General features: G+C 64.4%; 107 protein-coding genes and 3 pseudogenes (2 of these 110 only partly in view). 46 read left to right on the top strand and 64 right to left on the bottom strand.

Annotated elements, in window-relative coordinates; genetic code table 11:
• On the top strand, positions 1-405 hold the end of the coding sequence (gene purU / locus ACTIFP_RS16070; protein WP_137889235.1) for a formyltetrahydrofolate deformylase. Its footprint begins 450 nt before the window's first position; the window shows 405 of its 855 coding nt (coding positions 451-855); its start codon lies beyond the left edge, outside the window; its stop codon occupies positions 403-405.
• 1 nt (position 406) lies between these two features.
• Positions 407-1,288: a bifunctional 5,10-methylenetetrahydrofolate dehydrogenase/5,10-methenyltetrahydrofolate cyclohydrolase gene (locus tag ACTIFP_RS16065; protein ID WP_431591856.1), complete on the top strand. Its 882-nt coding sequence runs from the start codon at positions 407-409 to the stop codon at positions 1,286-1,288.
• A gap of 12 nt (positions 1,289-1,300) precedes the next feature.
• On the opposite strand, the gene ACTIFP_RS16060 is transcribed toward ACTIFP_RS16065, so the two are convergent.
• Entirely contained in the window at positions 1,301-2,275 is a 975-nt protein-coding gene (locus ACTIFP_RS16060; protein WP_431591855.1) for an asparaginase, read from the bottom strand.
• Positions 2,276-2,298: 23 nt separating this feature from the next.
• Positions 2,299-3,618: an MFS transporter gene (locus ACTIFP_RS16055; protein ID WP_439569701.1), complete on the bottom strand. Its 1,320-nt coding sequence runs from the start codon at positions 3,616-3,618 to the stop codon at positions 2,299-2,301.
• A 197-nt stretch (positions 3,619-3,815) separates the two neighbouring features.
• Here ACTIFP_RS16055 and ACTIFP_RS16050 point away from each other — a divergent pair, with 197 nt between their 5' ends.
• The gene (locus ACTIFP_RS16050) at positions 3,816-6,245 is read left to right on the top strand and encodes a TonB-dependent receptor (protein WP_431591853.1); all 2,430 of its coding nucleotides are present in this window, start codon (positions 3,816-3,818) and stop codon (positions 6,243-6,245) included.
• Positions 6,246-6,341: 96 nt separating this feature from the next.
• Here the strand turns inward: ACTIFP_RS16050 and ACTIFP_RS16045 are convergent, their stop codons facing one another.
• Both ACTIFP_RS16045 and ACTIFP_RS16040 read right to left on the bottom strand, forming a co-directional pair.
• Positions 6,342-7,403, bottom strand: a complete 1,062-nt coding sequence (locus ACTIFP_RS16045; RefSeq protein WP_439569700.1) for an ester cyclase — start codon at positions 7,401-7,403, stop codon at positions 6,342-6,344.
• 51 nt (positions 7,404-7,454) lie between these two features.
• The gene (locus ACTIFP_RS16040) at positions 7,455-8,495 is read right to left on the bottom strand and encodes a LacI family DNA-binding transcriptional regulator (protein WP_431591851.1); all 1,041 of its coding nucleotides are present in this window, start codon (positions 8,493-8,495) and stop codon (positions 7,455-7,457) included.
• Positions 8,496-8,676: 181 nt separating this feature from the next.
• Between ACTIFP_RS16040 and ACTIFP_RS16035 the strand changes: the two genes are divergently transcribed.
• The 7 genes from ACTIFP_RS16035 (at position 8,677) to ACTIFP_RS16005 (ending at position 14,954) form a co-directional block, all read left to right on the top strand.
• Positions 8,677-9,807, top strand: a complete 1,131-nt coding sequence (locus tag ACTIFP_RS16035) for a hypothetical protein (RefSeq protein ID WP_431591850.1) — start codon at positions 8,677-8,679, stop codon at positions 9,805-9,807.
• A 4-nt stretch (positions 9,808-9,811) separates the two neighbouring features.
• A complete protein-coding gene (locus ACTIFP_RS16030; RefSeq protein WP_439569699.1) occupies positions 9,812-10,570 on the top strand; it encodes an HpcH/HpaI aldolase family protein in 759 nt (252 codons plus the stop codon).
• A complete protein-coding gene (locus ACTIFP_RS16025) occupies positions 10,567-11,271 on the top strand; it encodes an alpha/beta fold hydrolase (RefSeq protein ID WP_431591848.1) in 705 nt (234 codons plus the stop codon). The genes ACTIFP_RS16030 and ACTIFP_RS16025 overlap by 4 nt, the downstream gene beginning before the upstream one ends.
• Positions 11,268-12,506, top strand: a complete 1,239-nt coding sequence (gene otnK, locus ACTIFP_RS16020; protein ID WP_439569698.1) for a 3-oxo-tetronate kinase — start codon at positions 11,268-11,270, stop codon at positions 12,504-12,506. The genes ACTIFP_RS16025 and otnK overlap by 4 nt, the downstream gene beginning before the upstream one ends.
• Positions 12,503-13,129, top strand: a complete 627-nt coding sequence (otnC, locus tag ACTIFP_RS16015) for a 3-oxo-tetronate 4-phosphate decarboxylase (RefSeq protein ID WP_431591846.1) — start codon at positions 12,503-12,505, stop codon at positions 13,127-13,129. Before otnK ends, otnC begins: the two co-directional genes overlap by 4 nt.
• A gap of 1,074 nt (positions 13,130-14,203) precedes the next feature.
• Positions 14,204-14,524, top strand: a complete 321-nt coding sequence (locus ACTIFP_RS16010) for a DUF736 domain-containing protein (protein ID WP_439569697.1) — start codon at positions 14,204-14,206, stop codon at positions 14,522-14,524.
• Positions 14,525-14,774: 250 nt separating this feature from the next.
• Positions 14,775-14,954, top strand: coding sequence for an MbcA/ParS/Xre antitoxin family protein (locus tag ACTIFP_RS16005; RefSeq protein ID WP_439569696.1), 180 nt, complete (start codon positions 14,775-14,777; stop codon positions 14,952-14,954).
• A 120-nt stretch (positions 14,955-15,074) separates the two neighbouring features.
• Here ACTIFP_RS16005 and ACTIFP_RS16000 read toward each other — a convergent pair whose 3' ends face one another.
• The 18 genes from ACTIFP_RS16000 to ACTIFP_RS15915 all read right to left on the bottom strand — a co-directional run bounded on the left by ACTIFP_RS16000 (position 15,075) and on the right by ACTIFP_RS15915 (position 31,621).
• Entirely contained in the window at positions 15,075-16,280 is a 1,206-nt protein-coding gene (locus tag ACTIFP_RS16000; protein WP_431592854.1) for a molybdopterin molybdotransferase MoeA, read from the bottom strand.
• Positions 16,273-16,809, bottom strand: coding sequence for a molybdenum cofactor guanylyltransferase (mobA, locus tag ACTIFP_RS15995; RefSeq protein ID WP_439569709.1), 537 nt, complete (start codon positions 16,807-16,809; stop codon positions 16,273-16,275). The genes ACTIFP_RS16000 and mobA overlap by 8 nt, the downstream gene beginning before the upstream one ends.
• Before the next feature lie 2 nt (positions 16,810-16,811).
• Entirely contained in the window at positions 16,812-17,594 is a 783-nt protein-coding gene (fdhD, locus tag ACTIFP_RS15990; RefSeq protein ID WP_431592853.1) for a formate dehydrogenase accessory sulfurtransferase FdhD, read from the bottom strand.
• Positions 17,591-17,836 (bottom strand): formate dehydrogenase subunit delta, encoded by a 246-nt coding sequence (locus tag ACTIFP_RS15985; RefSeq protein ID WP_374391958.1) that lies wholly within the window; start codon positions 17,834-17,836, stop codon positions 17,591-17,593. Before ACTIFP_RS15985 ends, fdhD begins: the two co-directional genes overlap by 4 nt.
• Positions 17,833-20,679, bottom strand: coding sequence for a formate dehydrogenase subunit alpha (fdhF, locus tag ACTIFP_RS15980; protein WP_439569695.1), 2,847 nt, complete (start codon positions 20,677-20,679; stop codon positions 17,833-17,835). The genes ACTIFP_RS15985 and fdhF overlap by 4 nt, the downstream gene beginning before the upstream one ends.
• A 4-nt stretch (positions 20,680-20,683) precedes the next feature.
• Complete coding sequence (locus ACTIFP_RS15975; RefSeq protein ID WP_439569694.1) at positions 20,684-22,258, bottom strand: NADH-ubiquinone oxidoreductase-F iron-sulfur binding region domain-containing protein; 1,575 nt, start codon at positions 22,256-22,258, stop codon at positions 20,684-20,686.
• Positions 22,255-22,722, bottom strand: coding sequence for an NAD(P)H-dependent oxidoreductase subunit E (locus ACTIFP_RS15970; protein WP_431592856.1), 468 nt, complete (start codon positions 22,720-22,722; stop codon positions 22,255-22,257). Before ACTIFP_RS15970 ends, ACTIFP_RS15975 begins: the two co-directional genes overlap by 4 nt.
• Positions 22,723-22,815: 93 nt before the next feature.
• The gene (locus ACTIFP_RS15965) at positions 22,816-23,712 is read right to left on the bottom strand and encodes a LysR family transcriptional regulator (protein WP_439513688.1); all 897 of its coding nucleotides are present in this window, start codon (positions 23,710-23,712) and stop codon (positions 22,816-22,818) included.
• A gap of 119 nt (positions 23,713-23,831) precedes the next feature.
• Complete coding sequence (locus ACTIFP_RS15960; protein ID WP_374391950.1) at positions 23,832-24,563, bottom strand: NAD(P)H-dependent oxidoreductase; 732 nt, start codon at positions 24,561-24,563, stop codon at positions 23,832-23,834.
• A 38-nt stretch (positions 24,564-24,601) separates the two neighbouring features.
• Positions 24,602-25,384 carry an enoyl-CoA hydratase/isomerase family protein gene (locus ACTIFP_RS15955; protein ID WP_439513687.1) on the bottom strand — a complete coding sequence of 261 codons (783 nt, stop codon included), beginning with the start codon at positions 25,382-25,384 and terminating at the stop codon, positions 24,602-24,604.
• Positions 25,371-26,303 (bottom strand): 3-keto-5-aminohexanoate cleavage protein, encoded by a 933-nt coding sequence (locus ACTIFP_RS15950; RefSeq protein WP_439569693.1) that lies wholly within the window; start codon positions 26,301-26,303, stop codon positions 25,371-25,373. Before ACTIFP_RS15950 ends, ACTIFP_RS15955 begins: the two co-directional genes overlap by 14 nt.
• Before the next feature lie 17 nt (positions 26,304-26,320).
• Positions 26,321-27,091: an HpcH/HpaI aldolase family protein gene (locus ACTIFP_RS15945; protein ID WP_439513685.1), complete on the bottom strand. Its 771-nt coding sequence runs from the start codon at positions 27,089-27,091 to the stop codon at positions 26,321-26,323.
• Positions 27,079-27,474, bottom strand: a complete 396-nt coding sequence (locus tag ACTIFP_RS15940) for a cupin domain-containing protein (RefSeq protein ID WP_431592846.1) — start codon at positions 27,472-27,474, stop codon at positions 27,079-27,081. Before ACTIFP_RS15940 ends, ACTIFP_RS15945 begins: the two co-directional genes overlap by 13 nt.
• Complete coding sequence (locus tag ACTIFP_RS15935; protein WP_439569692.1) at positions 27,471-28,517, bottom strand: Rieske 2Fe-2S domain-containing protein; 1,047 nt, start codon at positions 28,515-28,517, stop codon at positions 27,471-27,473. The genes ACTIFP_RS15940 and ACTIFP_RS15935 overlap by 4 nt, the downstream gene beginning before the upstream one ends.
• Positions 28,514-29,260, bottom strand: a complete 747-nt coding sequence (locus ACTIFP_RS15930) for an alpha/beta fold hydrolase (protein ID WP_439569691.1) — start codon at positions 29,258-29,260, stop codon at positions 28,514-28,516. Before ACTIFP_RS15930 ends, ACTIFP_RS15935 begins: the two co-directional genes overlap by 4 nt.
• Complete coding sequence (locus ACTIFP_RS15925) at positions 29,260-30,246, bottom strand: hypothetical protein (protein ID WP_439569690.1); 987 nt, start codon at positions 30,244-30,246, stop codon at positions 29,260-29,262. Before ACTIFP_RS15925 ends, ACTIFP_RS15930 begins: the two co-directional genes overlap by 1 nt.
• Before the next feature lie 10 nt (positions 30,247-30,256).
• Entirely contained in the window at positions 30,257-30,739 is a 483-nt protein-coding gene (locus ACTIFP_RS15920) for a hypothetical protein (protein WP_439569689.1), read from the bottom strand.
• A 177-nt stretch (positions 30,740-30,916) separates the two neighbouring features.
• Positions 30,917-31,621, bottom strand: a complete 705-nt coding sequence (locus ACTIFP_RS15915; protein ID WP_439569688.1) for a TetR/AcrR family transcriptional regulator — start codon at positions 31,619-31,621, stop codon at positions 30,917-30,919.
• A 155-nt stretch (positions 31,622-31,776) separates the two neighbouring features.
• Between ACTIFP_RS15915 and ACTIFP_RS15910 the strand changes: the two genes are divergently transcribed.
• The 8 genes from ACTIFP_RS15910 (at position 31,777) to ACTIFP_RS15875 (ending at position 40,237) form a co-directional block, all read left to right on the top strand.
• Positions 31,777-32,832 carry a Rieske 2Fe-2S domain-containing protein gene (locus tag ACTIFP_RS15910; RefSeq protein ID WP_439569687.1) on the top strand — a complete coding sequence of 352 codons (1,056 nt, stop codon included), beginning with the start codon at positions 31,777-31,779 and terminating at the stop codon, positions 32,830-32,832.
• A 44-nt stretch (positions 32,833-32,876) separates the two neighbouring features.
• Positions 32,877-35,357 (top strand): TonB-dependent receptor, encoded by a 2,481-nt coding sequence (locus ACTIFP_RS15905; protein ID WP_439569686.1) that lies wholly within the window; start codon positions 32,877-32,879, stop codon positions 35,355-35,357.
• 25 nt (positions 35,358-35,382) lie between these two features.
• On the top strand, positions 35,383-36,471 hold the full coding sequence (locus tag ACTIFP_RS15900; RefSeq protein ID WP_439569685.1) for a Rieske 2Fe-2S domain-containing protein: 1,089 nt from the start codon (positions 35,383-35,385) through the stop codon (positions 36,469-36,471).
• 222 nt (positions 36,472-36,693) lie between these two features.
• On the top strand, positions 36,694-37,806 hold the full coding sequence (locus ACTIFP_RS15895; RefSeq protein WP_439569684.1) for an S-(hydroxymethyl)glutathione dehydrogenase/class III alcohol dehydrogenase: 1,113 nt from the start codon (positions 36,694-36,696) through the stop codon (positions 37,804-37,806).
• Positions 37,807-37,831: 25 nt separating this feature from the next.
• A complete protein-coding gene (locus ACTIFP_RS15890; RefSeq protein ID WP_439569683.1) occupies positions 37,832-38,227 on the top strand; it encodes a VOC family protein in 396 nt (131 codons plus the stop codon).
• 8 nt (positions 38,228-38,235) lie between these two features.
• Complete coding sequence (gene fghA / locus ACTIFP_RS15885; RefSeq protein WP_374391921.1) at positions 38,236-39,075, top strand: S-formylglutathione hydrolase; 840 nt, start codon at positions 38,236-38,238, stop codon at positions 39,073-39,075.
• Positions 39,075-39,524 carry a ketosteroid isomerase-related protein gene (locus ACTIFP_RS15880; protein WP_439569682.1) on the top strand — a complete coding sequence of 150 codons (450 nt, stop codon included), beginning with the start codon at positions 39,075-39,077 and terminating at the stop codon, positions 39,522-39,524. The genes fghA and ACTIFP_RS15880 overlap by 1 nt, the downstream gene beginning before the upstream one ends.
• An 11-nt stretch (positions 39,525-39,535) precedes the next feature.
• Positions 39,536-40,237: an FAD-dependent oxidoreductase gene (locus ACTIFP_RS15875; RefSeq protein ID WP_439569681.1), complete on the top strand. Its 702-nt coding sequence runs from the start codon at positions 39,536-39,538 to the stop codon at positions 40,235-40,237.
• A gap of 115 nt (positions 40,238-40,352) precedes the next feature.
• Here ACTIFP_RS15875 and ACTIFP_RS15870 read toward each other — a convergent pair whose 3' ends face one another.
• The 8 genes from ACTIFP_RS15870 to ACTIFP_RS15835 all read right to left on the bottom strand — a co-directional run bounded on the left by ACTIFP_RS15870 (position 40,353) and on the right by ACTIFP_RS15835 (position 48,723).
• The gene (locus ACTIFP_RS15870) at positions 40,353-41,564 is read right to left on the bottom strand and encodes a hypothetical protein (protein ID WP_439569680.1); all 1,212 of its coding nucleotides are present in this window, start codon (positions 41,562-41,564) and stop codon (positions 40,353-40,355) included.
• Positions 41,565-41,566: 2 nt separating this feature from the next.
• Positions 41,567-44,110 (bottom strand): TonB-dependent receptor domain-containing protein, encoded by a 2,544-nt coding sequence (locus tag ACTIFP_RS15865; protein ID WP_439569679.1) that lies wholly within the window; start codon positions 44,108-44,110, stop codon positions 41,567-41,569.
• Positions 44,111-44,208: 98 nt separating this feature from the next.
• On the bottom strand, positions 44,209-45,222 hold the full coding sequence (locus tag ACTIFP_RS15860) for a FecR family protein (RefSeq protein ID WP_439569678.1): 1,014 nt from the start codon (positions 45,220-45,222) through the stop codon (positions 44,209-44,211).
• Positions 45,219-45,794: an RNA polymerase sigma factor gene (locus ACTIFP_RS15855; protein ID WP_439569677.1), complete on the bottom strand. Its 576-nt coding sequence runs from the start codon at positions 45,792-45,794 to the stop codon at positions 45,219-45,221. Before ACTIFP_RS15855 ends, ACTIFP_RS15860 begins: the two co-directional genes overlap by 4 nt.
• A gap of 286 nt (positions 45,795-46,080) precedes the next feature.
• A complete protein-coding gene (locus ACTIFP_RS15850; RefSeq protein ID WP_439569676.1) occupies positions 46,081-46,677 on the bottom strand; it encodes a GntR family transcriptional regulator in 597 nt (198 codons plus the stop codon).
• Entirely contained in the window at positions 46,674-47,540 is an 867-nt protein-coding gene (locus tag ACTIFP_RS15845; RefSeq protein ID WP_439569675.1) for a phytanoyl-CoA dioxygenase family protein, read from the bottom strand. Before ACTIFP_RS15845 ends, ACTIFP_RS15850 begins: the two co-directional genes overlap by 4 nt.
• Positions 47,537-48,160 (bottom strand): acyl-homoserine-lactone synthase, encoded by a 624-nt coding sequence (locus tag ACTIFP_RS15840; RefSeq protein WP_439569674.1) that lies wholly within the window; start codon positions 48,158-48,160, stop codon positions 47,537-47,539. Before ACTIFP_RS15840 ends, ACTIFP_RS15845 begins: the two co-directional genes overlap by 4 nt.
• Before the next feature lie 146 nt (positions 48,161-48,306).
• The gene (locus tag ACTIFP_RS15835) at positions 48,307-48,723 is read right to left on the bottom strand and encodes a MerR family transcriptional regulator (RefSeq protein WP_439569673.1); all 417 of its coding nucleotides are present in this window, start codon (positions 48,721-48,723) and stop codon (positions 48,307-48,309) included.
• Between the two features lie 85 nt (positions 48,724-48,808).
• Between ACTIFP_RS15835 and ACTIFP_RS15830 the strand changes: the two genes are divergently transcribed.
• From ACTIFP_RS15830 to ACTIFP_RS15815, 4 genes are read left to right on the top strand one after another with little or no spacing between them, the layout of a single operon-like run.
• A complete protein-coding gene (locus tag ACTIFP_RS15830) occupies positions 48,809-49,159 on the top strand; it encodes a mercuric transporter MerT family protein (protein ID WP_439569708.1) in 351 nt (116 codons plus the stop codon).
• On the top strand, positions 49,152-49,376 hold the full coding sequence (locus ACTIFP_RS15825; protein WP_439569672.1) for a GDCCVxC domain-containing (seleno)protein: 225 nt from the start codon (positions 49,152-49,154) through the stop codon (positions 49,374-49,376). Before ACTIFP_RS15830 ends, ACTIFP_RS15825 begins: the two co-directional genes overlap by 8 nt.
• A gap of 19 nt (positions 49,377-49,395) precedes the next feature.
• Positions 49,396-49,746 (top strand): hypothetical protein, encoded by a 351-nt coding sequence (locus tag ACTIFP_RS15820; protein WP_439569671.1) that lies wholly within the window; start codon positions 49,396-49,398, stop codon positions 49,744-49,746.
• An 11-nt stretch (positions 49,747-49,757) separates the two neighbouring features.
• The gene (locus ACTIFP_RS15815; protein ID WP_439569670.1) at positions 49,758-50,795 is read left to right on the top strand and encodes a DUF7146 domain-containing protein; all 1,038 of its coding nucleotides are present in this window, start codon (positions 49,758-49,760) and stop codon (positions 50,793-50,795) included.
• Between the two features lie 66 nt (positions 50,796-50,861).
• On the opposite strand, the gene ACTIFP_RS15810 is transcribed toward ACTIFP_RS15815, so the two are convergent.
• Complete coding sequence (locus tag ACTIFP_RS15810) at positions 50,862-52,421, bottom strand: Fic family protein (RefSeq protein ID WP_439569669.1); 1,560 nt, start codon at positions 52,419-52,421, stop codon at positions 50,862-50,864.
• A 783-nt stretch (positions 52,422-53,204) separates the two neighbouring features.
• On the opposite strand from ACTIFP_RS15810, the gene ACTIFP_RS15805 reads away from it, so the two are divergent.
• The gene (locus ACTIFP_RS15805; protein ID WP_439569668.1) at positions 53,205-53,897 is read left to right on the top strand and encodes a hypothetical protein; all 693 of its coding nucleotides are present in this window, start codon (positions 53,205-53,207) and stop codon (positions 53,895-53,897) included.
• Between the two features lie 239 nt (positions 53,898-54,136).
• Here ACTIFP_RS15805 and ACTIFP_RS15800 read toward each other — a convergent pair.
• The 4 genes and pseudogenes from ACTIFP_RS15800 to ACTIFP_RS15785 all read right to left on the bottom strand — a co-directional run.
• A pseudogene (locus ACTIFP_RS15800) lies at positions 54,137-54,370 on the bottom strand (FG-GAP repeat domain-containing protein); the annotation flags it as partial.
• A 404-nt stretch (positions 54,371-54,774) separates the two neighbouring features.
• Positions 54,775-55,233, bottom strand: a pseudogene (locus tag ACTIFP_RS15795) (TonB-dependent receptor plug domain-containing protein); the annotation flags it as partial.
• Between the two features lie 133 nt (positions 55,234-55,366).
• Entirely contained in the window at positions 55,367-56,569 is a 1,203-nt protein-coding gene (gene metC / locus ACTIFP_RS15790; protein WP_439569667.1) for a cystathionine beta-lyase, read from the bottom strand.
• A gap of 14 nt (positions 56,570-56,583) precedes the next feature.
• On the bottom strand, positions 56,584-57,279 hold the full coding sequence (locus ACTIFP_RS15785) for an RNA polymerase sigma factor (RefSeq protein WP_439569666.1): 696 nt from the start codon (positions 57,277-57,279) through the stop codon (positions 56,584-56,586).
• Between the two features lie 316 nt (positions 57,280-57,595).
• Between ACTIFP_RS15785 and ACTIFP_RS15780 the strand changes: the two genes are divergently transcribed.
• Positions 57,596-58,942 (top strand): dicarboxylate/amino acid:cation symporter, encoded by a 1,347-nt coding sequence (locus tag ACTIFP_RS15780; RefSeq protein ID WP_439569665.1) that lies wholly within the window; start codon positions 57,596-57,598, stop codon positions 58,940-58,942.
• Positions 58,939-59,418, top strand: a complete 480-nt coding sequence (locus ACTIFP_RS15775) for an Lrp/AsnC family transcriptional regulator (RefSeq protein ID WP_439569664.1) — start codon at positions 58,939-58,941, stop codon at positions 59,416-59,418. The genes ACTIFP_RS15780 and ACTIFP_RS15775 overlap by 4 nt, the downstream gene beginning before the upstream one ends.
• 29 nt (positions 59,419-59,447) lie before the next feature.
• On the opposite strand, the gene ACTIFP_RS15770 is transcribed toward ACTIFP_RS15775, so the two are convergent.
• From ACTIFP_RS15770 to ACTIFP_RS15750, 5 genes are all read right to left on the bottom strand, one after another.
• Positions 59,448-60,695, bottom strand: coding sequence for an amidohydrolase family protein (locus ACTIFP_RS15770; RefSeq protein ID WP_439569663.1), 1,248 nt, complete (start codon positions 60,693-60,695; stop codon positions 59,448-59,450).
• 1 nt (position 60,696) lies between these two features.
• Positions 60,697-62,163 carry an amidohydrolase gene (locus ACTIFP_RS15765; RefSeq protein WP_439569662.1) on the bottom strand — a complete coding sequence of 489 codons (1,467 nt, stop codon included), beginning with the start codon at positions 62,161-62,163 and terminating at the stop codon, positions 60,697-60,699.
• 86 nt (positions 62,164-62,249) lie between these two features.
• A complete protein-coding gene (locus ACTIFP_RS15760; protein ID WP_439569661.1) occupies positions 62,250-65,345 on the bottom strand; it encodes a TonB-dependent receptor domain-containing protein in 3,096 nt (1,031 codons plus the stop codon).
• Positions 65,346-65,544: 199 nt separating this feature from the next.
• A complete protein-coding gene (locus tag ACTIFP_RS15755) occupies positions 65,545-66,009 on the bottom strand; it encodes a RidA family protein (protein ID WP_439569660.1) in 465 nt (154 codons plus the stop codon).
• A gap of 2 nt (positions 66,010-66,011) precedes the next feature.
• The gene (locus tag ACTIFP_RS15750; protein WP_439569659.1) at positions 66,012-67,298 is read right to left on the bottom strand and encodes a dicarboxylate/amino acid:cation symporter; all 1,287 of its coding nucleotides are present in this window, start codon (positions 67,296-67,298) and stop codon (positions 66,012-66,014) included.
• A gap of 203 nt (positions 67,299-67,501) precedes the next feature.
• On the opposite strand from ACTIFP_RS15750, the gene ACTIFP_RS15745 reads away from it, so the two are divergent.
• Positions 67,502-69,301 (top strand): amidohydrolase family protein, encoded by a 1,800-nt coding sequence (locus ACTIFP_RS15745; protein ID WP_439569658.1) that lies wholly within the window; start codon positions 67,502-67,504, stop codon positions 69,299-69,301.
• Positions 69,302-69,417: 116 nt separating this feature from the next.
• Here ACTIFP_RS15745 and ACTIFP_RS15740 read toward each other — a convergent pair whose 3' ends face one another.
• Positions 69,418-70,536: a M20 family metallopeptidase gene (locus tag ACTIFP_RS15740; protein WP_439569657.1), complete on the bottom strand. Its 1,119-nt coding sequence runs from the start codon at positions 70,534-70,536 to the stop codon at positions 69,418-69,420.
• 101 nt (positions 70,537-70,637) lie between these two features.
• Between ACTIFP_RS15740 and ACTIFP_RS15735 the strand changes: the two genes are divergently transcribed.
• From ACTIFP_RS15735 to ACTIFP_RS15685, 11 genes are all read left to right on the top strand, one after another.
• On the top strand, positions 70,638-71,405 hold the full coding sequence (locus tag ACTIFP_RS15735; RefSeq protein WP_439569656.1) for an IclR family transcriptional regulator: 768 nt from the start codon (positions 70,638-70,640) through the stop codon (positions 71,403-71,405).
• Positions 71,402-72,430 (top strand): ketopantoate reductase family protein, encoded by a 1,029-nt coding sequence (locus ACTIFP_RS15730; RefSeq protein WP_439569655.1) that lies wholly within the window; start codon positions 71,402-71,404, stop codon positions 72,428-72,430. The genes ACTIFP_RS15735 and ACTIFP_RS15730 overlap by 4 nt, the downstream gene beginning before the upstream one ends.
• Positions 72,414-73,172, top strand: coding sequence for an SDR family NAD(P)-dependent oxidoreductase (locus ACTIFP_RS15725; protein ID WP_439569654.1), 759 nt, complete (start codon positions 72,414-72,416; stop codon positions 73,170-73,172). Before ACTIFP_RS15730 ends, ACTIFP_RS15725 begins: the two co-directional genes overlap by 17 nt.
• Positions 73,173-73,185: 13 nt before the next feature.
• Positions 73,186-74,148: a polysaccharide deacetylase family protein gene (locus ACTIFP_RS15720; protein WP_439569653.1), complete on the top strand. Its 963-nt coding sequence runs from the start codon at positions 73,186-73,188 to the stop codon at positions 74,146-74,148.
• 67 nt (positions 74,149-74,215) lie between these two features.
• Positions 74,216-75,673: an amidohydrolase family protein gene (locus tag ACTIFP_RS15715; RefSeq protein WP_439569652.1), complete on the top strand. Its 1,458-nt coding sequence runs from the start codon at positions 74,216-74,218 to the stop codon at positions 75,671-75,673.
• Between the two features lie 41 nt (positions 75,674-75,714).
• The gene (locus tag ACTIFP_RS15710) at positions 75,715-77,022 is read left to right on the top strand and encodes an MFS transporter (RefSeq protein ID WP_439569651.1); all 1,308 of its coding nucleotides are present in this window, start codon (positions 75,715-75,717) and stop codon (positions 77,020-77,022) included.
• A 32-nt stretch (positions 77,023-77,054) separates the two neighbouring features.
• Positions 77,055-79,178, top strand: coding sequence for a M14 family metallopeptidase (locus tag ACTIFP_RS15705; protein ID WP_439569650.1), 2,124 nt, complete (start codon positions 77,055-77,057; stop codon positions 79,176-79,178).
• Complete coding sequence (locus ACTIFP_RS15700; RefSeq protein WP_439569649.1) at positions 79,165-80,037, top strand: creatininase family protein; 873 nt, start codon at positions 79,165-79,167, stop codon at positions 80,035-80,037. The genes ACTIFP_RS15705 and ACTIFP_RS15700 overlap by 14 nt, the downstream gene beginning before the upstream one ends.
• Entirely contained in the window at positions 80,034-80,963 is a 930-nt protein-coding gene (locus ACTIFP_RS15695) for an MBL fold metallo-hydrolase (protein ID WP_439569648.1), read from the top strand. The genes ACTIFP_RS15700 and ACTIFP_RS15695 overlap by 4 nt, the downstream gene beginning before the upstream one ends.
• 30 nt (positions 80,964-80,993) lie before the next feature.
• Positions 80,994-82,574: a TIGR01244 family sulfur transferase gene (locus ACTIFP_RS15690; protein WP_439569647.1), complete on the top strand. Its 1,581-nt coding sequence runs from the start codon at positions 80,994-80,996 to the stop codon at positions 82,572-82,574.
• Positions 82,571-83,368 carry a sulfite exporter TauE/SafE family protein gene (locus tag ACTIFP_RS15685; protein WP_439569646.1) on the top strand — a complete coding sequence of 266 codons (798 nt, stop codon included), beginning with the start codon at positions 82,571-82,573 and terminating at the stop codon, positions 83,366-83,368. The genes ACTIFP_RS15690 and ACTIFP_RS15685 overlap by 4 nt, the downstream gene beginning before the upstream one ends.
• Before the next feature lie 178 nt (positions 83,369-83,546).
• Here the strand turns inward: ACTIFP_RS15685 and ACTIFP_RS15680 are convergent, their stop codons facing one another.
• Positions 83,547-83,822 (bottom strand): DUF7662 domain-containing protein, encoded by a 276-nt coding sequence (locus ACTIFP_RS15680; RefSeq protein WP_439569645.1) that lies wholly within the window; start codon positions 83,820-83,822, stop codon positions 83,547-83,549.
• 332 nt (positions 83,823-84,154) lie between these two features.
• On the opposite strand from ACTIFP_RS15680, the gene ACTIFP_RS15675 reads away from it, so the two are divergent.
• Entirely contained in the window at positions 84,155-84,475 is a 321-nt protein-coding gene (locus ACTIFP_RS15675; protein ID WP_439569644.1) for a DUF736 domain-containing protein, read from the top strand.
• 32 nt (positions 84,476-84,507) lie between these two features.
• Here ACTIFP_RS15675 and ACTIFP_RS15670 read toward each other — a convergent pair whose 3' ends face one another.
• Entirely contained in the window at positions 84,508-85,098 is a 591-nt protein-coding gene (locus ACTIFP_RS15670; protein ID WP_439569643.1) for a hypothetical protein, read from the bottom strand.
• 12 nt (positions 85,099-85,110) lie between these two features.
• Here ACTIFP_RS15670 and ACTIFP_RS15665 point away from each other — a divergent pair, with 12 nt between their 5' ends.
• Entirely contained in the window at positions 85,111-85,284 is a 174-nt protein-coding gene (locus tag ACTIFP_RS15665; RefSeq protein ID WP_439569642.1) for a hypothetical protein, read from the top strand.
• Between the two features lie 12 nt (positions 85,285-85,296).
• Here ACTIFP_RS15665 and ACTIFP_RS15660 read toward each other — a convergent pair whose 3' ends face one another.
• From ACTIFP_RS15660 to ACTIFP_RS15625, 8 genes are all read right to left on the bottom strand, one after another.
• Positions 85,297-86,220, bottom strand: a complete 924-nt coding sequence (locus ACTIFP_RS15660) for a cation diffusion facilitator family transporter (protein WP_439569641.1) — start codon at positions 86,218-86,220, stop codon at positions 85,297-85,299.
• The gene (locus tag ACTIFP_RS15655) at positions 86,201-89,410 is read right to left on the bottom strand and encodes an efflux RND transporter permease subunit (RefSeq protein WP_439569640.1); all 3,210 of its coding nucleotides are present in this window, start codon (positions 89,408-89,410) and stop codon (positions 86,201-86,203) included. The genes ACTIFP_RS15660 and ACTIFP_RS15655 overlap by 20 nt, the downstream gene beginning before the upstream one ends.
• A 3-nt stretch (positions 89,411-89,413) precedes the next feature.
• On the bottom strand, positions 89,414-90,562 hold the full coding sequence (locus ACTIFP_RS15650) for an efflux RND transporter periplasmic adaptor subunit (protein WP_439569639.1): 1,149 nt from the start codon (positions 90,560-90,562) through the stop codon (positions 89,414-89,416).
• 4 nt (positions 90,563-90,566) lie between these two features.
• On the bottom strand, positions 90,567-91,838 hold the full coding sequence (locus tag ACTIFP_RS15645; protein ID WP_439569638.1) for a TolC family protein: 1,272 nt from the start codon (positions 91,836-91,838) through the stop codon (positions 90,567-90,569).
• Positions 91,839-91,900: 62 nt separating this feature from the next.
• Complete coding sequence (locus tag ACTIFP_RS15640; RefSeq protein WP_439569637.1) at positions 91,901-92,221, bottom strand: hypothetical protein; 321 nt, start codon at positions 92,219-92,221, stop codon at positions 91,901-91,903.
• 9 nt (positions 92,222-92,230) lie between these two features.
• Complete coding sequence (locus tag ACTIFP_RS15635; protein ID WP_439569636.1) at positions 92,231-92,608, bottom strand: DUF3703 domain-containing protein; 378 nt, start codon at positions 92,606-92,608, stop codon at positions 92,231-92,233.
• A gap of 78 nt (positions 92,609-92,686) precedes the next feature.
• Positions 92,687-94,630, bottom strand: coding sequence for an FTR1 family protein (locus ACTIFP_RS15630; protein ID WP_439569635.1), 1,944 nt, complete (start codon positions 94,628-94,630; stop codon positions 92,687-92,689).
• A 5-nt stretch (positions 94,631-94,635) separates the two neighbouring features.
• On the bottom strand, positions 94,636-95,286 hold the full coding sequence (locus ACTIFP_RS15625) for a cation diffusion facilitator family transporter (RefSeq protein WP_439569634.1): 651 nt from the start codon (positions 95,284-95,286) through the stop codon (positions 94,636-94,638).
• A gap of 105 nt (positions 95,287-95,391) precedes the next feature.
• Here ACTIFP_RS15625 and ACTIFP_RS15620 point away from each other — a divergent pair, with 105 nt between their 5' ends.
• Positions 95,392-95,805, top strand: a complete 414-nt coding sequence (locus tag ACTIFP_RS15620; RefSeq protein WP_439569633.1) for a MerR family transcriptional regulator — start codon at positions 95,392-95,394, stop codon at positions 95,803-95,805.
• 140 nt (positions 95,806-95,945) lie between these two features.
• Here ACTIFP_RS15620 and ACTIFP_RS15615 read toward each other — a convergent pair whose 3' ends face one another.
• From ACTIFP_RS15615 to ACTIFP_RS15585, 7 genes are all read right to left on the bottom strand, one after another.
• The gene (locus ACTIFP_RS15615; RefSeq protein ID WP_439569632.1) at positions 95,946-96,314 is read right to left on the bottom strand and encodes a copper-binding protein; all 369 of its coding nucleotides are present in this window, start codon (positions 96,312-96,314) and stop codon (positions 95,946-95,948) included.
• Positions 96,311-99,445, bottom strand: coding sequence for an efflux RND transporter permease subunit (locus tag ACTIFP_RS15610; RefSeq protein ID WP_439569631.1), 3,135 nt, complete (start codon positions 99,443-99,445; stop codon positions 96,311-96,313). The genes ACTIFP_RS15615 and ACTIFP_RS15610 overlap by 4 nt, the downstream gene beginning before the upstream one ends.
• Positions 99,442-100,674, bottom strand: a complete 1,233-nt coding sequence (locus ACTIFP_RS15605; protein WP_439569630.1) for an efflux RND transporter periplasmic adaptor subunit — start codon at positions 100,672-100,674, stop codon at positions 99,442-99,444. The genes ACTIFP_RS15610 and ACTIFP_RS15605 overlap by 4 nt, the downstream gene beginning before the upstream one ends.
• Complete coding sequence (locus ACTIFP_RS15600; RefSeq protein ID WP_439569629.1) at positions 100,674-101,900, bottom strand: TolC family protein; 1,227 nt, start codon at positions 101,898-101,900, stop codon at positions 100,674-100,676. The genes ACTIFP_RS15605 and ACTIFP_RS15600 overlap by 1 nt, the downstream gene beginning before the upstream one ends.
• A 65-nt stretch (positions 101,901-101,965) precedes the next feature.
• On the bottom strand, positions 101,966-102,232 hold the full coding sequence (locus ACTIFP_RS15595) for a hypothetical protein (protein ID WP_439569628.1): 267 nt from the start codon (positions 102,230-102,232) through the stop codon (positions 101,966-101,968).
• Positions 102,233-102,297: 65 nt separating this feature from the next.
• Positions 102,298-102,723 (bottom strand): hypothetical protein, encoded by a 426-nt coding sequence (locus ACTIFP_RS15590; RefSeq protein WP_439569627.1) that lies wholly within the window; start codon positions 102,721-102,723, stop codon positions 102,298-102,300.
• A 186-nt stretch (positions 102,724-102,909) separates the two neighbouring features.
• Complete coding sequence (locus ACTIFP_RS15585) at positions 102,910-103,620, bottom strand: helix-turn-helix domain-containing protein (RefSeq protein WP_439569707.1); 711 nt, start codon at positions 103,618-103,620, stop codon at positions 102,910-102,912.
• A 219-nt stretch (positions 103,621-103,839) separates the two neighbouring features.
• Here ACTIFP_RS15585 and ACTIFP_RS15580 point away from each other — a divergent pair, with 219 nt between their 5' ends.
• From ACTIFP_RS15580 to ACTIFP_RS15570, 3 genes and pseudogenes are all read left to right on the top strand, one after another.
• Positions 103,840-104,682 (top strand): sterol desaturase family protein, encoded by an 843-nt coding sequence (locus ACTIFP_RS15580; RefSeq protein WP_439569626.1) that lies wholly within the window; start codon positions 103,840-103,842, stop codon positions 104,680-104,682.
• A gap of 42 nt (positions 104,683-104,724) precedes the next feature.
• A complete protein-coding gene (locus ACTIFP_RS15575) occupies positions 104,725-105,711 on the top strand; it encodes an alpha/beta fold hydrolase (protein WP_439569625.1) in 987 nt (328 codons plus the stop codon).
• Positions 105,712-106,154: 443 nt separating this feature from the next.
• Positions 106,155-106,548, top strand: a pseudogene (locus ACTIFP_RS15570) (MerR family transcriptional regulator).
• A gap of 40 nt (positions 106,549-106,588) precedes the next feature.
• Here the strand turns inward: ACTIFP_RS15570 and ACTIFP_RS15565 are convergent.
• From ACTIFP_RS15565 to copC, 6 genes are all read right to left on the bottom strand, one after another.
• Positions 106,589-107,047, bottom strand: a complete 459-nt coding sequence (locus tag ACTIFP_RS15565) for a YybH family protein (protein WP_439569624.1) — start codon at positions 107,045-107,047, stop codon at positions 106,589-106,591.
• 53 nt (positions 107,048-107,100) lie between these two features.
• Complete coding sequence (locus tag ACTIFP_RS15560; protein WP_439569623.1) at positions 107,101-109,422, bottom strand: heavy metal translocating P-type ATPase; 2,322 nt, start codon at positions 109,420-109,422, stop codon at positions 107,101-107,103.
• A 158-nt stretch (positions 109,423-109,580) separates the two neighbouring features.
• A complete protein-coding gene (locus ACTIFP_RS15555; RefSeq protein ID WP_439569622.1) occupies positions 109,581-110,258 on the bottom strand; it encodes a class I SAM-dependent methyltransferase in 678 nt (225 codons plus the stop codon).
• Between the two features lie 132 nt (positions 110,259-110,390).
• On the bottom strand, positions 110,391-111,116 hold the full coding sequence (locus ACTIFP_RS15550; protein ID WP_439569621.1) for a helix-turn-helix domain-containing protein: 726 nt from the start codon (positions 111,114-111,116) through the stop codon (positions 110,391-110,393).
• The gene (gene copD / locus ACTIFP_RS15545; RefSeq protein ID WP_439569620.1) at positions 111,113-112,075 is read right to left on the bottom strand and encodes a copper homeostasis membrane protein CopD; all 963 of its coding nucleotides are present in this window, start codon (positions 112,073-112,075) and stop codon (positions 111,113-111,115) included. The genes ACTIFP_RS15550 and copD overlap by 4 nt, the downstream gene beginning before the upstream one ends.
• A 4-nt stretch (positions 112,076-112,079) precedes the next feature.
• Entirely contained in the window at positions 112,080-112,463 is a 384-nt protein-coding gene (gene copC / locus ACTIFP_RS15540; protein ID WP_439569619.1) for a copper homeostasis periplasmic binding protein CopC, read from the bottom strand.
• A gap of 143 nt (positions 112,464-112,606) precedes the next feature.
• Here copC and ACTIFP_RS15535 point away from each other — a divergent pair, with 143 nt between their 5' ends.
• The 3 genes in view from ACTIFP_RS15535 to ACTIFP_RS15525 are tightly spaced (at most 2 nt apart) and all read left to right on the top strand, a layout consistent with a single transcriptional unit that may run on beyond the window.
• A complete protein-coding gene (locus tag ACTIFP_RS15535) occupies positions 112,607-112,873 on the top strand; it encodes a hypothetical protein (protein WP_439569618.1) in 267 nt (88 codons plus the stop codon).
• Positions 112,874-112,875: 2 nt separating this feature from the next.
• Positions 112,876-113,313, top strand: coding sequence for a periplasmic heavy metal sensor (locus ACTIFP_RS15530; RefSeq protein WP_439569617.1), 438 nt, complete (start codon positions 112,876-112,878; stop codon positions 113,311-113,313).
• Positions 113,310-113,398, top strand: partial view of an RNA polymerase sigma factor gene (locus ACTIFP_RS15525; RefSeq protein ID WP_439569616.1) — the 5' portion only. Its footprint extends 496 nt past the window's final position; the window shows 89 of its 585 coding nt (coding positions 1-89); the start codon lies at positions 113,310-113,312; its stop codon lies beyond the right edge, outside the window. Before ACTIFP_RS15530 ends, ACTIFP_RS15525 begins: the two co-directional genes overlap by 4 nt.

Raw genomic sequence — 113,398 nt, 5'->3', positions numbered from 1 at the left:
GAACGTCAGATCCGCGAACTCGTGGAGGCGGAGCAGGTCGATCTGGTCGTACTCGCGCGTTACATGCAGATTCTGTCCGACGAGATGGCGGCCTATCTGTCCGGGCGTTGCATCAACATCCACCACAGTTTTCTGCCGGGTTTCAAGGGGGCCAAGCCCTATCATCAGGCGCACAGTCGCGGCGTGAAGCTGATCGGTGCAACCGCCCATTATGTCACCGCCGACCTCGATGAAGGGCCGATCGTCGAGCAGGACGTCGAACGCGTCAGCCATTCCGACAGTCCCGACGATCTGGTGCGCAAGGGGCGCGATATCGAGCGCCGCGTGCTCGCGCGTGCGCTGTCGTTCCACCTTGAGGGCCGCGCATTGCTCAACGGATCGACTACCGTGGTGTTCAGGGACTGATATGGCGGCCGCGCTGATCGACGGCGCCGCGCTCGCGCGGCGCCTGAACGAAGAACTCAAGGTCAAGGTCGAGGCGCTTGCCGTTTCCGGGGTGGTGCCGCGCCTTGGCGTGATCCTGGTCGGAGACGACCCGGCCAGCCACACCTATGTCCGCAGCAAGAGCCGGGCGGCCCGATCGGTCGGCATCGATTCCGTCGAACATCGGCTCGACTCGAGCATTGGTGAAGCCGAACTTCTGGCGCTGGTCGACCAGCTGAACCATGATCCCGATACTGACGGTATCCTGATCCAGCTGCCGCTGCCCCGGCAGATCGACGTTACCAAGGTGCTGAGGGCCGTGCACCCTGCCAAGGATGTGGACGGTTTTCATCCGACCAACGTCGGTGAACGCGTAACGGGCGCCGGCGGGATTATCCCCTGTACCCCGATGGGCGCGATGTTTCTGATCGAAACGGTCCGTTCAAACATTGAAGGGCTCGATGCCGTGGTCATCGGCATGTCGAACATCGTCGGCAAGCCCATGGCTGACCTTCTGCTTTCGGCGGGCTGCACGGTGACGGTCGCCCATATCAAGACGGTCGGGCTGCCCGCAATCTGCAAGCGCGCCGACATCGTCGTGGTAGCGGTGGGTAAGCCGGGGCTTGTCCGCGCAGAATGGATCAAGCCCGGCGCGATCGTCATCGACGTCGGGATCAACCGCATCGTCACAAGCGACGGCGAAAAGCGCCTCGTCGGTGACGTGGCGTTCGAAGAAGCCGCGGTGGTTGCTGGAGCGATCACGCCGGTGCCCGGCGGCGTCGGACCGATGACGATCGCGTGCCTGCTGCTCAACACCTTTCAGGCGGCGCTGGGGCGGCGGGGCGCAGAGCTCCGCGCGGGCTGAAAGAGTGCGCGCCTAGTGCGATAGCCAGTCTGCGATGTCCTGCCGCGATTTGCCGTCCGACAACAGAAGCTGGACGATGATGCGCGCTTGCGCCGGCCGCCAGCGGCCCCCGTTGATCACGCCGCGCCGCGCCAGATCGATTTCGCTGCCGCCATAGGCGTAGCTGCGCGACAGGGTATGCCCCATTCCGACGCGGCTGGTGATGATCACCGGAATTGCCTGCGCGAGGTCCGAAATCGCGTCGACGGCCCGCGACGAGACGTGGCCGCCGCCGACCCCCGCGATGACGAGTGCGCCGATTTCGGCGCCAAAGAAGGCTGCGACCGTCTCGGGCTCAAGATCCAGACCGGCCTGGATGATCGGAACGGGCGGGACTGGCCCGCCAACGCGCAACGGCTTGCGGACGAGTGTCGGGCGCATCTGCAGGTCGAGCCGCCCTTCGACGATGTGGCCCATCGGTCCGAACGGGTCCGACGTAAAGGCATGGGGTCGGCTGCTATGGATCTTTCTCACCAGGTGCGGCGCGTGAATTTCGTCGCCGAACATCACGGCGGGACCAAGGCCTTCCGCTTCGCGGTTTGCGGCGACGAAGATCGCCGACGCGAGGTTTGCGGGGCCATCGGCACCGGCCGCTTCCGGACTTCGCATCGCCCCTGTCACGACGACGGGTTTTGATGTGGGCATCAGCAGCGATAGCGCGAAAGCCGTTTCTTCCAGCGTATCGGTTCCGTGCGTCACCACCGCGCCGCAAAAGCCCGCCTGCAGCCCCGCCTCTATCTGGTCGGCAATCTGCTGGACATCGGCTAGCGAGACGCTCGCGCTCGGCTTGGCGAAGAGCTCTATATGCTCCAGCCCCAGATCGGGGTGCGCCGCGCGCATAGGCGATAGCAGATCGAAACCCGCTTCCGGTGCGACGCCCTGTTCGCCTGGCTGCGCGGTCATCGCAATGGTCCCGCCCGTGGAGAATATGCCGACCGTTCGCGTCATGCTGGCGACATCGCCCATGATGCTCAGGCAGCCGGAACGGGAGCGACCGGGACCGGTTCTGTCTTCCGCTTCAGGGTTTCGGGGAGGCTGAGCCAGATGATCGCTGCGATCGAGAAGACCAGGCTGGCGATGGTCATCGTGGCCGCGAGCCCGAAATACTCCGCGATCTGACCGGTCAGAAGCGGTGCGAAGAAGCTGAAAATGCGTCCCCAGTTAAAGATCGATGCGGCGGTCGATTTCAGGTGAGGGGGATAGAGTTCGGAGAGCCAGGGTCCCCATACGACGCTGCAAGCGAGGCACGCGCCATAACCGAAGGCGACGATATTGAGGACGTCGGGACTGATCGGCGCGTAGAGATAGACGAGGATGAGCGCTGCCGCGAGGAAGAAGCCAACCGCGGCGGCGCGGCGCCCGAACCGGTCGCCGACCCAGCCCCAGAAGAATCCGCCGATGACGCTGCCTGCGAACATCCAGCTGACCGACACGCCGATCGCAGCGTCGCTGAACATGCGGACGGTCTTGAGATAGGTTGTCGCCCAGCCACTGAAGGCCTGATAAGCGAAGAAATTGAAGCCCGAGACCATGGTCAGCATGATCGTCTGGCGACGGAACTGCGGCGAGAAGAGCTCGCTGATCGGCAGCTTGCCTTTCGCGGTCGCGCTGGTGACGGCACCGCCGAACGGGATCATCCTTCGATCGTTCGGAACGGCGAGGGGAGCCAGAAATGCCAGCGCGACGGGAACTGCGCCAGCCCATAGCAGCAGGTGCCAGTCGAGCGAACGCTCGAATATGAAGGTTGAGGCCGCGCCCAGAAGTGAGACAGCTAGATAGGAGGAGCCCATGATGACCGAGGCGACGCGACCGCGAACTTCGGAACTGAAAAGCCCCGCATAGATTCCGACAGTAATCGGATACATTGATCCGGTAAAATAGCCGAGCACGAAGCGCTGGGTCAGAATCTGCGGATAGCTGGTGACAATGGTTCCAAGCGCGAGGACCGTGCCATAGCCGACCATGACCACCATCAGCGCGTTACGACGGCCAAAGCGGTCGGCGAGCTGCCCGTTGATCACTGCGCCGACCAACGCTCCAAGCGCCTGTACGCTGTAGAGCGATCCGGCCTCGGTCAGGCTGAGCTTCAGGTCGTTCGCAATATAGGGGCGAAGGACATCGACCGTATTCCATGCCCAGGCATAGAAAATATAAGCGACGGCGAGAAAGCCGAGGGCGATGAGCCGGCGCGTCAGCGACATGTCTTCGGCGCGCGGAAAGGGCCTGTTGTTGGTTTCTGTCATCATCTTCCTCCCGTCGGAGACTTTGCGATCATTTGCGTTCGAATGCAATTGGTTTGTGACAGAGATATTGCGAATATGTCGCAATAAATCAACGGAAATTGGAGGGATCTAGGTAAGATTGATACGCTATCGGCGCCTGCGTCAAAAACATCTTGTTTGATTTTTGCATTCGAAGTACAAATCAACGCCGGGGCCGCTTCGAGTCCCTTTGAGACCTAGGGGGAATCATGCACTGCACAAATCGGATGCGTTTCTGGACTGCCGGAAGCCTCACCATCGCGGCCCTGCTCTCGGCAGCGCCCGCTGCCGCGCAGGAGGCCGCACCCTCACCCGCCGCGGATACCGCAGAAGAGGGTGGCCTGAGTGAAATCGTCGTCACTGCACAGAAGCGTTCGCAGAACCTGCAAGACGTCAGTGCAACGGTTCAGGCCCTTTCCGGCGATGATCTTGCCAAGAACGGCATCAACGACGTCTCCCGCCTCGAGCAGCTTTCGCCAGGCATGGTTTTCGCGAAGGGCGGCAATGATTCGAAGATCGCGCTTCGCGGCGCGAACTCGAACAGCACGTTCGCGGACAACACCTCGATTGTCGGCTTCTTCGTCGACGGCGTCTTCAAGCCGCGTTCGTCTCAGCAATCGCGCGCCTTCTTCGACGTGCAGCGCCTTGAAGTCCTGCGCGGACCGCAGGGCACGCTCTATGGCCGCAACACGCTCGGCGGCGCGATCAATATCTACACGAACGCGCCCGACACCTCCGAGCCCGGCCTTAGCGGCAGCATCGACACGCGCTACAGCCGCTTCAATGATCTGCGTAACGAGTTGGTGGTCAACGCAGGCATCAGCGACAATTTCGCTGCTCGCTTCGCACTGCTGACCGACAACAGCGATGGCTGGGTCAAAAATTTGATCGGGCCGAACCTCGGTGTCGCGGACACCTTCTCCTTCCGCGCCTCGGCGCTCTGGAAGGCGAGCGACAATGTCGACTTCACGCTTCGCTTCACCCGCATCGCCGAAGATGGCAATCCGGCGGGCATGTTCGCCATCAACGGTGCCTGCCGCACGGTTGCGACCAACGGGCTCACCGATCCGTTCGGACCGGTCTTTGATTGCCAGAACCCGCGTCGCGGTTCGGGCGGAACGCCTGCATTCGATATGATCGACGGCCGGCCGGGCCTTTCGAACAAGGACAAGCGGACCGTCATTCGCGACTATGTCCACGACGATCGTCTGCGCGAAGCGAACGTCACGCTGGAAAGCAATTTCGATTTCGGCGCCGTCGCTCTGAAGTCGATAAGCTCCTTCACGGACTACAAGTCGCTGCTCGGCAACGATTCCGACTACAGCTCGAACGCGCACGGGCGCGAATGGGTGGAAGAAAACAACAAATCCTACTCGCAGGAAATCCAGCTGATTTCGCAGTGGGACGGCCCGCTCGAGCTTACCGCAGGCGGCTATGCGTCTTACGACAAGCTGCTGTTTTCTTACTCGTCGCTGCGCCACACGGTCGACAATCTCGCTGCGCGTCCGACAGCGACATCGACCAATGGTGTGGTTCTGCCGGTGCTCACCGGAACGCCGATCGTGTCGTTGGCCAATTCGATCAATTCGGCATCGAACAACACCCAGTTCATCAACAGCCGCTACCTCGGCATCTTCGGCGAAGCGAAATTCTCGATCACCGACGCGCTGCGGGTTATCGGCGGCATTCGCTACAACAATGAGCGCAAGCATGCGATCAATGGCAACGCCGCCTATTTCGGTAGCCTCACGCCGAGCGTCGCGCCCACGGATCCGCGGGTCATCTTTCCCTATAACCCGGCGACGGCGACGGCGAAGAGCGATGTCACGGCGACCTTCGAAAACGTCACCTGGCGTGCCGGTGCGGAGTTCGACATCAATCCTGACGTCATGCTCTATGGCACTGCCTCGACCGGCTTCCTGTCCGGGGTGATGAACCAGAACGGCACCGTGACCCAGCCGCAAAAGTCGCGCTCATACGAGTTTGGCCTGAAATCGCGTTTCTGGGATCGCAGGGCCGAACTCAACGTCTCGCTCTATGACGTGCGTTATTCGGAATTGGCTACGACGTTCCAGATTCCCAATCCGGCCAATGCGGGCTCGTTCATCACGCTGTCCTCGAACGGCGGCGTATTGAAGGCGCGCGGGGCGGAAGTCTCGCTGGCATTGCTGCCGGTGGACTCTTGGAAGATTTCGATCGGCGCTTCCTATCTCGATGCAAAATACGGGCGCTTCGGGATCAATCTGCCGGGCGGCTTCCAGGTCATTAACGGTGCGGTTCCAACCAGCCGTTTCATCGAGCTGCGCGGCGAGCGTCCGCCTTATACGCCCGAATTCACCTTCTCGATCGCCACGGGATATGATTTCGACATCGGGGTCGGCACCCTGACGCCGCAAGTGCAGTTTCGCTATAGCGACTCCTATTTCGCGCATGGCGGCCTGCCCTACGATCTCTCGGGTTTCCAGCCGAGCTTCACGCAGACCGACGTCAGGCTTTCGTTCCAGTCGGCCGACGAACGGTGGACGCTCGAAGTCTATGGCGAGAATCTCGAGAACGAGATGCTCAATCAGCGGACGCAGACCGGCGGTGACGGGCTGCAGCAGGCGAACTGGGGCATGCCGCGCAACTACGGCGCGCGCGTGAAGATCCGCTTCTAGGCCGGGCGGAAGGACTCAAAAGGAAAGGGGGGCTTTCGCCCCCCTTTTTTGTCCGGGAAATGGCGGTGGGGGCTGAGGCCCCCCCGCCGCTTTTTGTCAGTCAGCTGTCGCCTGCTTCGCGGCATTGGTGCGGGCACCGATGATCTGTGCAAGCACGGCAATCTCGTCGAACAATCGCCATTCGCGCAAAATCTTGCCGTCCTTCATCTCGAAGTGCGTTGCGCCGAGGATCTTGACCGGACTGCGCGTCGGCGGTCCATAGAGCGGTACGCCCGAATAAGTGCCATGAAGTACCCAGATCGCTGCGATGCGCTGGCCGAGTTCGCCTGACTGGCAGACAACAAGGTCGCGCACCTCGATCTTTGCGTCGGGAAAGACGGCGAGGAGGTCGATGATCTGTTGCTGATAGGGATCGATCGCCTGTGCGCGATGCAGGCGCACGGTGTGACAAACGACCTTTGGATCGCAATAATCGACGACGCGGTCGAACCGGCGCCGGTTCCAAACCGTCTCGTACATGTCGAGGATCGTCTGGCATTCTGCGTCGAAGCGTTCGGGCCGAATCCCCGACACGCCCTCGCGCGCGGGATTGGGGTAGGATCCTGCAAACGGGCCGGCGTCGTCTGCGATCGCCATGATCTCGCCCGTTACCGGAGAGGCCTTCGCAAGGTCGGCGGCGACGGTTTCCGGATCGATGCCGAGCGATTGCAATACGGCATATTCATCGCGCACCAACCATTCCTCGACCACCTTGCCGTCCTGAACTAGGCAATGCGCGATCGTGCGCGACACCCAGTTTTTCCCGGTTGGCGGGCCGTAGGTCCAATATCCAAGATTAGTCCCGGTCTTGAGGACACGATGCGAACTGATAAAGCCCATCGGTCCGCGCTGTTCCCAGACGACGTCTTCGCCTGATCCGCCGCCGCCATTCGGAAAGGCGCTCATCTTCTGAACGCTGTTCAGGATCACATGCTCGAAGTCATAGGTCTCGCCATAGGCGGTATGAACCTTGATATCGTCGGCATAATGTTCGCCGAGCCGGCCGAGGCCCTTATCGATCCAGATCTGGTCGGTCCAGGATAGGATATAATCGCGAGGGTCGCGAAACGGCGCGTAGGCAGCCTGCTTCAGGTCGGCGAGGGGATCAAAATCTGGCATCATGCATCCTCAATTGTTGCATTCGAATGCTAAACTTCTTCCCGCTGCAATTCAAGTGTCTGTGAGCCTTGCGGAGGCGCCGCGGACCAGTTCGCCGGAAAAGACTCGCTTCTCGGTGATCAGCTGGGGGTCGTCGATGCGCGCCATCAGCATATCGATTGCCGCGTCGACCATCAGATTCGTGGGCTGGCGAATCGTGACGAGATCATAGCTTGCCCATTGTCCGGGCGCCGAGCCGTCGAAGCCCACAATCGAAATGTCTTCGGGTATCCGCAGGCCCAACGCATGACGGGCCTCGTCCATGCAGCCGATCGCGAGCATGTCGTTGGCGCAGATAATGGCATCGGGCCGCGCCGGGCCCGCCGCGAGTTTGCGCATCGCCTCGCGGCCGCCCTGATAGGTGAAGTCGGCAACGACGATTTCGACGGGTTTGACGCCGGCGTTTGCCAGCCGCTCCGCGGCGCTCGACACCCGCTGCCGACTGACCGGCGAATCCTCCGGACCGGATACGATGGCGATCCGGCGATGCCCCGCGGCGCAAAGCTCGTCGACCAGCCAGCGCTCCCCTTCGGACTGGTCGCAGGAAACACTGTTTACCGGCACCTCCTCATAGGCGCGATTGACGAAAACCAGCGGAATTTCGCGCTGCGACAGCATGTCGACGTGCCGCGGAGGCAGCGTGACAGCCGCGACGACGCCGGCGACGCGATACTGCCACAGCTGGTCGATTACATGATCTGCGTCGCTTTCGTGATCGAGTGTGAAGAGCAGGGTGTTGAGTCCGCGGGCGCTGAGCGACTGCCCCAGAATCGACGTGAATTCCGGATTGAAACCAAGGTTCGCGACGACCACTGCGACGAGACTCGACCGGCGCGTGATCAGGCTCCGGGCGATGGCATTGGGCTGGTAGCCGAGCTTGTTGACCGCCTTCAGTATCTTGGCGCGGGTCCGCGCCGAAACACTGGCTCCCGGCGTGAAGTATCGCGACACCGCCGACTGCGAGACGCCGGCTTCCCGTGCAACATCGTAAGATGTGACGGGCTTCGCCTTGTCCGTTCCTTCGCTCGCCGCCTGTGTCGATCTTCGCGCCATAATCGGGTGTCCGCCATTCTGTTGCCGTCCGGCAAAGCCGGCGCCCGCTTCTTATCTTCCTCTCACTGCGAAGCAAAACATCAATTGCCACGAAGCGGCTATTGTGTGCATTCGAATGCAGTGCTAATACGAACCTGTAACCGCGACCGGCGGTGATCAGCAGCGGGGATGAGGTTCGATCATGAATGCGAAGAGCAGCGATGGCGTCAGCGCCGAAAGTCGGCTGATCCGTTACGAGGATCTGGTGCCGTGCCAGCTCGCTTTCATCGACTGCAAGCTTCCCGGATCGGACCGCAAGCTCAACTATTCGATCATCGGCCCGGGCGTCACCCAGTCCGCCGAGCAGGTCGTCAACCTCGCCGAGCCGCATGGCTTTGCTCTAGGCGTCGCGGCGATGCCGCACGGTGTCACGAACAATCTCCACATGCACTATACCGCGGAGGTATTCATGATCTATCGCGGGGAATGGACGTTTCGTTGGGGGCCCGACGGCATGGACGGCGAAATTGTCGGACGGGCCGGCGATACGCTTTCGATTCCGACCTGGATCTTTCGCGGCTTCACCAATACCGGGCCCGACGACAGCTGGATCTTCACCTTGTTGGGGCAGGATGAGTCGGGCGGCGTTGTCTGGCATCCGAGCATATTGGACAATGCGGCGGAGCACGGGCTTTATCTCACGCGCGACAATATGATGGTCGATACCGCGACCGGCGCGCCCAAGCCGGCGGATGAAGACCTGATCGTTCCACTGAGCGATTCCGATATCGCGGCGATGCGGTCCTACACCCCCGAACAGATGCGTGCGCGAATGGTCGCGGTCGACGAGCTCGTGTGGTCTGGCGCCGCCACCCTCGATCACGTCGTGCCCGGCCATGGATGCGAAATTGCGCCGGTGATTGGTCCGGGGATGTCCGAAGACCGCGACGCGGACGCCAAAATCCGCAACCCGCACGGTTTCAGCCTGGAATATATGCGTATCGAGCCCGGTCAGCAGGTCGGCCCCTTCCGGGTCTCTCCGAAACAGGTGCTTATCGTGCGCAAAGGTTCTCTCGAAGTCGTTCTTGGGCCGGAAGGAAGCGAGAGCCGCGCAAGGGCGGAGCCCTGGTCGACATATTCGGTGCCGGGAGACGCTTGGCGGACGTATCGATCGGTCGGCAACGTGCCGGTCCTGATGAGCGTGACGACCGCCGGTGACGCGCGTGCGATCATCGAATGGGACGCCGATCTGGTCGAGCAGGCTCTTACGGCCAACCTCGGGCGCGACCCGAACGGATATCTTGCGCCCGCCTCCTTGCTGCCGGAGAATTAGGACGATGCGTGTGAACAGGCTGCGCCAGCTCAAGGTTGAAGGACGTCCGATCGTCAACGCGTGGCTTTCGCTCGGGTCGGGCTATGCGGCGGAATCGATCGCGCATCAGGGATTCGATGCGGCAACGGTCGATTGCCAGCACGGCATGATTGGATTCGAAACGGCGATTGCCATGCTTCAGGCGATTTCCAGCACAGATGCGATACCGCTGGTCCGTCCGTCAGCGCTTGTGCCGTCGGAAATCATGCGGTTCCTCGATGCGGGTGCCTATGGCGTGATATGCCCGATGATCTCGACCGCGGACGACGCGGCCCAGCTCGTTGCGGCCTGTCGTTATCCGCCGGACGGATCCCGGTCCTTCGGTCCCGCGCGCGGTCTGTTGTACGGCGGGGCCGATTACCGTGACGGCGCCAATCGCGAACTGCTGGTGCTGGGGATGATCGAGACGCGCGAGGGGCTCGACAATCTCGAGGAAATTCTCGCGGTTCCGAGCCTCGATGGAATTTACGTCGGGCCGAACGATCTGTCGCTGGCGCTCGGCTATCGCCCCGAAAACGAAAGCAGTGTTCCCGAAGTCGCCGATGCAATCGAGTTGGTACGCCGCCGCACGGTCGAGACAGGCAAGATCGCAGGAATTTTCTGCTCCAACGGTGCGTCGGCCGCAATGCGTGTCGCGCAGGGTTTCGATCTCGTCACGCCGGGCAACGACGCCGCCCTGCTGCGCGGCGCCATGCGCGATGCCGTCAATGCCAGCCGGGCATGAGCGGAACCGGGCGCCCGCTACTATGCCTGGGCGGGACGCTGTGCGACGCGCGCGTTTTTGCGCCGCTTCTGGCTCGCCTGGCCCGCCCGGCTATCTTCTGGTCGCACAACGATCATGATCGCGTGGCGGCCGCGGCGACTGCCTTGCTACAAGCGGTGCCCGACGAATTTGTCGCGCTCGGTTTCTCGCTGGGCGGGTTCGTGGCGCTCGATGCGCTTCGCATGGCGCCCGGCCGGGTGGTCGGCGTGATCCTGCTCTCCGGCAACGCCTTCCCCGACGACCCGGCCAATGCCGATCTTCGCCGGGCCGAGGTTGCAGCCGGTCGCGCTGAGGGCTTGCGCGTCTGGATGGAGGGTCGCGGAGCGGCTCTTGTGTCGCCGTCCTGTCCGGCTCCTGACGATGTCGTGGACCTTATCGCCGACATGGCCGAAGCGGCGGGGCACGACGTGCATGGTCGGCAGGCGGAGATGAACATCCATCGCCCCGATTTGCGCGCCGTGGTCAACGCATCGGGCCGACCGCTCCTCGCACTTGCCGGGATGGATGATCGTGTCTGCCCGCGCCAACGCTATCTCGATCTGCAGCATGCCTCGAACGCCACGCTTAGGATGATCGCGGATGCCGGGCACTTTCTGCCGTTGGAAGCGCCCACGGCTTGTGGCGACGCGATCGAGACTTTTCTGAAAGAGCATGATCTATGATTCTGGGGTGCATCGCCGATGATTTCACGGGAGCGGGCGACCTGGCGAGCATCCTGACCGGCCAGGGGATGCGCACGAGCCTCCTGACGTCGGTCGCCGATATCGAAAGCGCGCGGGGCGACGCGGGTGTCGTTGCGCTCAAGACCCGGTCGATCGCGCCCGCCGACGCGGTGCAGCAATCTGTCGCGGCGCTCCGCGCGCTCCGCGCCGCGGGGTGCGAGCAGTTCTACTTCAAATACTGTTCGACCTTCGATTCAACTGAAGAGGGCAATATCGGTCCAGTCGCGGAAGCTCTGCTTCGGGAGATTGGCATCACGAAAGCCATCGTTTGCCCCGCCTTTCCCGCAAACGGTCGGACGGTTTATCAGGGTCATCTCTTCGTCGGGGATACGCTTTTGCACGAATCGAGCATGCGCAACCACCCGATTACGCCGATGACCGACAGCGACATCCGCCGTTGGCTTGGCCATCAGTCCAGAGGCGCGGTTTCCCATATTTCCCACCGGACGGTAACGCGGGGCGCCGACGCTATCGCGCATGCGCTGGCCGCAGCGCCCGACGGGCTCGTCGTTTGTGACGCCGTTGCAGATAGCGATCTTCGCGCGATCGGCCGTGCGGCCAAGGATATGGCGCTAATCACGGGGGGATCGGCGCTTGCGATGGGACTGCCCGAAAATTTTAGGGCGACAGGACAGATCGCGGACAGCAAGACGGATTATGAAGCTCGGCCCGGGCCGGCGCTGGTTCTCGCCGGAAGCTGTTCGGCCGCGACAAATGCGCAGGTGGCGCGATACAGACAAGCCCGCCCCGCCTTTGCGATCGACGGCGCCGCGCTGCTGGCGGGCTATCCCGTTCTCGAGTATGCTGATGCCTTCGCGCGCGAATATCACGAGAAAGCCCCCTTGATCTATTCGACTATCACCCCCGATGCCGTAGCAAACAGTCGCGCCCAAGCGGACTTCGGGGCCGCTTCGGCAGCGATCGAGGAGCTGATGGCCGGGCTTGCGCTGCGCGCGAGGAAACGGGGCGTAACGCGACTGGTAGTTGCGGGCGGCGAAACGTCCGGCGCGGTTGTAGAGGCGTTAAGCCTCGGGGCGATGGCCGTCGGCCCCGATGTGGCTCCGGGCGTTCCGCTATTGTCAGCCGGCGGCGTCGGATTTGCCTTGAAGTCGGGCAATTTCGGTGACGAGGACTTTTTCGAAAAGGCGCTGAGGATGATGGAGGAAAATGCGTGAGCCTGGTGCGCGCCCGCGAAGAAATCTGCCATCTTGGCCGGTCGCTTTTCGATCGGGGATATACGCACGGAACCTCGGGCAACATCAGCGTCCTTCTCGACGATGGTCGGATGCTCGTTACGCCGACGAAATCCTCCCTTGGCGGCCTTGATCCGGCGGCGCTCACTCTTCTCGATCCCGCTGGGCGGATATTGGAGGGCCTTGCGCCGACAAAGGAGCTGCCACTGCACGGCGCGATGTACCGTTCGCGCGGTGCCGCGCGTGCCATCGTGCACCTGCATTCAACCCACTCGGTTGCTGCCTCGATGTTGCCCGGCCTCGATCCGACTGACGTATTTCCGCCGCTGACGGCCTATTATCTGATGAAGGTCGGGCGGACCGCATTGCTACCCTATTTTCGACCGGGTGATCCCCGCGTGGCCCAGGCGATCGACGAACTGCAGGGGACATATTCTTCGATTCTTTTGGCAAATCATGGACCTGTTGTCTCGGGCCTCTCGCTAGCCGAGGCAACGGCGGCGGTCGAAGAGCTTGAGCAGACGGCAAAACTCTATTTGCTCGTCGGGCATCGCGGAGCGCAATTGTTGAATTGCGAAGAAACTGAAGCGCTTCGGTGTAACTAGCTGATCAATGAACGCTGGCAGCAATGAATCCCCGGAGCAGTGGATTCGGCGACCGGTAGCCGACGCTCAGGATCGCCACGCGCCGTTGCCGGAGAGCTCCGTAGGTAGCTTGCATGAGGGCCGTAAGCTGCGAGGTCGAACGTCGGCAAAGCCACTTTCGAATTCGCAAGCAGACGGTCCGTTACCGGCCAATTTCGCAGGGGCTTCCGTTTGTCGATTTGCCTGACTATCGCAGCATTCATGACAAAGCGGCCCACCATAGCGGAGCGAGTGGCAGGACTGGTCCGCAGGATGGACGGGACGCCGCTTTGCGACGAATGTATCGCCGACCGGCTCGACCTTTCGTCGATCGCACAGGCGAGTGTCGCTGCCAGTTCGGCGAGCGGGACCGGAGGCTTCGAGCGGTTGAGAGGCCCCTGCGGCCTCTGCGGAGAGCCAGGGCCGGTCATCCGCTACAACGGTTGAACGTCCGGAATCCGGCCGGCCAAATCGAGCGCGGCTGAATTGGGCGTGCTCTGGCGCCGCCGGGCGGCGCCAGGGGCCGCGCGTTGTTTTGGGCCGCGCGGCGCACTTGGCTCGCTATCCTTGCCGGGCGGCGGCTGGCCCCCAGGCCCGCGCGCACGCCGCCCGGCCGCGGGCTCGCCAAGAGCGCCTTCTTCTCGGGCGCTTCGCGCCGGCGTCGAGGCCCTGTGGAATGATTGCAGGGCCTGGGCGGCAATTGTCGCCCTGCTTTGCTCCAAGACATCCGGCCCTCTCCGCCGTCCGCGGTCGCACTGTGAGTCGCACCACTTTCTCTTGTGGGTCGCGGGGAAAGGCCCTTGCGGGATCTCGGCGACCGAGCCCGCCGGGACCAGACGGAGCTTCGCGCGTCGGCTGGTTTTGGGCAGCGGTGGGCAACGCTCCCTGGCCTGCCCGAGGTCACCCCCTCCTTTCGCCTGTTTGCTGGTCCGGCTCGCTTCTGGCCGTCAACCCCATGCGGGGTTCGCCCTCGCGTGCCGCTCGGTGACGGCAGCTCGCGGCCCCTTCTTCCGGCGCCATCGGGGATGTCCCCCGAGCAAGCGAAGGAGATTTGATATGCCCACCATTGCCAACCTCAACGTCAAGGCCGACGGCAGCTTCGAAGGCACGCTGGCCACCCTCAACGTCACCGCGCCGATTGCGATCGTGCCGAACGGTCGCAAGACCAAGGACAATGAGCCCGATTATCGCATCCTCAGCCGCAAGAACGGCTTCGAGCTGGGCGCCGGCTGGAAGCGCTTCTCGCAGAACAACGGCGCCGAATATGTGTCGGTCACCATGTCGGCCCCCGAATTCGGGACCATCTACGGCAATGTCGCCAATGCGCCGGGCGACGACCCGATGAAGAAGGTCATCATCTGGAATCCGCCGGCCTGACGGCCATCCGGCTCCGCCTTCGGGCGGAGCCGGTTTCTCTTTCTGTCGATGGACGGCGGTCTTCGGGCCGCCATTCGGCATGTCTGGCCCGGCAGGCCCTTGGCCAACTGGGGAACTGCGCAGGGGTTCTGCCTGAGGGGCTGCATGTCGCGGTGTTTCGAAGATCATGATCCGATCGGCGTGGTGGATCGCTGGTTCGGCGTGTCGGTGAGTATTCGGTCAGGCGCCGGGAAGCGGAAGCAAGGGGGCGATGGGGCGGCATGGGGGCTGCCGCATGACCTCAGCCACCAACACCGCGTTTCGCGACCCTGCGCGATCGCAGCTTTTCCTCAACAGCGCCCATCCGAAGCTCGCCGGACGGCGACCGATCGAAGCTTGTGGCACGGAGGCGGACCTCCGGGTCGTGCTCGCACACCTGCCAAAAAGCTGAAACGCTCCGGCGTCAGAGCGACCGGCCGACAAGCTCGCGCATGACCTCGCTCCACCGCCGGATCCGGGCGACCGGCGTTTTGTTATTGGATCCCGGCTGTCGGGGGGCCGGTACGCGGCGTCACTCGGCCAAACTTGGCGATTGGCGGAATATAGTTGCGGTTGCTTCCGGCCCAGTGCCATCGAGACATACCCAATGGTCGCTATCGATGAGTGAGCGCATGACGTGCGAGCGCTGGTCATCGGACAGCACGATCGAGCCATCTCCCGCGATGCGAGCGCGGAGGAACTGCGTGATACCCTCTCGCGGTGGTTGGGGGGCGGCGATGGGGCGGCCCAATTCGCGGTCTATGCCGACCAGCTGGCGAATGGCCGCCAGGACGAAAAATCGAAAGCCGACCAACGCTGCAACGGGGTTGCCCGGCAGCCCGAAGAACGGACGGCCGTCGGGCAATACCGCGAACAATATCGGCTTGCCCGGCCGCATGGCGATACCGTGAAACACGATACGCGCACCGGCCTTTTCGAGTGCCGCCCGGACAAGGTCATGTGGGCCGACCGACACGCCGCCAGTTGAGAGGATGAGGTCAGCGCGGGGCGTTCCCTGAAGGCTTTGGAGTGCTGCGTACAATATGTCGGCGTCGTCGGGCACCGGGTCTTGGATGTGAAAGTCGACGCCGAGCGAGCGGCATATTGCGCCGATCATTGGCCCGTTGCAGTCTATCCGCGGCACCGATGCCGCAGGAATTGGCAAGGCGAACTCAGAACCTGTCGGCAGGATGTGGACCTTGGGGAGCGAGCGCGCCTCGACTTGCGCTACACCATAGGCGAGGAGTGCTCCGATCAGCGCGGGGGACAGAAAGCTCCCGGGGCTCGCAACCAACGCGCCGCTCGCCATATCTTCGCCCTGTCGGCGGACATTTCGCCAAGGCGTGACTGGTTCTGAGATGAGAAGTTTTCCCCGGTCCACACGGCATTGCTCCTTGGCAACGACGGCCGTTGCTCCAGCCGGCAGAGGTGCGCCGGTACTGATCGGGGCGGCAGTTCCTAGTTCCAATTTGTCCTGTCTGCTCGCTGCGGGAATGTCGGCCGCGAGTTCGAACTGCGCGGGGCGCTGCTCGGTTGCGGTCGAAGTTTCGGAAGTCGCGAGTGCGAAGCCATCCATCGCGGAACAGTCGAACCGAGGCGTGTCTGCGGCCGCAGTCGTCGTCCGAGCGAGGATCTGACCATAAGCCTGGGCATCGAGACGGATCATGCGCGGCAGCAAGGGAGCGACGTGGCTCTCGATCCGGTCGAGCGCTTCACTCACGCTGATCTTCTCAGTCATGCGAGGTAGCGATCCTTGCGAGGTCGGCCTCGTAATTTATGTTCGTGATATTGCCGAACCCGCCAAGTGGCTGAATGGACATTTTGGTGGCCCAAGCCAACACTGACTTGTCACCGCCTGCCGCCAAGTACCGCTCAAGATCGCCGCCGAAATGCGTGGGCCACATCCCGATCACCGGACATGTCTGGAGAAAAGCCCCGTCGCTTCGCTTGCCAAGCGCCGTCATCAGCCCGTCGGGGATCAGCGGAGCGTCGCAAGGGAGCGACAGAAGATGGGTGTAATTTTCGCCCGCTGCGGCCTGCAGCGCGCCCGCCAATCCTGCCAAGGGACCAAGGCCGCCGGAGGGACGGTCGACGACCGTCTCGTGGCCAGGATAAAGGCGTCCTGAAACAAATCGCCGCTCCACATATGGACCAAGCGCGGCCAGCGCCCACTCGATCAGGGCCACGCCTCGAAAAAGCTCCAGGGCCTTGTCGCGGCCGAAGCGGCGCGAATTGCCTCCTGCGAAGACAACACCGGCAATCCGCATGGTCAATATTCGCTCGCGAGCAGCGCATCCGGACGCGCAAGGACCCTGAGTTCAAGCCCCGCCTTTGCGGCCCGCTCGACGGCGAGACGCGTGGGAGCCGAGATAGTGACCAGCATCGGGCAATCGGCGAGCGCGGCCTTCTCGACGAGCTCGAAGGAGCAACGCGAGGACAGGAGCGCAAAACCGCCATCCCATGCCGCACCCGTGCGGCGCATGGCACCGATCAATTTGTCGAAGGCGTTGTGCCTTCCGACATCCTCGCGGACGATGCGGATCGATCCCCTCGCATCGACCAAGGCCGCAGCATGCACAGCGCCGGTACGTGCATTCAGCAGTTGGAAGCGGGAAAGTTCGGCGAGGGCGTTGAAGACCGCATCGTTGCCGGCCTCGCACTTCGCCGCAACGGGCGGAAGCGGACGCATCGCCTGCTCCAGATTTTCGATTCCGCATAGGCCGCAAGAGGAATCCGACGCGCGGTGACGGATGCGGTCAAGCAGGGCGCCGGCGCGATCGGCGGGCAGCGTCGCACGGGCAACCAGCCCGGCTTCGGCGCGGTGAAGTGAGACGTTGATGACAGTGTCACCCGCAAACTGCAGTCGCTCGGCCAATAGAAAGCCTGCAACCAGGTCTTCGATATCGTGCGGCGTCGCCATCAGCACCGCATATCCGATACCGTTAAACTCGAGGGCGATCGGGACTTCTTCGGCCAGTTCGCGTTCGACATGGGAAATGTCTCCGCTCGCCGCGATGCGCCGAAAGGGGTAACTGGTTGTCGGTACGGTCAAGTGGGCGCGATCCGACCAACCGCTGCGCTCGCGATGGGTGAGAGGGCTTCGGGCCGGCTGCTTGCCAGCGCAACGATCCGACGCTTCATCGATGGATCCCAGAAATCGCGTATATGATCTGCCACCATCTGTACGGAGTGTTCGGGACCTAGCGCCTCTAGATTGCGGGCAATCTGGTTGGCCATGTAGATCAGTCGATCCTCGGTCGACATCACGCCGTCTTCAACCGCTCCCGTCATCATTCGGCGGCTTCGATGGGTGCAATGCGTCGACTTTTGCGCGCATGATCGGCATAATCTTCCTGCCAATCGGACGGACCGTTCGAGAGGCCCACCTGCACCGCAGTGACCTTATACTCGGGGCAGTTCGTGGCCCAATCCGAATAGTCGGTCGTAATTACGTTCGCCTGCGTGTCGGGGTGGTGGAAGGTCGTATATACGACGCCGGGCGCCACCCGCTCGGTGATGAGCGCCCGCAGGGTGGTCTCGCCGGCGCGGCTTCGGAGGCTCACCCAGTCGCTATCCTTGATGCCGCGATTTTCGGCGTCGAGTGGGTGTATCTCGAGGCGATCCTCGGGATGCCAGGCGGTGTTCGCGGTGCGCCGCGTCTGTGCCCCGACATTATAGTGGCTGAGGATGCGCCCGGTGGTGAGCAGCAGCGGGAAGCGCGGCCCGGTCTTCTCGTCGGTCGGGACATAGTCGGTGACGACGAACTTGCCTTTGCCGCGCACGAACCCGCCAATGTGCATCGTCGGGGTGCCGTCGGGCGCCGCATCGTTCGCGGGCCATTGCAGCGAGCCTTCGTCGTCGAGCCGGTCGTAATGGACGCCCGCGAAGGTCGGGGTCAGCGCCGCGATCTCGTCCATGATTTCCGACGGATGCTTGTAGTCCCAGTCGAGGCCGAGCGCCTGTGCGACCAGCTGGACGATCTCCCAGTCGGCATGGCCGTTGAGCGGCGCCATCACCTTGCGGACGCGCTGGATGCGGCGTTCGGCGTTGGTGAAGGTGCCGTCCTTTTCGAGGAAGGTCGATCCGGGCAGGAAAACATGCGCGTAGTTCGCGGTCTCGTTGAGGAACAGATCCTGCACGACGACGCATTCCATCGCGGCGAGGCCCGCCGCGACGTGATGTGTGTTGGGATCGGACTGCAGAATGTCCTCACCCTGGATGAACAGCCCCTTGAAATGCCCGTCGGTCGCGGCGTCGAGCATGTTCGGGATGCGCAGTCCCGGCTCGCTGTCTAGTTTCACGCCCCAGGCATTCTCGAAAAGGGTGCGCGCGCCCTCGTCCGAGACATGGCGGTAGCCCGAGAATTCATGCGGGAAGCTGCCCATGTCGCACGCGCCCTGGACATTGTTCTGGCCGCGCAGCGGGTTCACCCCGACGCCCTCGCGCCCGACATTGCCCGTCGCCATCGCGAGGTTGGCGATCGCCATCACTGTCGAGCTGCCCTGACTATGTTCGGTAACGCCGAGGCCATAGTAGATCGCGGCATTCCCGCCCGTCGCGTAAAGCCTTGCCGCCGCGCGAACCTCTTCCGACATCACACCGGTGAGGGCTTCTGTCGCTTCCGGAGAGCGGTGAGCTTCGGCAACAAAGTCGGACCAGTCGAGGAATTCGTCCCAATCGCAGCGCTCGCGAATGAAGCTCTCGTCAAAAAGGCGTTCGGTGACGATGACATGCGCCATCGCAGTAAGAAGGGCGACATTAGTGCCGGGGCGCAGCGGCAGATGATGCTCGGCTTCGACGTGCGGCGATTTTACGAGATCGGTGCGCCGCGGATCGACGACGATGAGCTTGGCGCCCTGTCGCAGGCGCTTCTTCATGCGGCTCGCGAAGACGGGATGGCCATCGGTCGGATTGGCACCAATCACCAGCATCACGTCCGATTGCATCACGCTGTCGAAATCCTGCGTTCCCGCCGAGGTTCCGAATGTCGTCTTCAGTCCGTATCCGGTCGGTGAGTGGCAAACGCGCGCGCAAGTATCGACATTGTTGTTTCCGAAACCCTGCCGGATCATCTTCTGGACAAGAAATGTTTCTTCGTTCGTGCAACGACTGGAGGTGATGCCGCCGACCGCGCGCGTTCCGAATTTGGCCTGGATATGGCGGAAGTCGCTGGCCACCCGCGCGATCGCCTCCTCCCAGCTCACTTCCTGCCAGGGATCTGTGATGTTCTGACGCACCATCGGTTTCAGGATGCGGTCCTGATGCCGGGCATAGCCCCACGCGAAGCGGCCCTTGACGCAGCTGTGTCCGCGGTTCGCCTTGCCGTCCTTCCACGGCACCATGCGGACGAGTTCCTCGCCCCGCATCTCGGCGCGGAAGGTGCAGCCGACGCCGCAATAAGCGCAGGTGGTGACGACCGCCTTCTCGGGCGTGCCGACTTCGACGACCTTCTTCTCGATCAGCGTTGCTGTCGGGCAGGCCTGTACGCAGGCGCCGCACGACACGCATTCGGACGACAGGAAATCCTGCCCCTGGCTGGGTGAGACCTTGGTGTCGAAGCCGCGTCCCTCCATCGTCAGCGCGAACGTCCCCTGCACCTCGTCGCAGGCGCGAACGCAGCGCGAGCAGGCGATGCATTTCGACGGATCGAAATCGAAATAGGGGTTCGAATGATCCTTCGCCTGCCCCATGTTGGTCGCGCCGTCATAGCCGTAGCGCACGTCGCGCAGGCCAACCGCGCCCGCCTGATCCTGCAATTCGCAATCGCCGTTCGCACCGCAGGTCAGGCAGTCGAGCGGGTGGTCGGAGATATAGAGCTCCATCACGCCCTTGCGGAGCTGCTTCAGCCGGTCGGTCTGCGTGCGCACGATCATGCCGTCGGCGATCGGGGTGGTGCAGCTTGCGGGATAGCCATTTCGGCCTTCGATCTCGACAAGGCAGAGGCGGCACGATCCGAAGCTTTCGAGATTATCGCTCGCGCAAAGCTTCGGGATCGCGGTGCCGGTCAGTGACGCGGCGCGCATGATCGACGTGCCTTCGGGCAGCGTCACCGCCTCGCCGTCGATCGTCAGCGTGATATCGCGGCCGGTCGCCAGCGCGGGCGGGGTGCCATGGTCGATTTCTCGGGTGAAGCTCATGATTCTACTCCGCTGCTTCGATAGCAGGCGCGGGGACGCCGAAATCTTCGGGGAAATGATCGAGCGCGCTCAGCACCGGATAGGGGGTGAATCCGCCGAGCGCGCAGAGCGAGCCGTATTTCATCGTATCGCAAAGGTCGCGCAGTAGCGCGGTCTGTGCCGGGATGCTCACGTCGATCCGGTCGGGGCTGCGCGAGTGGAGCGCCTTGCCCAGTGGACCGGCAAGGCGCTCCTGCATCGAGGATCTCCTCCCTCGTGCATCCATGATCCGATCCATAATCTCGACGCCGCGGGTCGACCCGATCCGGCACGGCGTGCACTTCCCACAGCTTTCGACGGCGCAGAATTCCATCGCGAAGCGCGCCATATGCGCCATGTCGACGCTGTCGTCGAAAACGGTGATCCCGGCGTGGCCGATCAGCCCGCCGGCCTGCGTGAAGGCTTCGTAATCGAAGGGAAGGTCGAACATCGACGGCGGGAAATAGGCGCCGAGCGGTCCGCCGACCTGCACCGCGCGCACCGGCCGGCCGCTCGACGTGCCGCCACCGATGTCGTTCACCAGTTCGCCGAGCGTGATGCCGAAGCCGACCTCGAACAGGCCGCCATTCTTCACATTGCCTGCAAGCTGTACCGGCATCGTCCCGCGCGAGCGGCCGAAGCCGACATGGGCATAGGCATCGGCGCCCGCCGACAGGATGAAGGGCACCGCGGCGAGACTCAGCACATTGTTGATCACCGTCGGCTTGCCGAACAGGCCGGAGAGCGCGGGCAGCGGCGGCTTGGCGCGCACCTGTCCGCGCTTGCCCTCGATGCTGTCGAGCAGCGCGGTCTCTTCGCCGCACACATAAGCGCCGGCGCCAACGCGCACTTCGAGGGTGAAGGGCGCAATTCGGCTTGCGGATAGCGCGAGGGCCTTCTGCATCGTGTCGATTGCGAACGGATATTCGCTGCGGATATAGATATAGCCATGGCTCGCCCCGACCGCGTGCGCGGCAATCGCCATGCCTTCGATCAGGCAAAACGGGTCGCCCTCCATCAGCATCCGGTCGGCGAAAGTGCCGCTGTCGCCTTCGTCGGCGTTGCAGACGATATATTTGGAGCCGCCGGGCGCATCGAGGACGGTCTGCCACTTGACGCCCGTCGGAAAGCCCGCGCCGCCGCGCCCGCGCAGGCCGCTTGCCTTGACGGTATCGACCACGGCCTGCGGCTCGGCCGATCGTGCGATGTCGAGCCCCGTCCAGCCGCCATGCGCGGCATAGTCGGCCACACTCAGCGGATCGACGATCCCGCAGCGTGCGAAGGTAAATCGCTGCTGGGCGGCAAAGAAGGGAAGCGAGGCGACATCGCCAAGGCGGGCCGGATGGGTATTTTGGAGCACCGCCGATACATCGCCCGGTCCAACCGGGCCACAACCAACCCGGCCTTCGCCGGTCTCGACCTCGACCAGAGGCTCGATGCTGAACAGGCCGCGCGAACCGGTGCGAACCACCTCGCATCCCGCTTCGGAAAACGCGCGTGCGACGGCGTCCGCGCCGAGCGCCACCGACGCCATGTCGCAGCTGATAAAAACCCGTGTCACGCGGCGATCTCGGCCGCAATGCGATCGAGCGCCGCCCCGTTGACGCCTGCAATGGGGCGCCCGTCGACCAGGGCGTTGGGCCCTATCGCACAAAGGCCCAGGCAATAAACGGGCTCCAGGCTGACCTGACCGTCGCGGCGTGTCTCGCCCATCGGGACGCCGAATATTCTAGTGGCTGCCGCTTCGACCTCCGCTCCGCCACGCGCTTGGCAGCTTTCGGCGCGGCAGAGTTTTACGACGTGCTTCCCAGCCGGCCTGCGCCGATAGTCATGATAGAAAGTGACCACGCCATGCACATCGGCCCGTGAGAGGTTGAGCGCGCATGCGAGGAGTGGCACAAAGCCATCATCGATATAGCCTATCGCATTCTGGATCGCGTGGAGCAGCGGCAACAGCTGCTCACGGCCGCGGCCATGTCGGCTTACCCAGTCTTCAATCACCTGATTTGCAGCATCCGCCAGCATATCGTCCACCTTCTCCGGCAGAATTGCGTGCCTCAGGCGGATTGAGCCGTCAAATCGAACAATCGCATGTTTGATAGCCTTTATCTATCAAGATTAGAGCATGTCGCGGGGGAGTTGAAGATCGCGTGCTACTGCAAGAACGCTTTGAGCCAACGGGCTCATCGGAGTGTGATCAGAGACGATGACCCCTACGCGATTGAGGTCCCCCGTGTCGGGCAATGGGGTGGCTATCGCCCAGTCGAGACCATCGAGAAGCATCGCGTGACTTGTCGGCATAATCGAGCAGAGCTGCCCTTGCCGGACGATTGCCAGAAGCGCGAGGTAGGAATCCGCGGTCACGATCGGCCGCAGCGCCAACCCGAGCGTGGCCAGCCTCGCATCGAGAATGCGCCGATTCTGCATGCCTTGCGGCAGGAGGCAAAGGGGGAGACGGCCAAGGTCGCTCCAGTCGGGCCGCTCCGGGAGCGCAATCCCGCCACGTGAACTCACAAGCATGCTTCGCTCGCCGTAGAGCGGCACGGCGAGGGTGTGGGCCGGGGGTTCGAAGTCCAGGTAGGTAACCCCGGCGTCGAGTTCGAAACCGGAAAGCTCACGCTCGATTTGCCGCGAGGTCAGTGCTCGCAGCTGTACATTGAGCTCCGGAAAGCGGGCGCGCACGGCTTCTACGAGATAGCCTGTAGCCGGCATCGAAGCAGGAATCGCTCCGAGCCGCAATTCACCCTTGAGCGGACCGCGCGCCGTACCCGCAACCTGGCCCATCGCCTCTGCGGCGGCGACGAGCTGCTGTGCCCACGGCAGGATCGCTTCGCCTTCGGGCGTCAGTCCGACATATTTGCGGTCGCGGTGAACGAGCCGCTTGCCAAGCTGGGTCTCGAGCATCGCGATGCCTGCCGACAAGGTCGGCTGCGACACGTGGCAAGAAGCGGCCGCCCTCGCAAAATGGCGTTCGCGGTGCAGCGCAAGGAAATATTCGACGAGTCGTGTCTGCATGAATGCCGGAGATTAGCCGCTCGCCAAGAGTACGTCGTCGGGTTTCGGCTGTTTCCGCATTCTATTGGTGAGACGGACGGCGCGCCGCCGTGGGCCGCTCACGGACGGGCTGCCTTCCGTCAGGCACTGGCGACATGCGGTTCGAAGGCGAGCGGCGCGACGCCGACATGGCCACGGACCAGCGGTTGCGGAGCAGCCTCGCGGCGCGCGCGGTCAACGCCAGCGCGAAGATGAGCTCCCCAGGCCTCCAGATAAGCGGCGCGCTGGGCTGCATCGACTCGCGGGGTCGCATAGGCAATGAAGTCGTCGAGCTGCGTCAAACCGGTATAGGCCAGCGCACAATGCTTCAAAGGCCACAGGACCCGTTCGATCGAGCCGTATGTGCCGGCGTCAGTGAAGCGGTCGGCCGTGCCGCCGGTCGGAATGCAGAGCATGGCATGCCGCCCCCGGAACAGCCCCCGTTCGTAGCGCGCGCCGTCCATATAGGCGAAGCCGTAGGACATGACGCGATCGAACCAGCCTTTGACGACCGCGGGCGGACCACCCCACCAGAGTGGGAAGAGAAAGACGATCAGGTTCGCCTTTGCGACGCGCGCCTGCTCGCGGCTGATATCATCGGAGAATGCATCCGATCGCTCAGCGGCTGCCTGTTCGTCCTGGACGCTGAAATAGTCCGGATTCCAGACCGTCGAAAAGTCGCCGCGACCCAGGACCGGATCGAACTTTTCGGCATAGAGGTCCGACACTTCGAAGCTGGCGCCCGCTTCCGCGGCGACTGCCTTTGCCTTCTCGAGAAGGGCGCCTGTGAAGCTGTTTGGCTCTGGGTGCGCTACGACAAAGAGGATGTGCATGAGTGGCCTTTCAGGAGCGAAAACGGAACGAGGGCATATTAGCTGAAGACGGGGCGGCGCTTGTCGAGGAAGGCTGCAATGCCTTCGCGCCCTTCTGGCGATCCGGCGGCGTCGCAAATCGTGCGGGCCTCGAGGTCCATCTGTTGATCGAGCGGCAGGCCGGACATCAGGAGCGAGCGGATATTTGCGAACGCCGATACCGGGCCATTGCGAAGCCGGCTGGCCAACGCGGCGGCCTGTCCTTCGAGTTCGCTATCGTCGACCACCTCGGTGACGAGCCCGATCGCCGCCGCCTCGTCGGCGCTGAGCCGCCGGTTGGTAAACGCCAGTTCCTGCGTTCGCCGCAAGCCGATCAGCCGCGGGAGGATGGCGGTCGCGCCGCCATCTGGCGTCAGCCCGATGCCCGTATAGGCCATGGTGAAGCTCGCCGAGCGCGCCGAAATAACGATGTCGCCAAGCGCCGCAAGGCTGAGGCCTGCGCCAGCCGCCGCGCCATTGACCGCCACGACCAACGGCTTGGGCATGCGCGCGAGATGGGAGATAGCCTCGTGCAGCGCGGCGGTGATCTGCTGCAGCAATTGCGGCACCGCTTCTCCAGCCGCACGAAACGCGCCGATATCTCCGCCAACGCAGAAAAAGCGCCCGCTTCCCGTGAGCAGCACGCAACGAATATCGTCGCGCGCCGAAATCTCCGAGCTCATCTCTGCCAAGGCTTTTGCCATTTCGAGACCGATCGCGTTCCCCGCATCGGGCCGCGACAGCCGAAGCGTCGCCACCCCATCTTCGACGCTCAGAGCGAGCGGCGTATCAGAAGCCGACATTGTCGCCACCCTTGGTCGCTAGCATCGCGCGTGCTTCCGCCGGCGTTGCGATTTCGAGGCTCAATTCCTCAAGGATGCGCCGGATTTTCGCGACCTGTTCCGCATTGCTCGTCGCCAGCTTTCCCTTGCCGGCATAGAGGCTGTCCTCGAGGCCGACACGCACATTGCCGCCCAATATGGTGCTCATCGTCACGAACGGCATCTGATGACGACCGGCGGCGAGGACGGAGAGATAATAATCGTCGCCGAACAGCCGGTCCGCCGTAGCGCGCATGTGAAGGAGATTTTCCGGATCGGGGCCAATGCCGCCGAGGATTCCAAAGACGCATTGAACGAAGAAGGGCGGCTCAACCAGCTTCAGCTCGGCGAAATGCGCGAGATTGTAGAGATGGCCGACATCATAACATTCGAACTCGAAGCGCGTGCCGTTGGCACCCATCGCGCGCATGCCATAGTCGATCTGCTTGAAGGTGTTCGAGAGGATCAGATCCTTCGTCCCTTCGAGATAGGGCTGCTCCCAATCGTGCTGAAATGCGGTGCGCTTTCCGGCCGCTCCCGAAATGTTGAAGTTGAACGAGCCCATGTTCATCGAGGCGACTTCGGGCTTGCACGCGAGCGCGGGCGCCAGTCTTTGTTCGAGCGTCATGCCGAGACCGCCCCCGGTCGTGATATTGAGGATCGCGTCGGACTGCGCCTTGATGGCGGGCAAGAACTCCAGAAATCGCTCGGGGGTCTGATCGGGGCGCCCGTCCTCGGGGTGGCGCGCATGGAGGTGGACCATCGCTGCACCGGCCTCAGCCGCCGCGACCGCTTCGGCCGCGATCTGGGCGGGCGTCACGGGAAGATGCGGCGACATCGAGGGCGTATGAATGCTTCCCGTGACGGCGCAGGTGATGATGACCTTTTCGGCCCGCTTCATGATCTTCTTCCCTATTCTTAGGCGGGAGCCATCGCGGCGGCGAGCCGGTTTACGTCCTGGCGAAGCGCGCCCTGATCAGACCCGGCGAGGAGAAATGAAATGCCCATGCTGCGATAGCGCGCCGCCTGGGCAGGGTCTGCGAGATAGGCGCCGCAAGCGATGCCGGCGTCAGCCGCGCTTTGGGCGATGCGAGCTGTCGCCTCGTCGAGCTTCGGGTCGTTCCAGTCGCAACCGAAGGACGCCGCGAGGTCTGCGCGTCCGATGAACAGTGCGTCGATACCAGGGGTCGCCGCAATCGCCGGCAGCGATCCAAGTGCGGACGCGTCCTCGATCTGCGCGATCACGAGCACGTTGCGATCGGCAGCATCCATATAGGGTTTGAGGCCACGACCGCCATATCCACCGGCACGCGTCGATGGGGAGAACCCCCGGGTACCGCCGGTATAGCGAGCGAAGCGCGCCGCGTTCGCCGCTTTGGCCGGAGTGTCGACATGCGGCACGAAGACACCCGTCGCGCCCATATCGAGCGCGCTCAGCACCGCGTCGGCGTCCGTTCTGGCGATGCGGACGAGGAGCGGAAAATCGCACGCCATGCCCGCCAGCATGCATGCGTCGACCTGGCTCGGGTCGAACGGCGCATGCTCGGTATCCAGAACTGCGAAGTCGAGATCGGACATCGCGAGTATCTCCGTCGCCTGATGGTGCGGGAATTTCTGGAAGACACCAGTCAGCGACGTCCTGTCACGCAGTCGCTCGGAGAATGACGCGCGCCTGCTCACCCTCGCCATTCCGGACGCTGATGATCGAGCAAATGCGCATATTCGGGCGGGACCGGCGCAAAAATATCGAGGTTAAGGACCGTTTCAGTGCCGGTAACCTCGATATAATGTTCAGTGTGGGCCGGGACGCGCACAAAGCTGCCGCGCGTGCATTGGTGCGGCACGCCACCCACATGATAGATACAGTCCCCTTCGAGGATCATGACGATCTGCTCATGATCATGCTTGTGGGGCCGAAGGGCGGCGCCGGGTTCGACCCAGCCGAACTGGCAAACGACGCCTTCGCCGCCCAGACCGGCGCGCTCGATGCCAGGGCGAACATATTCCCGCGGAATATCTTGCCAGTTGTAGAGCGTCGGCGCTCGCACCGGCATTTCGGACTCGTCGGTCATTCTACTACCTCCATGGCTTTTGCTGGACCGGCTGCGGCTTCGCGCAGCCGCCGTTCTATGATGCGCCGCGCGCGGCCAGACCCCTGGTCGTTCTGGAGCAGCACCGGCTTCATATCCATCAGCTCGCGGCCGTTCAGGACGCGTTGCTGCGCTTCGATGACCGGCCGGTCCTCATGTTCGAAAGCATAACTCGCGCCCTCGGCGAACGCCTCGCTCATCGCATCGTCGTCGAGGTCGAAATCGCGCGCGATGGCCCAGAAATAATGGGTGGTCGACTCGGTTTCCGGGGTGATGATATTGGGATTATAGGTGCCCCAGCCTTCTTCGCGCGTCTTCCCTGGCTCGGTGACGCCGTAAAAGGTGATCATGCAGCCGGGCGGGTCGCAGCGCATCTCTAGCCAATGGTCCATCTGGCCGGTGAAGCCCTTGACCATCGTGAAGAGCGGCGGGACGGGCATCGACGGGACGAATTGGCGCGTCCAGACTTGGTCGTCCTTCTCGGCCACCTCATAGCTCGCCGTCGCGATCTCCCGCGGTTCGAGCGTCTTCTCATGGACAAAGCCCGCGTGGCTGAGGTCGGTGAGATTGTCCATCACCAGCAGGTAATTGGCGTCGAGCTTGATCGTGCCATGGACCTGCCGATACTTCTGGTCGGTCAGCCAGTGATAATCGGGGATAGTCTCGGGATCGGCGAGCTCATGATCGCCCATCCAGATCCATACGAGGCCCCATTTTTCCGCCACCGGATAGGTCTTCACCTTCGCGGTCCTGGGTATAATTCCCTTGCCATGCGGGTTGTTCACGCAAGCGCCAGAGCAGTCGAATGCGAGGCCGTGGTACAGGCATTCTACCGTGTCGCCGACGAGCTTGCCCATGCTGAGCGGAATGAAGCGGTGCGGACACAGATCCGCCATCGCGCAGGGCGTCCCATCTTCCTTTCGGTAGAAAAGAACCTGCTCGCCGAGGATCATGCGCGAAAGAAAGTCGCGCGAAATATCCTCGCCCCATCCTGCGCCGTACCAGCAATCACGAATAAAGGTCACGGACATCCTCCTGATTGATCGTCTCTTTTGCGATCGGGGACGTCGCCGCTATGCTGCGCTTCGACCTTGAGAAATTCTGTACTGAGCCGCCGCACGTCGGCATCGCCAGGCAGAGCGACGTGGCCTGGGCCGTTCAGCTGGACGTAGGTCAAGCCCGGCATCGCGTTGCGGAGGCGTTCGTCCGGCTGGGCTACCCTGTCGTCGGACGAGTTGATCAGCATCGTGCGCGAGGCGAGGTCTGCAAGCGCAGTCGCGTCGACCACCGGATTAGGGCGACGACGAAGCACGGCGGCAAGCGCCAGCGGGTTTGAGCCGCTCGCTTGGGAATCTTCCACCAAGCCCTTCGCGAGGGCCGGCGTATCGGCGGTCACGCCCTGCTCCAACGCCTCTACGATGACATCTGCCGCCGGCTCAGGCGCAAACAGATTGTCGCCGATCCCGAACAGGGCGAGCCGCCGCACTTTGTCCGGGCTTGCGATCGCTAGTGCCAGCGCGATTTTCGCCCCGAGCGAATAGCCGACGATGTCGACAGGTTCGGGAGGTAGCCTCGCGGCAACCGAAGCCGCGAGGTCGGCATAGGCAGCGGGATCCAGCGGCGCATCCGGATCGGCATGCCCGGGCAGATCCATCCGGATGAATGTCCTGTTGGCGGCCGCTGGGGCGGCGGTCCATCCATGCGCCTCGAACGAGGAGGCGAAGGAGCCGCCCCAACCGTGGAGGAGCAGGATGGGAGGGGTGGTCATCAGGCCGCTACCAGCTGCGAATGTGCGACCCCGACGCCGACGGCGATAGTAGTGTCTTCCGAATAGTAGTCGACGCGGAGCGGCTGTGCGCCCGCCTGCTGGCCGGCGGCGACAGCGGCCAACCACATCCGGACCTCTCCACCCCCGTAGCCCGCCGCTTCAAGAATATCTTTGTCGGTCCAGCTGTCGAAGGCCGAAAGATCGCCGGCTTCGAGCGTTTTCAGGAAGCTCTCGTCCCACTTCTTGTTGATCCAGGGTGCCTTGAACTCGCCGCTGATCAGGTCGGCCGAAAGCTTGTTCATCTCGGACTCGATGTCGCCGTGCCATTGCTGATCCGAAATCGGTCCAGCGCCGCCGCCATGGACGATGAAGGTGCGCACTTCCTCGCTCGGCGCGGTCTCATATTGCGGGAAGATGAAGGCGGTCTCGTGCGAAAGCCCGCCCGATCCGAGAAACGCGACCCGCTTTCCGGTGCTGCGCGCCCAACGTCCGACCGCTTCGCCAAGCTGGCGGCAGCGCTTCAACGTCGGGCGCGGTTTCGAGAGGCTGTTGATGTGGACGGGGATCACCGGCCTCGCGCCGATGTCCCCGCGCAGGAAGAAGCCGAGAACGTTGGAAAAGCCGTGATCGACCTTCATCGCATAGGAGGTCGCGATGTCGAAGCCGTCGTCGATGAGTGCCTCCGCGAGGCCTGTCGACAGGTCCATGGGGACGTTGAGCTTGCCGGGGGTGCCACCGCAATCGTCGCCCGCCTCGGCAAGGTGCCCCACCATGAAGGTCGGAGCGAGCTTGAGATGGATATGCGAATAATGATCGCCGCCGAACACGATAACCACGTCGGGATCGAAGGCTTCGAACTCGGCGACGCTAGCATCATAGGCCTGCCACAGCCCCGGATTCTGTTCGCGTTCCTGCATGGAGATGATGGGAACGTGCGGAACGCAAGCGACATAGGCCTTGGCATTCTGAGCGGCGGTACTCGCCATATTCTTTCTCCTATTTTGCGTGACTGGCTGCGCCGGGACCGACGGAAATCACGGCGGCGTGAATGTCGGTGATCAGCCAGCGACCGTCGCACTGGCGGCGACAGCTGGCGGTGAAGTCGGCGATCGTTGTCGGCGGTCCCGAGGCAAAGGGCAGGTCGCCGGTCCCCGCATGAACGACCGCGAGGAAGCGCAGCGCGCACGCATCCGCGCCGGTGGCGCTCACGACGAGGCCGGAGATGGCGTGACGGGTACGGCGTCCCGATTCATCCTCTTGATCGCGCCGATCGGCGAAATATTCCGAGATCGAAGCCTGACCGTCGCGGACGAGGGCCCCGATGCGCATCGTCGCGTCAGCCTCGTAGAATTCGGAGGCGCAGCCTGAAGAAATCCGGTCGACGCGGGCCCAGTGCTCGCTGACGAGATCGTGCAGTCTCCATCGATCATCCGCGCTTACGGCGCGGTCAATTTCAGTCGATTGCGGCGCAGTCGCCATGACGCCTCTCCAATGAGTCGTATTGATGTTGTGTCTAATACGACTAATTCATCGCGTGGCTGTCCGTCAAGCGATAGATGCGAAAGCCCGGAAATGCGGGCGCAGGCGAACGTCGCCGGCGCAATTGCGCTGACGCTTTTGGCTGAGGCTTTAGACAGGGAGACGCCGGAGTCGCGGTCAGAAATCGCCGGGAAGCGGATCGGGCAGGTCTTGCGCGACGACCTCATCTGCACGCGCCTTGGGCACGCCGAGGGCGAGCAGCACATGACGCGCGATCGATGCGGCGAATGTCGGCGACGGCTGGTTGCGCAGCTGGGTAATCATTGCGGCGTGGGTGGTCCCGAGCTGGATGTCGCGGCCCGTGTGCGGCCCCGGAATCTCGAATTCTCCGGTCGCGATGCCTTCTCCGGCAGTGGCCTGCGCGTGCTCATAGGTATCCTGGCCGAAGATTGGGCCACCCGCGCTGATGTTCACCATGGCCCAACCCCATTTAGGGTCATGCAGGGCACGCTCGAGATAATAGCGGACAGCGGCGCTAGCGCGCTCCGCAGCGGTCGGAAGCGCCGAGATGATTCGCGTGACGGCGCGGTTGAAATCATGGTTCAGTTCGTCGGACAGGGCGCTGAACACCTCATCCATATTGTTGAAATAATTGTAGAATGTGGCTCGAGAAACGCCCGACTCGCCGCAAATCTCTTCGATTCGCGTGTTGCGTCCATTCTCGCGGCCGAGCAGGGTAAAGGCGGTATCGAGCAACGCAGTGCGGGTCCGGGCCCGTTTCTCCTGACCAATCTGGGCGCGTCGTTCGAGGTTGATATTCAGCGGCGCGCGCGGTTTCGGCTGGCTTTCCTGCCGAACCCTTCTTTGTTCCATATCCTGCATCCGTCCAATTCTAGTCGGATTCCACGAACCGTCAATACGACCTCTTGACAGCTGTTTCTGCTGTCGCCATAAGTCGGAATAGACAAAACATCAATCCGAGGCGAAGTCGGGTACACGCCGAAGAAGGTGTCGGCATGGAGAGGAGTGGGTCGGCTATGACCTTTGCACGCGAACTTTGGTACACGGTCGCTTGGGCCGAACAGATCGGACGCAGCCTGACGCCGCGGACGATCGCGGGGGACCATCTTGTCCTGTATCGCCAGCTCTCCGGCGACGTGGCGGCGCTCAGCGACACCTGCCCGCATCGCTTTGCACCCATGCATCTCGGCTCGCTCGTCGATGACGTCGTGCAATGTGGCTATCACGGGCTCCGTTTCGATGCCGGCGGCGCTTGTGTCCATAACCCTCATGGCAATGGTGCGACGCCGAAGGCAGCACGCCTCCGCCGCTATCCCGTCGTCGAACTCGACGGGCTTGTATGGGTCTGGATGGGGGCGGGGGAACCCGCGGACATCTCGACGATCCCGCGCTTTCCGGAACTCCACGAGTCAAGCTACGCGTTCACCGGCGCGCATATGATGAGGATGGACCTGCCCATCGACCTCATGGTCGACAATCTGCTCGATCTCAGCCACGCTGCCTATCTTCATCCTGCGACGCTTGGCGCGGCCCAGGGCACCAAAGATATTACGTCGGTTAAGAAGACCGGAAATCGCATCCAGTCCAACCGCTTGATGCCGGGAGCCCCGCCGGCTTTCGTCTTCCAGGCGACCGAGGCCGCAGGTCCCGACGACATCGTCGACTACTGGGCGAACATGCGCTGGGATCCGCCGGGCGTCTTTTCGATGGACGCCGGCATTGTCCCCACAGGGGGCCGGAAAGAGGACGGCCGGATTCTGTCGAGTGTGCAGATCGTCGTGCCCTCGAGCGAGGGGAGCTGCTACTATTTCTGGAAGATGTTCCGGAACTACAACGAAGATGTTCCGGGCATGACCGAGGCTATCGAAGCCGCCGTCGTGCAAGCCTTTTCAACCGAGGACGAACCGATGGTCCGGGCCGTCAAGGACCGAATGGCCGGCCGCGACTTCTGGGACATGCGCCCGCTGCTGCTGCCGCAGGATTCGGCAGCGGTCCAGGCGCGTCGCATCATGGACGCTCTCATCGCGGGCGAGGCCGCGGGCGCAGGCGACATTCAGCACGCCGCCGAGTGATTGGCGGACATTCAAACATAAAATAATCGATTGGGAGGTCATATATGCGTACCAATTTCAAAGCAGCCACGCGGCGGAATATCGGGCTGTCGGGAGCGGCCCTGGCGCTTTGCCTGTCGCTCACCGGCCAGGCGGCAGCGCAGGAAACCGAAGGCGAAGGTGCGCAGGACAGTGTCGGCGTTGCCGACATTGTAGTCACCGCCCAGAAGCGCTCTGAAAACCTCCAGGACGTTCCGATTTCCATCACGGCGGTTACGTCGGATGCGCTCGAAGGGCGCGGTGTCAGGTCGGTCGCCGAAATCTCGAACTTCGCGCCCAACGTGCAGCTGGAATCGAGCGCGCCGATCGTTTCGTCGTCGCAGATTCTGACCGGCTTCATCCGTGGTATCGGGCAGAATGATCTTTCTTCGAGCCTCGAGCCGGGCGTCGGTGTCTATCTCGATGGCGTCATTCTGGCCCGCTCGATCGGCGCCAATGTCGACCTGCTCGACATCGAGCGCATCGAAATCCTCAAGGGCCCGCAAGGCACGCTTTTCGGACGCAACACGATTGGCGGTGCTATCAGCGTTGTTACGCGCGATCCGGCCGAGGAGTTCGCGTTCCGCGGCGAGACCACTTACGGCAGCCGCGATCGGTTCGAACTGCGCGGGACCGTCGACGTTCCGATTGCCGACACGCTGCGCTCGCAATTCTCCTTCTCGACCCGCAGCCAGAAGGGCTACCAGAAGATCATCCCCTTCCCCGGCGATACGGGGGTCAGCGACGAGTATAATTTCGGGATCATCCCGCGGAACAAAGATAACCGGCGCGGCAGTACCGACAGTTTCGTGTTTCGCGGCAAGCTGCTCTGGGAGGCATCGCCCGACCTGACGCTGAAAATCGCCGGCGACTATGCCAAGTCGAAGGAGCAGTCGTCGCCGATCACGCTGGTGGCAACCGATACCGACCCGCTCGCTCCGGCGCCGACCTATGCCGCGGTGTATAATACCTGCATCTCGGCTCCCGGTTTCCTGTTCGATCCCGGTGGTCCGCTCGCCTTTCTGGGGCCGATCTGCGGTCCCCGTGGCGGCGGCGTGCCGGGCGCGGCACCGCTGCCGGGGCTTGCCGGATATAATTTCGCCAACGCGAATCCGCGCCTCTTATTCGGCGATCAGTTCATCACCGACGACATCGACACGACTTATGGCAATGGCGGCAACCTGTCGGACGTCGAAACCTGGTCGGTAACCGGCGTTGTCGACCTTCGCCTGTCGGACGATATCGCGCTCAAGTCGACGACCGGATATCGCAAGGTCAACGCGCTCCTCGCCAACGATCTCGACGGCTCTCCGATCATGATCGCGACGACGATGGCGGCACTTGCGGAGAAGCAATTCTCGCAGGAACTGCAACTGACGATTGATGCCTTCGATAATCGCCTTAAATCGGTTGTGGGCGCCTATTATTTCTACGAGAAGAATTTCAATTTCGAAAATGCCTATCTGTCTGAAGGCCTCGGGCAGTTTTACGGCCCCTATCGCAACACCAACAAGTCTTATGCGGTCTACACGCACAACAGCTTCAACATCACCGATGCGCTGAGCATCACGCTCGGCGGCCGTTATACCAAGGACAAGAAGGTCTTCGAAGCCGGTCAGTCCGACCTCAACCTGTCGCTGCTGAAGCTCGGGCTCTTCACGCCCGGACAACTTCCCGATCCGAACGATCCGACGCGGATCTATCCGCTCGGCGTGCAGCGCGACACCTACAATAATTTCTCGATGCGCGTCGGCGCCGAGTACAGGATCACCGACCGCATCATGGTCTATGCTTCCTACGCCGAAGCGTTCAAATCAGGCGGCTATACCACGCGTCTTTCAATCCCGACGCCCGGCAACGTCGCGCCGCGCTTCGGACCCGAAGAGGCCAAGACCTATGAAGTCGGTCTCAAGTCGCAGTTCCTCGATCGCCGCCTGCAGCTCAATCTCGCGGCCTTCTCGACCGACTATACCGACCTCCAGGTTACCGTCGTCCGCGGCATCTCGCCCTTCATCGAAAATGCGGGCGAGGCGCGTATCCGTGGTTTCGAAGCGGAACTGCAGGCGGTGCCGATCGAACGCGTTCGCCTCTCCGCGAGCCTTGGCTATGTCGATGCGAAATATACCAAGCTCGATCCGGACGTGAGCGTCGGTCTCAACAATTCGTTCGTCAACACGCCCAAATGGGCGGCAAGCGCGGCTGCGGACATCGACCTGTTTGAAGCCGCAGGCGGCATGATCACCGTACACGGCGACTATTCGTACAAGAGCAACCAGGCCCGCGATGCGGTCAACACGCCTCTGCTCTTCTCGGGCGAGCAGAATCTGGTCGGCGCGAATATCCGCTGGACGCGTGACGACAAGGCGCTTGAACTGGTTGCCGGCGTCCAGAATCTGACCGACGACCGGTACATCATCACCGGCACGCAGGTCGATGCCGTCGGTGCCACCAGCGTCACCTGGTCGCGGCCGCGCGAATATTATCTGACCGCCCGGGTCCGGTTCTGATCAGGCAGAGGATGGAGCAGCGAAAATGACGTCATCTGAAACACTTCGCGACGCCTGGTATGTCGCAGCCTACACGAGCGAACTCGAAGAGAAGGGCATGATCGCCACGACGCTGCTTGGCGATCCGATCGTGATCTACGCGAAGACGGACGGAAGCCCGGTCGCGCTCGAAGATCGCTGCGTCCATCGTTTGGCGCCGCTCTCGCTGGGCAGGGTCGAAGGCGACCATTTGCGCTGCATGTACCATGGCATGCTGTTCAGCGCCGAGGGCGCCGCGCTCGAGATTCCCGGTCAGGACCTTGTTCCGAAGCGGGCCTGTGTTCGCAGCTATCCGGTGGTGGAGCGCAGCGGCTGGCTGTGGGTTTGGCCGGGCAATCCGGAACGGGCCGATGAAGCGCTCGTGCCGCCTGTCATCGGAATGCGGCATCCCGACTGGTTCCTTCACGAGGGACTGCTGGACTATGACGCCAGTTCGGACCTGATCATCACCAATGTGATCGATCTCGGCCATTTGACCTGGGTGCATCGCGAAAGCTTCGGCGCTGACGAGGCATGGGCCGAGACCGTCCCGACGACGTCGCCAATCGAGCGCGGCGTCCGTGTGACGCGCTGGTTGCGCGAGATTCCGCCCATCCCGCCGCTGGGCAAGGCGGCCGATCATGAGCGCCTCGATCACTGGACGACATTCGATTTCTTCGCGCCCGGCGTATTCCATTTCTACAATGCGATGTATCCGGTCGGCACGTATGACAAATATGCCGGCGGCGAGCCGGACAGGGCAGACGAGACGCTGCTCTACGAACATTATACGCAGCAGTTCGTGATGCCGATGACTGAGCAGAAGTCGCGCTACTTCTTCACTTGGGGGCCAAGCACGCGGGTGGGTAACGCCGAAGAAGGTGCGATCATGCGCGAGGTGAACTACCAGGCCTTCGCCGAGGACCAAGCGATCATCGAGGCGCAGCAGAAGATCATCAACCTCGACCCGAGCCGGAGGCCGATGCCGACCGTCCACGACAAAGCGGTGACGCTTTACGAAGGCATCGTGCGCAAGCTGGTTCGCGAACAGAATGCGGCACTCGGGGCGGCGCCAGCGCTCGAACAAGCCGGCTGAAGATGGCATATTTCGAAACTCATTGCGCATAGGTGACGATGCGGTTCCCGGTGCGCGCGCCATGAGTGCGATCGGGAGCAAGCTCTGCGCCTTCTTCGATCATGTTTTCTCCGCGATCGGGAAGCACCAGCCCGGCTGTGCCCTACCCGACGCGAACGAAAGACCCGGCGCCAACGACGCGCCAAAGCCTCTCAACTCTCCCAGCCGATTAGGAAACGACAAATGAAGACCCGCGCCGCCGTTGCGTTCGAAGCGAAGAAGCCGCTCGAAATCGTCGAACTGGACCTCGAAGGCCCGAAGGCGGGCGAGGTCATGGTCGAGATCATGGCGACGGGCATCTGCCACACCGACGCTTACACGCTCGACGGTTTCGACAGCGAGGGCATTTTCCCGAGCGTGCTGGGGCATGAGGGCGCGGGCGTGGTGCGCGAGGTGGGCGCGGGCGTCACCAGCGTCGTTCCCGGCGACCATGTGATCCCGCTCTACACCCCCGAATGCCGCCAGTGCAAAAGCTGCCTGTCGGGCAAGACGAACCTCTGCACCGCGATCCGCGCCACGCAGGGCAAGGGGCTGATGCCCGACGGCACGACGCGGTTCAGCTACAAGGGCCAGCCGATCTTCCATTATATGGGCTGCTCGACCTTCTCGAACTTCACCGTGCTGCCCGAGATTGCGGTCGCAAAGATCCGCGAAGACGCGCCGTTCCAGTCGAGCTGCTACATTGGCTGCGGCGTGACCACCGGGGTCGGCGCAGTGATCAACACCGCCAAGGTCCAGGTCGGCGACAATGTCGTCGTCTTCGGGCTCGGCGGCATCGGGCTCAACGTGATCCAGGGCGCGCGGCTCGCGGGCGCCGACAAGATCATCGGCGTCGATATCAACCCCGACCGCGAAGAATGGGGCCGCAAGTTCGGCATGACCGACTTCCTCAATTCGAAGGGCATGAGCCGCGAGGATGTCGTCGCGACGATCGTCCAAATGACCGACGGCGGCGCCGATTATACGTTCGACGCGACGGGCAACACCGAAGTGATGCGCATCGCACTCGAAGCCTGTCACCGCGGCTGGGGCACCTCGATCATCATCGGCGTGGCCGAGGCGGGCAAGGAAATCGCGACGCGCCCGTTCCAGCTCGTCACCGGGCGCAACTGGCGCGGCACCGCCTTCGGCGGCGCGAAGGGCCGCACCGACGTGCCGAAGATCGTCGACATGTATATGACCGGCAAGATCGAGATCGACCCGATGATCACCCACGTCATGGGGCTGGATGAGATCAACAAGGGTTTCGACCTGATGCACGCGGGCGAGAGCATCCGCAGCGTGGTGGTATTCTAGTTCAACCGACTGAAGGAATGATGTGATGGCCGTTATTTCGGGTAACGACGTATTCTCGCACGTCTTCATCGGTGCGGCCGACACTGCTGCGTCGGCCAAATTCTACGATGCCGCGCTCGGCGCGCTTGGTATCCAGATTCTCGGTCCGTTCGGCAACGGCTGGGTGCTGTACGGCCGCGACAAGCCCGCCTTCATCATCGCGCGCCCCGGGAACGGCGAGGCACCGTCGAGCAATGGCGCAACCGTTGGCTTTGCCGCCGCTACGGTGGATGAAGTCCACGCATTCCATGCGGCTGGACTGGCTAATGGCGGCAACGATGAAGGCGCGCCTGGACCGCGCGATCATCTGCCCGGCGCCTATGCCGCCTATCTTCGCGCCCCAGCAGGCAACAAGATCTGCGTCTACCACTTCACGGATTGACGCGAACGATGAGCCTCGAGCCAGTCTCGTCCGTTCTGAGCCACGGCGGCGTCCAAGGCGTGTACAAGCACGCCTCGGCCGTTACCGGCACGGACATGACCTTTTCGGTGTTTGTACCGGAGAGACGCTCCGGCACGGGTATGCCGGTGGTCTGGTACCTCTCGGGCCTGACTTGCACCCATGCCAACGTCACGGAGAAGGGCGAGTTTCGCAAGGCCTGTGCAGAGCTTGGCCTGATCTTTGTCGCACCCGATACGAGTCCGCGAGGCGAGGGTGTGGCGGACGATGCCGATGGCGCATATGATTTTGGCTTGGGCGCGGGCTTCTATGTGGATGCGACGGCAGCACCTTATGCGGCTCACTATCGCATGTGGACTTATATCACTGAGGAACTCCCGGGACTGATTGCCCGGGAGTTTCCAGCCGACATGGACCGGCAGGCGATCATGGGGCACTCGATGGGCGGGCATGGCGCGCTCACCATGGCGCTGCGGCACCCCGACCGGTTCCGGTCGGTGTCGGCCTTCGCCCCCATCGTTGCGCCTAGCCGCGTGCCATGGGGCGAGAAGGCATTGCGCGGCTATCTGGGCGAGGACCGGTCGGCCTGGCGCGCGCATGACACGGTGGCGCTGATCGAAGATGGCGCGCGCGTCTCAGAAATACTGGTTGATCAAGGCGAAGCCGATGGCTTTCTGGTCGAACAATTGCGGCCGTCGCTGTTGTCGAAAGCCTGCAACGACGCCGGCATCGACCTGACGCTGCGGCTTCAACCGGGCTACGACCACAGCTATTTCTTCATCTCGTCGTTCATGGCGGACCATCTCGCCTGGCATGCGGCGCGCTTGTGATGGCCGTGCACACCGAAGGCCGTCGTTCCAACCCGGGGACCAAGCTTGTGCGCTCCCATGGCGCGCTGATCGAGCAATATTTTGCTGCATTCAATCGGCGAGAGCCGCAGGAAATGTTGGATTTGCTAAGCGATGACGTCGTGCATGAACCCTCGCAGGGAGCCGCGCGAACTGGGAAGCGAGCGTTCGTTGAATTTCTGGATCACATGAATCGCTGCTATGTCGAGACGATCGTCGAGCCCGTGGTCATGGTCTCGGACGATGGCGACAATGCCGCCGCCGAATTTGTGGTGAACGGGGTCTACATTCTCACCGACGAGGGTTTTCCCCGCGCAGTCGACCAGCATTATCGCATTCGAGCAGGCGCTTTCTTCCACATCCGGGACGGCAAGATTGTCCGAGTCGGCAACCATTATAATCTCGCCGACTGGATTGCCCAGGTGAGTTGAGGGAGACAGACATGCGCTTCGACGTTGTCATCGTAGGGGCAGGCCATGGCGGCGCGCAGGTCGCCGTGATGCTGCGCACGCGAAAGTTCGAAGGCAGCATCGCGATCATCGGCGACGAACCCGAGCTTCCTTACGAGCGCCCGCCGCTGTCGAAGGAATATTTTGCGGGCGAGAAGGAATTCGAACGCATCCAGCTGCGTCCAGCCAAATATTGGGACGAGCGCGAGGTGACGATGCTGCTCGGTCGCCGCGTCGTCACCGTCGATCCCGTGGCGCACACGGTCACGACCGACGGCGGCGAGACGATCGGTTATGGCAAGCTCGTCTGGGCGACCGGCGGCAGCCCGCGCATGCTCCCGATCCCCGGCGGCGACCTGCCCGGCGTGCAGGGCGTGCGCACGCGCGCCGACGCCGATGCGATGAAAGCGGCGTCGGAGACTGCGGGCCAGATCGTCGTGATCGGCGGCGGCTATATCGGTCTCGAGGCGGCCGCGGTGCTCAACAAGGCGGGCAAGAAGGTAGTGCTGCTCGAAGCGCTCGATCGCGTTCTCGCCCGTGTCGCAGGGGTCGACCTCTCGCGGTTCTACGAGAAGGAGCATCGCGAGCATGGCGTCGATCCCAAGATGACCACGGCGCTGCTCGACCGCGTCACCCACCACTGCGATATCGTCGAGACGGGCAACGACAGCTGGCGCTTCAAAAACCGCAGCTGACAGCCACCTTCGGCGCCTTCAAAAATCTATCTTGCGCTGCGCGCGCCTCCGGTCGGGCTACGCCCGCCCTCCGCCGCACGCAGCGCAAGGCCATCTTCAACAAACCAGCATCATATTATCCGAAAAGGGGGTCCCTCTTCGACGCCGATCGGGGGTCCCTTTTGAACGCCGTTTGACAGTCCAGACGTTGTAGCTTCGCGCGCCCGGAGGTGAGCAATCGTTCGATCTCGTCGGAGGTCCGCTGAACTGCGAGCTTGAGGGCCTCGTCGATATGCACGTAATCTTGTGTCACATTCTGTGAGGCGTGGCCCAACATCGCCCGGATAGTAAGTTCCGAAAAGCCGCCGACCGCGCGACCATCGCCCACAGCGAACGGAAACCGTCCTAAGCTGCGTCGCTTGCCGCCCGTGACCGTTTCGACAAGCTCGCGGGTATCGCCGGTGCCTTCGGATGACAGCCGCCCGCCATGAAGGCCGGGGAGGCGCCAGTAACCACGCGCTACTTTGCCGTCGACGACCCGGATTCGTGCCGATCGGAACGACCAGCCCATCGTCTGGACCTGCATTTGTCCGGCCGGGCCGCTTTCCATCACATCGAATTGCACTTCGTCCTCTGTCCATCGGACGAAGCTGCTGTCGAAAAACGTCCGAAGATCGCTCTGCTCGCGCGTCGCGACGAGAATGTCCTTTCCCTCCGGATCGCGAAGAAAGATCGAAGCTGTTGCCTGGCCCGGTGACCGGCGTCGCGCGCGTTCTTTTGTGACTTCACCGTCATAGTGCACAGCGCTGGCGAAGGGTTGGGCGTCGAGGACCACGTACCAGAGCCAACGACCATCAGGCGACCAGCTGTGCGCGCGTACACCCGTAGCGAGCGGCGCATGGGCATATCCCGGAAACACGCTGCTCTCTGCATCGCCATAAATGGCCGTAGCGGGATGAATGATGATCGGGGTCACCGCGCCGTTCGCCGCGATCCGGTAGAGCTGGACGCCGTCGCCCTTATCGATCCGCGCGCTCCAATCGGTGGTGCCGGGTATGCGCTTCAGCTGATCAATCCACGCGACGCGCAGCAACTCGCGGGTCGCACCCGTCTCCAGATCGACCAATCGTAGCAGCGCGGCCGTGCGGTCGCTTTTCCGGTCGGCGATCCGCACGACGTAGAGCGCTCTCTTTGCGTCGGCCGAAACGGACAGCGAGCGCACCTCGGGGACGGTGAGCAGATCGTCGATCGTCCAACCGCGACCGGCTTTTTCAGCGGCGGTGGTTGCCGACATCGGTAGCACAGTGCCGCACAGCATCGCGCCTGTGAGCAGAAGATACCGGTTCATGTTCACCACTCCTGCCGCACGGTAAAGCCGACGAAGCGTCCTGCCGGTGAGTAATTTGTCGTATCGTAGGGGGTATCGCTGGGGAGGGCGGTGACGATCGACGTCGGCTCGGCATTGAAAAGATTGAGCGCAGCGACCGACACCTCGGTCCCCTTGCCGATCCGCACCCGCGCCGTGAGGTCGAGCGTCGTATAGGCGGGAATACGCACGCGCACGGCCTGTCGGTCATCATTTAGCCCGCTCATATGACTGACGAATGCGGCAAGGGAGAAACGCTCGTCGCCATAGCTCAGCCCCCCGCGCCCTCGAAAGCGCGATGGATGGAACAATGCGCCTGCGAGCGGCGTCCAGGCGGCGCCCGGAAGGATTTGCTGACGGCTTTTCAGAAAGCTGCCCGCGACAGAGAGTGTCAGTTCTTTGCCGCCCTCCAGCTCAAGGCGGTAGCGCATCGAAAGATCGATCCCCGAAAAGCGCTGGCGCGCAATATTGCGGTCGCGCGCGTCGATGAAGGCGACGACATTGGCGGGATTGTAAGGCAGGCCTGTGCTATTCTCGAGGCCGAGGAGTGACCCCTCGATGATCGCGGCGAGATCGGCCGTATCGGGGTTTAGCGTGACGAGCTCCGCGTAGAGCGGATTGTCGAGGACGCCGACGAGCGACGGAATCGGCGTCGCGACGCGGTCGGTGTAATCGATCCTGTACCAAGCGGCGGTCAGTTCGAGGCCGCGCATCGGAGTGAGCTGCGCACTGAACGTCAGATTCTCGGAGCGCTCGGGACCCAGTCGGCTGTCAGGTCCGGCCGCGAAGACGATCGTCGCGCCAGCCGGATAGCCGCTCCCGTATCGCGCGGCGCGACCATAGATCGCCGAATAGCCGCTATACTGCTGGTAAAGCGTCGGCATCTTGAACGAACGTCCCCACGATGCACCGAGCCGGAGGATACGAGCGGGCTCCCAGACGATACCGAGTTTCGGGGTGACGATACTCGGCGCGTCGGAATAATCCTCGAAGCGCAGCGCACCGGTGAGCGACAGGCGGTGTAACCCCTCAATCTGTTGCTCGGGCGACGTGAGTGGGACAAGAAGTTCGCCATAGGCGAAGAGATTGTCGCGCCGCCGCTCAACATCGCCGGTCGGTGACTCCGAGAAGAAGCTATTGCGCCGCGCACCCCCGCCGAAGGCCAGGCGCACGTCGCCCGCCGGCAGCGCGAACAATGGGCCCTGGAACCCGCCTTCGAGGGCAAGGTTGCGGTTGAAGAAATGCTTGTCGATGCGGGCGAGCAGTGTGCCGCCGAAAAAGAGCTCGGAAAACCCGCCGGTGCGATCAGTACCGAAGAAGCCGCTCGCCTTGAAGCGCCAGTCGCCGCCAAGCTCGGCCGAGAGGCTGGGCGCTATCCCGAAGATTTCCGAGGTGCTGACATTGTCGAGGCCCAACTGATCGGGCGTGAGGGTCAGGCTATATCCAGTCACCGAATGAAGCCGGCTCTTCTTGTAGAGGAGGTCGACGGCAAGCGTGACGTCAGGTCCCAGAGCCTGGTGTCCGCTCAACAGCAGCGACTGCCGCCACGTCTTGGGAAAGAGCATCGTCTCGGGATTGGCCGCGCCAGCATAGTCGCGGTCGCCCGCGCGGATCGCAGACGAGCGGTTATAATCATAGGCTGCGAGCAGCCCGCCCGATGCCCAACTGGTGCCGCCGAGCAGCCCATATTGTTGTTGCACATTGCCGCCATCCGTCGAAGCGCCGATACGCGCAGTCGCGGAGACGCCTTCATAATCTCGTTTCAGGAGAATGTTGACCACCCCGGCCACCGCGTCGGCACCATAAATTGCCGAGGCGCCGTCGGGAACGATTTCGATCCGCTCGACCGCCGAGACGGGGATCGCGCTCACGTCGATCACCGAGGAGACCCCAGTGTAGGCGAAGCGGTTGCCGTTGAGCAGTGTCAGCGTTGCATTGGGCCCGATGCCGCGGAGGTTGAAGGTCGAGGCGCCATTAACATTGACATTCTCGTTGGGGGCTCCCTGGCCGTTGCCGATGCCCGGGTTGTACCCGCCCCCGAAATTCTGCGGCAGGCTACGGGCGACTTCGCCAAGATCGGCCTGGCCGGCATTGCGGATATCTTCGCTCGTCACGCTGATCACCGGGGCGGCGGAAGGCGCGCCTGCAATGCGGCTACCGGTCACGACAATGTCTTCCCGCGCCACCTCACTGTTAGCCGCCTCGGGTTGCGCTCGCCCCAGGATGACGACCGACCCGTTCTCGAAGCGGGCGGTGAGACCAGTTCCGTGCAGCAGGGTCTCGATTGCCTCGCGTGGGGTGATATCGCCCTTTAGCGGCGGGGCTTTCCGTCCGGCGAGATCGGCCGCCGGCGCATAAAGTTCTATCCCTGCCTGCGCGGCCACTTTGCGCAATGCATCGCCGAGATCCTGCGCGGGCAGGTCGAAGCTCTGGCGATCCCGCAACTGGGCTGCGGCGGCAACCGGATGCAGGCAGGCCGCGCTGACCATCAGCGCAAGCAATGAACGAGACTTTATGGACATCATCATACTCCCCCTTGGTTGTGGGGCCGGATGCGTTGGGCACACGGCCTTTGGGGGAGCGATGACGCCTCGTCGGCGACCGCCTTAGTGGAGCGATGAAAAAATTATCGGCGGCGCAGGTGGATGCCGTCGGCGCGCTTGGTGATTTCCAGATCGAACAATAGGGCGAGACGATCGGCCACGGTTTCGGGCTGGCTGATCCTGAATCGTCCCGACGCCTCGAGACGCGCTGTCGCAGCGTCGTCGATGATGATCGGCCTTGCCGCATAGCGATTGACTTCGGCGATCAGCCTGTCGAGCCGGATCGACCGATATTCCGCCCAGCCGGTCGGCCATTCGCGGGCATCGTCCTGCGTGGTTGATGCAGCCCGTGGCTGCTCCTTGCCGCCAGGGCCATAGGTGACGGACTTGCCCGGCGACAGGATTGCGGCCCGCTCCGCGCCGATTTCCGGGGCATCGGCAAATTGGATATCCGCCTTGCCGCGCAGCAGCCTCACCCGAAGCTCCCCATCCTTGCCGAGCCCGACATCCAATGCTGCGTCGCGGGCCGTCATCACGGCATCACCGGCTTCGATGCGAAGCGGCTGTCCCGTGCCAGTGACCGACAGACGGACCCGCCCTTTGGCGAGCCGAAGATGGCGCACCGCTTTCGCGAGCGAAACCTCGACCTTGCTGTCGGTGTCGAGCACCGCGGTCGAGCCATCGGCGAAGCGGAAACTGCGGATTTCGCCACGCCGCGTCACCAGCGGCTCAGCCGCTTGTGCGGCCAACGGGCCATCCCCGAACGGGCCGTGAAGCGGGGCGCCGCCAGCGCCGAAGGCTAACAGCAGCACCGCCACGGCCGCCGCTACGACCCCGACCGACAGCCAGCGGCGCGCACCCGGGCGACGACCCCTGCGTTGCCCGGCATGCGCCGCGCCGTGGCGCGATGAGGTTTTGAGCATGGCGGACACGGCAAGGTTTTTTGCGACCCGGTCATAGGCGGCCTTGTGGGCCGGCGACGACGCAAGCCAGTTCTCGAATTCGCCGCGGAGCGCATCGGCATCGTCGCCACGCATCTTGACGAGCCACGCATGCGCTACCTCGTCGACGGGGTAGTCGTCAGACCCGTGGCTCATCGGCCGCTGTCCACCACCTTCGCGATAAAGCCGAGCGCCTTCATCATATGATATTCCACCGTCGCGATACTGATGCCGAGACATTCATGTATCTCACGATAGCTGAGTTCGTCGACCCGGTGCATCAGAAACACGCGGCGGGTCTTCGGCGGCATGGCGTCAACCGCCTCCTCATAGAGCCTCAGAAGATCGTCGGCTTCCATATTCCATTCCTGCTGCGGCGGGCTGGCGGCGTCGCTCTCTTCCTGGAAGGAAAAGAAAAGCGCGGGATTGCGCCGCTGCCGCCGTGCGCGGTCGATCAGCAGATTCTGCGCTATGCGGCGAAGGAAGCCGCCGGGATTGGCGAGGTTGTGGCGTTGCTCGCTGCCCGCCGCACGCGCAAACACCTCCTGCACGAGGTCCGGTGCCTCCTCGGCTCCCGCCTTTCGGCGCAGAAAATGGAAGAGCGAAGGGCCATGCGCCCGAAACGCGTCGTCGAGATCGCTTGGATTCTCTGGCACCGCCACGGGCCGGTCGTCGGGATGCGCGTGACAGGCCGACGACACCGAAAAGGGGTGGCGCTGCTGCGACAATTTCTTGGCGGAGTATGATGACAATTTACGTAGCCGACTGGCACAAGATCGCGGGCCGGCACTGGCCGGGCTATCGATCGTCCAACGCTGTGCCGCCGTTTGGCCGCGCGGGCGCGGCATGGTCCGGAACGGCCGCCTGTCCGCCAAGGACGGGCGTTCATAATGGCTGGCGGAAATTCCGCGCGAGCGTTGCCAGATCAGTCCCGCGCGGCCGAATCATGTCAGTATGGGGGCGCCAAGACAAGGGTTTATGGGTGCGGGCAGGTCGCGGCCGATCGGCCAGCGATTATGGTGCGCCTCCGAGCAGCCGGGCGTAACTGGCCGCTTCCGCGGAGCGACGTTCATGATAGCGCAACAGAAGATTACGCGTCTCATGCGCGGCGCCGCTTGCGAGCGTGGCCGCGAGCGCACTGAACTCGGCACCTGTTTCGCCGACGATCTGCTCGTCGAGGTGTCGCGCAAGATGGAGACGATCGCCGAGTGCGGTGATGCTCGCGATCAGTTCGCCATTGGCGGACCGAACCGCCAGTTCGAGAAACAGCCCGCCGACGCGGTCGGGATAATCGTTAGGCGGTGTGCCCGACACCATGCTCCCGCGCGGCGTCGTTGCGAGCGCCGCGAGCAGCAGGATCAGGTGGAGTTCGAGCATATCGCGATATTCGGTCTCGGTCAGGCGATGCGCATGAAACCCCTCACCGTGCATGAAATCGACCATGCGCTCGCCGGTCAGACGGTAGAGGCTGTCGCGCACCGGCGTCACGCTGACGCCCAGCTGATCGGCAATCTTTGCCGATTCCAGACGGCTTCCAGCTATCCAGCCGCCGGTCATCAGCCGGCGCTTGATCGCTTCATAGGTCGGTTCGACCACATGCGCGGGGCTCATGCGCCCCTCCGCTCGGCCGCCGCGAACGCCGCCAGCATCTCCATCTGGTCCGGACGGAGCGCATCGACAGCGCCGATATGATCGGGGATATCGTCTCCGAGCAGGACCGAGGGGCATTGCCCTTCATAATTGCCGAGATTGGGACGGTGCTGGCGGTAGCCCGCGAGTGCGGCAAGCTCGGGCGGGAAAGTGCGCGCGATCTCGGGCGGATAGGCGAGCCAAAGATTCTCATAGGGTTTGAGCCAGCCGAGGCTGTAGCCGATCACGACACCGCGGCGGACCTTGTCGCTGATATTGGCACCGGCGCCATGTGCGGTCGAGCCGAGAAAGCAGATCGCGGCGCCCGGCCCGCAGGCCGCGACCACGGGTTCGCCGGGATCCATCTTCGCCATGCCGTTCGCGCCATGACTATGGGGATAGATGTGCGTTGCGCCATTCTCCGCGGTGAAGGGGGTGAGCGGCCAGATGACGTTGACCAGATATTCATGGGCGCCCTTCTCGCCTGTCCACATGTCATGGTCGCGGTGCGGGAATTGTCTGATCTCGCCGGGGTGTATCTCGATCGCTTGTGCGACATTGAGCTGGATAGTCTCGCAGGCTTCGCCGAGAAGCTCGCGCACCATCGCGAGAATCTTCGGCTCGAGCGCCAGAGCCTGCGCCCAGACCGAGCGTTTCAGCAGTGCGCCGAACCTTTTGGTGCGATGGCCATAGAAATCGCCGCGCCCGAACGGCGTCGCGGCAAAGACCGGATCGAGATCGGCGTCGAGGGCCGCAATCGCGTTCGGGGGTATCAGGTCGGGGACGATACAATAGCCTGTCTCGCGGAGTTCATGGGCAAGCGCACTGGACGAAAGGCAGGTCATGTCACGGCCTCCCCATTGTCGGCGAGGTGGAGCGAGAGCGGCGCATAGACGCCGCCGCGTTTGAGGTCGTCCAGCACATGGGCGTCGATATGGATGTGCAACGCCATCAGCCGACCGCCTGGATCCGCGGTCTGCGGCCCGAGCGCCGCGCATCGCCAGCCGAACCCCTGGACCTGATCGAACCAGCATGAGTCGGCGACGCCGGTGTAATCGGTGATGCCCTCGCGTAGCGCATGCTCTGCGAGGGCCGTCACCAGCTGGTCGCGCGCGACGCGGCGCGATGCGGCGTCCTGGTCGCGGTCGAGGCAGAAGCGGCTGATCTCGCAGATCGTGGGGCCGCGCGGCACATGGCCTGCGCACAGATGCGCATAATGATTGCCGAGGAGATGTTCGCCCTCGGTCGGGAGCAGCCGCGCCGATGCGCAGTGGTGACCATCGGCATCGAGAAGAATGAGATAGCGGGCTGCCGGCGTATCGAACTCGTCGAGCTCATATTGGCCCGCCAGCACGGGCAGATCCCATTTGAGCAGGTCGATGAAGACGCGCTTGCGCGCCGCGAACATGGCGCGCAGCGCCGCATTCCCGGGCGCGCCGGGCGCCCGCGGGGTCATATTGATCATGATTGTTCCTCGGCTGTTTGGTGCCGGGAATCAGATCATTTTCCATGGACTGCGCGTATCCCCAGATATGGGGATGATCTGGGCGATTTCGGAACCCTCGATAGCTGATCTTGTCGCATGGCGTCACATCGGCGCCACCCGGACGATCAGTCGCGCGGCATTCCGGCCTGAAGCGATTGCAGCAGCGGACAGGCGGGGTCGTCTCCGGCGTCGCAAGCGCGTACCGAATCGGCGAGAACCCGTTCCATCCGCGTGAGATCGGCGATCCTGGCCCGCACATTTGCAAGATGCGATGCCGCGACGCCGCGCACCTCGGCGCAGGCAGCCTGGCCGCCAGTCGCGAGCTGGAGCAGCGCTCGCACCTCGTCGAGGGTGAACCCGAGCTCGCGGGCGCGGCGCACGAAGCCGAGGCGCCCCACATCCTCCTCGCCGTAGCTGCGATAGCGCCCGCGCCGGAGTGGAACGTGCAGGACGCCGATACGCTCATAATAGCGGATGGTTTCGATGTTGCAGCCTGTACGGCGCGAGAGTTCGCCGATCTTCATCGCGCCGGTTGCGGTCATCGTCAAAATACCTCTTGAGTCTGTAGCTGCTACAGATGCTACGGCGGTCTCCCATCCCGCACAAGGAACCGATCCCGTGTCAGAAATGCAAAATCGACCCAAAGGCATCGGCGCTGCCGCCTTCACATTCACGGGCATCGCCGCCGCTTTCGGCGTCGCGTCCTGTTGCGCGCTGCCCTTCCTTCTTGCCTCGGCGGGCATCGGGACCATATGGATCGGCGGCATCGCCATGGTTGCCATGCCTTATCGCACACCGCTTCTGCTGATCGGCGCGGTGTGCCTCCTTCTTGGCGCCTTCCTGCTGTTCCGGCAGCAACGGGCGGCCAGGCGCTGCGGCCCCGGCGGCGCCTGTACGCCTCGCTCAATGCGCATCCTGACGCTTGCCGGCCTCCTGTTTGGCGCGGCTCTGCTATGGGCGGGCTACCATTATGTCTGACGCCGGCGCGGAACTTTGCTCGACGATCACCTGTCCGCTGTGTGGTCATCGGGCGACGGAAACGATGCCGACCGATGCCTGCCAGTTCTTCTATGACTGCAAGGGCTGCAGCGCGGTGTTGAGGCCCGAGCCCGGCGACTGCTGCGTATTCTGCTCCTATGGCACTACGCCCTGCCCGCCGATCCAGATCGGGGGCAAGGGCGCTTGCTGCGACTGAGCGGCACGCCCATGAGCGCGTGATTGGGCGCCGCGTGTCGCCCGCATGGGCCGCGCGGATCGTCGACGACGGGCCGCCGCAGCTTTCGGCGCCACAGGCCTGGTCGATGCTTCTTGCGGGCGAAGCCGTCCTTCACCTCGCCGAAGGCCAGCGGGTGGCGCGCGTTCGGGCGATGAACGACTGGCGGATCGAGCTCACCGGTTTCAACGATCTCGGCGTCGAACGGCTGAAGGCATTTGGCTTGATTTCGGAGATCGTCTCATGGAAATTGAAGCTCTACGTGCCGGCAGGGGCTGCTGGCGCCGATGTGTTCGCGCGGCTCGTCGATCGGTTTCCGATTGAACGGGTCAGCGACCGCAAGGCCGCCTGAAGGAGCCCCGCATGAAAAGCCCAGCTCGCGATATCGCGCGCCGCCTCGCCGAAAACGCCGAGGCAGTGTGCCGTCATTATCTCTCGAACGGTCGCCGCGAAGGCCATTATTGGATGGTCGGCGATATGCATAATGTGCCCGGGCGGAGCCTTTATGTTCGGCTCGGCGGCGACGACGGCAAACCGCGGGCCGGGAAATGGACCGATGCGGCGAGCGGCGATCATGGCGATCTCCTCGACATCATCGCCGCGAGCTGCGCCCATGCGAACCTGGGCGAGACGCTCGCCGAAGCTCGCCGCTTCCTGAGCCTGCCTCGTCCCGAGACAGTGCCGCAGGGTCCGCGGCCGCGCCGGGCGCGCCCGGGAAGCCGGGAGGCGGCGGTGCGGCTTTGGGCTGCTTCGAAGGCGGTCGCGGGAACGCCGGTGCGAACCTATCTCGCCGATCGCGAGCTTCGGCAGGTCGGCGACATGCCTGCGCTGCGCTTCCATCCGCATTGCTATTATCGCCGGTCCGACGAAGATGATGTGTCGGTCAAGGCGGCATGGCCGGCGATGATCGCGGCGGTGACCGATCTCGACGGCGCGCTCACGGGTGTCCATCGCACCTGGCTCGACCCCGCCCGCCCCGCCAAGGCGCCCGTCGCCTATCCACGGCGGGCAATGGGGCATCTGCTCGGGGCCGGTGTCCGCTTCGGACTGGCCGGCGAGGTCATGGTCTTCGGCGAGGGCATCGAAACCACATTGTCCCTGCGCGAAATCGCCCCGGCGTTGCCTCTCGTCGCGGGCCTGTCGGCCGCGCATCTCGCGGCGCTCGAATTTCCCGGTCCGCTTCGCCGCCTCTATGTCGCGCGCGACAGGGACGCGGCCGGTCTCGCGGCATATGGCGCGATTGCCGAGCGGTCGATGTCGCTTGGCATCGACGTCCGGCCCCTCGATCCGCGGCTCGACGATTTCAACAGCGACCTCGTCCGCATGGGCCGAAGGGATATGACGGCGTGGGTCCGGACCCAGATGCAGCCGCTCGATGCGATGCGCCTTCTCGGGCGGTGAGAGGGCGCGTTGTCGGCGGATGAGAAGGCACGAGCGGCGTAGATCGAGGGATGGCGCGCCGCGCGATCAGTGCGCGCCGGGCAACTGGGCGGCCGCTTCGCCTTTCAGGGTGCTTTGGACAAGGCCTGCCAGAAAGTCGGCGAAGGGCGCGATATTCTGTTCGCTGCTCGCGGCTTCCAGCGCGGCCATATAATCCTTGCGCCGTTCGACCGGGATGACCGTCCACGGATAGCCGCCGGCTGCGAGCATCAGGTTCATGAGGAAGCGGCCGGTTCGTCCATTCCCGTCCATATAGGGATGGATATAGACGAAGATGAAATGGCCGAGGACGACGCGGACCGAGGCTTCGGTCTCCTCGCTGAGCAGTTCGAAAAAGACCGGCATCGCGTCGCGCACCGCGTCGGGGCTGAGCGGCACATGGAGCGCCCCGCTCAGATAGACCTGCCCGCTGCGATAGCCTGCGAGATCCTTCGCTTCGACGAAACCGAGCTCGACATTGGGACTGAACATCTCGCCATACCAGTCGCCATGGTCGGCGTCGGCGACCTCGCCGGGATTGGCGCCGCCGACGACCTTGCGGACGCTTGCCAGAACCGCCTGATAGGCGAGCCAATAGCCGCGCGCGGCGAGGCCGTTCTTCAGTTCGCGGTCGGCGGCATCGAGGTCGGGATTCCAGGCGCCGGTGCGCACCCGCTCGATCAGGTCAGGGCTCACGCGATACCCCTCGATCGACAGCGAATGATAGGCATCGGTCACATAGACGTCCTGAACGCGCTGGAGATAGGCCTCGACGTCGGCGGGGAGCCCGGGCGCTTTGGGAAAGCGCTCGATGATCGGGCCTCGCATCGCCTCCCACATCAGGCGGATGCGCCCGGCATAAGGGGACCGTTCGCGCAGCGGCATGGCGTTGGCGAGCTTTTCCGCGAAAGGATCGACTTCGCGGACCTGATAGCCAACGCGGTCCATCGCCTTGAGAATGTCGTCGGCGATCCGCCCGCGCCCGATGTTGCGGAAGGCGCCCGCGAGCCGACCGGCAACGACGCTCTGGCCCTTCTGGAGCAGCCGCTCGAGCAGTTCCGACGCATCGCGGATCGTCCCAAGCGCTGCGCGCGCGTCGATCCTGTTCGCGTCGAAATAGCCCGGGCTCGCCGCGATCAGCGCGGCAGGGATCGAGAAGAGCCGAAGCCCGTCCTGCACGACGAGGTCGCTCGCCTCTGGGAGGGCGGCGCGCGTATCGAAGAGCGAGGTGCCGAGCAGCAGGCCGGTTGCCTTGTTTCCGGCCTTCCCAGCACGAACGAGCAGCTGATGCGGCACGGTGCGGTTGCCGGTCTGGAGCGCAAGCGACAGCTCGGGGGTGAGCGACCAGTCGTCGCCGAAGCGGTCGGCGAGATATTGGGCGCAGAAGCTCCAATAGGCGGTGAACCAGATGCCGCTCTCGCCCTGCGCGCTTTCGGGCGGGCTGGCGATGTACCAGCCTTTCATCGCGCTGCGCAGAAAACCATGCTTGAGGAGCAGTTCGCGCTGGGGGCGATCGAGATCCTCGCTGCGGATGGCGATCCGACCCGTCTCCTGCAACTGGTGCAGCGTTTCGAGCGCATTGGCGAGTTTTTCTTGCGGGGTGGCCATGATGCCTCTGGGGTTAAGTTTTAGGTTTTTCTGCTGGATGGTTCTTAGGTTATTATGATGTACGATTTTTAGGTTATTATGCAAGACCAATCTTAGGTTTTTCTGCTGCATCATGTTTAGGTTATCATGCTGGACGATTTTTAGGTTATTGTGCGATACAATTGATCCCAAGAGTTAATTCATAGCTCAAGTCATGCGGGTCACCGCCGGATAGCTTGCCGCAGACCAGACCAAAGCCGAAGAGACCGGCTCCAACGCGCATCGGTCAGACGCGGCCGGGCACCTCGGCACCGTCGAGGATGGCGGCTTTCTATCCGGATGCGGGTTTATCCAGATCCGGAATATACAGCAGTATTTCGGACATCTTCGACCACATCATCGCCTCGCCGAGTATCTGGCCGAGCCTGCCCGGAGCTCAGCCTTCGAATAGCGCGGCGCCGACCCCATATTTCGTGACCAACGCTGTGCCAGGGACAAGCGGCTCGCCATGTTCAGGTGAAAAACAGGGCGATCGACCCCTTTTCCCGGGCGGCCGCGCCTCCGGCCTTCGCTGGAGGGCGACTGCGGCAGCGGGCGCGGGCCGCGCAATGGCTTGGCGTGCGGCTATTTTCCGCCGGGGCTACGCCCCTTTGCATCGCGAAGCAAAATAGCCTTCGCCCGCCATCCTGCGCTGGCGCTTCGGCCGCCTGGGCTCTGCCCATGCGGTGCGGACCCGCACCCGCCGCCGCGGAGACGTCGCCGCGAAGGCCGCGAGAGGCGCGGCCGCCAGACAAGAGAAACGCCATGACCGACCTGTCCGACCTTCCCGAACGCGGCGAGCCGTATGAACCCGGCGCCAGCGCATATCTTCTCCAGGAAATGCAGCTCTACGGTCACCGACCCTATGACGACGAGCCCGACGGGCGGCCGCTGCCCGACGACCGGCTTGCCGGCGGCGCCGTCGCCGACATCTTCGACGCAATGGCGGGCTGTCTGATCGACACGCGCATCGAGCCCGATCTCGAGGATCTGCTCTGGAACATCGTCAATATCTTTCACCGCGCCGGCGAACGCATCGAACGCGACCTCGATCGCAACGAGCAGGCGCAGCGCGAGCAGCAGCGCGAGCAGGACGGCAGCGAAATCCGCTCGGTCGAGCTGGAGCGCAAGATCGCCGAGGGCATCACCATGATCGAGCGCCGCGATACCATGGAATATTTCCGCGAATGCGCCGCCGAACAATTCCGTCTTCACCTCCGCAAGGCGTGGATGCCGCGCACCGGATCGCGCGCGCAGCACAAGGTGATGACCGCGTCGATGATCGACAGCCGTGACTTCATGGACAAACGGCTTCGCGAAAAGGCCGCGGCGCTGATCCCCGAAGGCATCCGCGTTAAGCGCCCGGCCTTGTCGAGCACGCGCACGGCGAGGCTGCGGCGCGCGGCTGCCTTGCCGAGATCTTTGTGGAAAAGGAAATGGCCGCCGGTGTCGGTGTAGCCGCGGGTCACCGACAGATCGAGTGCACCGTCGCGGTCATAGTCGATCCACTGGACGCCATGATCGGCGACGTTGAGCGTCGAGCCTGGGGCCAGGATATTGGCGAAGCCCCTGCCACCGAGGTTGCGGTAGAGCCGGTTCGCCGGCTGTTGCTGGCCCGACTTGCCGGTGTAGGCGGTCACGAACAGGTCGAGCCAGCCATCATTGTCGTAATCGCCCCAGGCGGCGCCCACGGCATGATTATCCTCGGCGAGGTCGAGCTCGGGCGCGACATTTTCGAAGCTGTCGTCGCCCTTGTTGCGGTAGAGGATGTTGACGCCATAGCTCGCGACGAAGAGGTCGAGTTCGCCGTCATTGTCATAATCGCCAACCGCGCAGCCGACGCTGCCTTCGGTGCGCGGACGGCCCGGGCGATCGATGCCGAGCGCGGGGGCGACGTCGGTAAAGCGGTAGCCGTCGTTGCGCCACAGCGCGTCGGTGGCCCCCGACTGGTTGGCGAGGAAGAGATCGAGGTCGCCGTCGCGGTCGTAGTCGAACCAGCAGGCGCCGACGGTCGGGCGCGCGTCGTCGCCGGCCTGATCGGCGGGTAGGTGCGGCGATTGGCGGTGAGTTCGCGCGGATCGGGCGCGCCGCCCGGAAGCGGGAAGTAGAGCGCCCCGGTCACGTCGGTGTTGCGGACGGCGGCCTTCGCCTTCTTGCCTTCGACCGACAGGGTGAACGAGCCGCCGTCGCCGATTGCGAAGCCGTGCGAGACGCTGCCCGAGATGGTCTCTCCATCGCTGCCGCTGCCGTCGCGGCCGTAGCGCTGGCCGGCTTCGAGCGTCGCCTTGCCGCCCGAGTCATTGGTCTTGAGGATGACGTTGATCACGCCGGCGATCGCATCCGAGCCATATTGCGCCGAGGCGCCGTCGCGCAGCACTTCGATGCGTTCGATCGCGCTCGACGGGATGAGGTCGAGATCGACCGGGTTGCCGCCCTGCGACGTTGCGCCCGAATTGAAGTCGATGATCGAGCTGTTGTGGCGGCGCTTGCCGTTGACGAGCACGAGCACATGGACGCCCGAGAGACCGCGCAGGCCCGCGGGGCGCGTCAGGCTGTTGAACGACGAGCTGCCGACCGTCGTCGACTGGAAGGATGGCACGAGCTGGGTCAGCGCGTCGCGCAGCTGCATGCCGCCGCCGAGCTTCTCGAGCTCTTCGCCGCCGATCACATCGATCGGCGTCGGGCTCGAAATGACGGTGCGTCCCTGGCCGCGGGTGCCGGTGACAATGATCTCGGACTGGGATGCGGTCTCACCGGCGTCATCGGCTGCGGCGTCCTGCGCGAACGCGGGCATGGAAACGGCGGCGGCGACGCAGGACGCCCCCACCAGCAGTCTCGTATATGTTTTCATGGTCTTGCTCCTAAACACGGTAAAATGTTCCCCCGATTGAACCTGCTATATTTTCGTTTTTCGCCGGTTTCGGCGCTTATCCTGCGGCCCTCAACTTGTGTTGCGGCGCGGTGTCCTGCGAAAGGGTGTCGAGCCCTTGCCGCAAATCCGCGATGAGGTCATCCACCCTTTCGAGCCCGATGTGCAATCTTAGCAAGGGCCCGGGATAGCTCAGCTTGTGGGTCCGCGCCTTGAGCTGCGGATCGACGGGAATCGCGAGGCTCTCATAGCCGCCCCAGCTGAAACCGAGGCCGAAAAGCTCGAGCCGCTCGACCATCGCGGCAACCGCCGCCTCGGATGCGGGGTGGAGAACCGCGCCGATCAGGCCGCAGATGCCGGTGAAGTCGCGCTTCCAGATCGCATGGCCGGGATCGCCCGGCAGCGCCGGGCACATGACCGAATGGACCTCGGGCTGGACTTCGAGCCATTCGGCGACCTGGAGCGCGGCCGCGCCATGCTGTGCGAGACGGGTGTGGAGCGTGCGGAGGCCGCGGATCGCCATATAGGCGTCGTCGGGCGACACCGCCCAGCCGGTCTCGTAGCTCGACGCCGCGAGCAGTTCGGCGGCGTGGCCCTTGGCTGCGGCAAGCCCCATGAACACGTCCGAATGGCCGCACACATATTTGGTGAGCGACTGTATGCTGACATCGACGCCATGGTCGAGCGGCTTGAAGAGGACGCCAGCCGACCAGGTGTTGTCGATCACCGTCATGATACCGGCTTCCTTCGCCATCGCGGCGATCGCGGGAATATCCTGCATCTCGAAACTCAGCGAGCCGGGGGATTCCAGGAAGATCACGCGGGTCTTCGGCGTGATCATCGCGCGGATCGCCTCGGCGTCGTCGGCCGGGTCGAAATAGCGGGCGGTGACGCCGTAACGCGCGAGCGTGCCGGCAAGGAAACGCCGGGTCGGGTTATAGACGGTGTCGCAGGCGAGCACCTCGTCGCCCGCCGAGAGCAGCGCGAGCAGCGTACCGGTGATCGCGGTGAGCCCCGAGGGGTAGATGAAGGCCTCGTCGGCATTTTCGAGATCGCGAAGCGCGTCGCGCAGCGTGCGCTGGGTCGAAAGGCCGACGCGGCCATAGGTCACCTTGCCGCCGTCGTAGAGCGCCTCGCAGCTCGGAAGCAGCACGGTCGATCCGCGCTGGATGACAGGGCCGGGGGTTCGCTGGAGCGCGTCGCACGGGCTGTCGCCGTGGATGAGCCGCGTCTGCTCGTGAACCGTACTGCAAAGCGTCATTTATCTTTTCTTTCTCAGATGGAATTGGAGTGGAGTTTCTGGCGCTGCGGCGAGGCGCCGTTGCGGTTCGCCGCTACGAGATCGCTGCGGCGGACGACCGAAAGCGCCTTGGCGGCCTTGGTCACATGTTTTTCGATCGCGCTCGTCGAGATGTTGTAGCGGCTCGCCAGGCTCTTCAGGCTCGACCCTTCGACGCGGATCGCAACGAGGATTTCCTGCGTGCGTTCGGGAAGCTGGCTGAGTGTGTCTTCGACCGCGCGGACTTCATCCTTTGCGAGAAGGATGCGCAGCGGTGACATCTCGTCGACCGGATGGTCGGGTTCGTCGAGCTGGCAATGGCAGTCGCTGCGGCGCGTCGTCTGGCGGCGATGGCGGTCGACGAGCGCGGCCTGCGCGGCCTGGAAGAGATAGCATTTGGGATGCGCGATGGCATCGGCGTCGGCGCGGCGCAGGATGCTGAGCAAGACGTCCTGGAGCACGTCGTCGAGGTCGGAGACCGGAACGCGGCGGCGCAGATATTTCCTGAGCAGGGGAAGGTGGGGCCAGAAGGCGTCGATCAGATCCGGGCGGGTTTTCTCTCGGGCCGCGGGCGGAGATGTCTCGACCGGCGGTCGCTCGGCGGGCGGATCGATGAATTCGAACGCTCGCCAGACATCGTCCGACACGACGTTTTCATTCCCATAGTCTGCCCCATAGGCACTGAATGTCATCGTGCGTCCCCTTATGGAGACATTTTATGACACGGATGCCGAGGTGAATTCATCACCGACTTTGAGGCAGATTGATTAAATATTGGGATGTTTGAACTCAAAACTCGCAATTTTGTCGATCAAATGATCTAGTTCCTACATGAACGACGCAGGTTCGGTCGAATCGACTGTCCCTAAGTCGCCTTTGAAATGCAACAATCAGCGCCGGAGCGTGAAACTTCCTCGCGAAATCGCTCTTTGCGCGATGGGGTATTCGGTTCGCACCGCGTCAAAGCCAAGGGGCTTCCCGCGTCGTGGAGGCAGGAGGAGTGGTCGCATGGCGAGAACCTGGCTCATATTGTCGGCGCTGATCGCCGGGCTGGCGCTAGGGGTTGGATGGACGCGGATCGGCCTCGGAGGTCTGGAGGACGCCGTCGCCGTGTCCGATAGCATTGGCGGCGTCTGGCTCGACGGCCTCAGGATGACGATCATTCCGCTCGTCGTATCGCTCCTGATCACCGGGATCGCGAAGACGGTCGACAGCGCCCGCGGCGACCGGGTCGCGATGCGCTCGGTCGTCACCTTCATCGCGCTGCTCTGGATTTCGACCGCGATGGCGGCGGTCCTTGTCCCGGCGCTCCTCGGTATCTTTCCGATGCCCGCCGATGCCGCCCGCTCGCTCGCCGCGAGCCTCTCGACCGGGGCGCATGTTGACGCGCCGACGGTCGGGATCGGGGCCTTTCTGCGTTCGATCGTGCCCACCAACCCGATTGCCGCGGCAGCGAACGACGCGCTGCTACCGCTCATTCTTTTCACCGCGGTCTTCGCGGTCGCGCTCGCGCGGCTCCCCGCCGCGCAGCGCGAGCCGGTGACCGCCTTCTTCGACACCATCGCCAACGCGGTGCTGCTCATCGTCGGCTGGGTGCTCGCGCTCGCGCCGATCGGCGTGCTTGCGCTCGCCTTCGGCGTCGGCGCGCGCGCCGGCACCTCGGCGATCGGCGCGCTCGCCCATTATGTCGTGATTGTCTCGAGCGCGGGTCTTGCCGCCTGGGCGCTCGCCTATCCGGTCGCGGTCTTCGGCGGCCGCGTGCGCCTTCTCGCTTTCGCGAAGGCGGTAGCGCCCGCGCAGGCGGTCGCGCTCAGCACCCAGTCGTCGCTCGCCTCGCTGCCGCCGATGCTGAAAGCGTCGGCCGATCTCGGGGTTGAGCGGTCGGTCGCGCGCGTGTCCTTGCCCGTCGCGGTTGCGATCTTCCGCGTGACGAGCCCGGCGATGAACCTCGCGGTCGCCATCTATGTCGCGCACTGGCTCGGCATCCCGCTCGCGCCGTCGGCGATCGCGGCGGGCGCAGCGGTCGCGGCGATCACGACGATCGGATCGGTGAGCCTCCCCGGGCAGGTCAGCTTCCTGACCTCGATCGCGCCGATCTGCGTCGCGATGGGCATCCCGATCGAGCCGCTCGCGCTGCTTATCGCGGTCGAGATGATCCCCGACCTTGTGCGCACGGTCGGCAACGTGACGATGGATGTCGCCGCGACGACGGCGATCGCCCGGATGGGCCCGGCGCGCGCCACCGCCGATCTTGGCGCCGATGAATTTGCAGCAGGCGAAGGGGAGGCCGCGCTACGGCCCGCTCTCGCGATGGGCGCCGCCGGTGTCCCGAACTTGGATGGAGGAAAATCATGACCCGTGTTTCGCTCGACGATGCCGATGTCCGGATATTGGGGATCCTTCAGGAGGATGCGACGCTATCGGTCGCTGCGGTCGCCGCCAAGGCGAACATGTCGCAAAACGCCTGCTGGCGGCGGATCAAGCGGCTCGAGGAGAGCGGCGTGATCTCGCGGCGCGTCACGATTCTCAACGCCAGTGCGCTGGGTCTCGATCTGACCGTCTTCGTGAGCCTGCGCGCCTCCGAACATAGCGAGGCCTGGCTCGAAATGCTCAACTCGGCGATCCGCGACATTCCCGAGGTGGTCGAATTCTACCGGATGACTGGTGATGTCGACTATCTGCTCAAGCTGCGCGTCGAGAATATGGCTGCCTATGACACGGTCTACCGGCGCATCATCCGTTCGATCCGGCTCACCGACGTGAGTTCGGCTTTCTCGATGGAGGAAATCAAGTTCACAACGGCCCTGCCGCTTACCGCGCGTCCGTCCTGATCGTCAGGACGAACGCGCGGTAAGCGGAGTCAGCGCGCGTAGCGCTTGCCGAGCTCGGTGGCGCGCGAGGTCAGCGGCTGTTCCTTGCCCGCGATGAAGATCGCGGTCGGCTGCGTGAGCGGTTCGAGCGGATCGCCGTCCCAGATCACGATGTCTGCGGCCTTGCCCGGCGCGATCGAGCCCATCTGGTCGCCGACCCCGAAGATGCGTGCCGGCGCGAGCGTCAGCGCCTCGATGCCGGCGGCGTAGGGAAGGCCGCGCGATACCGCGAGCCCGGCATTATAGCGCATCTCGCGGACGCGGTGGCCGGCGTCGTTGCCGCCGATCGCGATCTCGACGCCCGCCGCCTTCAGGATCGACGCATTCTGCAAAGATGCGCCGAGCATGTCGAAGTTCGAGGGAATGTTCGAGGTCGGGTTGATGAGGACCGGAACCTTCGCCGCGGCGATCTCGCCGGCGACGCGCCAAGCTTCCTCGGCGCCGGAGAGGATGATCTTGAGCTTATAGTCGCGCGCGAGTTTCAGCACTTGCTGGATGTCGGCGGCGCGGTGGACGACGACGATCAGCGGCATCGTGCCCGCGAGCACGGGACGGAGAGCGGCGACGTCGGCCTGCGACAGCTCGAAGGGATATTCGTCCCGCGGCGCTTGGCGCGCGAGGTCGAGGATCTGGCGAAGCTGCACGAACTCGGCGGCGCGCGAGCCACCGATGCGCGCGGCGCCGTCCTCGCCAAGCTCGAGCATCATGCCGACGCCGGACCGGTGAAGGATGTTCGCGCCTTCGCCGAGCGAGATCAGCGCCGCTTTGCCCGCGAAGGGCAGTTCGCGTTCCGCGTCGCTGTCGTCATAGTCGGGTATAACGACCGCGTGCGTGACCCCGCCGAGGCGCGCGATCGGGATCAGCGTCGAGGCGGGGTTGAGGCCGTACTGGACGTCGAACGAGGCGCTGATCCCCGAATTATGCGTCTTGTTGTCGACCGATCCGTCGACCGAGCTCACCTCGATCAGGCCGAGCGCGGTATTCACCGCGATGAGGCCGGGCGTGACCGTGGCACCGCGCGCGTCGATCGTCCGCATGCCCGCGGGCACGGCGATGCCGGTGCCCGCAGCGGCGATCCGCCCGTCGCGGACGATCACCGTGCCATTCTCGACCTCGCCGACGGGGCCGGGAGTTACGAGATGCGCGTTGGTGATCGCAAATGTCTGCGCTGCGGCTGTGGGGGCAGCCGCAGCGAGGGCCAGGGCGAGGCCTGTGAAAACTGGGAGCCGTCGTTGCATCTCATTCCTCCCCGACCGGTTGGCCGATTTCAAAATCGCTTCTGTAGCGCGTTGCCGGATCGCTCGTGTCGTGGATGAGCGCGCCGTCGATGAAGACCTTCTCGGCAATCGCATAGACGCTGAACGGATTGTTGCTCCACAGAACGACGTCGGCCATCTTGCCGGGCTCGAGCGAGCCGGTGCGATCGGCGATACCCATGATCTTCGCAGGATTGATGGTGATCCACTTGATCGCCTCTTCCTGCGATATGTCGATTCCCGCGCGGCGTCCGGCCGCGATTGCGACCGCGCTTTCGACGTTGAGGCGCTGGATCAGCCGTTGCTCGTCCGAGTGAATCGCGACACAGACGCCAGCCTTGCTCAAGATCGCGGCATTTTCCTCGATCGCGTCATAGGCTTCCATCTTGAAGCCCCAGCGCGTCGCCCAGGTCGCGACGCAGACATCGTCGGCGACGAGCAGGTCGGCGATCTTATAGGCTTCGACCGCATGATGGAAAGCGCGCGTCTTGTAGCCGAATTCGTGGCCGACATCGAGCATCACCGCCATTTCATCGGCGCGGTAGCAATGGTTCTGCACGAGAATATCGCCCTTGAGCACGCCCGCGAGCGTTTCGAGCCCAAGGTCGCGCTTGGGTGCCTCGGCGGCCTCGCCGCGCGCGCGCTTCTTTTCATAGGCATCGACCTTGCGTCCATATTCGGCAGCGTCGATCCACGCGCGGCGGAATCCGGCGACCTCGCCCATACGCGTGGCGGGGGCGCGGCCGCGGCTGCCATAGCGGCCCTTGGGATTCTCGCCGCACGCCATCTTGAGCGTATAGGGCGCACCGGGAAATTTCATTTGCTGGACGGTGACCGCCGGGATGTTCTTCACGCTGACGCCGCGGCCGCCGAAGAGATTGGCCGAGCCGGGCAGGATGAGCAGGCTGGTAACACCGCCCGCGCGCGCCTTGGTGAAGACGGGGTCCTGCGGCCAGAGCGAATGTTCGGCCCAGACATGCGCCGTATAGGGATCGATATTCTCGTTGCCGTCGGCATGGCCCTCGACGCCGGGGGCGGCGAAGACGCCGAGGTGAGAGTGGGCGTCGATGATCCCGGGGGTCACCCATTTTCCGCGTCCGTCGATGACGCGCGCACCTGCGGGGACGGCGACATCGGCGCCGACCGCGACGATCTTGCCTGCCGCCATCAGCACGGTGCCATTATCGATCCGGGTGCCGGTGCCGGTCAAGACCGACGCGCCGACGATCGCGGTGTCGGCGGCCGGACGCGGCTGATAGGTGCTCGCGAACGGAGCGGGCGCGGGCGCGGCGGCGGGTTCGGCGGGCGGCGGCGTGGCGGTTGCGGGGCGCGCCGACGAGGCGTCGGCTGCGCAGCCCGCGAGGAGCGCGAGCGCGGTGCCGAGAAGTGCGGTGCGCGCGGCGCGGCGGGTGCGCGATGGGGAGGAAATATCGGGGAAATGTCGTGTCACGCCGGGATCACCTTGTGCGAAACGATGGGAAGGGCGGCAATCCGGCCGCCGCGCCGGGGGTGCGCGACGACCGGACGGGAGGTGCGTCAGAAAGTCTTGCGGACGTTGACGTACCAGTAGCGCGGGATCGGCGAATGGAGCGAGCCCATGTAGCCGAACGAGCCCGAATCGATCGGAGGTTGCGCATTGGTGATGTTGCGCACCCCGACGCGCAATTGGGTTCCATCGGTGAACCCGCCTTTAAGGTCATACTGCACGTACAAGCTCGCGGTCGTGTAGGCCTTAACGATCAGGTTTTCTCCGCCGATCGAAATGTCGTTGTCGACGACGCTGCCGGTGTAGCTTACGAAGCCGCCGGCGGTGAATTGCCCCAGCTTCCAGGTAAGCGAGGCCGACCCGCGCCATTTCGGGAAACCGTCGAGGCGAATCTGGTTGCCGCCTTCCGGAATGACCGTGTCGATGTTGATGGCACCCGCCGCGCGCGCATCAAGCAGGACCCTGATGTCGGGGGACACGTCACGAAAATATTTGAGCAGATAGGCCGCGTTGGCAGACATAGTGAAATCGCCGATTCCCGTGTCGCGAAGCCCGACGTTGAGGCCGAAATCGATCCCGCGCACCGTCTGCGGCTCAAGGTTGCGATACTGGTCGTCGACATATTGCACCCGGCCGACCGGTGCGATGCCGGTCCCGGCGAACAATGCGATATCGTCGGCCGTCGGCGCCAGGCGGATCACGGTGGGATCGCTCGACCCCTGAAGGCGAAGGAGATAATCGCTGATGAGCGCATTGCCCTCGCCGAACACGCCGACGATACCCTTCTGCTTGACCTGCCAATAGTCCACCGTGAAGGTCGTGCGGAGTCGACCGGTGTTAAAGGCTGGCGGCTGGAGCACGGTGCCGATCGTCCAGGTGGTCGAGGTTTCCGGCTTCAGGTCGGGATTGCCCGCACGCCGTCCGGTGGTAACAAAACCCTGGGCGCAAGCGTCGAAGCTGGTGATGCGTCCCGCGCGCAGGTCGGCCTCGCAGCGGATGTAATCGGTGCGCGTATTGCCGCGTGTGATGACCGTTGCCTTGGTCTGTTCGAGGTTCGGCGCGCGGAAGCCTTGCGCCCACGAGCCGCGGATGCGCCAGCCATCGAACAAATCCCATGCGGCGGCCACCTTGGGTTTCGTGATGCTGCCGAAATCCGAATAATGCTCGTAGCGGCCCGCGAGCTGCAACTCGAGACTGCGGATCAACGGGATTTCCATTTCGGGTGCGATCAGCGGAACGGCAAGTTCGGCATAGGCGGCGAAGACCGTGCGCGATCCCTTTGTGTCGGGGGTTGGGCTGACACCAAACAGGTCGCTGTCCTGGACGACGCCGGTGACCCTATCGGTCCACTTCATCGTTCCATCGACGCGTTCGTCACGATCATCGAGATAGGAATCACGCCGCAGCTCAAGGCCCAGCGCCATGCCGACATCGCCGGCGGGCAGAGTCAGGAGATCGGCCTTGGACGCCCGGAAGTCCCACTGCGCCAGCGTCGATTTGCCCGCGCGGATCGTCTTGATCGCGATCGCGTCGAGTGCCGCCTGGTTGCTCGGGGTGGTGTCGGGACCGGTCGGATTGGTCGCGCTGCCGCCATTGAACGGATTATAGGCATCGGGCGTCGATAGCGCGAGACTTTGCTGGAGAAGCGTGGCGCTGATCCCGTCTTGGACATCGCGGACTGTCGCTTGCGAGTAGAGCGCGGCCGTTTCCCAGTTGAAGCCGAGCGTCTCGCCGCGAAGCCCCAGCAAGGCCCGGAACTGGCGGTTGGTGACGTCGACGACGGTTGGCCCCATATCGACAAAACGATAGCTTGTGATCGTCACCGGCAGGCCGGCGGCGGGGGCATCGATCCCCGCGAGGCGGTTCGGGTTCAATGTGCCGTTGGCGAAGGTAACCGGGCCAAAGGGGTTCCAGTAGTTCGACGCGGGCACCGTCATCTGGATCGAACCGATCGAGAAGACGCTGTCCTGGATGCTGCGCGTCTTGGCATAATAATAACCAGCCTCGCCGAAGACGGTCAGATTGTCGCTGAGGTCATAATGGCCGTTCGCGAACACGTTGATACGATCCAGTCTGGGGATGATCGAAAGCGGATAATTGGCCTGGGCGTCCCACCTTGTGTTGCGATCCGCGCCGGTCGTGGCACGCGTCGCATCGTCGATACAGATTCCGCCCCCCAGATCGGCCGAGCAGCCACCATTGGCTGTCGGCTGGATCGAAAACACCCCGCCCGTGGTCGTGATGTTGGTCGTTCCGCGGCGCACGCGCACACCAGTGGTGAAATTGCCCCACTGGGACAAAGTGCTGGTATCGTCGAGGCTGTTCGAGCCTGCGAACACAGTCCCTGCGAAATCGTCGAAAAGGCGGTGATCGGACGTCGCGGTATAATCTTGATCCTGCGAGGAAAGCGCCGTGCGGTTGGTGTAGTTGAACAACAGCGAAATATTGCCGCGATTCTCGGCGAAGTCAGTGCCGAGATAGCCCGAGCCGTTGAACTCGCGCAGCCCCGTTCCCTCGGCCCCGCCATATTGCAGCGACAAGCCGCCGCCGTTGACGTTATCGCGAAGGATGGTGTTGACCACGCCCGCCACCGCGTCGGTGCCATAAAGCGCTGCTGCACCGTCGCGCAGCACTTCGACGCGCTGGATGCCGAAAACCGGGATCGAGTTGCTATTATAGGTGATGACCGGCGCCAGCGACGTGCTCGCCTGGCTGCTCGGGTGCTGAACCAGTCGGCGCCCGTTGAGCAGGACGAGGGTGTTGCCGACGCCAAGGCCACGCAAGTCGATTGAACCGACGTCGCCACGCGCGAAGTTGCTGCTCGTCTGGCCATTGCCGCTGTTGAACGACTGGTCGCTCATTTGCGGGATCGATCGCAACAGTTCGTCGCCCGACACTGCGGCGGTTGCCGCAATCTCGTCCTCGCCGACAACGGTCACGGGCAAGGCTTCGGTGATCTTGGTGCCGGCGATGCGGCTGCCGGTCACGACGATATCTTCGCCGCGGGGCGCCGATTGCGGTTCGGTTGCGGCCTCGGTCTCCGCCGCCTGTTCCTGGGCGGCCGCGTTTTGCGCGGCGATCATCCCCATCAACGATGCGGCGGCGAGAATATGCTTGCGGTAGTTCGAATGAGTGCGGTTTGTCATGCCATGTCCCCTTGTTTTCGACCCGATCGGCGCGTCGTCCTCCGTGCAGCGGATGGATTATTGGCCCATCTCATTTGCTGTGACGCAAGTTCCCGATGAAACCCCATCGGGACAGGCGCAGAAAATTTCAACCCGTTGCGCTAGAAGGCAATTTTATGTGGGGGAGCCCATAGCAGCCGTTCCAGAATTGTCTATTGATTTAATCGACAATCTCAATGACGGCATCGACTTCGACCGCGAAATTGAACGGCAGCCGGTAAACGCCGATCGCCGAGCGCGCATGCTTGCCCGCTTCGCCGAAGACATCGACGATGAGGTCGGAGCAGCCGTTCATTACCGTCGGGATCTCGAAGAATTCGGGGCCGGCCTGGACATAGCCGCCGAGCCTCAGGACGCGCGCGATGCGGTCGAGATCGCCATCGGCCGCCGCCTTGAACTGCGCGACGAGGTTGATCGCGCACAGCCGCGCGGCGGTGATGGCGTCAGCGAGGCTGCAGTCGACGCCGACGGTGCCCTTGATGCCGCCTTGCGCATGGGTCGAGAGCTGGCCCGAGATCTGCACCACATTGCCCGAGCGGGTCGACGAGACATAGTTGGCGACGGGCGGGCAGACTTCGGGAAGCTCGATTCCGAGGCTGGCGAGGCGGCTTTCGATATTGGGCATGATCACTCCTTGATTGCGACAGAGGGTAGGTGTTCGGCGGGGGCGGGTTCGCCGGCGGCGGCTTCGCGCGCCATACGGCGGCCTTCCCAGCGGTCGATCACTGCAGCCGCGACTGAGTTGCCGACGACGTTGGTCGCCGAGCGGCCCATGTCGAGCAGATGGTCGACCGCAAGGATCAGCAGCAGCCCGGCTTCGGGCAGCTTGAAATAGGCAAGCGTCGCCGAGATCACGACCAGCGAGGCACGCGGGACGCCGGCCATGCCCTTCGAGGTCACCATGAGCAGGAGCAGCATCGTGATCTGCTGGCCGATGCTCATGTCGATGCCATAGGCCTGCGCGATGAACAGGACCGCGAAGGTGCAGTACATCATCGAACCGTCGAGATTGAAGCTGTAGCCGAGCGGCAGCACGAAGGAGACGATGCGCCGATTGACGCCGAGCTTCTCGAGCACTTCCATCGTCTTGGGATAAGCGGCTTCCGAGCTCGCAGTCGAAAAGGCGAGCAGGACGGGGGTGCGGATGCCGCGGAACAGACCGAAGGCGCGTGCGCCGATGATCGCGAGTGCGGCGAGGAACAGCACGAACCAGAGCACGCCGAGCGAGAGATAGAAGCCGCTCACGAAACCAGCATAGGTTATGAGGACGCCGGGTCCCTGCGTCGCGACGGTCGAGGCGAGCGCCGCGAAGATCGCGACCGGCGCAGTCTTCATCACGAAGCCGGTCACCTTGAGCATGATCGCGGTGACCTGTTCGACGAGCGCGAGCACGGCGGGCGCCTTGTCGTCGATCGCCGCCACCGCCGAGCCCACGAGCACCGAGAAGACGACGATCTGGAGGATTTCGTTCTCGGCCATTGCCTGAACGATAGACTGGGGGACGAGATGCGTGACGAACTGTCTGAGCGAAAAATCGCCCGTCGCAACGACGCCCGCAGCATCGCCGGTGGGCAGGTCAAGCGAGAGGCTCGCGCCGGGCTGGAGCAGGTGAACCATGACGAGCCCGATTGAGAGCGATACGATGGAAGCGCCGATGAACCAGCCCATCGTCTTCGCGCCGACCCGGCCGATTGCGGCGGCGTCTTCCATATGCGCGATCCCCGAGACGAGCGTCGCGAAGACCAGCGGTGCAATAATCATCTTGATTAGGCGGAGGAAAAGGTCGGTGAGGATCGAGAGATTGTCGGCGATTTCGGCGGCGCGCGCGGCCGGGTAGTGCGAATTGACGAACCAGCCCGCCGCGATACCGGCGACCATCGCGAAGATGAGGATGAAGGCGAAAGCTCTGTTCATGACTGTCCCGTTCCGGCTTCGCCCCGGCGGGGGCGTACAGGATGCAGAGACGCAGGCGCGGCGAGGTTCCGCAGCAGCAATGCGGTCGACAAGCGCATTTTGTTTCGACATGGCGGGCGCCGACCGAACGGGTTGGTGGGGAGATCCGCCACTGCTGCGTCAAAGCAAGTCAGGGTGACAATCAGACAATCGAGGAGACGCGCATGGCCAGTTTTCGGAAGATGCTCGTAGCGGGAACGGCAATCGCCGCCGGTCTTGGCTGGGCGGGCCAGTCGGTGCTTGCCGAACCGGGCGGGGACGTCGTCGCGATCACCGGCGCGACGATCTTCGATGCGACCGGCAAGGATCCTTATCGCGGCACGGTTATCGTGCGCGGCGGCCGGATCGAAGCGGTCGGTGCCGACGTCAAGGTTCCCAAGGGGGCGAAAGTCGTGCGCGCCGACGGCAAGGCGCTGCTTCCCGGCTTCATCGATGTTCATACCCATTGGTCGCCGTCGGGTTCGCCCGGGACGCTGCCGCAGATCGCCAACGCCTATCTCGCGAGCGGCGTGACGACGGTGAACGACTTCCACCAGCAGCCCGAGGCCTTCGCGCCGCGCCGCGCCTGGCTCGCCGAAATCTATGCGCCGCACGTCAATTTCGTCGCGCGCATGAGCACGCCGGGCGGTCACGGCGCCGACTGGGGCGACACCAACACCACCAAATGGGTTGCGACCGCTGAGAGCGCGCGGCGCGAGGTGCAGGCGCTCCAGCCCTACCGCCCTGATTATATCAAGGCGTTCGCCGACGGCTGGCGCTATGGGCAGCTCCCCGAAGAAACCTCGATGAATGTCGAGACGCTCGCCGCGCTCGCCGACGAGGCGCACAAGCATGGCCAGCGCGTGCTCACCCACACGGTGACGGTCGAGCGCGGCAAGCTCGCGGCGCAGGCCGGGGTCGATGTCATCGCGCACAGCATCCAGGATGCGGTGCTCGACGCCGACGCGATCGCTCAGATCAAGAAGGCGGGCACCTTCTATGCCCCGACGCTCGCCATCTATCAGTTGAAGCCCGACGAGATGGGACCCGGGCGCAAGGACGATGCCGCGACGCGGCAGCGCATCCGCAAATATGGCTTCGCCGAAGAGAATGTCCGCAACCTCTACGCGGCCGGCGTAACGATCGCGGTCGGGACCGACGCTGGTATCGGCGGCGCGAAGCATGGCGTCTCGACGCTCCAGGAAATGGAGCTGCTCGTCGCGGCCGGCCTGACGCCCAAGGCGGCGCTCCTCGCTGGCACGTCGAACAGCGCGCTCGCGCTCGGCCTTGCGGGCGACCGCGGCACGATCGAGAAGGGCAAGCGCGCCGACCTCGTCCTCATCGACGGCAAGCCCTGGGAGACGATCGGCGACGTCGAGAAGATCGACCGCGTATATGTCGACGGTAAGCTCGTCCATGGCGGCGGCGTCAAGCCGCCCGCGGGCAATCTCGCCACCACGTTGCCCGCATCGCCTGCTGCCGCGCTGATCGACGATTTCGAGCGTCCCGATGGGCGCAGCTCGCTCGACACGCTCCGCCTCACCGACATGGATGGCGGCGTCGAGCGCTCGTCGGTGGTCTCCAACCGCGTCACGCACGCAGGCGGCGACGGCACGGCGCTCGCGTTTGCGGTACAGATGTCGCTCAAGGACAAGCCCGAGGGCGGCGTTCTCGTCCCCTTGAGCCGCGGTTCGGTGCGTCCGGTCGATGCGCGCAAGTTCGCGGGCGTCCGGCTCGATATGCGCGGCGCCGGCCGCTATCTCCTCGTCGTCAACACGCTCGCCGGCGAATTCACCGCGCCGATCGAGGCGAAGGAAGGCTGGTCCGAGCTACGCGTGCCGTTTGCCGCGCTCGTCGCGACCCGTCCGGGCCGCGGCGATGCGCCGTCCTGGCGCGGCGACGATCTGGTACAGGTCGGGGTCGTCGTCCAGCGCGATGCCGGCGCGAGCGCCTGGGGCGAAATCGACAATCTCGGCTTCTACTGACGCGGCGCTCACCGCTTCGGTTGTGACGGGCTCTCCCGTGCGCGGCCTGTGCTCGAATGCGTGCGCGCCGCGGTGACCCCCGCACCGGCATCGCGGTCCGCTGCGGGTCTTTTCGGTCAGAGCGTCTGGAGGAGCCGTTCGACGAGCTGGCGCCGGGGCTCGATCGACGAGATCAGGCAATATTCGTCGAGTGTATGCGCGCCGTCGCCATCGACCCCAAGGCCGTCGAGCGTCGGGATGCCGAGCGCGGCGGTGAAATTGCCGTCGGAGCCGCCGCCGACCATCGGCACCTCGGCGAGCTCGAAGCCGAGCGCCGCGGCTTCTGTCCGCGCCGTCTCGAAGAGCTTGGCGACGCCTTCGCTGCGTTCATAGGCGGGGCGGTTGATCCCGCCGCCCACCTTGAGTGCGACATCGGGTCCGATTGCCTCGAGCCCGAGGATCGCGCGCTCCATCCGCTCGCCCTCGGCAGCATTGGTGATCCGCACATCGACCGCGAAGCGGCACTGGTGCGGCACGACATTGATCGCGGTGCCGCCGCCGACCTTGCTCACCGTCACGGTCGTGCCGCGGTCATAGTCGGTCATATCCTCAACCTTGAGGATCTGCCTTGCCGCCTCGCGGATCGCGCTGCGTCCGTCCTGGTGGCGCGATCCTGCGTGCGCGGGGCGGCCTTCGACCTCGACGTCGAACCAGCCGACACCCTTTCGCGCGGTAACCGCCGCGCCGCCGGGCCGCGCGGGTTCCATCACGAGCACATGGCTCGACCGGCGGCCGAGGTCTTCGACGAGCGCACGCGTGGTCGGGCTGCCGATCTCCTCGTCGGGCGAGAGGAGGAAGCGGATCGGTCGCCCGATCGCGGCGCCGAGGCGCGCGGCGTTGCGAAACGCTATGAGCGCCAGATAAATGCCGCCCTTCATGTCGTAGGCACCCGGACCGTAGAGCTTATCGCCGTCGCGGCGGACCGGAAGCGCGCTCGCGAGCGTGCCGACCGGGTGAACGGTATCGACGTGGGTGACGACGAGAATGCCGGGGCGGTCATTTTCCGGCCCGGCGTGTAGCACCGCGCAATCGCCGAGCCCGTCGCGTCCGGGGATGCGCTCGACCGTGACCGATTCCTCGGCGACTTCGGCGAGGATCATGTCCTGCATGGCGTTGACCGCGGCTGTGTCGTGGGTGGGGCTTTCGAGCGCGAGCCATTGGCTGAGCGTCGCGACCGCTTGTTCGTCTGATGTCATGATGGGCCTTCTTGCTGCTGAGTCGATGCCCGGCCGAAGGGCTTGACGACTCATAGGCGTTGCTGTCATCTCGTTCAACATGACAAATCAAGTTCACATATATGAACGATAGCGTTCGCTCCGCATCGCGCGTCCTCGACCTTCTCGAACTGCTCGCGGGCGCCGAGGACGGGCTGTCGCTCGCCGAAGCGTGTGAGCGGCTCGGCGCGCCAAAGAGCAGCACCTTGATGCTGCTGCGCACGCTCACGGGCCGCGGCTATGCCGTCCGCGGCGAGGGCGATCGCTACCGCCTCAACGAGAATTTCCGCCGTGGCGGTTTCGGCTGGGGCGGGCAGGCAGCGCGGCTCGTTGCGGTCGCCGAGCCGGTGCTGCGCGAGCTGGCCGACGCCATCGGCGAGACTGCAATTCTCGCCACGCTCACCGAAAAGGGGATGGTGCGGCTCCTCGCCAAGGCGGTGACCTACGAAAATATCCGATACGACATCGACCTCGGGAAGGAATTGCCCGCCTATTGCACCGCGATCGGCCGCGTCCTCCTCGCGCAGATGCTGCCCGAGGCGCGCGCGCGCTTTCTCGACCGTATCGATCCGGTGGCGGTCACTCCGCACAGCCTGACCGACCGCGCCGCGATCGAGGCGCGGATCGACGAGGCGGCGCGCGAGGGCATATCGGTCGTTGCCGAGGAATATGCGCTTGGCGGGACCGGCGCGGCGGTGCCGATCCGGCTCGCCGATGGCAGCGTTGTCGGTGCGGTCAACGCGGGCTGCATCTCGCCGCGCTTCGTCGGCAAGGAAGAGGCGATAGCAGACGCGCTGCGCGCTGCGGCCTCGGTCATTGCGGCGCGCCTCGACAATCGCGGCGCCGCATGAGCGGGCGCGTCCTCGTCTGCGGTGCGGGCGCGGTCGGCGGCGCGGTCGGCGCAGCGCTCGTCGATGCGGGCCATGATGTCGAATTCGTCGACATGGACGGGGATCATGTCGCGGCGCTTCGCGACCCCGAGCGCGGTCTCGTCATCGAAGGTCCGGTCCGCTCGCGGGCGGGCCCGGTGCGCGCCTGGCGTCCCGATGAGCTTGCGGGGCGATGGGACAAGGTCATGATTTGCGTGAAGGCGCACCACACCGCCGCCGCTGCGACGATGATCGCGCCGCATCTTGCCGACAACGGCTGCGTGCTCACCTTGCAGAACGGGCTCGCGGCGCGCCTTGCCGCCGATGTGCTCGGGCGCGACCGCGTCGTCGTCGGCTTCGTCAATTTCGGGGCCGACCGGACCGGTCACGGCAGGATCATGCTCGGCAACCGCGGCGCGGTGGCGCTCGGCGAATGGGACGGACGGACGACCGTTCGCCTCGGCGAGCTCTTCCGCTTGCTCGGCGATTTCGAACCCGATGTGATCGCCACCCCCGACATCTGGGCCTTCATCTGGGGCAAGCTCGCTTATGCCGCGCTGCTCTTCGGCGAGGCGACCGCGACGGCAGGCATCGCCGCGACGCTCGACCGCCCCGAACTGCTTCCGCTTTGGCGCAAACTCGCGGGAGAGGCGATCCGGACGGCGCGCGCCGAAGGCGTCGAGCCCGCCGGATTCAACGGGTTCGACCCCGATGCGTTCGGGCCGCGGTCGCGCGCCGCCGAGAGCGCCGCGAGCATTCGCGCGATCGCCGACTTCTACCGTGGCGGCGCCAAGCCGCATTCGGGCGTCTGGCGCGATCTCGCCGTTCACCGCCGCAAGACCGAGGTCGATGCGCAGCTCGGCATGGTCGCGGACATCGCGGCCGCGCGCGGTATCGCCACGCCCGCCCTGTCGGGGCTGATCGCGCTCATCCATCGGATCGAGACTGGCGCGGCGGTCCAGGACGACGTCCATCTCGCGGAGCTCACCGATGCCCTCGTTGTCTGATCTTGCGGGTCGCACCGTCGCCGTCAGCGGCGTCGGATCGGCCTTTGGCGTCGCGATTGCAGAGGCTTTTCGCGAGCAGGGCGCCAGGGTGTATGGATGCGACCTCGATCCCGCTGGCTTTGAGGCGCTGGTCGCGATGGGCATCGGCTGCGCGGTGGTCGATCTTCGCGACCGCGCGGCGGCGGCGGACTGGATCGAGGCGGTCGCCGGCGAGGCGGGGAGCATCGATATCCTCGTCAACAACGCGGGCGGCGTCGCCGGCCAGCAGCACCAGTCCTTCGAGACGCTGTCCGATGCCGACTGGGATATTGTCCTCGACATCAATCTCAACGCGGCGATGGCGCTGTCGCGCGCTGCCACACGGCATATGGCGGCGGCGCGATCGGGCGCGATCGTGAATATCTGCTCGGGCGCGTCGCTGCGCGCATCGCTCACCGGCATCCAGGCCTATTGCGCCGCGAAGCACGCTCTTCTCGGACTGACCCGGCAGCTCGCGCACGAACTCGGACCGCAGGGCATCCGGGTCAATGCCATCGCACCCGGACTCGTGCTCACCGGCGAGGCGACGCGCCGCCAGTGGGACGCTTATGGCGCAGAGCGGCAGGCGGATATTCTCGGCGGCATCGCGATGCGCCGGCTTGGCGGCGCGGAGGACATAGCGCGCGCGGCGCTGTTCCTTGCCTCGGACTGGGCGGGGTTCGTGACGGGGCAGATATTGACCGTCGACGGCGGCATCCGGTGAAGGAGCGAGCGATATGACCGAGGAGACGTCGCGCGAGCCCTGGCAATGGGAAGAGGCCGAATGGCGCGCGCGCGTGAACCGCGTGCGCGCGGGCCGCCGGCTCGCGCCGGCGACATGGCCCGGCGGCAAGGGGTTCGCGGTCGCGATCTCGTTCGACAGCGATCATGAAACCAACGAACTGCGCGATGGCGGGCGATCGATCTCGCGGCTGAGCTGGGGCGAATATGGCGCGCGCGTCGGTGTGCCCCGGATATTGGACCTGCTCGCACGCCATGGCGTGCCGGCGAGTTTCTACGTGCCCGCGGTCGCGGCGTTGCTCCATCCCGAAGAACAGCGCCGCGTCGTTGCCGAGGGCCATGAGATCGGTCTTCACGGCTGGATCCACGAGCGCAATTCGGTTCTGCCCGAAGCGGTCGAACGCGAACTGATGTTGCGATCCGCCGACACGATCGAGGCGGTCTGCGGCGAACGCGCGGTCGGCATCCGCACACCGTCGTGGGATTTCGGGCCGGGCACGCTCGCCACGATCCGCGACATGGGGCTCGCCTATGACAGCTCGCTCATGGCCGACGAGGATTGCCACGAACTGCTCCTCGATGGCGAAGAATGCGGCGTCGCCGAGCTCCCCGTCGAATGGATCCGCGACGATGCGCCTTATTTCCTGATGGACCGCTTCGGATCGGCGCGGCCGTATCTCGCACCCACCGACGTGTTCGATATCTTCCGGCGCGAGCTCGACGCCGCCTGCGAAGCGGGGGGCCTGTTCCAGCTCACACTCCATCCGCATATCATCGCGGCGCGCTCGCGCATCTGGATCCTCGACGAGCTGCTGCGCCATGCCGGCGCACGCGGCGCCTGGTTCGCGACCCACCGCGATATCGTCGCTCATGCGCGCATGGCTGCCGCTGTCGATGGCGCAGAAATCGCACGAAGTGAAAATTGCCTGGTGGGGTCGCCCCGCCCGGCTGCGTCTTAACCCACGAGGGCGGGCCTTCAGGCCGAATCAAGTGCCCGTCCTCACTTCAAAGGAGCCGCTGCCTGCCATGAAAGCGAAACTGTCCTTCACGCCGTCCCTTGCGAGGACTTGTCTCGGCGCCACGGCCGCAGCGGCTCTGCTTGCCCTCACCGTCCCGGCCGCTTCGGGTCAGTCGCCATCGGGTGCCCCGGTTCCCAAGCTCAACGATCGCCGTCCGTTCCTCGCACCGGATGCGCGGACGAGCGACGATCCCGTCCGTATTCCGCGCAAACCCGTTGCCGAGACTGGTCCCGAGCTCGTCATTCGCGGCGGGCGCCTGTTCGACGCGGTGAGCGGCGGTGTTCGCCCCGCGACCATCGTCATCCAGGGCAATCGCATCAAGGCGATCCTGCCGCCCGATGCGACCGGCTGGGGCGCCGACGCGCGGATCATCGATGCCGCGGGCAAGACGGTGATGCCGGGTCTTATCGACATGCACACGCACGTCACCTACCCCGACCGCGCGTCGCCGTTCGACGAGCAGGGCAGCGAGGGCGCGGGGACGCTTCGCGGTCAGCGCAATCTTCGCTACTTCCTCGAGTCCGGCTTCACCTCGGTGCGCGACCTCAACGGCGTCAGCAACGCGCCCTTCCTGCTCAGCGAATGGAGCGCGGCGGGGATGATCCCGGCGCCGCGCGTCTTCGCCGCGGGCTGGATCATCACCGGCACCGGCGGCCATGCGACCGAGCGTCCCTCGATCCCGAGCCACGGTCCCGATTATGCCAAGGAGGTCGATGGACCCGACGCGTGGCGCGGCATGGTGCGCAAGGCATTCAAGGAAGGCGCGAGCGTCATCAAGATCGCGAGCCATTTCGCGCCCGACGAGGTCCGCGCCGCCATCGAGGAAGCCCATCTTCTCGGCCTCAAGGTCACCTGCGACTGCGAGACCATCTACACCGAGATGGCGGTCGATGCGGGCATCGACATGATCGAGCATCCGCTGCCGCGCTCGGACGCCGCGATCGCCAAGATGGCGAAGAAGAAGATCGCCGCAGTGCCGACGCTGCAGGTTTACCAGAATCTGCTCGACCGCGCCGGCGGTTTCTACGGCTCGACCTCGCGCCGCTTCACGATGACGAGCCAGGGCAATTTCGACGAGTTCAAGAAAATGAAGGCCGCGGGCATCGTGATGGGCATCGGCACCGACACGATCGGCGATGCGAGCCTGATGGTCCCGAACAGCTATATTGCCGAGCTCAAATGGTTCGTGCGTGGCGGCTATTCGGTGACCGACGCGCTCAAGGCGGGGACGATCGTCAATGCGCAGCTCCTCGACATGGGCGACGAGCTTGGCAGCATCGAACCCGGCAAGCTCGCCGACATCATCATCGTTAATGGGCGGCCAGACGAGAATCTCGACGACCTCGCGAAGGTCGAGGATGTCATCAAGGACGGCCAGTGGCTGATCGAAGGCGGCCAGCTCGTGACCCCGCGTCATGTCTCGCAGCCGCTCGCCAAACCTTCGCCCCCGGCCGACGTGAAGTGACACGCCGCCTGTCAGCCTTTGTGCGCTAGGACACGACCGGGATGGACGCGATCGTCACGGCAGAAGAGCGCATCGAACCCACGCGGCGCGAGACGGCGCGCGCGCTCGGCTCGGCGATGATCGGCAACTGGTTCGAGCTTTTCGATTTCATCATCTACGGCTATTTCGCCGCCCAGATCGGGCATGCGATGTTCCCCGAGGCCGATCCGGTGACGATCATCCTGTCGAGCTTCGCGACCTATGGCGTCGGCTTCATCATGCGTCCCGTCGGCGGCATGGTGCTTGGCCATTTCGGCGATCTCCACGGCCGCAAGACCGCGCTGGTCTTCACCATGCTGCTCATGGCGGGCGCGACCGGCGCGACCGGGCTCATTCCGCCCTATACCGCGATCGGGATCGCGGCGCCGATCCTGCTCGTCGTCTGCCGCCTTCTCCAGGGCTTTGCCGCGGGCGGCGAATGGGGCGGGGCGACCACCTTCCTCGTCGAATATGCGCCGCCGCACCGGCGCGGCTTCTACGGCGCGCTCCAGCAGCTCAGCACCAGCCTCGCGATCCTCTCGGCGCTCGGCACGTCGCTGGCGCTCAATGCGCTCCTCACCGAGCAGCAAATGGTCGAATGGGGCTGGCGCATTCCGTTCCTCCTCGGTTTCCTCGTCGCGCCGGTCGGTTTCTACCTGCGCCGAAGCGTCCGCGAGACGCCGCGCTACCGCGCTGCGAGCGAGGACCGGTCGGTGAGCCCGATGCGCGAAGTGCTTGCAAGTCACCGCGGCGCGGTCGCCAATGTCTTCGGCGTCGCGATCATCTGGTGCGTCGCGGGCTATACCTTCGGCGCCTTCCTCATCAGCTATGCGACCGAGCTCCTGCACATCGAGCGCGGCACGGTGCTGCTCGCGATAACCGCAGGAACGCTGGTCAACATAGCGGTCATCCCGCTCGCAGGGCATTTGTCGGACCGCTATGGCCGCAAGCCGTTTCTGGTCGCGAGTGCGACGGGCTTCCTCCTGCTCGTCTTCCCGCTCTTCCATGCGATGGCGACCTTCCAGGCGCCTTGGACGATCTACGCGACCGCGATCACCGCGGCAATCCTGAGCGGCCTCTACAGCGGCTGCGCGCCGACCTTTCTCTGCGAGCTGCTTCCGACGCGGGTGCGTTATTCGGCGCTATCGGTCGGCTATAATGGCGCAGTGATGCTGTTCGGCGGCTTCGCGCCCTTCATCGCGACCTTGCTCATCCAGCAGACGGGAGCGCTCGCCTCGCCCGCCTTCTACGTCATGTCGGCCGCCGCGCTGACGCTCGTCTTCCTGCTTCGCTTGAAAGCGCCCGATCAGGCCACCGCGCTCGATCGCTAGCCGCCAACTACCAACCAAGAGGGTCCCGATTTATGAAACGACTGGCTGCCGCCGCCGCCTTCGCGTGGCTGATGACGACGAGCGCCGCGATCGCCGGGCCGGTCCCGACACCGAAGGAGGTGCTCGGGCACGATATGGGCGAGGACCGCTATGTCGCGAGCTACAGCGAGACCGCGACCTACTGGAAGCGGCTCGCCGAGGTCAGCGACCGCATCAAGCTCATCGACATCGGCCCGACGGTCGAGAAGCGCCGCCAGCTCATGGCGATCGTTTCCTCGCCCGAAAATCTCGCGATGCTCGACAAGTATAAGGATATTTCCGAGCGGCTCGGCCGCGCCGAAGGGCTGACCGACGAGCAGGCGCGCACGCTCGCCGCCGAGGGCAAGGCGGTGATCTGGGTCGACGGCGGGATCCATGCCAGCGAGACGCTCACCCATTCGGCGATCATCCAGCAGGTCTATGACCTAGTGAACAGCGACGACGCCGAGGCGAAGCGCATCCGCGACAATGTCATCATCCTGTTCGTCGCGAACAATCCCGACGGCCAGGAACTGGTCGCCAATTGGTACATGCGGATCAAGGATCCGGCGAAGCGCGAGGCGGGCTTCGAGAGCTTGCCCAAGCTCTACCACCCCTATGTCGGCCACGATAACAATCGCGACTTCTACATGGCCGAGATGCCCGAGACGCAGAATATAACCCGCGTACTGTTCCGCGACTGGCGGCCGCAAGTCGTGCTCAACCAGCATCAGACCGGCCCCGCGGGCACCGTCGTCTTCATTCCGCCGTTCCGCGACCCCTTCAACTTCAACTTCGACCCGCTCGTGATGACGAGCCTCGAAGAGGTGGGCGCGGCGATGCAGTCGCGGCTGCTCGCCGACGGCAAGCGCGGCGGTACGTCGCGCGACGGGGCGCATTACGACACCTGGTATAATGGCAATCTTCGCTCGATCTCCTATTTCCACAATGCGATCGGCATTCTCACCGAGACGATCGGCAAGCCGGTGCCGATCGACATCGAACTCGTTCCCGAGCGCCAGCTTCCCGGCAACAACCAGCCCGCGCCGATCGCACCGCAGAAATGGCATATCGGTCAGTCGCTCGAATATAGCATGACGATCAACCGCGCGGTGCTGAGCTATGCCGCCGCGAACCGCGAGAAGCTGCTCTTCAACATCTATCGCATGGGCGCGAACAGCATCGCGCGCGGCAGCGAGGATAGCTGGACGATGACCCCGACGCGGATCGCCGAGATGCACGCCGCCTCGGCAGCGACCGGCGCCAAACCCGTCGCGACACGGACGCGCGGCAGCGGTTCGATCGAGCCGCGCTTCTACGATGCGGTCATGAAGAATCCGGCGAACCGTGATGCGCGCGCCTATGTCATCGATCCCGGCCAGCGCGACTATCCGACCGCGATCCGCTTCCTCAACGCGCTGATCAAGCTCGGGGTCGATGTCGACCGCGCTGGCGCGCCTTTCGCCGCGAACGGCAAGCAATATCCCGCGGGAACCTATTTTGTGTGCGCCGCGCAGGCGTATCGCCCGCACATTCTCGATATGTTCGAGCCGCAGGATTATCCGGAGAATTTCGAATATCCGGGCGGTCCGCCGATCCCGCCCGCTGACGCGACGGGCTATACGCCTGCTTTCCAGATGGGCGTGAGCTTCGAACGCGTTCTCGATGCGCTCGACGTGCCGTCGGAACGGGTCTCGACCATCCTCGCCAATCGCCCCGGGCGCATCGTCGGCGAAGGCAAGGCGGGCTATCTTGTCGGACACGGGGCGAACAACAGCTTCATCCTCTCGAACCGCCTGTTGAAGGCCGGCCAGCCGGTCTCCTGGCTTTCGCAGCCGGTCGCGGTCGCGGGTGCCGGCGCCGAGCCGGGCGCGCTTTGGGTGCCTGCGAGCGCCGCGGCGACGCGCATCGTCGAGGCGAGCGCCGCCGAACTCGGGCTCGACGTCGAGCGTGCGGCCGCCACGCCCGCGGGTGGTCTCGAAAGGCTCGACGGCGCTGCGGCCATCGTCGAGGTCGATCGCGGCAAGGGCCGCGTCATCCTGATTGGCCCGGAGGTCGCGCTGCGCGCGCAGACGCACGGTGCGTTCAAGCTCCTGTTCAACGCCATCTATCTGGGTGCTGGTCATGGCCAGCGTTGATGTCGGCACGGCCGCCGTGCGAGACGCGGCGCCTGCGCCTGCGAAGCGCGCGCACGCGCTCCAGGATCTGAGCTGGCCCGAGTTCCAGGCGCGGCTTTCCGACAATCCGCCGATCCTGCTCCCGCTAGGTAGCCAGGAACAGCAGGGGCCGCACGCGCCGATGGGCGATTATGTGCTTGCCGAACGGCTCGCGCTCGCCGCCGCCGAGCGCGCGGGCGCAATCTGCGCCCCGGTGCTGCCCTTCGGCCATGCCGATTTCTTCCGCGGCGCGGCGGGCGGGGTCCAGCTCCGCGCGGCGACCTTCACGATGCTGCTCGAGGATATGGTCATCGCCTTCCTCGACCATGGCCTCAGCCATATCATCATCTGCAACGGCCATTCGACCAACGCGCCGCTGATCGCGCAGGTCGCGCAAAAGCTTCGCCGCGAGCGCGGCATCATGATCGCCTCGCTCAACCTGTGGCGAATGATCCCCGATAGCCTCTGGGAGCAGGTGCACGGCACTGCCAGCGCGCGGGCGCGCGGGCATGGCGCAGATCCGGTCACCTCGGTGGGACTGCATTTGACCCCCGAGCTGATGCGGATGGGCGCGGCGCGGCCGGCGATGCGGTCGAGCGCCTTCGGCCTCCCTACAACCAGTCAGTTTGCAGGCGCGACGTTCGGCGAGTTCGAGGTGGCATTTCCGCTCGACGTTACCGAAGTTGCCTCGAACGGGGTCGGTCAGGGCGATCCCACGCTCGCCTCCGCCGAGGCGGGTGCGCGCTTCTCGGAATGGCTCGTTAGCGCGGTCGCCGACTTCACCGTGCATTTCCGGCGCTGCGATCCGGCGCGCCCACATCTCGGTCCGCTTGCCGCATGACCGCTCCCGGAGACGATGCGGCACTGGCCGCGGCACGGGCGCAGTTGCTCGCCTCGCCGAAAGGTGCGGCTGCGGTGCGCGCCTTCTTCGATCCGACCACCTCGACGATCAGCTATGTCGTCCACGACCCCGCCACAATGCGCGGGGCGGTGATCGACAGCGTCCTCGACTATGACGCCGCCTCGGGGCGGACGTTGACCGCGTCGGCCGAGGCGATCATCGCCTATGTGCGCGATGCGGGCATCGGCATCGACTGGCTGCTCGAAACCCACGCGCACGCCGATCATCTCTCGGCGGCGCCCCGGCTCGCGGAGAGCCTCGGCGGGACGATCGCGATCGGCGAACATATCCGCGACGTCCAGGCGGTGTTCGGCGACATCTTCAACGCCGGACCCGAGTTTCGCCGCGATGGCTCGGATTTCGGCCACCTCTGGTCCGACGGTGAGCATTTTGCGATCGGCGAGTTGCCGGTCACGGTGCTCCATGTCCCCGGTCACACGCCTGCGTGCGTCGCCTATGCGATCGGCGACGTCGTCTTCGTCGGCGATACGATGTTCATGCCCGATTACGGCTCGGCGCGCGCCGACTTTCCAGGCGGCGATGCGGCGCAATTGTTTCGCTCGCTGCGCCGCATCCTCGAGCTTCCTGGCGATACGCCGCTCTTCCTTTGTCACGACTATCTGACCGCCGGACGGACCGAACATCGCTGGGAGACGACCGTCGCCGAGCAGCGCAGCGCCAACGTCCACGCGCGCGACGGCATTACCGAGGAGGAATTCGTCGCGCGACGCCGGGCGCGCGACGCCGGGCTCTCGATGCCCGCGCTGCTGTTGCCGGCGGTGCAGGTCAACATGCGCGCGGGACGGCTGCCGCCTGCGGAGGACAATGGCGTCGCCTATCTCAAGATCCCGATCGACCGGCTTTGAGCGCCAGCGACCCTTACGAACGGAGAGATTATGACCATCAGAACCCTGACCCCGGCCCTTAGCGTGTCGCCGCAGATCGCTCCGGCGGACGTTGCCGCGCTCGCCGCGTCGGGTTTTCGCGCGATCGTCTGCAATCGCCCCGATGGCGAGGAGCCGGGCCAGCCACCGGCTTCGACGGTCGCGGCAGCGGCCGAGGCGCATGGCCTTCGTTTCGTGCATATTCCGGTCGTATCGGGAACGATAGACGAAGGCGATGCGGCCGCGATGGCGCGTGCGCTTGCCGACCTTCCGGCACCCGTGCTTGCCTATTGCCGGTCGGGCGCCCGCTCCGAGCAACTGGCCGAAATGGCCGCCGCGCGCGGTGCCGATGGCGCCGTCGCGCGCTACGACATCGTCGTGATCGGCGGCGGCAGCGCGGGGATCGCGACCGCCGCGAGCATATTGCGCCGCCGTCCGGGTGTGTCGCTCGCGATCGTCGAACCGAGCGAGGATCATTATTACCAGCCCGGATGGACGATGGTCGGCGGCGGCATCTTCGCGGCCGAGGAGACGCGGCGCGGTGAGGCGGGTCTGATCCCCGACGGTGCAGAGTGGGTCCGCGGCGCGGCTGCGTCCTTCGACCCCGCTAGCGACCGGGTGACGCTCGCCGACGGGCGTGTGATCGGTTACCGCGCGCTGGTCGTCTGTCCGGGGCTCAAACTCGACTGGGACACGATTCCAGGGCTCGCTGCGGCGCTCGGCTCGGACGGCGTCACGTCCAACTATCGCTACGACCTCGCGCCCTATACCGACCGGCTCGTACGCCGCTTCCGCGGCGGGCGGGCGCTGTTCACCCAGCCACCGATGCCGATCAAATGCGCGGGTGCGCCGCAAAAGGCGATGTATCTGTCGTGCCACCGCTGGGAGCGCGCGGGGGTGCTTGGACAGGCCGATGTTCAATTTCATACGGCGACGCCGTCACTGTTCGGCGTCGCGGCCTATGTCCCGGCGCTTGAGGCCTATATCGCGCGCTACGGCATCGACCTGCAGCTCGAATCGCGTCTCGTGTCGATCGACGGCGCGGCGAAGGTCGCGCTGTTCGAGCAGCGCCGCGGCCACACGGTTCGCCGCGTCGAGGAGCGTTTCGACATGATTCATGTCGTGCCGCCACAGGTCGCGCCCGATTTCATCGCATCGAGCCCGCTCGCGGCGCCCTCGGGTTTCGTCGCGGTCGATGAGGCGACGCTGCGGCATCCCGTCTACGCCAATGTCTTCGCGCTGGGCGATGTCGCGGCGACCACCAACGCCAAGACCGCGGCGGCGGCGCGCAAGCAGGCGCCCGTCGTCGCGTTGAACGCGCTCGCGGCGCTCGATGGCGCCGCGCCGGTGGCGGCCTATGATGGCTATGGGAGTTGCCCGCTTACCGTCGAGGCGGGCAAGATCATACTCGCCGAATTCGGCTATGGCGGAAAGCTGCTGCCGACCTTCCCCAAATGGCTGATCGACGGGACGCGGCCGTCGCGCCTCTCGTGGCTGCTCAAGGCGAAGATCCTGCCGCCGCTCTACTGGCACGGCATGCTGCGCGGCCGCGAGTGGCTCGCGGCGCCCGCCCGGATCGGCGAGGGCGGGTGACGCTCGACACGATCCAGTATCTGCTGGGCGCTCTGTCGGGCGGGATCGTTGGCTTCACCCTCGGGCTCATCGGTGGCGGCGGGTCGATTCTCGCGGTGCCGCTGATGGTCTATCTCGTCGGCGTCGCGAGCCCGCATGTCGCGATCGGAACGAGTGCGCTCGCGGTCGCCGCCAACGCCGCGTCGGGGCTCGCGCAGCACGCGCGCGCCGGGACGGTCAAATGGCGCTGCGGTTTTCTCTATGCGGGCAGCGGTATCGTGGGCGCTCTCGCGGGCTCGACGGTCGGCAAGGCGATCGACGGGCAGAAATTGCTCTTCCTGTTCGCGCTGCTGATGCTTGTCGTCGGCGTGCTGATGCTGCGCGGACGGAACAATCCCGGGATTGAAGGCGCCGCCTGCAATCGACACAACGCACCCAAGGTGCTCGGCTATGGCCTTGGGACCGGCGGATTTTCAGGCTTCTTCGGCATCGGAGGCGGCTTCCTGATCGTACCCGGGTTGATCGCGTCGACAAAAATGCCGATCCTCAACGCGGTCGGCACGAGCCTCGTCGCAGTCACCGCCTTCGGACTCACTACCGCGCTGAGCTATGCCGCGTCGGGGTTGGTCGATTGGCGGCTCGCTGGGATTTTCATCGCTGGCGGGCTGTTCGGGGGCGTCGCCGGGACGCGGGCGGCGCGGACGCTCTCGAGCCGGGGCGGCTTGACGGCGATCTTCGCGGGTCTCATTTTCGTCGTCGCGGCCTATATGCTCGTCCGGAGCGCGACCGCTCTCCTGAGCGCCGCCGGCGTTTGATGTTCATGTCGCCCGGCGCCATGCCGCCGCCGAAGTGGGGGGGGCGCTTTCGAGGCGCGCCTCTTCGGCTCGCTGCGTCTCTATCCCCATCTGTGTGAGGCCGATGCTGGTCGGATCGCGGGCCGACCAAATCTTGGGGTAACGGGCAGCTATCATCCTGTTCCAGGGAGACCGGCCATCAATCCACGCGGTGGAGACCATTTTTCTGCCGCCGGAAATACACCCGTTCCGTGCATAGGTCCGCCGTCGCCTCGAACCCTGCTTCGATCCATGCTCGCCGATGCGGAGACCCCGGCTGACCGTCCGCGCGCCACCATTGCGCGTCGGCCGCCCCGCGCGGCAGGCCGCCGCGGATGATGCCCTCGATCTGCGCGAAGCTCAGTTCGACGCCATCAACATCGTTGCGAACCTTCCACCGTCTCAGAAATGTGCCAAGCGCATCATATTTTCCCATAACGGCGTCTCCACAACATTGGTGGTGGCGAGCCTGGAGTCCAGATGTTCGCGCCTCCCCGCAGCAGATACGGTGTGCGTGGTCCGACTTGTAGTGCGAAGCCCTATCACATGCCACCAGTCCCCGTGCCGTCACGTTCGCAGGCGGCCGCCGCCAGGCTCTTGGATCGGTCGTCCATCCCTTCTTGTCGCCTTCCTACCGGGCTCGGATCGCCTTGTGCCGTCAACCCCTTGTCAGGGGTTCGCCCTCCGCTGCGCTCCGGTGACGGCGGCTCCCGGCCCGTAGAGCGGGCGTCATCGGGATAGTCCCGATCAACCCAAGGAGTCTAAATCATGGCCACCATCGCCAATCTCACCGTCAAGGCGGACGGCAGCTTCGAAGGCACGCTCGCCACCCTCAACGTCACCGCGCAGATCGCGATCATCCCCAACGGCCGCAAGGCGAAGGACAGTGAGCCCGACTACCGGATCGTCAGCCGCAAGAATGGCTTCGAGCTCGGCGCCGGCTGGAAGCGTTTTTCGCAGAACACCGGCGCCGAATATGTGTCGGTGTCGCTCTCGGCTCCCGAATTCGGGACGATCTATGGCAACATCGCCAATGCGCCCGGCGACGACCCGATGAAGAAGGTCATCATCTGGAATCCGCCGAGCTGATTGCCTCCGGCCCCGCCTCCGGGCGGGGCCGCCTAAATGGGGTCGGCACTGCGGACCAGGATTTCGTCAGGATAGCCATCCTGCGTCTCCAACGTCCCGCTGATCCGGTATCGGCCGGGCTTCAATGTCTGTTGCTGGAATGTCCCGCGGCCGAAAGCGACCGGGACAAAATAGCGATAACCATCCGGTCGAAAATGAAGCTCGCCAGCCGCATAATCGATCGATCCGGTGATGATCCCACGTTCGACCTCGAGCGAGAACTTCCTGACTTCAGGCGCCATGAGCAAGGGCATTTCGCGCTCGTCTGTGAGGCGCGGTATCTCACGTTGGCGCCTTTCGGCCTCGCGAACGTCCTGCGCGGAAGCTTCGTCCATGATCACGGTCCGCTGATCAATCGTGACGATATCGATCTGTTCGATATGGCAATGTTCGACCACATCGGCGCCCGCTTTGGCCAGCGGCGTCGGGTTCGCAGAATGCATGGCCCAGACGATTGCTCCGACCACCGCTCCGACGATGTGCTCCATCAATGCCCAATGGAAGTGAAAGAGGCGATCGTCCGTCAGATGTGGCGGCTGCTGAAGCCCGGCGGCGAACTTTTCATCGCGGACTATGGCGAGCAACGCGCCCTCCTGATGCGGGCGCTCTTCCGGCAGGTGCAGATGATCGATGGTTTCGAGCTCACCGAACCGAATGCGCGCGGCTGCGTTCCCGAAATCCTTCGCGATGCGAAATTTCGCGATGTCGAGGAAGTTAGGGTGATCCCGACCCCCACTGGCTCGATTTCACTGTATCGGGCGCGGCGCTAGCCCGCATCCCGGCTAGTGGTGTTCCGGCTCGGCACATTGCCCACCGTCGGACTCCATCTGCAATGTTGCGTGTGAGATATTGAACTCCTCGTGCAAAGCGTCCGATACTACCAGCCGGACGGGATCCGCATCACTCCCCGGCTTCAGGACGACATGTGCCGTCAGGCTCAGGTCGCTCCCTGCGATCGACCAGAGATGGAGGTGATGGACTTCCGCCACGCCCTCCACGGCGGCAATGCGCGCGCGAACAGCGCCAAGATCGACGCCGCGCGGCACGCCTTGCAGCAGGATGTTCGTCGTGTCGCGGAGCAGGATCCAGGTTCGCGGCAGCACCCAGAGGCCGATCGCGATCGCGACGATGGGATCGACCCAGCTCCAGTTCGTGAAATAGATAAGGATCGCCGCGCCGATGACCCCGAGCGAGCCGAGCATGTCGGCCCAGACCTCGAGATAGGCGCCCTTGACGTTGAGGCTCTCGTCCTTGCCGCCCGCTAGTACGCGCATGGATATTAGGTTGATGATCAGTCCCACCGCTGCGACCGCCAGCATGCCGAGAGACTGGACCTCCTGCGGCTCGACGAAGCGCTTGATCCCTTCGTAGAGAACATAGGCGGCGACCGCGAACAGTAGCAGAGCGTTGAAGGCCGCGGCGAGAATCTCGAAGCGGCGGTAGCCATAGGTCCGCTTGTCGTCGGCGGGGCGTCGACCGATGCGGATGGCGGCAAGCGCGATGGCGAGCGCCGCTGCATCGGTAAACATGTGCGCGGCATCGGAGAGGAGGGCGAGGCTGTTGAACAGCCACGCCCCCACCAGTTCGGCGACAAGGAAAGTGCCAGTCAGGCCCAGCGCGATCGTCAGGCTTCGGCTGTTGGCGCCCGCCATATGATCGTGCCCCGAATGGCCGCTGTCGTCGTGACTATGCGAGTGCGCCATCATCGATCCTTTCATCCTTCTGCGCGCGCCGGTCACCATAGCGCGCGTAGAGGGTCGGAAGCACGAAAAGGGTGAGCAAAGTCGCCGAGATCAGTCCCCCGATCACGACCGTCGCGAGCGGCTTCTGCACTTCGGCGCCGGCGCCGGTCGCAAGCGCCATCGGAACGAAGCCAAGACTCGCGACGAGCGCGGTCATCACCACAGGGCGCAAGCGCATAAGGGCGCCTTGCCGCGCGGCTTCGGCCCGTTCCATGCCCGAGCGCATCAGCTCCTGGATCGACGACACCATCACGAGCCCGTTGAGCACCGCGATCCCCGACAGCGCTATGAAGCCGACCGCCGCGGAGATCGAGAAGTCCATACCCCGGAGGAACAGCGCGAGCACGCCGCCGATAAGTGCCAGCGGAACCCCGGTGAAGACGATCGCCGCGTCGCGCGACGAGCGCAGCGCGCCATAGAGGAGTAGCAGGATCAATACGAAGCAGGCGGGGACGACGAGTTGGAGCCGATCGCGCGCCGACGCCAGATTCTCGAACTGGCCGCCCCATTCGAGATAACTGCCGGCGGGCAGGCGGACATCCTTCGCAATACCCGCTTTCGCATCCGCAACCACATCCGAGATCGCCCGGCCGCGGACATTGGCCTGCACGACGACGCGCCGCTTGCCATTCTCGCGGCTGATCTGGTTCGGCCCCTCGACGATGCGAATATCCGCTACGCTCGCGAGCGGTACGAATGCTCCGCCCGCGACCGGGACTTGGACCTGTTCGAGCACCGACAGGTCGGCGCGCTGCGCGTCCGACAGCCGGATGACGACCGGGAAACGCCGATCGCCCTCGAAGATCGTGCCCGCCTCGCGGCCGCCGATCGTCGCGGTGACGACGTCCTGCACGTCCCATGCGGTCACGCCGAGACGCGCCATCGCGTCGCGGTTCGCACGAATGTCGAGCATCGAAAGCCCTTCGGTCTCTTCGACACGCACATCGCTCGCGCCCTCGGTTTTTCGGAGGGTGGCGGCGATCTCCTGTGCGGTGGCGTTCATCGCGTCGAAGTCGTCGCCATAGACCTTGATCGCGATGTCACCGCGCACGCCCGCGATGAGTTCGTTGAAGCGCATCTGGATCGGTTGCGTGATCTCATAGGCATTGCCCGGAATCTTGTTCAGCTCCTTTTCCAGCCGTTCGACGAGTTCGGCCTTGGCAAGGCTTGGGTCAGGCCATTCCTTTCGGGGCTTGAGGATTACGAAATTGTCGGTCGCATTGGGCGGCATCGGATCGGACGCGAGGTCCGCCGTCCCCGTCTTCGAGAAGACGATCGCGACCTCGGGCTGCTTCGAGAGCATTCGTTCAATCGGCCCCTGCATTGCCTGGCTTTGCTCCACCGACGTCGAGGGGACGCGGAACGCCTGGATGAGGAGATCCCCTTCGTCGAGCTGCGGCAGGAATACCTGTCCGAGCGAAAAGAAGGCGAGGATGGCCACGATGAATCCGCCGATACCGGCACCGAGCGTGAGCTTGGGCTTGCTCATCGCCCGGTCGAGGCCCGGCTTATAGCGCTGTTTGAGCCAGCTCATGATGCGGCCCTCCTTTTCTTCGACGCGCTTCGAGAGCCAGATGGCGATCGCGGCGGGAACGAAGGTAAGCGAGAGAATGAAAGCGAAGCCGAGCGCGATGATGACCGTCAGCGCCATGGGGATGAAGGTCTTGCCCTCGACCCCGCTCAGCGTGAGCAGCGGAACATAGACGAGGATGATGATCGCCTGGCCATAAACGGAAGGGCGCACCATCTCGCGCGCCGCTGAGGCAACGGTCGCAAGACGCTCCTGGATGGTAAGAACGCGGCCGTGACGATGCTGCAGGTCGGCCATGCGCCTGAGCGCATTTTCGACGATGATGACCGCGCCATCGACGATGAGCCCGAAGTCGAGTGCGCCTAGGCTCATCAGGTTGGCCGACACGCCAGCGCGCAGCATACCGAAACTGGTGAGCAGTACGGTGATCGGAATGACGAGCGCCGCGATCAGCGCCGCCCGAAAATTACCAAGCAGGAGAAAGAGCACGACGATGACGAGCAAAGCGCCCTCGGTCAGATTCTTGCCCACCGTCCAGATCGTCGAATTGACGAGCTTGGTGCGATCGAGCGCAGGCTCGATGACGATATCGGGCGGAAGCGAAGCATTGACCTCGTTGAGCCGGTCGGCGACCGCGGTCGCGACGGTGCGGCTGTTCCCGCCGATGCGCATGACGGCGGTGCCGACGACGACCTCGGTGCCATTCTCCGATGCCGAGCCCATGCGGACGGCCTGTCCGGTGCGAACCGTCGCGACCTGGTCGAGCGTGATCGGCACGCCGGCGCGGGTCGCGATGACGATGCGCGAGAGTTCGGCGGTATCGCGGACCAGCGCGTCGGAGCGGACCGCGAGCCCTTCGCCATTTCGCTCGACGACCCCGCCGCCGACGGCGGTATTGTTGCGTTCGAGGGCTTCGGCGAGATCGGTGAGGCTGAGTTCGAGCGCGGCGAGCCGCTGGACGTCGGGAACGACCAAATATTGCTTCGAATATCCCCCGATCGCATCGACGCCCGCGACGCCGGGAACGGTTTTGATCAGCGGCGTTACGATCCAGTCCTGCGTTGTGCGCAAATAGGTCGATTTGTCGGCCTCGTTGACGAGCCGTTCGCCTTCGGGGGTCACATAGCTGCCGTCGGGCTGGAGGCCGGGCTCTCCAGCCTTGTGCGCATCATCCTTTCGGTGCGCGATCCGCACCGTCCACATATAGACGTCGCCAAGGCCGGTCGCGATCGGCCCCATCTCGGGTCGAACGCCGTCCGGGATCGCCTCGCTCGCTTCGGTCAGGCGCTCGCCGACCTGCTGCCGCGCAAAATAGATATCGGTAGAATCGTCGAAGACGGCGGTGACCTGCGCGAACCCGTTGCGGCTCAGCGATCGCGTATGATCGAGGCCGGGAATACCGGCGAGCGCGGTCTCGATCGGGAAGGCGACCTGTTTCTCGACAAGTTCGGGCGACAGCGCCGGCGCGCGCACGTTGATCTGGATCTGGTTGTTGGTGATGTCGGGAACCGCGTCGATCGGGAGGCGCGACAGCGCGGTGGCCCCGATGATGGCGGCAACGGTGGTGAGCAGGACGACAAGCCAGCGCTTCTCGACCGCCCAGGTGACGATATGGGCGATCATGGCTTAGTCCTCATCGCCTGCTTCGCCCTTGCCGATCTCGGCTTTGAGCGCGAAGCTGTTGGTGATCGCGATCTGTTCGCTGCCCTTGAGGCCCGAGCGGACGATCACATTGGCGCCGGCGCGGTCGCCGAGGACAACGGGAACGGCTTCGAAACCATCCTTGGTGCGGACGAACACGACGCTCTTGCCCTCAACGGTCTGAATTGCAGTTGAGGGAACACTGATCGAGGCGTCGCCGCCGCCCGCCGTGAGAGCGACCGAGGCGGTTACCGCTTCGCCGACGCGCCACTGTCCGGAGCGATTGTCGAGGATGGCGATGGCCGGCACGAGCTTCGTGGCCGGATCGAGGGCTGGCGACACGAAACTGATCTTGCCGCTGGCTTGACGTCCCGGCGCGCTGACCGAGACGATGGCGCCGGGGCGGATTCGTCCGGCGTCGGCGGGTTGGAGGTTCAGCGACAGCGACACGCTGGACAGGTTGGCGATGCGATAAAGCTCGGCGTCGGCCGGCACCGTCTGGCCAAGCACGGCGCTGCGCGCGATGACCTGCCCCGAGATCGGCGCGGCAATCGCGATCCGGTTGAGCTGACCGCCGCCGCCGCCGGCAGCCGAGACCTGCTGCTGCGCAAGCTGGTAGGCGATCCGAGCTTCGGTCGCTGCGGTGCGCGCCGCGATCACATCCTGTTCGGGCGAAACGCGCTGTGCGTACAACCGCTCTTCGCGTGCGAGGTTGGAGTTGGCGAGCGCCAACCGGGCGCGTGTGGCCTGGACCTCACCCTGAAGCTGCGCCGCTTCGCGGCTTTCGATGATCGCGAGCGTCTGCCCACGACCTACGCTTTGTCCGAGATTGCGGTTGAGGGCGACGACACGCCCGCCGATGGCCGCCGACACCGCCTGCGTCGCTTGCGGGTCGCCTTCGATGGTGGCGGGCAACTGAAGCGCGCCCGCACTGCCCGTCGTCGGGCGACCAAGCGCGATCCCGGCCACTTTGATCTGTTCGTTCGTCAATTCGATATGGCCTTGCTCCGCGTGGCCAGCTTCTCCTTCGCCTTGCTCTTCGGCGGGCTTGGCGCTCTCGCTGCTGCCGCATGCTGCGAGGAACAGCGGCAGGGCAGTAGCCAACATTAGCTTTCGGTTCTTGTTGAAAGTCATGGGTTCAATTTCCTTCGATGGGCGCGGGAGCCGTGAGGCGTTCCAACTGGGCCCTTGCGAGTTGATAGGAGGCGAGCGCGTCGATCGACGCCGACCGCATTTCGGTCAGCGTCCGCTCGGCATCGAGCAGTTCGAGCTGGCCGAACTTGCCCTCGCGGTAACCGATGCGCGCGATGCGCGCGGCTTCCATCGCGGCCGACAGTGCGGGGCCGCTCGCAACGCGGGCCGCGGCTGCGGCATTGGTGGCTTCGACCTCGGCGTCGCTGATCTGCTGCTCGACGTCGAGCGCGGTGACGCGCCGCTGCGCATCGGCGCGCCGCCTCTCCGCATTCGCCTGGTCGACAGCGGCGCGTCCATTGTTGAACAGCGGCAGCGGCATCGAAACACTGAACACGGCGGCCATATCATTGGTCGCCTCGATCCGGCGAATGCCCGGGCCGACGGTGAGGTCGGGCACGCGCTGCGATCGCGCGAGCTGCACGCCAGCATCGGCCGTCGCCAGATCGGCGTTGGCAGCCGCCAGCGCGAGCGTTCCTGTCGCAGACGTCGGGCGCGGCGGGCCCATCGTTCCGCTTCCCGGTCCGCCAAGCACGCTGATATCGAGCGGCCCGGCGATCGGGCGTCCAATCCGCCGAGCGAGGTTCGCGCGGGTTGCATCGGCAAGTCGGCGGGCTTTCTCGGCCCCCGCCTCGGCTGTCAGGCGCGCGACTTCGGCGCGCTCCTGCTCGAGCGGCGAGGCGCGTCCGGCCTGCACCCTTATGGTCGCGGCGCGCGCCGTGTCCCCCGCGATACGATATTGATCGTCGGCAATCGCAACCCGCACCTCGGCGGCCGATGCCTGAACATAGAGTTCGGTCACCTGTAGCCGGATATCGGCCTGTGCGATCGCCTGTGCGATTTGCGCGCGATGCGTCGCCGCATCGGCGACCGCGATCCGCGCTTGCCGCTTGCCGCCGAGTTCGAGTGGGATGGCGAGGCTCGCCGTCACGTCGGCGCCGTTCACGCCCTTATAGGGACCCGTGCCGACGAAGTTCTCGACCTCGACGGCAATCTCCGGGTTGGGCCGCTGGGAAGCGACACGGCGTGCCGCGCGTGCGGCATCGACCTCTGCCGCGGCCACTTCCGCCGCCGGCGCGCTGCCGCCGGCGAGCGCGACCGCATCGTCGAGTGTCAGAAGAGGGCCCGATATCTGCCGGCTTTCCGCGGCCGTTTCTTGTGCGTGCGCTATCGCAACACATGATGTGGCTGCCACCAGGGCAGCAACGATCCTGTCCATAAATTCATCCTCAATTGAACCGGGAGATCGCCGCGCGAAAGCGGCGAGCGTGTCGCAATTCGTCAGACGAGAGGCGGATCGAGAAGGGGAGGCAGCTCGCGTGAAGGTCGCTGCACGACTGGCGCCGCAAACAGCGGTCCGAGGGCCAAGGCCAGCGGGGCCTCGCTGACCGTTTGGCGCTGATCTGGCGCCATGGGACAATGATGGTGGCCGCTATGAGCGAGTTTCTTGACCGGCTCGCGGGGCTCCTGTTTGCCGTCGTCCCGGTCCGGCGCGTAACTGACGTCGCGATCGGCGAGATGGGCCGAAGCGGGCTCGCAGAACTGCAAGCTGCAAAGCAGTACGCCCACGATCACCAGCATTCGCATCATCGCACCAGCCATAAATGCCCCCTATCGATCCTGCTCTTGCTTGTCGCCCGGTGAAATCGCTACGGCCAGATCGGCGGGAACTGGCATCGGCTTGAACGCGCTGACCCTTGCCCGGCCGGTATTTCCCTCAGGCAGCCGGCTCGTCAGCGATCCTAACGGGACCAAAGCAAGCCGAAACAACTGCCCTGCTACTTCGCGCCAGTCTTGCAGTGCCAGCGCGAAGCCGGCCATCTGCCAGTGTGACGCCCAATGCGGTCCGAAAAAGGGCTGGGCCACGATGTGCGCGCGTTCCAGCGCCCGCCACGCTCCGTCAAGGTCTGCCGCCCCCTGGCAAATGCGATATTTGTCCATCTCGATCGCGATCAGAGTCTGCGCATTCTGTCGGCTTGCTAAATTCATCCAACCTTCCCCGAACAGGCGATGCCTGATGCTTGCAATGCTGCGCTGGGGCGACATTTGGGCCATCTGTTCCCACTGCTACCCATGGGTCGCCTCCGCCCGCCGGTGTTGCCGGCCATTGTACCAAAAGCCGATCCAAAGGACGCCAAGTGCGAGAAGCTGGAGGACCAACGGTTCGAGCGAAGGAAAAATCCCGAACGCCGGGAAGCGGGGGAAATGGGTGAGCGGTGTAATGCCGAGGAGTCCGGCTTCCTGCAGGCCCCCCGCTCCCTTGCCGGCGAGAACGACCGCGAGGATCGCGATCAGGGCGGAGCTATAGGCGAAGAATGTCCCGATCGGCAGAACGCGGCTGTAGCGAAGCATCACCCACGCGATCACGGCGAGGATTGCCAGCGCCGTTCCCGCTCCAGCCGCGATGGCGCCGCTGCTGCCTTGCGTGGCCAGCGCCGCGAAAAACAGGATGGTTTCGAAAACCTCTCGATAGACGACGAGGAAGGCCAAGCCGAACAGGAACCAGGCCGAGCGGCGCGAAAGCGCCTTGCCCATCGCTGCGCGAATATAGCGCTGCCAGCTCTCGGCATGCGACTTGCCATGCATCCAGATGCCGACCCAGACCAGAACCACGGCCGCAAAGAGGGAGCCGAAACCTTCGGTCAGTTCGCGGCTCGCGCCGCTGACCGATATCGCATAGGTCGCGATCGCCCAGGTCGCGCCGCCGGCGATCAACGCCGCGATCCAGCCGCCATGGACATAGGGCAGGACTTCGGGCCGTTCGGCCTTCCGCAGAAAGGCGATCATCGCCACGACGATCAACAGGGCTTCGAGCCCTTCGCGCAGGAGAATGGTAAGCGCTCCGACGAAGGTCGATGTGTCGCTGGCGGCGCCGGGAGACAGCGTGATCTCGGCACCGGCGAAGAGGGCTTCGACCGATGCCGCCTTGCCTGCGACGATATCGACCGGCAAGCCGCGCCCGATCGAAGCGCGATAGTCGGCCATGGCGGTTTCGATGCGCGCCATCAGGCCCGCATTGCGGGTGGCCAGAATCGGCTCGAGCGGCTCGAATCCGTCAAGATAGGCCGATAGCGCGAGGCGCTCGGCTTCGTCGCGGTTTCCCTTTCGATAGGCCGCGAGACTTTGTGAAAGTTTGTCCCGCGCTACGGCGAGAGATGCGGGCATGGCCGCGTTCAGCGCCTTGGGGTCGGCGCGCAAATAAGCGGTGACCGCGTCGGCAGGCCCCTGTCCGAGCGCGCGGCCGAGCGTTTCCGGGCTGAGGCTGGTAAAGGCTTGCAGGTCGGACACCTGCCCGCGGGCGGACGGATCGCGCTCCCAGATACGCTTGCCGGCTGCGAGATCCTGAAAGGCAAACCCTCCGGCATAGGCTGCCACCGCCCACCGATCGTCGGAAGAAAAGTGAGCAAAACTGGGCATGGAAGTGCCCTCAAGCCCCTGTCCTATGACTTGGTAGAGCGCGAACAGGCTGCGCTTACGGGCGCGCTCGGCATCGGTGAAATCGATGGGCGCCGGGTCGAGCCCCCGCGCCTGAGGCCCCTTGCCGTCACCACGGGTGCCGTGACAACTGGCGCAATTCTCCAGATAGATTTGGGCACCGCGTCGGGGATCCGGGGCGTTGCGAGGCGCCAGCGGCACCGGATAGGCGGCGAGCAAGTCCGTCGCGACCTTGCGCGCAAGCCCGGCCACCTTGGCCGGGTCCGACCTTGAGGCGATGGCCGCTTCGAGCTGCCCCGCTTCGGATACGAGGCGCGTGCGCGCCGAGGTCGCCGGAAGCGCCGCGATACCCTTGCGAACCGTCGCCGAAAACTCGGTCATCTCGGCGTATTCGACTGTGCTGGTCACCTGGCCATTTGCGACGGCACCGGCATAGTCGACGGCGACATAATCCAGCAGGCGCCAGATGGTCTGGACCTCGTCGGCGTCGCTGCGGGCCTGGGCTGCTTGCGCGGCGAAGCCGGCGATGACGGCGACGAGGATCAGCAGAAAGCGAAAGCGGGGAGCGGGCGCCATCGATCCTATCCGGCCGCGGCCGACAATTCGCGCAACTCGTTGCGTGCGCCCCGGAGAATTTCAAATGCCGAATGCAGAAAGAGTGCGGCGATGACGGCGGCGACCGCGAGGTCGGGCCAGGCCCGTCCCGTCCAGGCGACGAGACCCGCCGCGATGATCACCGCGATATTGGCGATCGCGTCGTTGCGGCTGAAGAGCCACACCGCGCGGACATTGGCGTCGCCTTCGCGAAACCGGGAAAGGACGGCGGCCGAGGTTAGATTGACCAGCAGCGCAGCGATGCCGATGACTCCCATCAGTTCCGCCTCGGGCGGAACGGCCGTCAGCGCGCGCCACAGCGCGACGCCGATCACGCCGAGACCGAGCGTCAGCAGAAACAGGCCCTGCACCAAAGCGATGCGCGTGCGCGCCAGCGCAGTCCAGCCGATCGCCACGAGCCCGGCGAGCGTAATCGTGCCATCGCCGATGAAATCGAGCGAGTCGGCCTTGAGCGCCTGGCTGTTGGCGATGAATCCCCCGACGATCTCGATCGCTCCGAAACCGAGATTGAGCAGCACGACGATCCACAAGGCACGGCGGTAGGCGGGATCTTTTTCCGCGCGCACGGCGTCGCCCGTGCAGCCGCATGCATCCCCGTTTTCCGAACCTGCCGTCATCGCGTCTTCATCCCCATACTGCCGCCTCGGCGCCCTTTTTGCTGTCTTCAACTTTGGGCATGGCCAGCCTATACAACCTCCAGTCACTGGAGGATCAAGCACTTTATGACCAAGCGGCTCGCGATCGGCGATCTCGCCCGGCAGACCGGCACCAAGGTCAATACCATCCGCTTCTACGAGGAAATCGGGCTGCTGCCCGAGGCGCTTCGCACGGCTTCTGGCCGACGAAGTTATGATGCTGCCGATCTGCGGCGCCTCGCTTTCATTCGGCATGGCCGCCAGCTTGGCTTTTCCATCCCCGAGATTCGATCGCTGCTGGCGCTTTCGGACCAGCCCGACCGCGACTGCGCCGAAGCCGCGGCCATCGCGCGCGAACATCTCCGCGAAATCGGCATTCGTATCGCCCGGCTCGAGACTTTGCGTTCGGCGCTGACCGAAGTCGCGACATCCTGCGAAGGCGGCCGCGCCGCCGAATGCCGGGTAATCGAGGCGATCGCGGGAACCGAACTGGCGATTTAGGCCAAAGGGTTTCTCCCTGGATCGGCGCCCGTTCGGACAATGACAGGGCCATTGCGCACGGCGGCCGACTGGCCGCCGTGCGCAATGATAGCTGGGCCACGACGCGCTTGTCGCGCGGCGAGCTCCGGCGGCGCCGGTTCTTACGACGCCTTGTCGAGTTTCGTGACCGTTCCCGCCTTGCCGTCCCAGTCGAGCTCGAACGCGACCTTGTCGCCGACCTTGATGTTTGTCAGCAACTCAGGTTTCGCGGCGAACCCCATCGTCATCGGAGGCCATTCGAGTTCGGCGATTGCACTATGATCGAGTGTGACCTGTCCTTTCGCGGTATCGATCGCGGTCACGGTTGCCGTGCCTTTGCCATGCTTGGTTTCGGCCGGCATCGCCATGGTCCCGGCGTCATCGGCCATGGCGGCCTTTTCTTCCGCTTTCGGCGCTTCGCCCTGCTGGCCGCAGCCAGAAAGCGTCGCGCTGATGGCAAAGCCCAGCGCGATGGCAATAGATGTCTTCATGTCGTTTCTCCTTCGGGTTGAACGGGATTGGCGGAACGCCGCCGCATCAGCAGATAGGCGGCGGGAATGACGAACATCGAAAGCAGCGGTGCGGTGAGCATGCCGCCAACCATCGGCGCGGCGATCCGGCTCATCACTTCCGATCCTGTGCCGGTTCCGACAAGGATCGGAAACAGGCCCGCGAGGATGACGGCGACGGTCATCGCTTTCGGACGGACGCGGAGCAAAGCGCCGTCGCGGATCGCGGCGGGAATGTCGCCATCGCTTCGCGCCGCGAGCGACTGCTTGAGATAGATGAGCATCACGACCCCGAACTCGGCGGCGACGCCCGCAAGCGCGATGAAGCCGACGGCGCTCGCTACCGACTGGTTGTAGCCGAGGAGGTAGAGCAACCACAGCCCACCGGTCAGCGCGAAGGGCAGCGTCGCGAGGATGAGCAGCGCCTCGTCCCAGCGGCGGAAGGTCAGGTAGAGCAGCCCGGCGATGATCGCGAGCGTCACCGGCACGACGACCTTCATCCGCTCGGTCGCGCGGACGAGGAACTCGAACTGCCCGGTGTAGGAGACGCTGATGCCGGGCGGCAGCTTGACGTCGCGCGCAACGGCTTGCTGTATGTCCCGGACCAGCGTCTGCAAATCGCGGCCGCGCCCCTCGACATAGATATAGGTGACCGGGCGTCCGTTCTCGCTTCGCAGCATCGGCGGGCCGTCGCTGACCTTGACGCTCGCCACCGTGCCGAGCGTGATCTGCTGGCGCGATGGGGTGAGCAGCGGGAGGTCGGTCAATTTGCCGATGCTGTCCCTGAGCTCGCGTGGATAACGCACGCTGATCGGATAGCGCGCGAGCCCCTCGACCGTCTGACCGATCGTCTCGCCGCCGATCGCGCCCGAGACGACCGCCTGCACATCGGCGACGTTGAGCCCGTATCGGGCGGCGGCCGTGCGGTCGATATCAACATCGATATAACGCCCGCCGGTGAGCCGCTCGGCGAGCGCCGAAGCGACGCCCGGGACCGTCTTTGTGACCGTCTCGATCCGTTTCGCGGTCTGGTCGACCGCGGCAAGATCCGACCCCGCGATCTTGATTCCGATCGGACTCTTGATCCCGGTCGCGAGCATGTCGATCCGGTTGCGGATCGGCGGAATCCAGAAGTTCGCGAGCCCGGGGACGCGGACCCGCGCATCGAGCTCGGCGATCAGTTTCTCTTCGGTCATGCCGGGTCGCCATTGGTCCTTCGGTTTGAAGCGGATCGTGGTTTCGAACATCTCGAGCGGCGCGGGGTCGGTCGCGCTGTCGGCGCGCCCCGCCTTGCCGAATACGCTCTCGACCTCGGGCACGGTCTTGATGAGCCTGTCGGTCTGCTGGAGCAGGCTCGCCGCCTTCGCGGTTGACAGGCCGGGCAATGCCGACGGCATATAGAGCAGGTCGCCCTCGTTCAGCTGCGGCATGAACTCGCCGCCGAGCTGCGCCATCGGCCAGAGGCTGGTCGCGAAGACAAGCCCGGCTATAACGAGCGTCTTCTTTGGTCGCGCAAGAACCCAGTCGAGCGCTGGCCGGTAGGCGTGGGTCAGCCAGCGGTTGACGGGATTGGATTGCTCGCCCGGAATGCGGCCGCGGATCAGCCATCCCATCAGCACCGGGATCAGCGTGATCGACAATATGGCGGCGGCGGCCATCGCATAGGTCTTGGTGAAAGCGAGCGGCGAGAAGAGCCGGCCCTCCTGGCCCTCGAGCGTGAAGATGGGCAGGAAGGAAAAGGTTATGATGAGCAGGCTGAGGAAGAGGGCAGGGCCGACTTCGGCGGCGGCATCGGTGATGACGCGCCGACGCTCGGCGCCCTTCAACTCCTCGCCCGGATGATCGGTGTCCCAATGCTCGAGATGCTTGTGGGCATTTTCGATCATCACCACCGCGGCATCGACCATCGCACCCACCGCGATCGCGATCCCGCCGAGCGACAGGATGTTGGCGTTGAGCCCCTGCAGCCGCATGACGATGAAGGCGATCAATATGCCGAGCGGCAGGGTCAGGATCGCGACCAGTGCCGAACGCGCGTGCCAGAGGAACAGCGCGCAGACGATGGCGACGATGATAAACTCCTCGATCAGCTTCGACGTCAGATTGTCGACCGCGCGGTCGATCAGCCCCGATCGGTCGTAGGTGGTGACGATCTCGACGCCCGGCGGCAGGCCCGCCTTCAATTCGGCGAGCTTGGCGCGAACGCCATCGATCACCTCGCGGGCATTCTGGCCCTGCCGCATGACGATGATCCCGCCCGCGACCTCGCCCTCGCCGTTGAGTTCGGCGATGCCGCGGCGGGTGTCGGGGCCGATCTGGACGGTGGCGACGTCGCCCAATGTCACAGGGATTCCGCCCGGCGCGGTGCGGATCGGGACGGCGCGAAAATCGTCGAGGCCCTTCAGATAGCCGCTGGCACGCACGATATATTCGGCTTCGGCCATCTCGAGCGTGCCGCCGCCGCTTTCCTGGTTCGCGCGCTTCAGCGCGTCGGCCACGTCGGTCGCGGTCACGCCGTAGGCGGCGAGCTTCTGCGGATCGACGAGGATCTGATATTGGCGCACCATGCCGCCAATGCTTGCGACCTCGGCGACCCCCGGGACCGCCTTGAGCTCGAAGCGGAGGAACCAGTCCTGCAGGCTGCGCAGCGCGGCGAGGTCATGGCGTCCGCTCTTATCGACCAAGGCATATTCGTAAATCCAGCCCACCCCCGTCGCATCGGGGCCGAGCGACGCCCTGGCCCCCTCGGGGAGGCGGCTTTGCACCTGGCTCAGATATTCGAGCACGCGGCTGCGCGCCCAATAAAGGTCGGTGTCGTCGTCGAACAGCACATAGACGAAACTGTCGCCGACGAAGGAATAGCCGCGCACGACGCGCCCCCCGGGCACCGACAACATCGTCGTCGTGATCGGATAGGTAACCTGGTCCTCGACAATACGTGGTGCCTGGCCGGGATAGCTGGTGCGGATGATGACCTGGACGTCCGAGAGATCGGGCAGCGCGTCGACCGGGGTCGTGCGGACAGCGGCGATGCCGAGCAGCGTCAGGATCAGCGCCGCCGCGACGACGAGGCCGCGCGCGGCGGCGGATGCGCGAATGATCCGCTCGATCATCGCGCCGCATCCAGCGGGCGCACGGCGAGGCCGGTGAGGCTTGCCTCGGAATCGAGCAGGAATTGGCCCGAGGCCACCACCTTCTCGCCGGCGGCGAGGCCGTCCAATATCTCGGTCTTGCCGCCCCCTTCGCGCCCAGTCGCGACCTCGGCGGGGTGATAGCGGCCATCACCCATTTCGAGCATCACGACGTTCCGCTTGCCGGTACGGATCACCGCTTCGCTCGGCACCAGCAGCGCCGGCCTCGCATCGCCGCCGAGCGCGACACTCGCGAACATGCCCGGCCGGAGGCGTCCGCTGCGGTTGGGAAGCTCGATGCGGACGGTCAGCGTCCGGCTGTCAGCGGCTGCCGTGGGCAGGATCGCGACCACCCGGCCGCCGAAGCTCTCGCCCGGGAAAGCGGTGAGTGTTGCCGCGGCGCGCTGGCCGACCTGCACCAGGCCCGCCTGCGCTTCGGGAAGCGCGGCGTTGAGCCAGACCGTGCCGAGCCCCGATATTTCGGCGAGCGTCTGCCCTGGCGCCAGCGTGACGCCCGCGCGCGCATTGAGCGCTTGGACGACCCCGCCGATCGGCGCCCGGACGGTCAACCTGCCGCCGGTCCGCCCGCTCCGGTCGACCTCGGCGATCACCGCCTCGGGCATACCCATCAGGCGCAGCCGCTGCCGCGCCGCTGCCGTAAGATCGGGGCGGCCGAGCCGCTTGACGCTCAGATATTCGGTCTGGGCGCCGCCCCATTCGGGTAGCTGCACGTCGGCGATCGGCGCACCGGCGCCGATGACGTCGCCGGGCGCGAGGCGGTAGACGCGCTCGACATAGCCGCCCGAGCGAGCCTGCACGATCGCGACATCGCGCTGGTTGAACTCGATGCTGCCCGTGGCATCGACGGTTGCCGCGAGACTGCCCATCTCCGCCGCGACGACGCGCATCCCGAGGCTTTGCCGTGCCCCGGGGTCGACTATGATCCCGGGGGCGGCGTCCGCAGCGCCATCGTCGGCATATTTGGGCATCAGTTCCATGTCCATAAACGGCGATTTGCCCGGCTTGTCGAACTTCTGGTTCGGGAACATGGGGTCGTAATAGTAGAGGATCTTGCGGCTATCGTCGCTCGCGGCGCCGGGCGCTGTAGCGTCGCCTCCGCGCTGCCCGAGCCAATAGCCGCCGCCGCCCGTAACCAGCACGGCGGCAAGGATCGCGGCGCGCCAGCGCGCCTTTGTTGTCGCATCGGTCATCACCGTGCCTCCTCCCCATAAGTGAATTTGATCCGGACGGCGTCGCGCGCCACCTCGGCTTCGCGCGCCAGCGCATCGACCTCGGCTTCGGCCAGCGCGAGCGTTGACAAGAGCGCGGTGCCGAGGTCGAGACGGCCCGCGCCATAGCTTTCGAGGTCGAGCTGGGCGCGCTTCTTGGCAAGCGGCACCAGCCTTGTCCGCGCATTGGCGAGCTGCTCATCATGCATGCGATGCGTCGCGAGATCGGCCGTGAGCGCCGCGGCGAGTTCGCGCTCGGCCGCCTCGCGGTCGAGCCGCGCCGCTGTCGCCTCGCTCGCCCGTGCGGCGATCTTCGGATCCTGCCGCTTCCTGGCGAAGAACGGCAAGTCGATGGTCACGCCGACCGTAACGAGATCGCCAAAATTGGGCTCGCGGCGGCCATAGGCGGCATTCACCGACCAGTCGGGCCGCTTCTCGGCGCGCGCGAGCCCGGTTTCGGCATCGGCGGCCACGATCCGCGCATCATAGCTGCCGAGCCGCGGCAGCGCCGAAAGGTCGGCCCGGAGGACCGTGCCATCGACACCCAGCGGCGGCAGCGCGCCCACCGTGTCGGCGGCGGCATCACCGGTGTAGCGGGCAAGCTGGGCACGGAAGCGCGCAACGTCTGCGGCAAGCGTGCTGCGCCGGTCGGCCAGCTCGGCGCGAAGCTGTTCGGGCTCGAGCGCCTGCGCGGGCCGCGCCGATCCGCTGGCGAGCCGGGCGGTCACCGTCGCCTGAAGCTCGTCGAGGCCCGTGTCGAGCAGGTCGAGTTCCTTGAGGCGCTTCTTCGCAAAATGGAGGTCGATCCAGGCGAGCGCCGTCGCCAGCCGCACATCCTGCGCCGCGATCGTCCGCTCGGCCTCGGCGATGCCGATATCGGCCTGCGCCCGCACCGCGCGGGCGCGGCGCTTCGCGGGGTTCGGGACGTCTTGGCTGATGCCGATCACCCGCATGGTGAAATCGTCGCGATTGAACCGCCCCGCGTCGGGGCCGGTGACCGGGAAATCGCGCAGAGCGAGATCGAGCTTCGGGTCGGGCAGCCGGTCGGCGGCGATCGACGCGGACCGGGCGGCATCGATCCCCGCCTCGCGGGCTTGCATCTCCGGCGCACGCGTTTCCGCCAGCCGAAGCGCCTCGTCGAGCGACATGGGTTCGGCACGAAGGGCCGTGGGCAGCGCGAGCAAGGCTGCCGCAAAAAATAGGCGCATGATGTCCCCCTCTGTGGACCCGACGAAAGCCTCCCCGGCGTATGTACGCCGGGGAGGAAGGACCGTCACCCTTGTGGGGGCATCTTATGGTCGCCGGACATTTTCTTCATGCAGTCGGCCGGACTCACCTTCATCATGTCGCAGTCGCAATGCGCCATCTGTCCCGGCTTGTCCTTGACCCAGACGCGGACCCGCGAGGTCGTATTGGACTTGTTCGGTCCCGGCATCTGGCGGGTCTGCCATTCATAATGGCCGCCCGATTGCTCCTGGGCGAGAACGGGGGCGGCAAGGGTTGCTGCCGCGAGCGCGGCAAAGGCAAAAATCGGTTTCATGTTGAATTCCTCAGTTGAAAAGGCAGGAAACGCGCGCCGAAACGGCCCGGCGCGCATCGTGCAATTCAGCCGAGAATTAGCGGTGGATCGGGCTCGGGACCGAATGTTCGGCCATCCAGCCGCTGGATCGGAAGCGGATCGAGCAAGCCCGGCATGTGAGTCGCCGCCGCGATCAGCGTTGGCGGCGTTACGACGACAGGCGGGAGCGCACAGCCCATCTTGGCGATGCAGTCGAAGGTCAGGCCCTTGCAGGGCGCGCCGTCCCCGGATTTGGCGATCCCCATCATTTCCGCGCATTCGTCGCTCATCGCCATCGCTGTGATCGCGGTATCGGACGCCGGGATTGCCGGGGCAGACGCGAACGCGGCTTCCTGGCCCAGAAGGCCCAGAACAGCTCCGAAGAGCAGCAAGAGGGAAAGCCAGCGTTTCACGGTAAAAGCATGATCCTCGATCGTTGCCGCGTCAATTCGATTCTCGGCGATGCAGCTCAAGGGAATATTCGCACTGTGCCGCGCCGAAGTTACGCCGCCCGCAGCCTTCTTAGTGAGTCATCGGCATGACGACAGGCGAAAAGCGCCTCCACAGCGCAATCGTGAGCATCATCAGGTTCGGTTCCGGCGCGGCGCACCACGACGCCGGGAGCCCGCAATTCGTATGCAATAATGCCGGTCCAAATTTCATGATCCGCCGCTGGCAAGCGTCAACCCTTGCACTGCGCGAGGGGTCATGCCGAACATACGCCTCATCGTGCGCGAGAGGTGCGCCTGGTCTGAAAATCCACCCAGCAGTGCCGCGCCTACCAACGTCTCTCCATCATGCAAGGCGCGAGCGGCTCGATCGAGCTTGCGCCAAAGCATCCATGTCGAAAGAGGAAAGCCGAGCTGGTCGCGCGCAAGAAATCTCAACCGCGAATCTGACAATCCCAATTTCTCCGCCATATGTGCGATTTGCATTTCGTTCGGGTTTTCAGCGAGTTGCTGCAAGGCGATAGAAAGGCGGTGATCGACCGTCGAACCGCTTCTCGGTGCCGAATCTGACAGTTTCTCGACCCAATCCTTAAGCGGTAATTTGCAATCAAATCCAAGAAAGCCGGGGTCGTTTACTATGTTGATATCGCCGGCGCTGATTTCGTCCATAACGCGGAACGCCAAGGGCGTTTGCGGCTCCAAATACAGCACGGACACGATATCTCTGGCAATCAAGCTATGTTCGACCATCGGCTGGATAACAACCGTGCGGCCAGCAAACTCTTTCCCGTCCTCACCAACCACGCAAACAGTACGGTCAGAACCGAAGACAAGCTGGATCGCCGCATGTCTATGCGGGCTGTTGTCGGACGATTGCCCGCGATAGGCTGCCCATCCGTCGCCGAAAACAAACGCATTCATCAAAGCTGGTTTGCCATCAATTTGGGGCGCGCTTCGCACCGGACTTTGGATCGTAGTTCAGACCGCAAGCAAGAATATTGAACAAAACGGCGGAGCGACAACAAATTTTACCCAAAAGTTGGTTTGGTTCCGTTCCGTTCAAGCCAGATCGACCAGCGCTACCTAATGCAGGAAGCATTCTCGACTCAGACGAATGTCTGCTCATTTAGGACGCTGTAAATGTTAAAAAACTTGGTCCGGCTCGTATATCTACCGCTTTTCCTGCTTGGCGGCAACGCGCTAGCCCTTCACATCGTCGGTAACGACTTTAACCGGGCTTGGCTTTTCGCATTGGTTGGCGGGTTCATTTTGCTCGCCTTTTGCCTTGAGCGACTCGTTCCGTACGACAGTGCGTTCAACGTGGATCAAGGGGACACGCTGCGGGACTGGAGCCATTTCCTCGTCAATGAATCCATGGCGGTAATCGGGATTTTGTCGGTTCCCTTTACGGCGGCCCTGCTCGCTATCCCATCAGTTTGGCCAGTTGGCTGGCCCCTTTGGCAACAACTGCTGTTGGCCATCCTGATCGCCGACGTCGGTATTACGCTGGCGCATTTTGCCAGCCATCGCTTTGCCTTTCTTTGGCGTTTGCATGCCGTGCATCATAGCGTGAAGCGGATGTACGGTTTCAACGGGCTGATGAAACACCCGTTGCACCAGCTTATCGAAACGCTTGCAGGAACCACGCCTCTGCTTCTGATGGGTGCCCCGCAGGATGTGTTGTCGCTGTTTGTCGTCGCCGTGCTGCTTCAACTCCTATTGCAGCATTCAAACGTCGCATACTTTACTGGACCACTAAAGTATATTTTGGCAGTCAACGTCGTTCATCGCTTCCATCATATTGGTAATGCCAAAGAGGGCGACGTGAACTTCGGCCTTTTCACAAATCTTACCGACCGGATATTGGGAACGGTATTTTTTGATCCCAATCGCAAGATTGGCTCGGCTGACATCGGGATTGAAGACAGGCCAAATTATCCCAAAGAATATCTCAAGCAACTTGTTGAACCCTTCAGGGCCTAACGATCACGTGGTCGGAAGCTTCTTCCAGCAAGGAGAAAAGCCTTGAAAGGCAAGGTCATAATGATCGGTTTGGCAATTCTGGCATTCGTTGTCGCTGTCGGATACATGTCAGGACGGCAACCGGATCGAGATGCTGTTGTTGCTGCCCGCAAAGAGTTGGGCACAGCGTTTCGCGAAGCGTTTGTAGATGCAAACGGTGTCAGGCTGCACGTTGTTATTGCCGGTCCTGACGATGGCAAACCGATCCTCCTCCTCCATGGTTATCCTGAGTTTTGGTACGCGTGGCGTGGCGTCATGGCGAATCTCGCTCGCAAGGGCTATCGGGTAATCGCCCTCGATCAGCGCGGCTATAACCGATCCGCAAAGCCCGGTAGCGCTTCTTCCTATCGTCTCGATATCCTCGCAAAAGACGTCGTAGATGTGGCTGCTGCGCTGGGCCACGAAAGATTCGTGGTAGTCGGACATGATTTTGGCGGGCAGGTCACCTGGTGGACGGCTTTGCTACACCCCAGAAAAGTGGTTGGGGCCTTGGTTGTCAACAAGCCCCATCCCTATGCAATTCGCGACGTCAGGCCAGAGGGCGAGGCGATTAGCTGGTATCGGACCTTCCTAAGGGTTCCATGGCTGCCGGGCCATGTTGCACGATATGGCAACTGGGGATTGCTCGAAAAAAATTTGCAGGACACGTCCGAACCCGGAACCTTCTCGAAGCAGGTGATGGACCAGTATAAGGCGGCCTGGGATCATGATGGGGCCATCCACAGCATGGGCGCATGGTATCAGGCCAATGCGAAGTTCGATGCAGACGTAGGCGCCGGGCTGGTCGCTGTTCCGGCGCGCCTTTTGCTGGCGAAAAATGACGCATTCAGCCCACCCGAACTTGCGTTCGCAAGTGAACAATATTTTGAGAAGGGTGACGTGCGAGAGCTGGGTATAGGGACTCACTGGGTAATCCAGGAGCATCCTCGGCTGATTGCCGAGGAGATCGACAAATTTGTTGATGACTTGGAATGGGCGTCCAACCCGTAATTTCTGCCTGATGTGAGAACGCAACATGGAATGGCGCAATTGAGTGGCGCCGAGAGATCGGCCTCCAGCAAGCCGTTCGGGTTGATTGTTAGCGGATTATGGTCGCCGCCGCTATTGTGGGTGGAGGTGTGGCGAAACGAAACTGGAGGCTGTTGCGAAAGGGCGAGTCCAAACTGAAGGATCGCACGGCGGCACCGGTCGGCCTCAGCCGATGGCGAACATGAGATGGTATGGACCCGTATTGCAGCGGCAAGACCCACGCGCACCCCCTGCCTGAACGGGAGCATTTTTCGACGTCGCGGCCTTGCCGCGCGGCGAATCCGTCACCGGGATGCTCCTGCGCGATCTCGGATCCGTCCGGTGTACGAGCTTCGCACCGCCAAGGGCGTACGCCTCATCGACTAGGCTGCGCACCGGGGTATGGAGTCAAGCACCTGCGTGACATGACCATCGGACAGCTTGCGAAGCGCGCGGTCGTCAACGTCGAGACCATCCGCTTCTATCAGCGAAGGGCCTGCTCCCGGTTCCCGGCCAAGGCAAAAGAGGCGGTGCGCAGGGCAGCATACGCCGCTATGACGAGGCCGTCTTTCGGCGCCTGCGTTTTATCAAATCCGCGCAAGCCGCAGGCTTCACGCTCGCCGAGATTGGAGAACTGCTCGAGCTCGATGCCTCGACTGATCGCGCCCGCGCGCGCTTGCCGACGAGCGCATCGCCGCGATCGAAAAGACGATGGCCGAACTCGGCACCGCGCGGCGGGCGCTGCTTGGCTTGTCGCGCCAGTGCGCCGCGGACGATACGACGCACTGCCCGATCATTACGGCGTTCGAGCGGGTCTGACGCATCGGGGTGGATCCGCCCCACATCCTATGCCCGCCCGCTACGCCTTCGGTTTGCGCGAAGAGCTGTGCAGGCTGATGATCTGCCATTTGCCGTTCGTCCACTTGAGGACGCTCGTCGCGACGCCGGCGCGTTCGATCGTCTCGCCGTTCGTAAGGACGATCGTGTAGTTATAGGTTTCGGTAGCGACCGCGACCTCGCCTTCGCCGCGCACCGAGATCTTATAGTCCTTGAAGGCGAAGGATTTGAAAGCCTTCAGCTCGGGTGCGAGATGATGGTCGCGATAATGCGCAAAATTGCCCTCGATGCCGCCCGACTCGAAGATCTGGGCGTCAGGCGCAAACAGCGCGTCGACGCCCGACAGGTCGCGGTTCTCGATCGCCTGCTTATATTGTGCCAGCGTCGCGGTCGCCGTCTGATAATCCGGGGCCGCCGCCGCGTGGACGGGAGCCGCCATGACCAGGGCCAGCCCGATTGCCGCCATTGTGAAACCTCTCATCCCCATTCTCCCTTTTGTGATTGCCGCCGCTCAAGGCTGCGGCGATGCTTCGATCAGATTTTCACGAACCGCAGGCGCAGCGAATTGGCGATGACGCTCACCGACGAAAGCGCCATCGCAGCGGCGGCGATGATCGGCGACAATAGCAGCCCGAAGACCGGATAAAGTACGCCCGCCGCCACGGGTATGCCTGCGACATTATAGGCGAAGGCGAAGAAGAGATTCTGGCGGATATTCCCCATCGTCGCCTGGCTGAGGTGCCGCGCCCGCACGATGCCGAGCAGGTCGCCGCGCAGCAGCGTGATGCCCGCGCTTTCGATGGCGACGTCGGTTCCCGATCCCATGGCGATCCCGACATCGGCGGCGGCGAGCGCGGGGGCGTCGTTGACCCCGTCGCCCGCCATGGCGACCACCCGGCCCTGCTCGCGCAGCCGCTGCACGACAGCGCTCTTCTGGTCGGGGAGAACGTCGGCCTCGACATCGTCGATGCCGAGGCGCCTGGCGATCGCCTCGGCGGTGACGCGATTGTCGCCGGTGAGCATGATGACGCGAATTCCCGCGTCGCGCAGCGCCGTGAGCGCTGCGCCCGTCGTCTCCTTGACGGGGTCGGCGATGGCGATAGCGCCGGCGGCCTTGCCGTTGACCGCGATGTAGATCGCGGTGGCGCCGTCCGCGCGAAGCCGGTCGGCCGCCTCGGCGAGCGCGCCAGGATCGACATCATATTCCTCAAGGAAACCGGCATTGCCGAGGACGATGGCCTTGTCGTCGACGACCCCCACGATGCCCTTGCCGACCGGCTGGTCGACCCCCGAAGGCTCGACGAGCGCGAGACCCCGATCCTCGGCGGCCTTGACGATCGCCGCCGCGAGGGGATGCTCGCTGCTGCGCTCGAGGCTGGCAGCGATCCGGAGCAAATCCTGCTCCTCGAACCCGTCCGCGACTTCGATGGCGACGACCGAGGGTCTGCCTTCTGTGAGGGTGCCGGTCTTGTCGACGACGAGTGTGTCTACCTTCTCCATCCGTTCGAGCGCTTCGGCGTTCTTGATCAGCACGCCGGCCTCGGCGCCGCGTCCGACGCCAACCATGATCGACATGGGCGTCGCAAGGCCGAGGGCGCACGGACAAGCAATGATGAGCACCGAGACGGCGGCGATCAGGCCATAGGCCATCGCAGGCGCGGGGCCGAGAAGCGACCAGATGATGAAAGCGGCGACGGCGACGGCGATGACGCCCGGCACGAACCAGCCCGAAGCTGTATCGGCGAGGCGCTGGATCGGGGCGCGGCTGCGCTGCGCATCGGCAACCATCTGCACGATGCGCGCGAGCATCGTGTCGCGCCCGACTTTCTCGCTGCGCATCAGCAGGCCGCCGGTCTGGTTGATCGTGCCACCGATGAGCGCGGCGCCGGCTTCCTTCGTGACCGGCATCGATTCGCCCGTGACCATCGACTCGTCGACCGTGCCGCGGCCTTCGAGGACGATGCCGTCGACGGGCACCTTCTCGCCCGGGCGAATGCGAAGTACATCGCCGACCGCGACATCCTCGAGCGCAACCTCTTCGTCGCTCCCGTCGCCGCCGACGCGCCGTGCGAGCTTCGGCGTCAGGTCGAGGAGCGCGCGGATCGCGCCGCTCGTCGTCTCGCGCGCCCTCAGTTCGAGCACTTGCCCGAGCAGCACCAGCACCGTGATGACCGCCGCGGCCTCGAAATAGACCGCCACCGATCCGTCGGCCGCGCGGAACGCGTCCGGGAAAATCTGCGGTGCGAGCGCCGCGATCATGCTGTAGCCCCAGGCGACGCCCGTCCCCATCGCGATGAGGGTGAACATATTGAGGCTCTTGTTGCGGATCGAGAGCCAGGCGCGCTCGAAAAAGGGCCAGCCCGCCCACAGCACCACGGGGGTCGCGAGAAGCATCTGGATCATGTTGCTGGTCTGACGACCGACATATTGGTGGAGACCCGTCATGTGGCCGCCCATCTCGAGCGCGAGGACGGGAAGGGCGAGCAGGAGCCCGACCCAGAAGCGCCGCCGCATGTCGCGATATTCTTCGCTGGGTCCGGCCGCCGCATCGGGCATGGCGGGTTCGAGCGCCATGCCGCAGATCGGACAGCTTCCAGGTCCCGGACGCTGGATCTCGGGATGCATCGGACAGGTCCAGATCGCATCCCCGACCGCGTCGGCCGGCTCGCGCCCCGCCATGTAGCGACCGGGGTCGGCCTCGAATTTCGCGAGGCAGCCCGCGCTGCAGAAATATTGATGTGCGCCGCCATGCGTCGCGACGTGCGGCGTGGTCGCCGGGTCGACCGTCATGCCGCAGACCGGATCGGTCGTGTCTTCGCTGCCTTTTCCTGCGCCTTGATAATCGTGCACCGTCATCGCTCCTGTCGCTGTCCCGGCGCGACCGGCAAAGGCCGCGTTCGGGCTTGCCGGTCCGGCTCGCCCCGACCGTCGCCGTCGTCGCGGCTGAAGAATGAGGCCGCTCCTATCGATACGCAAGGCAGGCCGCTGCCCCTCGGATTTTCTTGCGCGTCTGGTCAGGCCTTGGCCTTGCCGGCTCGGAGGATGGCGATCGCGCCGGTTGGCGTCCGAAAAGTCTCCAGCTCGCGAATATCGTCAAACCCCGCTTCGCGGATCAGGATCGGCAGCAAGCCATCGGCGTTGGGCTGGGTATCGCGCACGCCATCGAGCTGCTGGACCGTCAGGCGGAACAGCAGCCGCATCAGGCGGCTGCGCTGTTCGCCATAATCGGCGACAAAAAGCGCGCCGCCGGGGGTAAGCGTGTGCCAGGCCTCACGGAGCAGGCGAGCCTTTTCCTCCATTCCCACCTGGTGGAGGACGAGACAGATCGTGATCTTCGCCGGGGCCGGCCAATCGGTGACGGCCGCGGCCGAGAAGAAGCCGACACGAAACTCCGGAGCTGGGGAGAGCCGCGCCATTTTGGTTCGCGCAATGCGTGTCGCAGCTTCGTCGGGGTCGATGCCGAGATAGCGCACGCCCTGGCTATGACGGGCGATCGCCAGCGCGAGATTGCCCGTGCCCGAGCCGATGTCGAGAATGACCTCGCCCTCGGTCGGAGCCATATGGCGGACGAGACGGTCGCGCCACACGCGCTCGCGCGTCGTCACTGCCACGCCGAAATCATAGAGCGGCGTCAGCATATGATAGCCTGCCGCCGGCGTGTAGGACCGCGCGGCGGGTTCGGGTTCGGGCATCGTCCAACTCCTTTCGGCTGTCTGGCTCGCCGCGCGGATCGCGGCCGGGTGCCAGCCTCGACGAGCCGGATAGAGCCCCGCCGAGGCCCGGGTCTTGAATGTTTCGCCGGTGCCGCTGGGCGGGCGCCGCGCTCAGAGCATGATTTCGACCGCAAAGCCCGCGAGCCCCGCCGAGGGCGTCACGCCGAGCCATTGCGCACAGCGGCGGGTGAAGTGCGATTGATCGGCAAAGCCGCCCGCCGCCGCCGCGTCGGCGAGGCCTCCACCGTCCGCGAGCGCGCGCAGCGCTCGCTGGAGCTGGAGCCATTGCAGCAATTTCGCCGGGGGCACGCCAAAGTCCCTACTGACGATTTCGCGCAGGCGCGAGGGCGAGAGACAGGCGACGTCGGCCAAGGCGCGAGCGCTCGACAAATCGTCGGGGTTTGTGAGCGCTGCAGACAGGCGCGCATCGACCGGATGCCCGTGCGACCGATCAAGATAGGAGGAGGCCCAGCGTCTCGCATCTTCCGCATTGGCGATCGCGCCGAGGCCGGCCGCTTCCGTCGGCGGCAGCAGGATGGGTGCCGATCCGCCCGACATCCTCGTACCGGCGCGAAAGAGCGGATCGAGATAGAATGACCGTACCATCGCGCCCTGCGGCCCCATGCGGTGCGGAACATGCGATGCGAGGGCGACCGCATGTCCAGTCGGGACCGTCATGTCGGCGTCGCCCGAAATCTCGAGATCCTGTTCGACCGCGAGGCTGATCTGATGCGCCAGATGGCTGTGGGGACGGCTGGTCCCGATCCGCGCATCGATCAATGCCCAGCCGGTCCCGAGCATGATCGAGCCCGACCAGGGGGCGGTGTTGGCGGTCAAGCCGCGTCGGCGCCCACGAACGGTTCGAGCGTGCCGAACCAGGCGACCAGCGCGAGTATGGCGAGCGCGGCGGCCGCTTCGATGATGAGACTCTTGCGCATCGCCGCAAGCGCTGCGTCGGGATCGGTATCGATGTTTTCGGTATTGCCACCCGCGGCTGCGGCGAGCGCCGGCGTCAACCGCCAGCGGTTGGCGGCCGCGAGCGCAAGCATCAGTCCGAACAGCGCGAGCTTGGCAAGGAGCAATTGGCCATAGGGCGAGCTGAGCGATCGGCCGAGATTCTCGGCACCGACGATGAACTGGCTGTTGATGAGGCCGGTTGCGGCAATGATGAGGACGCAGATTGTGCCAATGAGCGAAAATTGATCGAGGCTCCGCGCCGCAATTCGAAGCCCGCCCGGCAATTCGCGGATGCTTTGCGGCGTGACCAGCAAGAGAAAGGCGCCGATCGCGCCGATCCAGACAGCTGCCGCGATCATATGCAATATGTCGCTGATCCGGTGGATTGTGCCCGCTGCGCCTTCGGTCGCGCCCGCGTGGCCGGACCAGACAAGGGTCGCGACGGCCACCGAGCCAGCCGCCGCGAGTATCGCTGCGGCGGTTGCCGGCCAGCGGGTCAGCCAAATCGCCGCCGCCAGCGCGAGCAGGAGGGCGGCGCTCCGGTAGATCCAGGCCATGCCGACGTCGGTCTCGCGAACGAGATCCCAGAAGGGCTGGAACTCGAGCGAGAGGAAGCCAACGCCCTGCATCGAGGCGGCGAGTACGCCCATGCCCAAGGTGGAGAGCAGCAGTCCGGCGGCGCAGAGCCACCGCTCCAGGCGCCAGATCGCGGCCATTGGCTGGGTCCCGAGGCGTTCGCTTCGTGTCAGCGCGTAAAGCGGGAAGGCAGCGAGGCCGGCGATAAGCATCAGGTCCGCGTAAAGCGCGAACCTGATGCCGATCAGGACGGGATCGCCCACCGCCTTACTTTACGGTGAAGCTGAATTCGCTGCCCATGCGGTGGGTGTCGGCACCCGCGGCCGACCATGTCACCTTATAGGTTCCAGGCGTCAGCGCGCGCTTGAGCGCGAGCGTCATCGACTTGCCGTCCTTGCCCATCGCCGAGGTGTATGGAATTTTCATCGGCGCGTGATTGGCCATGCCGGGCATCGCGGTCATCACCAATTCGGTCTTGACCGTCGATGCGATCACCTTTTCGCTAAACGTCAGGCTGACCAAGGTCACTTTCGAGACGGTCGAATTGGCCGCGGGCGTCGAACCGACGAGCTTGGTATGCGCGCTCGCGGCGCTCGGCATGAGGAGCAGCGCGAAAGCCGCTGCCGCGGAGGGGAGAAGCGATTTGAACATAAAGAACTCCAATTGCGTGTCTGTGCCTGTTAATACGCAAGATGAGCGCATAACCCTCATCGGCAACGAAAAGAACGCAGCGGTGAGGGATGATCGTCGCTCATGCGTATGAGCAATGACGGAAGAATTGGCGAGACAGGTTGATGGACGAAGAGCTTCGCATATTGAATAGGATCGATTTGCCGGCCGCGCTCGACGCGCTGGACGATCGTATCATCGGCGCCCTTGCGGTGCGGCGCCGCGAATCGGCTGCGATTGGGCGCCTTATGGCGCTCGCGGCGTTTGTTTCGCTGGGCGGCGGCGTTGTCGCGGGCAGCGCGTTTCCCGAGCCCGCGGTTGCGGCAAGCCCGATCAGCCCGTTCGGACCTGCCAGCGCGCTGGCGCCGTCGACCTTGCTGGGCGTTCAATAAGGATGCCGTCACGTCGCCTGCTTATCGTCGGATTAATTGCGTTCGCGGCCGCCATCGCGGGCGTGTTCATCGGCCGTATCGTGTCGGAACCGCCAAGAGCCAGCGAAACCGAATTGCATGCGCTTCTCCACAGCGAGATCGACCTCACGCCTGCGCAGGAAGCGAAGCTCGAACGGATCGAAGCCAAATTCGCCGGACGGCGCCGGACGCTCGAGACCGAAATGCGCGCCGCCAACATTCGGCTTGCGCAGGCTATCGAGGCCGAACATGGCTATGGACCTCGCGTCACCGAGGCGATCGACCATACCCACAATGTCATGGGGACGTTGCAGAAGGAAACGCTCGAGCATCTCTTCGCGATGCGGGCCATCCTCGATAGCGACCAGGCGCGCATGTTCGACAAGAGCGTGGTCAAAGCGCTGACCGCCGATGCGCGGTGAGCCCCGACCTATCGCAGTATAGCGACCAGGACCTTGCGGCGCGCGCCTGCGCGAACCAGGAAGATGCCTATCGCGAGTTGCTGAG

It is taken from the genome of Sphingopyxis sp., from assembly GCF_051861155.1.
In the GTDB taxonomy this organism is placed as follows: Bacteria; Pseudomonadota; Alphaproteobacteria; order Sphingomonadales; family Sphingomonadaceae; genus Sphingopyxis.
This window is presented reverse-complemented; position numbering and strand designations above follow the sequence as displayed.

Bases quoted from the DNA above. Each gene is read 5' to 3' on its own strand.
- ACTIFP_RS16065 (WP_431591856.1), top strand. From the start codon at position 407: ATGGCGGCCGCGCTGATCGACGGCGCCGCGCTCGCGCGGCGCCTGAAC.
- ACTIFP_RS16060 (WP_431591855.1), bottom strand. From the start codon at position 2,275: ATGACGCGAACGGTCGGCATATTCTCCACGGGCGGGACCATTGCGATG.
- ACTIFP_RS16050 (WP_431591853.1), top strand. From the start codon at position 3,816: ATGCGTTTCTGGACTGCCGGAAGCCTCACCATCGCGGCCCTGCTCTCG.
- ACTIFP_RS16045 (WP_439569700.1), bottom strand. From the start codon at position 7,403: ATGCCAGATTTTGATCCCCTCGCCGACCTGAAGCAGGCTGCCTACGCG.
- ACTIFP_RS16040 (WP_431591851.1), bottom strand. From the start codon at position 8,495: ATGGCGCGAAGATCGACACAGGCGGCGAGCGAAGGAACGGACAAGGCG.
- ACTIFP_RS16035 (WP_431591850.1), top strand. From the start codon at position 8,677: ATGAATGCGAAGAGCAGCGATGGCGTCAGCGCCGAAAGTCGGCTGATC.
- ACTIFP_RS16030 (WP_439569699.1), top strand. From the start codon at position 9,812: ATGCGTGTGAACAGGCTGCGCCAGCTCAAGGTTGAAGGACGTCCGATC.
- ACTIFP_RS16025 (WP_431591848.1), top strand. From the start codon at position 10,567: ATGAGCGGAACCGGGCGCCCGCTACTATGCCTGGGCGGGACGCTGTGC.
- otnK (WP_439569698.1), top strand. From the start codon at position 11,268: ATGATTCTGGGGTGCATCGCCGATGATTTCACGGGAGCGGGCGACCTG.
- ACTIFP_RS16010 (WP_439569697.1), top strand. From the start codon at position 14,204: ATGCCCACCATTGCCAACCTCAACGTCAAGGCCGACGGCAGCTTCGAA.
- ACTIFP_RS16005 (WP_439569696.1), top strand. From the start codon at position 14,775: ATGGGGCGGCATGGGGGCTGCCGCATGACCTCAGCCACCAACACCGCG.
- ACTIFP_RS16000 (WP_431592854.1), bottom strand. From the start codon at position 16,280: ATGACTGAGAAGATCAGCGTGAGTGAAGCGCTCGACCGGATCGAGAGC.
- mobA (WP_439569709.1), bottom strand. From the start codon at position 16,809: ATGCGGATTGCCGGTGTTGTCTTCGCAGGAGGCAATTCGCGCCGCTTC.
- ACTIFP_RS15985 (WP_374391958.1), bottom strand. From the start codon at position 17,836: ATGATGACGGGAGCGGTTGAAGACGGCGTGATGTCGACCGAGGATCGA.
- fdhF (WP_439569695.1), bottom strand. From the start codon at position 20,679: ATGAGCTTCACCCGAGAAATCGACCATGGCACCCCGCCCGCGCTGGCG.
- ACTIFP_RS15970 (WP_431592856.1), bottom strand. From the start codon at position 22,722: ATGCTGGCGGATGCTGCAAATCAGGTGATTGAAGACTGGGTAAGCCGA.
- ACTIFP_RS15965 (WP_439513688.1), bottom strand. From the start codon at position 23,712: ATGCAGACACGACTCGTCGAATATTTCCTTGCGCTGCACCGCGAACGC.
- ACTIFP_RS15960 (WP_374391950.1), bottom strand. From the start codon at position 24,563: ATGCACATCCTCTTTGTCGTAGCGCACCCAGAGCCAAACAGCTTCACA.
- ACTIFP_RS15955 (WP_439513687.1), bottom strand. From the start codon at position 25,384: ATGTCGGCTTCTGATACGCCGCTCGCTCTGAGCGTCGAAGATGGGGTG.
- ACTIFP_RS15950 (WP_439569693.1), bottom strand. From the start codon at position 26,303: ATGAAGCGGGCCGAAAAGGTCATCATCACCTGCGCCGTCACGGGAAGC.
- ACTIFP_RS15945 (WP_439513685.1), bottom strand. From the start codon at position 27,091: ATGGCGAGGGTGAGCAGGCGCGCGTCATTCTCCGAGCGACTGCGTGAC.
- ACTIFP_RS15940 (WP_431592846.1), bottom strand. From the start codon at position 27,474: ATGACCGACGAGTCCGAAATGCCGGTGCGAGCGCCGACGCTCTACAAC.
- ACTIFP_RS15930 (WP_439569691.1), bottom strand. From the start codon at position 29,260: ATGACCACCCCTCCCATCCTGCTCCTCCACGGTTGGGGCGGCTCCTTC.
- ACTIFP_RS15925 (WP_439569690.1), bottom strand. From the start codon at position 30,246: ATGGCGAGTACCGCCGCTCAGAATGCCAAGGCCTATGTCGCTTGCGTT.
- ACTIFP_RS15920 (WP_439569689.1), bottom strand. From the start codon at position 30,739: ATGGCGACTGCGCCGCAATCGACTGAAATTGACCGCGCCGTAAGCGCG.
- ACTIFP_RS15915 (WP_439569688.1), bottom strand. From the start codon at position 31,621: ATGCAGGATATGGAACAAAGAAGGGTTCGGCAGGAAAGCCAGCCGAAA.
- ACTIFP_RS15910 (WP_439569687.1), top strand. From the start codon at position 31,777: ATGACCTTTGCACGCGAACTTTGGTACACGGTCGCTTGGGCCGAACAG.
- ACTIFP_RS15905 (WP_439569686.1), top strand. From the start codon at position 32,877: ATGCGTACCAATTTCAAAGCAGCCACGCGGCGGAATATCGGGCTGTCG.
- ACTIFP_RS15900 (WP_439569685.1), top strand. From the start codon at position 35,383: ATGACGTCATCTGAAACACTTCGCGACGCCTGGTATGTCGCAGCCTAC.
- ACTIFP_RS15895 (WP_439569684.1), top strand. From the start codon at position 36,694: ATGAAGACCCGCGCCGCCGTTGCGTTCGAAGCGAAGAAGCCGCTCGAA.
- ACTIFP_RS15890 (WP_439569683.1), top strand. From the start codon at position 37,832: ATGGCCGTTATTTCGGGTAACGACGTATTCTCGCACGTCTTCATCGGT.
- fghA (WP_374391921.1), top strand. From the start codon at position 38,236: ATGAGCCTCGAGCCAGTCTCGTCCGTTCTGAGCCACGGCGGCGTCCAA.
- ACTIFP_RS15880 (WP_439569682.1), top strand. From the start codon at position 39,075: ATGGCCGTGCACACCGAAGGCCGTCGTTCCAACCCGGGGACCAAGCTT.
- ACTIFP_RS15875 (WP_439569681.1), top strand. From the start codon at position 39,536: ATGCGCTTCGACGTTGTCATCGTAGGGGCAGGCCATGGCGGCGCGCAG.
- ACTIFP_RS15870 (WP_439569680.1), bottom strand. From the start codon at position 41,564: ATGAACCGGTATCTTCTGCTCACAGGCGCGATGCTGTGCGGCACTGTG.
- ACTIFP_RS15865 (WP_439569679.1), bottom strand. From the start codon at position 44,110: ATGATGATGTCCATAAAGTCTCGTTCATTGCTTGCGCTGATGGTCAGC.
- ACTIFP_RS15860 (WP_439569678.1), bottom strand. From the start codon at position 45,222: ATGAGCCACGGGTCTGACGACTACCCCGTCGACGAGGTAGCGCATGCG.
- ACTIFP_RS15850 (WP_439569676.1), bottom strand. From the start codon at position 46,677: ATGAGCCCCGCGCATGTGGTCGAACCGACCTATGAAGCGATCAAGCGC.
- ACTIFP_RS15845 (WP_439569675.1), bottom strand. From the start codon at position 47,540: ATGACCTGCCTTTCGTCCAGTGCGCTTGCCCATGAACTCCGCGAGACA.
- ACTIFP_RS15840 (WP_439569674.1), bottom strand. From the start codon at position 48,160: ATGATCAATATGACCCCGCGGGCGCCCGGCGCGCCCGGGAATGCGGCG.
- ACTIFP_RS15835 (WP_439569673.1), bottom strand. From the start codon at position 48,723: ATGACCGCAACCGGCGCGATGAAGATCGGCGAACTCTCGCGCCGTACA.
- ACTIFP_RS15830 (WP_439569708.1), top strand. From the start codon at position 48,809: ATGCAAAATCGACCCAAAGGCATCGGCGCTGCCGCCTTCACATTCACG.
- ACTIFP_RS15825 (WP_439569672.1), top strand. From the start codon at position 49,152: ATGTCTGACGCCGGCGCGGAACTTTGCTCGACGATCACCTGTCCGCTG.
- ACTIFP_RS15815 (WP_439569670.1), top strand. From the start codon at position 49,758: ATGAAAAGCCCAGCTCGCGATATCGCGCGCCGCCTCGCCGAAAACGCC.
- ACTIFP_RS15810 (WP_439569669.1), bottom strand. From the start codon at position 52,421: ATGGCCACCCCGCAAGAAAAACTCGCCAATGCGCTCGAAACGCTGCAC.
- ACTIFP_RS15805 (WP_439569668.1), top strand. From the start codon at position 53,205: ATGACCGACCTGTCCGACCTTCCCGAACGCGGCGAGCCGTATGAACCC.
- metC (WP_439569667.1), bottom strand. From the start codon at position 56,569: ATGACGCTTTGCAGTACGGTTCACGAGCAGACGCGGCTCATCCACGGC.
- ACTIFP_RS15785 (WP_439569666.1), bottom strand. From the start codon at position 57,279: ATGACATTCAGTGCCTATGGGGCAGACTATGGGAATGAAAACGTCGTG.
- ACTIFP_RS15780 (WP_439569665.1), top strand. From the start codon at position 57,596: ATGGCGAGAACCTGGCTCATATTGTCGGCGCTGATCGCCGGGCTGGCG.
- ACTIFP_RS15775 (WP_439569664.1), top strand. From the start codon at position 58,939: ATGACCCGTGTTTCGCTCGACGATGCCGATGTCCGGATATTGGGGATC.
- ACTIFP_RS15770 (WP_439569663.1), bottom strand. From the start codon at position 60,695: ATGCAACGACGGCTCCCAGTTTTCACAGGCCTCGCCCTGGCCCTCGCT.
- ACTIFP_RS15760 (WP_439569661.1), bottom strand. From the start codon at position 65,345: ATGACAAACCGCACTCATTCGAACTACCGCAAGCATATTCTCGCCGCC.
- ACTIFP_RS15755 (WP_439569660.1), bottom strand. From the start codon at position 66,009: ATGCCCAATATCGAAAGCCGCCTCGCCAGCCTCGGAATCGAGCTTCCC.
- ACTIFP_RS15750 (WP_439569659.1), bottom strand. From the start codon at position 67,298: ATGAACAGAGCTTTCGCCTTCATCCTCATCTTCGCGATGGTCGCCGGT.
- ACTIFP_RS15745 (WP_439569658.1), top strand. From the start codon at position 67,502: ATGGCCAGTTTTCGGAAGATGCTCGTAGCGGGAACGGCAATCGCCGCC.
- ACTIFP_RS15740 (WP_439569657.1), bottom strand. From the start codon at position 70,536: ATGACATCAGACGAACAAGCGGTCGCGACGCTCAGCCAATGGCTCGCG.
- ACTIFP_RS15735 (WP_439569656.1), top strand. From the start codon at position 70,638: ATGAACGATAGCGTTCGCTCCGCATCGCGCGTCCTCGACCTTCTCGAA.
- ACTIFP_RS15730 (WP_439569655.1), top strand. From the start codon at position 71,402: ATGAGCGGGCGCGTCCTCGTCTGCGGTGCGGGCGCGGTCGGCGGCGCG.
- ACTIFP_RS15725 (WP_439569654.1), top strand. From the start codon at position 72,414: ATGCCCTCGTTGTCTGATCTTGCGGGTCGCACCGTCGCCGTCAGCGGC.
- ACTIFP_RS15720 (WP_439569653.1), top strand. From the start codon at position 73,186: ATGACCGAGGAGACGTCGCGCGAGCCCTGGCAATGGGAAGAGGCCGAA.
- ACTIFP_RS15715 (WP_439569652.1), top strand. From the start codon at position 74,216: ATGAAAGCGAAACTGTCCTTCACGCCGTCCCTTGCGAGGACTTGTCTC.
- ACTIFP_RS15710 (WP_439569651.1), top strand. From the start codon at position 75,715: ATGGACGCGATCGTCACGGCAGAAGAGCGCATCGAACCCACGCGGCGC.
- ACTIFP_RS15705 (WP_439569650.1), top strand. From the start codon at position 77,055: ATGAAACGACTGGCTGCCGCCGCCGCCTTCGCGTGGCTGATGACGACG.
- ACTIFP_RS15700 (WP_439569649.1), top strand. From the start codon at position 79,165: ATGGCCAGCGTTGATGTCGGCACGGCCGCCGTGCGAGACGCGGCGCCT.
- ACTIFP_RS15695 (WP_439569648.1), top strand. From the start codon at position 80,034: ATGACCGCTCCCGGAGACGATGCGGCACTGGCCGCGGCACGGGCGCAG.
- ACTIFP_RS15690 (WP_439569647.1), top strand. From the start codon at position 80,994: ATGACCATCAGAACCCTGACCCCGGCCCTTAGCGTGTCGCCGCAGATC.
- ACTIFP_RS15680 (WP_439569645.1), bottom strand. From the start codon at position 83,822: ATGGGAAAATATGATGCGCTTGGCACATTTCTGAGACGGTGGAAGGTT.
- ACTIFP_RS15675 (WP_439569644.1), top strand. From the start codon at position 84,155: ATGGCCACCATCGCCAATCTCACCGTCAAGGCGGACGGCAGCTTCGAA.
- ACTIFP_RS15665 (WP_439569642.1), top strand. From the start codon at position 85,111: ATGCGGGCGCTCTTCCGGCAGGTGCAGATGATCGATGGTTTCGAGCTC.
- ACTIFP_RS15660 (WP_439569641.1), bottom strand. From the start codon at position 86,220: ATGATGGCGCACTCGCATAGTCACGACGACAGCGGCCATTCGGGGCAC.
- ACTIFP_RS15655 (WP_439569640.1), bottom strand. From the start codon at position 89,410: ATGATCGCCCATATCGTCACCTGGGCGGTCGAGAAGCGCTGGCTTGTC.
- ACTIFP_RS15650 (WP_439569639.1), bottom strand. From the start codon at position 90,562: ATGACTTTCAACAAGAACCGAAAGCTAATGTTGGCTACTGCCCTGCCG.
- ACTIFP_RS15645 (WP_439569638.1), bottom strand. From the start codon at position 91,838: ATGGACAGGATCGTTGCTGCCCTGGTGGCAGCCACATCATGTGTTGCG.
- ACTIFP_RS15640 (WP_439569637.1), bottom strand. From the start codon at position 92,221: ATGGCTGGTGCGATGATGCGAATGCTGGTGATCGTGGGCGTACTGCTT.
- ACTIFP_RS15635 (WP_439569636.1), bottom strand. From the start codon at position 92,608: ATGAATTTAGCAAGCCGACAGAATGCGCAGACTCTGATCGCGATCGAG.
- ACTIFP_RS15630 (WP_439569635.1), bottom strand. From the start codon at position 94,630: ATGGCGCCCGCTCCCCGCTTTCGCTTTCTGCTGATCCTCGTCGCCGTC.
- ACTIFP_RS15625 (WP_439569634.1), bottom strand. From the start codon at position 95,286: ATGACGGCAGGTTCGGAAAACGGGGATGCATGCGGCTGCACGGGCGAC.
- ACTIFP_RS15620 (WP_439569633.1), top strand. From the start codon at position 95,392: ATGACCAAGCGGCTCGCGATCGGCGATCTCGCCCGGCAGACCGGCACC.
- ACTIFP_RS15615 (WP_439569632.1), bottom strand. From the start codon at position 96,314: ATGAAGACATCTATTGCCATCGCGCTGGGCTTTGCCATCAGCGCGACG.
- ACTIFP_RS15610 (WP_439569631.1), bottom strand. From the start codon at position 99,445: ATGATCGAGCGGATCATTCGCGCATCCGCCGCCGCGCGCGGCCTCGTC.
- ACTIFP_RS15605 (WP_439569630.1), bottom strand. From the start codon at position 100,674: ATGACCGATGCGACAACAAAGGCGCGCTGGCGCGCCGCGATCCTTGCC.
- ACTIFP_RS15600 (WP_439569629.1), bottom strand. From the start codon at position 101,900: ATGCGCCTATTTTTTGCGGCAGCCTTGCTCGCGCTGCCCACGGCCCTT.
- ACTIFP_RS15595 (WP_439569628.1), bottom strand. From the start codon at position 102,232: ATGAAACCGATTTTTGCCTTTGCCGCGCTCGCGGCAGCAACCCTTGCC.
- ACTIFP_RS15585 (WP_439569707.1), bottom strand. From the start codon at position 103,620: ATGAATGCGTTTGTTTTCGGCGACGGATGGGCAGCCTATCGCGGGCAA.
- ACTIFP_RS15580 (WP_439569626.1), top strand. From the start codon at position 103,840: ATGTTAAAAAACTTGGTCCGGCTCGTATATCTACCGCTTTTCCTGCTT.
- ACTIFP_RS15565 (WP_439569624.1), bottom strand. From the start codon at position 107,047: ATGAGAGGTTTCACAATGGCGGCAATCGGGCTGGCCCTGGTCATGGCG.
- ACTIFP_RS15560 (WP_439569623.1), bottom strand. From the start codon at position 109,422: ATGACGGTGCACGATTATCAAGGCGCAGGAAAAGGCAGCGAAGACACG.
- ACTIFP_RS15555 (WP_439569622.1), bottom strand. From the start codon at position 110,258: ATGCCCGAACCCGAACCCGCCGCGCGGTCCTACACGCCGGCGGCAGGC.
- copC (WP_439569619.1), bottom strand. From the start codon at position 112,463: ATGTTCAAATCGCTTCTCCCCTCCGCGGCAGCGGCTTTCGCGCTGCTC.
- ACTIFP_RS15535 (WP_439569618.1), top strand. From the start codon at position 112,607: ATGGACGAAGAGCTTCGCATATTGAATAGGATCGATTTGCCGGCCGCG.
- ACTIFP_RS15530 (WP_439569617.1), top strand. From the start codon at position 112,876: ATGCCGTCACGTCGCCTGCTTATCGTCGGATTAATTGCGTTCGCGGCC.